Origin of the sequence: Streptomyces spinoverrucosus (assembly GCF_015712165.1) — a bacterium.
Classification (GTDB): Bacteria; Actinomycetota; Actinomycetes; order Streptomycetales; family Streptomycetaceae; genus Streptomyces; species Streptomyces spinoverrucosus_A.
The window spans coordinates 342555-455263 of the sequence record NZ_JADPZX010000001.1 but is presented as its reverse complement, the minus strand read 5'-3'; the positions used below and the strand labels follow the sequence as shown (position 1 = coordinate 455263).

103 protein-coding genes and 6 pseudogenes (2 of these 109 cut by a window edge) are annotated in these 112709 nt (G+C 72.3%); 47 read left to right on the top strand and 62 right to left on the bottom strand.

Going from position 1 to position 112709, the window contains the following annotated elements; translation table 11 throughout:
* The 5 genes from I2W78_RS02125 to I2W78_RS02105 form a co-directional block, all read right to left on the bottom strand.
* Positions 1–811, bottom strand: the beginning of a protein-coding gene (locus I2W78_RS02125) for an NHLP bacteriocin export ABC transporter permease/ATPase subunit (RefSeq protein WP_196456406.1). 2006 nt of this gene lie to the left of the window's left edge; the window shows 811 of its 2817 coding nt (coding positions 1–811); it begins with the start codon at positions 809–811; its stop codon lies off the left edge, out of view.
* A gap of 1 nt (position 812) precedes the next feature.
* On the bottom strand, positions 813–3035 hold the full coding sequence (locus tag I2W78_RS02120) for an NHLP family bacteriocin export ABC transporter peptidase/permease/ATPase subunit (protein WP_196456404.1): 2223 nt from the start codon (positions 3033–3035) through the stop codon (positions 813–815).
* Positions 3032–3838, bottom strand: a complete 807-nt coding sequence (locus I2W78_RS02115) for an HlyD family efflux transporter periplasmic adaptor subunit (protein ID WP_196456402.1) — start codon at positions 3836–3838, stop codon at positions 3032–3034. Before I2W78_RS02115 ends, I2W78_RS02120 begins: the two co-directional genes overlap by 4 nt.
* Before the next feature lie 91 nt (positions 3839–3929).
* Positions 3930–4145, bottom strand: coding sequence for a type A2 lantipeptide (locus I2W78_RS02110; RefSeq protein WP_196456400.1), 216 nt, complete (start codon positions 4143–4145; stop codon positions 3930–3932).
* Between the two features lie 459 nt (positions 4146–4604).
* A complete protein-coding gene (locus I2W78_RS02105; protein ID WP_196456398.1) occupies positions 4605–5018 on the bottom strand; it encodes a PaaI family thioesterase in 414 nt (137 codons plus the stop codon).
* Between the two features lie 187 nt (positions 5019–5205).
* Between I2W78_RS02105 and I2W78_RS02100 the strand changes: the two genes are divergently transcribed.
* A complete protein-coding gene (locus tag I2W78_RS02100; RefSeq protein ID WP_196456396.1) occupies positions 5206–6540 on the top strand; it encodes a S1 family peptidase in 1335 nt (444 codons plus the stop codon).
* Positions 6541–6614: 74 nt separating this feature from the next.
* Here the strand turns inward: I2W78_RS02100 and I2W78_RS02095 are convergent, their stop codons facing one another.
* Complete coding sequence (locus I2W78_RS02095; protein WP_374222630.1) at positions 6615–8759, bottom strand: SpoIIE family protein phosphatase; 2145 nt, start codon at positions 8757–8759, stop codon at positions 6615–6617.
* A gap of 337 nt (positions 8760–9096) precedes the next feature.
* Here I2W78_RS02095 and I2W78_RS02090 point away from each other — a divergent pair.
* Positions 9097–9585, top strand: a pseudogene (locus tag I2W78_RS02090) (LuxR C-terminal-related transcriptional regulator); the annotation flags it as partial.
* Here the strand turns inward: I2W78_RS02090 and I2W78_RS41325 are convergent.
* From I2W78_RS41325 to lanKC, 4 genes are all read right to left on the bottom strand, one after another.
* The gene (locus I2W78_RS41325) at positions 9508–11355 is read right to left on the bottom strand and encodes an ATP-binding cassette domain-containing protein (RefSeq protein ID WP_307783580.1); all 1848 of its coding nucleotides are present in this window, start codon (positions 11353–11355) and stop codon (positions 9508–9510) included. The pseudogene I2W78_RS02090 and the gene I2W78_RS41325 sit on opposite strands and share 78 nt — an antisense overlap.
* Positions 11352–13061 carry an ABC transporter ATP-binding protein gene (locus I2W78_RS02080; RefSeq protein WP_196456394.1) on the bottom strand — a complete coding sequence of 570 codons (1710 nt, stop codon included), beginning with the start codon at positions 13059–13061 and terminating at the stop codon, positions 11352–11354. The genes I2W78_RS41325 and I2W78_RS02080 overlap by 4 nt, the downstream gene beginning before the upstream one ends.
* A gap of 82 nt (positions 13062–13143) precedes the next feature.
* Positions 13144–13254, bottom strand: a complete 111-nt coding sequence (locus I2W78_RS02075) for a SapB/AmfS family lanthipeptide (protein ID WP_196456392.1) — start codon at positions 13252–13254, stop codon at positions 13144–13146.
* Between the two features lie 83 nt (positions 13255–13337).
* On the bottom strand, positions 13338–15914 hold the full coding sequence (lanKC, locus tag I2W78_RS02070; protein WP_196456390.1) for a class III lanthionine synthetase LanKC: 2577 nt from the start codon (positions 15912–15914) through the stop codon (positions 13338–13340).
* 205 nt (positions 15915–16119) lie between these two features.
* On the opposite strand from lanKC, the gene I2W78_RS02065 reads away from it, so the two are divergent.
* The 3 genes from I2W78_RS02065 (at position 16120) to qcrB (ending at position 20705) form a co-directional block, all read left to right on the top strand.
* Positions 16120–18564 carry a SpoIIE family protein phosphatase gene (locus I2W78_RS02065; protein WP_196456388.1) on the top strand — a complete coding sequence of 815 codons (2445 nt, stop codon included), beginning with the start codon at positions 16120–16122 and terminating at the stop codon, positions 18562–18564.
* Positions 18565–18632: 68 nt separating this feature from the next.
* On the top strand, positions 18633–19052 hold the full coding sequence (locus I2W78_RS02060) for a CBS domain-containing protein (protein WP_196456386.1): 420 nt from the start codon (positions 18633–18635) through the stop codon (positions 19050–19052).
* A gap of 114 nt (positions 19053–19166) precedes the next feature.
* Positions 19167–20705 (top strand): cytochrome bc1 complex cytochrome b subunit, encoded by a 1539-nt coding sequence (gene qcrB / locus I2W78_RS02055; RefSeq protein WP_196456384.1) that lies wholly within the window; start codon positions 19167–19169, stop codon positions 20703–20705.
* Here the strand turns inward: qcrB and ctaF are convergent.
* Together ctaF and ctaD are read right to left on the bottom strand one after the other, a co-directional pair.
* Positions 20623–21024 (bottom strand): aa3-type cytochrome oxidase subunit IV, encoded by a 402-nt coding sequence (gene ctaF / locus I2W78_RS02050; RefSeq protein ID WP_196456382.1) that lies wholly within the window; start codon positions 21022–21024, stop codon positions 20623–20625. The two genes, qcrB and ctaF, sit on opposite strands and share 83 nt — an antisense overlap.
* Positions 21021–22703 (bottom strand): aa3-type cytochrome oxidase subunit I, encoded by a 1683-nt coding sequence (ctaD, locus tag I2W78_RS02045; RefSeq protein WP_196456380.1) that lies wholly within the window; start codon positions 22701–22703, stop codon positions 21021–21023. Before ctaD ends, ctaF begins: the two co-directional genes overlap by 4 nt.
* 128 nt (positions 22704–22831) lie before the next feature.
* Here ctaD and I2W78_RS02040 point away from each other — a divergent pair, with 128 nt between their 5' ends.
* From I2W78_RS02040 to I2W78_RS02025, 4 genes are all read left to right on the top strand, one after another.
* Complete coding sequence (locus tag I2W78_RS02040; protein WP_196456378.1) at positions 22832–23188, top strand: DUF6479 family protein; 357 nt, start codon at positions 22832–22834, stop codon at positions 23186–23188.
* Between the two features lie 91 nt (positions 23189–23279).
* Positions 23280–23459, top strand: coding sequence for a hypothetical protein (locus tag I2W78_RS02035; protein ID WP_196456376.1), 180 nt, complete (start codon positions 23280–23282; stop codon positions 23457–23459).
* A gap of 68 nt (positions 23460–23527) precedes the next feature.
* Entirely contained in the window at positions 23528–24028 is a 501-nt protein-coding gene (locus I2W78_RS02030) for a metallophosphoesterase family protein (RefSeq protein WP_196456374.1), read from the top strand.
* Between the two features lie 41 nt (positions 24029–24069).
* A complete protein-coding gene (locus tag I2W78_RS02025; RefSeq protein ID WP_196456372.1) occupies positions 24070–24984 on the top strand; it encodes an aminoglycoside phosphotransferase family protein in 915 nt (304 codons plus the stop codon).
* A 6-nt stretch (positions 24985–24990) separates the two neighbouring features.
* Here the strand turns inward: I2W78_RS02025 and I2W78_RS02020 are convergent, their stop codons facing one another.
* Entirely contained in the window at positions 24991–26091 is a 1101-nt protein-coding gene (locus tag I2W78_RS02020; protein WP_196456371.1) for an XdhC family protein, read from the bottom strand.
* 163 nt (positions 26092–26254) lie between these two features.
* Between I2W78_RS02020 and I2W78_RS02015 the strand changes: the two genes are divergently transcribed.
* From I2W78_RS02015 to I2W78_RS02005, 3 genes are all read left to right on the top strand, one after another.
* A complete protein-coding gene (locus I2W78_RS02015) occupies positions 26255–28228 on the top strand; it encodes an elongation factor G (RefSeq protein WP_196456369.1) in 1974 nt (657 codons plus the stop codon).
* 84 nt (positions 28229–28312) lie between these two features.
* Complete coding sequence (locus I2W78_RS02010) at positions 28313–30172, top strand: cellulase family glycosylhydrolase (protein ID WP_196456367.1); 1860 nt, start codon at positions 28313–28315, stop codon at positions 30170–30172.
* Positions 30173–30239: 67 nt separating this feature from the next.
* Positions 30240–30902, top strand: a complete 663-nt coding sequence (locus I2W78_RS02005) for a TetR/AcrR family transcriptional regulator (RefSeq protein WP_196456365.1) — start codon at positions 30240–30242, stop codon at positions 30900–30902.
* Positions 30903–30978: 76 nt separating this feature from the next.
* Here I2W78_RS02005 and I2W78_RS02000 read toward each other — a convergent pair whose 3' ends face one another.
* Positions 30979–32208 (bottom strand): glycosyltransferase, encoded by a 1230-nt coding sequence (locus I2W78_RS02000; RefSeq protein WP_196464367.1) that lies wholly within the window; start codon positions 32206–32208, stop codon positions 30979–30981.
* A 262-nt stretch (positions 32209–32470) separates the two neighbouring features.
* Positions 32471–32836 (bottom strand): nuclear transport factor 2 family protein, encoded by a 366-nt coding sequence (locus I2W78_RS01995; protein ID WP_196456363.1) that lies wholly within the window; start codon positions 32834–32836, stop codon positions 32471–32473.
* A 172-nt stretch (positions 32837–33008) separates the two neighbouring features.
* Here I2W78_RS01995 and I2W78_RS01990 point away from each other — a divergent pair, with 172 nt between their 5' ends.
* Entirely contained in the window at positions 33009–33209 is a 201-nt protein-coding gene (locus I2W78_RS01990; protein ID WP_307783579.1) for a hypothetical protein, read from the top strand.
* Between the two features lie 111 nt (positions 33210–33320).
* Here I2W78_RS01990 and I2W78_RS01985 read toward each other — a convergent pair whose 3' ends face one another.
* A complete protein-coding gene (locus I2W78_RS01985; RefSeq protein ID WP_230885764.1) occupies positions 33321–35033 on the bottom strand; it encodes an ABC transporter ATP-binding protein in 1713 nt (570 codons plus the stop codon).
* 172 nt (positions 35034–35205) lie between these two features.
* Positions 35206–35570, bottom strand: a pseudogene (locus tag I2W78_RS40065) (MBL fold metallo-hydrolase); the annotation flags it as partial.
* A 304-nt stretch (positions 35571–35874) separates the two neighbouring features.
* On the opposite strand from I2W78_RS40065, the gene I2W78_RS01975 reads away from it, so the two are divergent.
* The 5 genes from I2W78_RS01975 (at position 35875) to I2W78_RS01955 (ending at position 39881) form a co-directional block, all read left to right on the top strand.
* Complete coding sequence (locus I2W78_RS01975) at positions 35875–36963, top strand: S-(hydroxymethyl)mycothiol dehydrogenase (protein ID WP_196456358.1); 1089 nt, start codon at positions 35875–35877, stop codon at positions 36961–36963.
* Entirely contained in the window at positions 36963–37592 is a 630-nt protein-coding gene (locus tag I2W78_RS01970) for an MBL fold metallo-hydrolase (RefSeq protein WP_196456356.1), read from the top strand. The genes I2W78_RS01975 and I2W78_RS01970 overlap by 1 nt, the downstream gene beginning before the upstream one ends.
* 76 nt (positions 37593–37668) lie before the next feature.
* Complete coding sequence (locus I2W78_RS01965; protein ID WP_196456354.1) at positions 37669–38043, top strand: DUF4180 domain-containing protein; 375 nt, start codon at positions 37669–37671, stop codon at positions 38041–38043.
* 99 nt (positions 38044–38142) lie between these two features.
* Positions 38143–39057, top strand: a complete 915-nt coding sequence (locus I2W78_RS01960) for an SDR family oxidoreductase (RefSeq protein WP_196456352.1) — start codon at positions 38143–38145, stop codon at positions 39055–39057.
* A gap of 128 nt (positions 39058–39185) precedes the next feature.
* A complete protein-coding gene (locus I2W78_RS01955; protein WP_196456350.1) occupies positions 39186–39881 on the top strand; it encodes a L,D-transpeptidase family protein in 696 nt (231 codons plus the stop codon).
* Between the two features lie 40 nt (positions 39882–39921).
* Here the strand turns inward: I2W78_RS01955 and I2W78_RS01950 are convergent, their stop codons facing one another.
* Positions 39922–41124: a Gfo/Idh/MocA family protein gene (locus I2W78_RS01950; RefSeq protein ID WP_196456348.1), complete on the bottom strand. Its 1203-nt coding sequence runs from the start codon at positions 41122–41124 to the stop codon at positions 39922–39924.
* Positions 41125–41138: 14 nt separating this feature from the next.
* Positions 41139–41273 (bottom strand): annotated as a pseudogene (locus tag I2W78_RS01945) (sugar ABC transporter substrate-binding protein); the annotation flags it as partial.
* A 135-nt stretch (positions 41274–41408) separates the two neighbouring features.
* Here I2W78_RS01945 and I2W78_RS01940 point away from each other — a divergent pair.
* Positions 41409–42568, top strand: a pseudogene (locus tag I2W78_RS01940) (ROK family transcriptional regulator).
* Positions 42569–42668: 100 nt separating this feature from the next.
* The gene (locus tag I2W78_RS01935) at positions 42669–42854 is read left to right on the top strand and encodes a hypothetical protein (protein WP_196456346.1); all 186 of its coding nucleotides are present in this window, start codon (positions 42669–42671) and stop codon (positions 42852–42854) included.
* A 45-nt stretch (positions 42855–42899) separates the two neighbouring features.
* Here I2W78_RS01935 and I2W78_RS01930 read toward each other — a convergent pair whose 3' ends face one another.
* The 3 genes from I2W78_RS01930 to I2W78_RS01920 form a co-directional block, all read right to left on the bottom strand.
* Positions 42900–44231 carry a S1 family peptidase gene (locus I2W78_RS01930; RefSeq protein ID WP_196456344.1) on the bottom strand — a complete coding sequence of 444 codons (1332 nt, stop codon included), beginning with the start codon at positions 44229–44231 and terminating at the stop codon, positions 42900–42902.
* A gap of 119 nt (positions 44232–44350) precedes the next feature.
* Complete coding sequence (locus I2W78_RS01925) at positions 44351–45181, bottom strand: SAM-dependent methyltransferase (protein ID WP_196456343.1); 831 nt, start codon at positions 45179–45181, stop codon at positions 44351–44353.
* Positions 45182–45250: 69 nt separating this feature from the next.
* Complete coding sequence (locus tag I2W78_RS01920; protein ID WP_196456342.1) at positions 45251–46288, bottom strand: DUF3800 domain-containing protein; 1038 nt, start codon at positions 46286–46288, stop codon at positions 45251–45253.
* 24 nt (positions 46289–46312) lie between these two features.
* Here I2W78_RS01920 and I2W78_RS01915 point away from each other — a divergent pair, with 24 nt between their 5' ends.
* Positions 46313–47491: a MalY/PatB family protein gene (locus I2W78_RS01915; RefSeq protein ID WP_196456341.1), complete on the top strand. Its 1179-nt coding sequence runs from the start codon at positions 46313–46315 to the stop codon at positions 47489–47491.
* A 76-nt stretch (positions 47492–47567) separates the two neighbouring features.
* On the top strand, positions 47568–47954 hold the full coding sequence (locus I2W78_RS01910) for a PPOX class F420-dependent oxidoreductase (RefSeq protein ID WP_196456340.1): 387 nt from the start codon (positions 47568–47570) through the stop codon (positions 47952–47954).
* A gap of 59 nt (positions 47955–48013) precedes the next feature.
* Here the strand turns inward: I2W78_RS01910 and I2W78_RS01905 are convergent, their stop codons facing one another.
* The 3 genes from I2W78_RS01905 to I2W78_RS01895 all read right to left on the bottom strand — a co-directional run bounded on the left by I2W78_RS01905 (position 48014) and on the right by I2W78_RS01895 (position 50022).
* Positions 48014–48427, bottom strand: coding sequence for a Zn-ribbon domain-containing OB-fold protein (locus tag I2W78_RS01905; protein ID WP_196456339.1), 414 nt, complete (start codon positions 48425–48427; stop codon positions 48014–48016).
* A 150-nt stretch (positions 48428–48577) separates the two neighbouring features.
* The gene (locus I2W78_RS01900; protein WP_196464366.1) at positions 48578–49246 is read right to left on the bottom strand and encodes a TetR family transcriptional regulator; all 669 of its coding nucleotides are present in this window, start codon (positions 49244–49246) and stop codon (positions 48578–48580) included.
* A gap of 101 nt (positions 49247–49347) precedes the next feature.
* Complete coding sequence (locus tag I2W78_RS01895) at positions 49348–50022, bottom strand: anti-sigma factor antagonist (RefSeq protein ID WP_196456338.1); 675 nt, start codon at positions 50020–50022, stop codon at positions 49348–49350.
* Positions 50023–50153: 131 nt separating this feature from the next.
* Here I2W78_RS01895 and I2W78_RS01890 point away from each other — a divergent pair, with 131 nt between their 5' ends.
* Positions 50154–50504 carry a helix-turn-helix domain-containing protein gene (locus tag I2W78_RS01890; protein ID WP_196456337.1) on the top strand — a complete coding sequence of 117 codons (351 nt, stop codon included), beginning with the start codon at positions 50154–50156 and terminating at the stop codon, positions 50502–50504.
* 69 nt (positions 50505–50573) lie between these two features.
* Here I2W78_RS01890 and I2W78_RS01885 read toward each other — a convergent pair whose 3' ends face one another.
* From I2W78_RS01885 to I2W78_RS01875, 3 genes are all read right to left on the bottom strand, one after another.
* On the bottom strand, positions 50574–52973 hold the full coding sequence (locus I2W78_RS01885) for a SpoIIE family protein phosphatase (RefSeq protein ID WP_307783578.1): 2400 nt from the start codon (positions 52971–52973) through the stop codon (positions 50574–50576).
* 135 nt (positions 52974–53108) lie between these two features.
* Entirely contained in the window at positions 53109–53489 is a 381-nt protein-coding gene (locus I2W78_RS01880) for a hypothetical protein (protein WP_196456335.1), read from the bottom strand.
* Between the two features lie 313 nt (positions 53490–53802).
* Positions 53803–54726, bottom strand: coding sequence for a MurR/RpiR family transcriptional regulator (locus I2W78_RS01875; protein ID WP_196456333.1), 924 nt, complete (start codon positions 54724–54726; stop codon positions 53803–53805).
* A gap of 444 nt (positions 54727–55170) precedes the next feature.
* Here I2W78_RS01875 and I2W78_RS01870 point away from each other — a divergent pair, with 444 nt between their 5' ends.
* Positions 55171–57006, top strand: coding sequence for a hypothetical protein (locus I2W78_RS01870; RefSeq protein WP_196456331.1), 1836 nt, complete (start codon positions 55171–55173; stop codon positions 57004–57006).
* On the opposite strand, the gene I2W78_RS01865 is transcribed toward I2W78_RS01870, so the two are convergent.
* Positions 57003–57635, bottom strand: a complete 633-nt coding sequence (locus tag I2W78_RS01865; protein ID WP_196456329.1) for a nucleoside/nucleotide kinase family protein — start codon at positions 57633–57635, stop codon at positions 57003–57005. The genes I2W78_RS01870 and I2W78_RS01865 overlap by 4 nt on opposite strands.
* 108 nt (positions 57636–57743) lie before the next feature.
* Between I2W78_RS01865 and I2W78_RS01860 the strand changes: the two are divergent.
* From I2W78_RS01860 to I2W78_RS01845, 4 genes and pseudogenes are all read left to right on the top strand, one after another.
* Positions 57744–58138, top strand: a pseudogene (locus I2W78_RS01860) (YybH family protein).
* A gap of 77 nt (positions 58139–58215) precedes the next feature.
* Positions 58216–58956 carry a beta-phosphoglucomutase family hydrolase gene (locus tag I2W78_RS01855; RefSeq protein ID WP_196456327.1) on the top strand — a complete coding sequence of 247 codons (741 nt, stop codon included), beginning with the start codon at positions 58216–58218 and terminating at the stop codon, positions 58954–58956.
* The gene (locus I2W78_RS01850) at positions 58953–61310 is read left to right on the top strand and encodes a glycoside hydrolase family 65 protein (protein WP_196456325.1); all 2358 of its coding nucleotides are present in this window, start codon (positions 58953–58955) and stop codon (positions 61308–61310) included. Before I2W78_RS01855 ends, I2W78_RS01850 begins: the two co-directional genes overlap by 4 nt.
* Positions 61311–61398: 88 nt before the next feature.
* On the top strand, positions 61399–62844 hold the full coding sequence (locus I2W78_RS01845) for a hypothetical protein (protein ID WP_230885295.1): 1446 nt from the start codon (positions 61399–61401) through the stop codon (positions 62842–62844).
* A gap of 58 nt (positions 62845–62902) precedes the next feature.
* On the opposite strand, the gene I2W78_RS01840 is transcribed toward I2W78_RS01845, so the two are convergent.
* Both I2W78_RS01840 and I2W78_RS01835 read right to left on the bottom strand, forming a co-directional pair.
* A complete protein-coding gene (locus tag I2W78_RS01840) occupies positions 62903–63151 on the bottom strand; it encodes a hypothetical protein (RefSeq protein ID WP_196456323.1) in 249 nt (82 codons plus the stop codon).
* On the bottom strand, positions 63148–64479 hold the full coding sequence (locus tag I2W78_RS01835) for a S8 family serine peptidase (RefSeq protein WP_196456321.1): 1332 nt from the start codon (positions 64477–64479) through the stop codon (positions 63148–63150). Before I2W78_RS01835 ends, I2W78_RS01840 begins: the two co-directional genes overlap by 4 nt.
* 299 nt (positions 64480–64778) lie before the next feature.
* Here I2W78_RS01835 and I2W78_RS01830 point away from each other — a divergent pair, with 299 nt between their 5' ends.
* Together I2W78_RS01830 and I2W78_RS01825 are read left to right on the top strand one after the other, a co-directional pair.
* On the top strand, positions 64779–65489 hold the full coding sequence (locus tag I2W78_RS01830) for an AfsR/SARP family transcriptional regulator (RefSeq protein ID WP_196456319.1): 711 nt from the start codon (positions 64779–64781) through the stop codon (positions 65487–65489).
* 80 nt (positions 65490–65569) lie between these two features.
* Positions 65570–66640 (top strand): ferritin-like domain-containing protein, encoded by a 1071-nt coding sequence (locus tag I2W78_RS01825; protein ID WP_196456318.1) that lies wholly within the window; start codon positions 65570–65572, stop codon positions 66638–66640.
* 20 nt (positions 66641–66660) lie between these two features.
* On the opposite strand, the gene I2W78_RS01820 is transcribed toward I2W78_RS01825, so the two are convergent.
* Both I2W78_RS01820 and I2W78_RS01815 read right to left on the bottom strand, forming a co-directional pair.
* Positions 66661–67614: a hypothetical protein gene (locus I2W78_RS01820; protein ID WP_196456316.1), complete on the bottom strand. Its 954-nt coding sequence runs from the start codon at positions 67612–67614 to the stop codon at positions 66661–66663.
* Positions 67615–67625: 11 nt separating this feature from the next.
* A complete protein-coding gene (locus tag I2W78_RS01815) occupies positions 67626–69098 on the bottom strand; it encodes an APC family permease (protein WP_196456314.1) in 1473 nt (490 codons plus the stop codon).
* Between the two features lie 414 nt (positions 69099–69512).
* Between I2W78_RS01815 and I2W78_RS01810 the strand changes: the two genes are divergently transcribed.
* Positions 69513–70007 carry a DUF5709 domain-containing protein gene (locus I2W78_RS01810; protein ID WP_196464363.1) on the top strand — a complete coding sequence of 165 codons (495 nt, stop codon included), beginning with the start codon at positions 69513–69515 and terminating at the stop codon, positions 70005–70007.
* Between the two features lie 31 nt (positions 70008–70038).
* Here the strand turns inward: I2W78_RS01810 and sthA are convergent, their stop codons facing one another.
* From sthA to I2W78_RS01795, 3 genes are all read right to left on the bottom strand, one after another.
* A complete protein-coding gene (sthA, locus tag I2W78_RS01805; protein WP_196456313.1) occupies positions 70039–71442 on the bottom strand; it encodes a Si-specific NAD(P)(+) transhydrogenase in 1404 nt (467 codons plus the stop codon).
* A 160-nt stretch (positions 71443–71602) separates the two neighbouring features.
* The gene (locus tag I2W78_RS01800; RefSeq protein WP_189699376.1) at positions 71603–71809 is read right to left on the bottom strand and encodes a hypothetical protein; all 207 of its coding nucleotides are present in this window, start codon (positions 71807–71809) and stop codon (positions 71603–71605) included.
* 108 nt (positions 71810–71917) lie between these two features.
* On the bottom strand, positions 71918–73042 hold the full coding sequence (locus tag I2W78_RS01795) for a PP2C family protein-serine/threonine phosphatase (protein ID WP_307783577.1): 1125 nt from the start codon (positions 73040–73042) through the stop codon (positions 71918–71920).
* 122 nt (positions 73043–73164) lie between these two features.
* On the opposite strand from I2W78_RS01795, the gene I2W78_RS01790 reads away from it, so the two are divergent.
* Positions 73165–73443: a GlsB/YeaQ/YmgE family stress response membrane protein gene (locus I2W78_RS01790; protein ID WP_196456312.1), complete on the top strand. Its 279-nt coding sequence runs from the start codon at positions 73165–73167 to the stop codon at positions 73441–73443.
* Between the two features lie 106 nt (positions 73444–73549).
* On the opposite strand, the gene I2W78_RS01785 is transcribed toward I2W78_RS01790, so the two are convergent.
* Positions 73550–74440, bottom strand: a complete 891-nt coding sequence (locus tag I2W78_RS01785; protein WP_196456311.1) for a Gfo/Idh/MocA family protein — start codon at positions 74438–74440, stop codon at positions 73550–73552.
* 543 nt (positions 74441–74983) lie between these two features.
* Between I2W78_RS01785 and I2W78_RS01780 the strand changes: the two genes are divergently transcribed.
* Positions 74984–75841, top strand: coding sequence for an aldo/keto reductase (locus I2W78_RS01780; protein WP_196456310.1), 858 nt, complete (start codon positions 74984–74986; stop codon positions 75839–75841).
* 153 nt (positions 75842–75994) lie between these two features.
* Positions 75995–76819 (top strand): SAM-dependent methyltransferase, encoded by an 825-nt coding sequence (locus I2W78_RS01775; protein WP_196456309.1) that lies wholly within the window; start codon positions 75995–75997, stop codon positions 76817–76819.
* Between the two features lie 12 nt (positions 76820–76831).
* Here I2W78_RS01775 and I2W78_RS01770 read toward each other — a convergent pair whose 3' ends face one another.
* A complete protein-coding gene (locus tag I2W78_RS01770) occupies positions 76832–77752 on the bottom strand; it encodes a helix-turn-helix domain-containing protein (RefSeq protein ID WP_196456308.1) in 921 nt (306 codons plus the stop codon).
* A 104-nt stretch (positions 77753–77856) separates the two neighbouring features.
* Positions 77857–78087: a DUF397 domain-containing protein gene (locus tag I2W78_RS01765; RefSeq protein ID WP_196456306.1), complete on the bottom strand. Its 231-nt coding sequence runs from the start codon at positions 78085–78087 to the stop codon at positions 77857–77859.
* Positions 78088–78297: 210 nt separating this feature from the next.
* Here I2W78_RS01765 and I2W78_RS01760 point away from each other — a divergent pair, with 210 nt between their 5' ends.
* From I2W78_RS01760 to I2W78_RS01750, 3 genes and pseudogenes are all read left to right on the top strand, one after another.
* On the top strand, positions 78298–78837 hold the full coding sequence (locus I2W78_RS01760; protein ID WP_196464361.1) for a hypothetical protein: 540 nt from the start codon (positions 78298–78300) through the stop codon (positions 78835–78837).
* A gap of 73 nt (positions 78838–78910) precedes the next feature.
* Positions 78911–79000 (top strand): annotated as a pseudogene (locus tag I2W78_RS01755) (ABC transporter ATP-binding protein); the annotation flags it as partial.
* Positions 79001–79158: 158 nt separating this feature from the next.
* Positions 79159–79401, top strand: coding sequence for a DUF5133 domain-containing protein (locus I2W78_RS01750; RefSeq protein WP_196456304.1), 243 nt, complete (start codon positions 79159–79161; stop codon positions 79399–79401).
* A gap of 22 nt (positions 79402–79423) precedes the next feature.
* Here the strand turns inward: I2W78_RS01750 and tgmB are convergent, their stop codons facing one another.
* From tgmB to I2W78_RS01730, 4 genes are all read right to left on the bottom strand, one after another.
* Positions 79424–80407, bottom strand: a complete 984-nt coding sequence (gene tgmB, locus I2W78_RS01745) for an ATP-grasp ribosomal peptide maturase (protein ID WP_196456302.1) — start codon at positions 80405–80407, stop codon at positions 79424–79426.
* Positions 80408–80421: 14 nt separating this feature from the next.
* Positions 80422–80613: a putative ATP-grasp-modified RiPP gene (tgmA, locus tag I2W78_RS01740; RefSeq protein ID WP_141306568.1), complete on the bottom strand. Its 192-nt coding sequence runs from the start codon at positions 80611–80613 to the stop codon at positions 80422–80424.
* A 315-nt stretch (positions 80614–80928) separates the two neighbouring features.
* Positions 80929–81243, bottom strand: coding sequence for a DUF1232 domain-containing protein (locus I2W78_RS01735; protein ID WP_196456300.1), 315 nt, complete (start codon positions 81241–81243; stop codon positions 80929–80931).
* Positions 81244–81486: 243 nt separating this feature from the next.
* The gene (locus I2W78_RS01730; protein WP_196456298.1) at positions 81487–82653 is read right to left on the bottom strand and encodes a hypothetical protein; all 1167 of its coding nucleotides are present in this window, start codon (positions 82651–82653) and stop codon (positions 81487–81489) included.
* A 184-nt stretch (positions 82654–82837) separates the two neighbouring features.
* Between I2W78_RS01730 and I2W78_RS01725 the strand changes: the two genes are divergently transcribed.
* Positions 82838–83632: an SDR family NAD(P)-dependent oxidoreductase gene (locus I2W78_RS01725; protein WP_196456296.1), complete on the top strand. Its 795-nt coding sequence runs from the start codon at positions 82838–82840 to the stop codon at positions 83630–83632.
* 17 nt (positions 83633–83649) lie between these two features.
* On the opposite strand, the gene I2W78_RS01720 is transcribed toward I2W78_RS01725, so the two are convergent.
* Entirely contained in the window at positions 83650–84987 is a 1338-nt protein-coding gene (locus I2W78_RS01720) for a hypothetical protein (protein WP_196456295.1), read from the bottom strand.
* A 114-nt stretch (positions 84988–85101) separates the two neighbouring features.
* Here I2W78_RS01720 and I2W78_RS01715 point away from each other — a divergent pair, with 114 nt between their 5' ends.
* Positions 85102–86337 carry a molybdopterin-dependent oxidoreductase gene (locus I2W78_RS01715; protein WP_196456293.1) on the top strand — a complete coding sequence of 412 codons (1236 nt, stop codon included), beginning with the start codon at positions 85102–85104 and terminating at the stop codon, positions 86335–86337.
* A gap of 328 nt (positions 86338–86665) precedes the next feature.
* On the opposite strand, the gene I2W78_RS01710 is transcribed toward I2W78_RS01715, so the two are convergent.
* The 9 genes from I2W78_RS01710 to I2W78_RS01670 all read right to left on the bottom strand — a co-directional run bounded on the left by I2W78_RS01710 (position 86666) and on the right by I2W78_RS01670 (position 94930).
* Positions 86666–87436 carry a class I SAM-dependent methyltransferase gene (locus I2W78_RS01710; RefSeq protein WP_196456291.1) on the bottom strand — a complete coding sequence of 257 codons (771 nt, stop codon included), beginning with the start codon at positions 87434–87436 and terminating at the stop codon, positions 86666–86668.
* Positions 87433–88050: a TIGR04282 family arsenosugar biosynthesis glycosyltransferase gene (locus I2W78_RS01705; protein ID WP_196456289.1), complete on the bottom strand. Its 618-nt coding sequence runs from the start codon at positions 88048–88050 to the stop codon at positions 87433–87435. The genes I2W78_RS01710 and I2W78_RS01705 overlap by 4 nt, the downstream gene beginning before the upstream one ends.
* Positions 88047–88757, bottom strand: coding sequence for a glycosyltransferase family 2 protein (locus tag I2W78_RS01700; protein ID WP_196456287.1), 711 nt, complete (start codon positions 88755–88757; stop codon positions 88047–88049). Before I2W78_RS01700 ends, I2W78_RS01705 begins: the two co-directional genes overlap by 4 nt.
* Before the next feature lie 72 nt (positions 88758–88829).
* Positions 88830–89831 (bottom strand): NAD-dependent epimerase/dehydratase family protein, encoded by a 1002-nt coding sequence (locus I2W78_RS01695; protein ID WP_196456285.1) that lies wholly within the window; start codon positions 89829–89831, stop codon positions 88830–88832.
* A 144-nt stretch (positions 89832–89975) separates the two neighbouring features.
* A complete protein-coding gene (locus tag I2W78_RS01690) occupies positions 89976–91340 on the bottom strand; it encodes an FAD-dependent oxidoreductase (RefSeq protein ID WP_196456283.1) in 1365 nt (454 codons plus the stop codon).
* 174 nt (positions 91341–91514) lie between these two features.
* Positions 91515–92555, bottom strand: a complete 1041-nt coding sequence (locus I2W78_RS01685) for a medium chain dehydrogenase/reductase family protein (protein ID WP_196456281.1) — start codon at positions 92553–92555, stop codon at positions 91515–91517.
* Positions 92556–92669: 114 nt separating this feature from the next.
* A complete protein-coding gene (locus tag I2W78_RS01680; RefSeq protein ID WP_196456279.1) occupies positions 92670–93233 on the bottom strand; it encodes a TetR/AcrR family transcriptional regulator in 564 nt (187 codons plus the stop codon).
* A gap of 45 nt (positions 93234–93278) precedes the next feature.
* Entirely contained in the window at positions 93279–94169 is an 891-nt protein-coding gene (locus I2W78_RS01675; RefSeq protein ID WP_196456277.1) for an arginase family protein, read from the bottom strand.
* A gap of 77 nt (positions 94170–94246) precedes the next feature.
* Complete coding sequence (locus I2W78_RS01670; protein WP_374222629.1) at positions 94247–94930, bottom strand: class I SAM-dependent methyltransferase; 684 nt, start codon at positions 94928–94930, stop codon at positions 94247–94249.
* Positions 94931–95037: 107 nt separating this feature from the next.
* On the opposite strand from I2W78_RS01670, the gene I2W78_RS01665 reads away from it, so the two are divergent.
* Complete coding sequence (locus I2W78_RS01665; RefSeq protein ID WP_196456274.1) at positions 95038–95493, top strand: flavodoxin family protein; 456 nt, start codon at positions 95038–95040, stop codon at positions 95491–95493.
* A gap of 91 nt (positions 95494–95584) precedes the next feature.
* On the opposite strand, the gene I2W78_RS01660 is transcribed toward I2W78_RS01665, so the two are convergent.
* On the bottom strand, positions 95585–96856 hold the full coding sequence (locus tag I2W78_RS01660) for a hypothetical protein (RefSeq protein WP_230885294.1): 1272 nt from the start codon (positions 96854–96856) through the stop codon (positions 95585–95587).
* A 283-nt stretch (positions 96857–97139) separates the two neighbouring features.
* On the opposite strand from I2W78_RS01660, the gene I2W78_RS01655 reads away from it, so the two are divergent.
* Complete coding sequence (locus I2W78_RS01655) at positions 97140–97667, top strand: hypothetical protein (protein ID WP_196456272.1); 528 nt, start codon at positions 97140–97142, stop codon at positions 97665–97667.
* Positions 97668–97724: 57 nt separating this feature from the next.
* On the opposite strand, the gene I2W78_RS01650 is transcribed toward I2W78_RS01655, so the two are convergent.
* The 3 genes from I2W78_RS01650 to I2W78_RS40060 form a co-directional block, all read right to left on the bottom strand.
* A complete protein-coding gene (locus I2W78_RS01650; protein ID WP_196456270.1) occupies positions 97725–98288 on the bottom strand; it encodes a hemerythrin domain-containing protein in 564 nt (187 codons plus the stop codon).
* 97 nt (positions 98289–98385) lie between these two features.
* Positions 98386–99096 (bottom strand): response regulator, encoded by a 711-nt coding sequence (locus tag I2W78_RS01645; RefSeq protein ID WP_196456268.1) that lies wholly within the window; start codon positions 99094–99096, stop codon positions 98386–98388.
* Positions 99093–101639 (bottom strand): ATP-binding protein, encoded by a 2547-nt coding sequence (locus I2W78_RS40060; protein ID WP_307783576.1) that lies wholly within the window; start codon positions 101637–101639, stop codon positions 99093–99095. Before I2W78_RS40060 ends, I2W78_RS01645 begins: the two co-directional genes overlap by 4 nt.
* Positions 101640–101880: 241 nt before the next feature.
* Between I2W78_RS40060 and I2W78_RS01630 the strand changes: the two genes are divergently transcribed.
* From I2W78_RS01630 to I2W78_RS01620, 3 genes are read left to right on the top strand one after another with little or no spacing between them, the layout of a single operon-like run.
* On the top strand, positions 101881–102864 hold the full coding sequence (locus tag I2W78_RS01630; protein ID WP_307783929.1) for a Bug family tripartite tricarboxylate transporter substrate binding protein: 984 nt from the start codon (positions 101881–101883) through the stop codon (positions 102862–102864).
* Positions 102861–103400: a tripartite tricarboxylate transporter TctB family protein gene (locus I2W78_RS01625; protein WP_196456264.1), complete on the top strand. Its 540-nt coding sequence runs from the start codon at positions 102861–102863 to the stop codon at positions 103398–103400. The genes I2W78_RS01630 and I2W78_RS01625 overlap by 4 nt, the downstream gene beginning before the upstream one ends.
* A gap of 1 nt (position 103401) precedes the next feature.
* Entirely contained in the window at positions 103402–104901 is a 1500-nt protein-coding gene (locus I2W78_RS01620) for a tripartite tricarboxylate transporter permease (protein WP_196456262.1), read from the top strand.
* A 59-nt stretch (positions 104902–104960) separates the two neighbouring features.
* Here I2W78_RS01620 and I2W78_RS01615 read toward each other — a convergent pair whose 3' ends face one another.
* The 4 genes from I2W78_RS01615 to I2W78_RS01600 all read right to left on the bottom strand — a co-directional run bounded on the left by I2W78_RS01615 (position 104961) and on the right by I2W78_RS01600 (position 110109).
* A complete protein-coding gene (locus tag I2W78_RS01615; protein WP_196456260.1) occupies positions 104961–106007 on the bottom strand; it encodes a YihY/virulence factor BrkB family protein in 1047 nt (348 codons plus the stop codon).
* 213 nt (positions 106008–106220) lie between these two features.
* Complete coding sequence (locus tag I2W78_RS01610; RefSeq protein ID WP_196456258.1) at positions 106221–106913, bottom strand: GAF and ANTAR domain-containing protein; 693 nt, start codon at positions 106911–106913, stop codon at positions 106221–106223.
* A 341-nt stretch (positions 106914–107254) separates the two neighbouring features.
* Positions 107255–108532: a PP2C family protein-serine/threonine phosphatase gene (locus I2W78_RS01605; RefSeq protein WP_196456256.1), complete on the bottom strand. Its 1278-nt coding sequence runs from the start codon at positions 108530–108532 to the stop codon at positions 107255–107257.
* Entirely contained in the window at positions 108529–110109 is a 1581-nt protein-coding gene (locus I2W78_RS01600; RefSeq protein ID WP_196456254.1) for a sensor histidine kinase, read from the bottom strand. The genes I2W78_RS01605 and I2W78_RS01600 overlap by 4 nt, the downstream gene beginning before the upstream one ends.
* Before the next feature lie 406 nt (positions 110110–110515).
* On the opposite strand from I2W78_RS01600, the gene I2W78_RS01595 reads away from it, so the two are divergent.
* The 3 genes from I2W78_RS01595 to I2W78_RS01585 all read left to right on the top strand — a co-directional run bounded on the left by I2W78_RS01595 (position 110516) and on the right by I2W78_RS01585 (position 112609).
* Positions 110516–110950 (top strand): response regulator, encoded by a 435-nt coding sequence (locus I2W78_RS01595; protein WP_196456252.1) that lies wholly within the window; start codon positions 110516–110518, stop codon positions 110948–110950.
* 93 nt (positions 110951–111043) lie between these two features.
* Positions 111044–112120: an NAD(P)H-dependent amine dehydrogenase family protein gene (locus I2W78_RS01590; protein WP_196456250.1), complete on the top strand. Its 1077-nt coding sequence runs from the start codon at positions 111044–111046 to the stop codon at positions 112118–112120.
* 63 nt (positions 112121–112183) lie between these two features.
* Positions 112184–112609, top strand: a complete 426-nt coding sequence (locus I2W78_RS01585; RefSeq protein ID WP_374222714.1) for a carboxymuconolactone decarboxylase family protein — start codon at positions 112184–112186, stop codon at positions 112607–112609.
* 6 nt (positions 112610–112615) lie between these two features.
* On the opposite strand, the gene I2W78_RS01580 is transcribed toward I2W78_RS01585, so the two are convergent.
* On the bottom strand, positions 112616–112709 hold the 3' portion of the coding sequence (locus tag I2W78_RS01580) for a GMC oxidoreductase (protein WP_196456248.1). The gene runs 1550 nt beyond the window's last position; the window shows 94 of its 1644 coding nt (coding positions 1551–1644); its start codon lies off the right edge, out of view — the gene reads right to left on this strand; the stop codon is at positions 112616–112618.

Genomic DNA, 112709 nt, shown 5'->3' with positions numbered 1-112709 from the left:
GGATCCCGGCCGCGGCGGCGACCAGCTTGCACGCGGCGTACGTGGCGTCCGCGTCGGCGGCGGTGGTGCGCTTGGCCGACGGCTTGCCGATCGCCGCGAGCAGCGTCCGGTCGGCCTGCGCGCGCACCTGCTCACCGGCCTTGATACCGGCGGCCGTACGGGTCTCGTGGGTCCGCTCCAGCTGTTCGATCCAGCGGTCCAGCGTGGTCAGCAGCCGGTACTGCTGGTCGACCATGGTCTGCCACAGGGCCGGGTCCATCAGCAGGTCGGCGGCCGCCTCCGCGCCGTACAGCGAGCCGTACTGGACGCTGCCGGGCGGCACCTGCATCCAGAACACGTCGTCGTCGGTCATCTCGGCGGCCCGCTCACCGGCCGTCGGTGCCTGGAAGAGGATCGACAGGCCACGGCCGACACCGAGCGCGAGGGCGTACTCCAGCGGGCTCGTGGTGGGCGGGACGTACTGCGGGTTGCCGTACTCGTCGTACGACCAGGTCTGCGTCTGCGCCGGCTGGTACAGCTCGCGCAGCCCGATGCGGTGCACCACGCAGTCCCGGACCGGGCGGGCGATCAGCGTGTGCTGCGGGCCCGCGACCGGGCCGAGCAGCAGCGAGCCCGCCTCCAGCCGACCGAGGTGGTGCCAGTGGCCCTGCTGGGCGGCGTCCACCGCGAACAGGTCCAGGGCGCCCGCCGCGACCAGCCACAGCACCTGCGGCCCTTCCAGGTCCAGACGGCTGAACCCGGCGCAGTCGATGGGCGTGCCCACCGAGCCGAGGGCGCCGAGGACGTAGTCGTCGCCGTGCACGGCTCTCATCTCACCGCTCCCTGACCAGCGCCGCGTACGCGCCGCCGCTCGCCACCAGCTCGTCGTGCCGGCCGCGTTCCACGATCGTGCCGTGCTGGAGTACGACGATCTCGTCGCTGTCCCGCACGGTGCTGAGCCGGTGTGCGATCACCACGCAGGCGCAGCCACGCCGGCGCAGATTGTCCATGACGGCCTGCTCGGTCTCGGCGTCGAGGGCGCTGGTCACCTCGTCCAGCACCAGAATGCTGGGCCGGCGCACCAACGCCCGGGCGATCTCCAGGCGTTGGCGCTGCCCGCCGGAGAAGTTGCGGCCGTCCTGCTCGACCCGGCTGTGGATGCCGCCGGGGCGGCGCATCACCACGTCGTGCAGCGCGGCGTCCTTCAGCGCCTCGACCACCGCCTCGTCCGGGATGGACGGGTCCCACAGCGCCACGTTGTCCCGCACCGAGCCCTCGAACAGGAACACGTCCTGGTCGACGAAGGAGACGGAGGCCGCGAGCGCGCCACGCGGGATGTCCTCAAGGCGCTGCCCGTCGATGCGGATCACGCCCTCCCAGGGCGTGTACAGGCCCGAGATCAGCCGGGACACGGTCGACTTCCCGCTGCCCGAGCCGCCGACGAGCGCGACCTGCTGACCCGGTCCGACGGTCAGATCGAAGCCGGTGAGCAGCGGCTTGTCGAGGGGGCTGTAGCCGAAGGTGATGTTCTCCAGCTCGACATGGCCGTGCAGCCTGCGCGTGGAGTCGCCGCCCGCGCGGTCGTACAGCGGATCCGTGCGGAAGTTCTCCACGTCCTTCAGCCGGGCCACGTCGGCCGCGAAGTCCTGGATGCGGCCCGCGACGCCGTTGAGCCGGGTCAGCGGGGCGGTGAAACGCGTGACCAGCGCCTGGAAGGCGACCAGCAGGCCGACAGAGATGGCGCCCTCGATCGCCCGCATGCCGCCGATCCACAGGATCAGCGCGCTGTTGAGCGTGGCCAGCGTCGGCGCGACCACGCCCAGCCAGGCGCTCGGCACGCCGAGCCGCTGCTGTTCCTCCAGGGTGGTGGCGTGCTGTCCGGCCCACTTGCGGAAGTAGCCGTCCTCGCCGCCGGTCGCCTTCATCGTCTCGATCAGCTGCAGGCCGGTGTACGCCGTGTTGGTGAGCCGGGCGTTGTCCGCGCGCAGCTTCGCCGTGCGGGTCGCGCGCAGCCGGATCACGACCCGCATCGCGACGACGTTCAGCAACGCCACACCGATGCCGACGAAGGTGAGTTGCGGGTCGTAGGTATAGAGGAGTACGGCGTACAGCACCACGACCACCGCGTCCACGCCCGCCGCCGCCAGGTCGCGGGCCAGCGTCTCGGCCACCGCGTCGTTCGACTGCAGGCGCTGCACCAGGTCTGCCGGGCTGCGCTGGGAGAAGAAGGTGACCGGCAGCCGCAGCAGGTGCCGCAGGAAACGGGCGCTGGACAGGGTCGAGGAGATGATGCGGCCGTGGTGCAGGTTGGCCTGTTGCAGCCAGGTCAGCACCAGCGTGAGCAGCACGCACGCGCCCATGGACGCGAACAGCACGTCCAGCAGCGAGGTCTGCCCGCCGATCAGGAACATGTCGATGTAGGTCCGGCTGAGCGCGGGTACGGCCGCGCCGACCACGACCAGCAGCAGGCTCGCCAGCACGGCGGCGGGCATCGTGCCCGCGGTGCCGCGCAGCCGGGCGGGCATCGCGCCCCAGACTCCCGGCTTGCGCCCGCCGCGCGTGAAGTCGTCGCCCGGCTCCATGGTGAGGACGACGCCGGTGAAACTGCCGTCGAAGTCCTCCATCGGTACGAAACGCCGGCCCTTGCCGGGGTCGTTGATGAACACGCCCCGGCGGCCGAAGCGGCGGCCCATGCCGTCGTAGACGACGTAGTGGTTGAACTCCCAGAACAGGACGGCCGGCGCCTTCACCTCGGCGAGGGCGGCCAGGTCCATCTGCATGCCCTTGGCGGTCAGGCCGTAACTGCGCGCCGCCTTCAGCAGATTGCTGGCGCGCGAGCCGTCGCGGGAGACACCGCAGGCGATGCGCAGCTCCTCCAGCGGGACGTGCTTGCCGTAGTGGCCGAGCACCATCGCCAAGGAGGCGGCGCCGCACTCGACGGCCTCCATCTGGAGGACGGTGGGGGTGCGGACGGTCTTGCGGCGGCCCTTGGGGACGGTGCGCTTGGGCGGGGCGGCCCGGCGGCGGCCGCGGGTTTCCGGTGCGGCGGTGGTCACGGCAGCAGCCAATCGACGGGACGCTGATCGGCCAGCCGGATCGAGCCCGTGGCCATCGTCATGGAGGTGAGGGGGTACGGCGGTCCGTCCGCCGACGACCACTTGTAGCCGCTCTCGGTGCCGGACGACTTGTCCAGTCGGACGAGCACGGCGACCGGGCGGCCGTCCTTGGTGAACTGCTCGCCGAGCTGGCTGTCGCCGAGGAACGCGGCGATCTCCTGCGGCGACTGCGGGGCGCGGTCCACGGACTTCACATGGCCGCGCAGGACGCCGTACTCCTGGGTCGGGACCGTCTGCACGGTCAGGTCCACGGCCGCGTTCGCTGGGATGGAGCCGGCGTTCTCGGCGGGGACGTACACCGTGGCGTACAGCGGGTCGTCCGCGTCGGCGACCTTCTCGACGGCGGCGACGTTCGCGCCGGTGGCGATGATCTGGCCGATGGTGGCGGCGAGCGCGGTGAGGCGGCCGGCGGCGATGGTGCGGACGACGGTCTCGCCCTCGTTCGTACGGACCTTCAGGACGGGGGAGTTCGCGGGGAGCCGTGCGCCTTCCTCGGCGAGGATCTCGGTGACCTGGCCCGCGACCGGGCTCTGCAGGATGTAGCTGCCCTCGCCGTGCGTGAGGACGGCGGGCGCGCTCACCGTGGAGGTCACCGAGCCGGTCACCGCCCACACGGACGCGGCAGCCATCGCGACCACGGTCACGGACAGTACGAGCCAGCCCTGCGGGCGGGCGAGGCGCACCGGAAGGTCGAGCTCCTCCGGCGACTGGAGCTTGGCGAGGGCCTGTTGGCGGAACTGCACGGAATTTCCCTCACCGGGTGGAGAGCGTTACGACATCCGAAGAGCCCCGGAGCCGGGTGCGGCTCCGGGACTCAACGGTACTGGTGTGCGATCAGAGACCGGCGACCAGGTTGGTGACCGGAGCGGTGTTCAGGCCGGTGACACCCTCGACGGTGCCGACGACCGTGTCGACCAGGCCGGAGACCGGGGCGATACCGTCCACCGCGCCGACGACGGTGTTCACGGCGTTCACGGAGAGGCCGCCGGAGACGTTGTCGAGCTCGGCGTCGGAGATCTCGACGGTCTCAACCTGGGGGGTGGAGTTCATGATGGAACTTCCCTTCGTATGGCAATTTCACAAGGGGGGAGCGGCCCCCTCTGGGGACAGATGGACGGCCGCGACCGCGGGTGGGCGCCGGGCACCCCTGGCCGAGGAGCTTTGGGCGGACCCCGCGGTGCGATGGATCAAAGCACGCGGCGACCGTGGGCTTCCAATCAATCAGTGGCCTCACCAGGGCACTTGAGTCCCAGTAGCCGCCATCCGTGCAGGTGTGCGCACGGCTTGTCGGCGACTTCTTCACATGCCGCCCGGCATCGCCCCGTACCGACCCCTTGCCGCCCGGTCGGCGAATCCGGCACTCCCGCCCCAAAGGCGTACCCGGGGCGCGCGATTGTGCAGAACCCCGGGTGCCGGTGACTTGGTTGAGTATTCGATGTGCAGATTCCCTGAAGCCAGGATTCCGCTCACCGTCCGGAACAGACCGTTGTTGATCGGTTACCGGCCGTATCAGCCCAGGAGTGCATAGACGGTGCTCGCGTGGGCCGCGAGTTCGCCCGTCCGTGCGGCCGTCATGGAGATGTCGGCGAACGCCATCCGGCGGCCCAGCTTCGTCAGCACCGCCCGGATCAGGACATCCGAGTCCGTCACCGCGCGCTGGAAGGACGTCGACTGCTGAACCGTCGTCATCGGCACGAAGGCGCCCCGCGCCGCCGAGACGGCGATCACGGTGGCGGTGTCGGCGGCGGCCATCAGGGCCTGCCCGGACAGCGCGCCACCCTCCCGGGCCAGCCGCGCTGACCAGGGCAGGCGCAGGACGGCCCGGTCCTCGCCCAAGTCTTCGACGGACAGTCCGAGTTCCAGCACCCAGGGGGCGAAGTTGGCGGAGAGGATCTTGTCGGCTTCGGCGGTGGTCATCGTCATATGGGGGATTGTTCCCGGCGCACGGCCGGCGCGCCCGGAGCATGGCCGATTCGACGTACGTACGGGCGCGCGGCGAACCGGAATTGAACGTCCCGCACGCCCCGTGCGTACCAGTGGCCATCCAGGCGCCCCAACAGCTGCCGAGAGACGGCGGCCCTGACCCCGTCCTCCAGGAGGTCGAGAACCCTTGAGTCACAAGCGAATTCCGAAGCGCAAGGCCGCGATCGCGGCGGGCAGCGTGGCGGCGCTCGGAGCGGCGGCACTCCTGCTGCCGAACGCCAACGCGTCCCAGGACGGTGCCGAGGACACGGCCGCCGCACCCAAGACCCTGAAGGCGGGCGACGCCTCGGACCTCGCCTCGCAGCTCGCCGGGCTGCTCGGCGACGCCTTCGCCGGCTCCTACTACGACGCCGACAACCAGCAGCTCGTCATCAACGTGGTCGGCGACAACAACCAGCTGGTCGTCCAGGCCAAGAAGGCGGGCGCGGCGGTCCGCCAGGTCGAGAACAGCACGGCCGAACTCAAGTCCGCCGCGCAGACGCTGAAGACCGAGGCCACCATCCCGGGCACCGCGTGGGCCGTCGACCCCAGGACGAACAAGATCCGGGTCACCGCCGACAGCACGGTCACCGGCGAGAAGTGGGACACGCTGGAGTCGACCGTGCAGAGCCTCGGCTCCGGCATGGCGACCATCCAGAAGTCCGCCGGCACCTTCAAGACGTTCGCCTCCGGCGGCGACGCGATATTCGGCGGCGGCTCCCGCTGCTCCCTCGGCTTCAACGTCACCGCGGGCGACGGCTCCCCGGCCTTCCTGACCGCCGGTCACTGCGGGGTCGCGGTGGCCGAGTGGTCCGACGCGCAGAACGGCGCCCCGATCGCCACCGTCGACCAGGCCGTCTTCCCGGGCGAGGGCGACTTCGCGCTCGTCAAGTACGACGACCCCGCGACCGAGGCACCGAGCGACGTCAACGTCGGCGGCGGGCAGACCGTCCCGATCCTCCAGGCCGCGGAAGCCGCCGTCGGCCAGGAGGTGTTCCGGATGGGCAGCACCACCGGCCTCGCCGACGGCACGGTCACCGGGCTCGACGCCACCGTCAACTACCCCGAGGGCACGGTCACCGGTCTCATCCAGACCAACGTCTGCGCCGAACCGGGCGACAGCGGCGGCTCGATGTTCACCCAGGACGGCCTCGCCATCGGCCTGACCTCGGGCGGCAGCGGCGACTGCACGGTCGGCGGCGAGACCTTCTTCCAGCCGGTCACCACGGCCCTGGCGGCGGTCGGTGCGACGCTGGGCGCGGGCGACGCCGGCGGTGCCGGTGAGGGTGCCGGTGCGGGCGATGGTGCCGGCGAAGGTGCCGGTGCGGGCGAAGGCGTCGGCGAAGGCGCGGGCGAAGAGGCCGGTGCCGGCGAGCAGGCGGGCGGCGGTGAAGCCGTCGGCGGGGAGCAGGCCGGTGAGGAAGCCGGTGTCGGCGACCAGTCCGGCATCGAGGACGGCTCCGGGCTGAACGGCACCAACTGACCCGCGGCTCGACCGACCCGCAGTGCGACGGTCCGGCCCTCCGGCGGGAGGGCCGGACCGCCCTGTTCAGCCGCTCAGTCGTCCCCCACAGCCCCCGTCGCCCGCAACAGCAGCAGCGCCACATCGTCGATCCGCTCCTCCCCACCCCCCTCCTGCCCCACCAGCACGTCGGCCAGCTCGTCCAGCGGCCGGTCCCCGGCCACCGCCAGCCGCCGCCCCAGCTCCACGAGCGCCTCCTCGATGTCGACACCGGGCGACTCGACGAGACCGTCGGTGTAGAGGACGAGCACCGAACCCGGCGTCAGGTCCACCTCGGTCGTCGGATACGTCGCCGCCCCGTCGATCCCCAGCAGCGGCCCACCCGCGAGGTCCAGCACGCGGACCCGGCCGTCCGGCCGCCTCAGCAGCGGCGGCGGATGCCCGGCCCGGGCCATCACCGCCCGCCCGCGTCCCGGGTCGAGCCGCAGATACAGACAGCTGGCGAACAGTTCGGACCCGAGGTCGAAGAGCAGCCGGTTGGTCCTGCTCATCACCTCGGCCGGCGACTGCCCCACCGTCGTGTACGCGCGCACGGCGGTACGGATCTGCCCCATCAGCCCGGCCGCCGTCACGTTGTGCCCCTGCACATCCCCGATCACCGCGGCCGCCAGCCCCTCGACGGGCACCACGTCGTAGAAGTCGCCGCCGATGTCCATGCCCCGGGTCCCGGCCAGGTAGCGGGCGGCAGTGTCGATGCCCGGCAGCGGCGGCAGCGAGTGGGGCAGCAGAGCGGCCTGCAACCCGTGCGCCAGCTGGTGCTTGGCGTCGTACAGCAGGGCCCGCTCCAGCGCCAGGGCGATCAGCCCGCCGAGGCTGGTCAGGACGGCCCGCTCGTCGGCGGGGAAGGCGTGCGGCTCGGCGTAGGCCAGCACACAGGTGCCCACCGGGCGTCCCGAGGCGATCAGCGGCACATAGGCCCAGGCCGCGAAGCCGTCCGGGGTGGCGTGCCGGATCGGATACAGCCGCTCCAGCTCCGCCTGGGACTCGAAGAACGCGGGCACCCCGCTGTTCAGCGCGTGCGCGCCCGGCGTCGGCGCGCTCAGCGGCGTACCGTCGAACCGCTCCACGAGGTGCGGGTCCGGGTAGCCGCGGTGCCCCAGCACATGCAGCCGCCCCGCCCGGGAGCCGAGCACGACCAGCGCCTGACTGCCCACGGCCGGCGCGATCTCCTCGGCGACCAGTTGCACCACGTCCTGCACGCTCACCGCCTCGGTGAGCGCACCGGCGAGGCTCAACAGCTGCGTGATGGTCACCAGACGGGACGGACCGTCGCTGGGCGGGGGCGCGGTCCGGCCCATCTCCGACACGGCCCGCGCCCTGCTCACCCGGACGCTCAGCCCCGTGGCGCTCGGATACAGCCGGAACGACAGCCACTCGCCCGGCGGCCGCAGCGCCACGAACGACGTGACGTGCTGGCTGATCAGCGCCGCCCGGTACCGGTCCTCGTACACCGGGTCGTTCAGCCACGGCACCGCCGCCCACAGATGGGTGCCGAGCAGCCGACTGGTCGGTACGCCGATCAGCTCGGCCGCCGCCGGGTTGGCGAAGGAGATCCGCCCGTACAGATCCAGCGAGCACAGCCCGTACGGCAGCCGCGCCACCATGCGCGTCGCCTCGACCGAGCCCAGCGTGCCGGCCGCTCTCCCCAGCGTGGTGAGCGGATCGGCCTCCGGGAGCACCGGGCGGCTCTCCTCGGCGGCCCGCTCGAGCCGCACGGCGAGCCGGTCGCAGGCCGAGGCCAGCTGCCCCCGCTCCCGGTCGGAGAGCTCGTGGGACTGCGAGCCGGGCCAGGTCACGAACACCGCCCCGTACACCTTGGTCGCGGTCGCCACCGGCAGCGCGGCCAGCGCGAAGGGGTACGGCAGGACCACGGCGACCCGTGGGTAGCGGCGCGCCATGTCGTCCTCGCCGCCCACCCAGATCAGCCGCCGCTCGCGCGCGGCCTCGGCGATCGGGATGGGGGCGCCGAGCCCCACCCGCTCCCAGGGCGCCGCGAACGCCCGGGGCAGCCCGGCCATGACCGCCATCTCCAGTACGGACTCGTCGTCGGACAGCAGGTACACCGCGCCGGAGTGCGCGTGCACGCCGTCCATCATCGAGGCCAGCGCCAGCGACATCAGGGAACCGCCGGGTGGGGCCCGGCGCTCCGCGGGCGCCTGCTTGTCGGGCACGCCGACCACCTCCTCGCAGCGCCGCGGGACGAGTCCCAGGGATCAAATCTCCCTCGTCACGGCCCGCCGCGCACGGCGAGCGCCCCCACTCACGGGGGCACCGGCGGCGACTGGACAAAGCAACCGCGTACCCCGACCGACCCGGCCCATGCCACAGGACTCGATGCGCGGGACGGAGCACGGGCGCGGTCCGCGCGCCCCCACGCACCCCGTTGGCCGGTTTTGCGTGCCCCGACGAGGCGCGGGCCGCCAAGAATGGGGCACGCGCTCAACACCATGAACCTGCGGACGGCAAGTGGAAGGGACATCGGTGATCCGGGTACTTCTGGTGCACGACGCGTGTCTGATGCGATCCATCCTGGCGGACTGGCTGCGCCGCGAACCCGATCTGGGGGTCTTCGACAGCGCCTGGTCCGGCGCCGCCGGCCGGGTCCGGTCCGTGCGGCCGGACGTCTGCGCCGTGGACCTGGACCGCGTGGACGACGACGGCATGCCGCCGCTCGGCGAGCTGACCGCCGAGGGCCCGGTGCGCACGCGGCCCAGGCTGCTGGTGCTCGCCGACGGCAACCGGCCCGGACTGCTCAGACGAGCGATCGAGGCGGGCGCGCTCGGCTACGTCGACAAGGCGGGCTCGCCCGAGCGGCTGATCCGCGCGATCCGCCGGGTCGCCGCGGGGGAACGTTTCGTCGACGACTCGCTGGGGTTCGGTTTCGTCAAGGCCGCCCAGATGCCGCTGACCCGGCGCGAGCTGAGCGTGTTAGCCCTGGCCGCCGAGGGCGCCTCCGTCGCGGAGATCGCGGGGAGCCTGCACCTGTCCCACGGGACGGTGCGCAACTACATGGCGGCCATCACCCGCAAGACCGGGGCCCGCAACCGCGTCGACGCGATCCGCATCTCGCGCGGCGAGGGCTGGCTGTGACCGCGGCGGCCGGCCACCGACCAGGGCGCGGTACGACGGTGAGCGCCGGACCAGCTCGTCATGGGTGCCGTACGCGGTGCGCGGGCCGTCCATGAGCAGCACGCGGTCGGCGCGCCGGGCCGAGCTGATGCGGTGGGCGACCACGACGAGGGTCCCGCCCGGCCGCGCCGCGAACGCCCGCTCCGCGCGCTCCTCCGCCTCCGGGTCCAGATGACAGGTCGCCTCGTCCAGCAGGGCGAGCGGCGCGTACGACAGGTAGGCCCGGGTCAGCGCGATCAGCTGGCGCTCGCCCGCCGACAGCGCGGCCGGGTCGACCTGCGCCCGAGGTCCGCCGAGGGCGTCGAGCAGCGGCGTCAGCCCGACCGCCTCGGCCGCGGCGAGCAGCTCCTCCTCGGGGACCGGGTCGGGGCGGAGGTGGCCCAGGTTCTCGGCGAGGGTGCCGGTGTGGACGTAGGCCTCCTGCGGGATCAGGACGCGGCGCGCGGCGGCGTCCGGTCCGGGGACGGGGTGCCCGCAGACGTGGACGGTGCCGTGCCGGGGGGTGAGCAGCCCGGCGGCGAGGGCGGTGAGGGTCGACTTGCCGATGCCGCTCGGGCCTACGACGGCCAGGTGGGAGCCCGGGGGGAGGGTGAGGTCGAGGTTTTCGACGACGGGGGTGCTGGTGGGGCCGTAGGCGAAGGTGACGCAGGAGAAGGCGAGGGCGGCGTTCGGGTCGCCGCTCGGGCGGGGTGGGGCTGGTGTGCCCGTGGCGCTCATGGGGGGCTCCGGCGGTGCGAGGCGTCGGAGGACGACCGCGAGGCGGGAGCCGCTGGTGCCCAGGCCGTGCACCAGGTTGCGCAGCGCGGGGAGCAGGGACTGGGTGACGTAGGCGACGGCACCGACCAGCGCGCCGGCGCTGACGCCGTGGGTGCGGAGCAGGGGCGCCGCGGCCAGCAGCAGCACGATCGGCAGCTGTCCGCCGACCGCGAGGGACGCCACGCGCAGCACGGACCAGCGGGCCAGCGAGCGGGCGGCCCGCAGCTCCGCGTCGACGCGCTCCCCGACGTCCGCGGCGATCCGGGCCTCCGCCCCGGCCGCCGTGATGTCCCGCAGGCCCGGGCACACGGTGCCCAGGTGCCCGGCGAGGGCCTCGTCGGCGGTGAGCAAGGCCTCCTGCCGGCGCGCCAGGGGCCGCAGCGAGGCGAGGAACAGGCCGAGCCCGGCGACCAGGGGCGGCACGACGACCAGCAGCAGCGCCGGGGCGAGCGAGAACAGGCCGATCAGGGCGCCGACCGTGGTGAACACGAACGAGCGCGAGACCATCACCAGGCCCGCGAAGGTGTCCCGGGCGATCTCCACCTGCTGGGTGAGCCGGGACAGCGCCGCAGAGTCCGCCTCCCGCACCCCGCGCGCCACCACCCGCGTGACGAGCCGGTCCCGAAGCGGTTCGACCAGGTCGGCGACCGCCCAGTACACCCGGCCGGTCCCGTACGCCCCGACCACGACCCCCACAGCGGCCACCCCGAGCCACGCCAGCCCGACATCGGTACGCCCCGCCAGAAACCCGGCGTCGAGCGCCCGCGCCGGCGCGTACCCCACGAGGAAGGTCTGCGCCGTCTCCAGCACCGACCACCCGCCGAGCCGCACCAGCACCCGGCGGCGGGCCCCCAGGAAGCGCAGACCCCGCCGGTGAAGCCCGTCGCTCACGCCCGCCCTCCGTCCCCGAAGACCGCCCGGTACTCCGCGTCCCTCCACAACTCCTCGTGCCGCCCCACCGCCCGCACCCGGCCGCCGTCCAGCCACGCCACCGCGTCCGCGCGGGCGGCCGTGGTGGCTCGGTGGGCCACGATGAGGCGGGTCGTCCGGCCCCGGGCCAGGAGGGCCCGCGTGATGTGGTGTTCCGTCACCGTGTCGAGGCTGGACAGGGCGTCGTCGAGGATCAGCAGGCGGCCGCCGTGGGCGAACGCGCGGGCGAGGCCCAGGCGTTGGGCCTCGCCACCGGAGAGGGGTGCCTCGGCGCAGGGCGTGGCGTAGCCCTGCGGCAGGCGGCGGACGAAGTCGTCGGCGTGGGCGGTGCGGGCGGCCTCGCGGATGCGGTCGGGGTCGGGGGAGGGGAGGCCGAGCGCGAGGGTGTCCACCACGGTGGTGCCGAGGAGAGCGGGGCGTTCGAAGGCGTGGGCGACGGCGCGGCGCAGGTCTGTGCGGGTGAGGTCGCGCAGCGGGACGCCGTCGAGCAGGATCTCGCCCGAGTCCGGGTCGGCGAGGCGTCCGGCGAGCGCGGCGAGCAGGGACTTGCCGGTGCCGGACCGGCCGACCACGGCGAGGGTGGTGCCGCCGGGGAGGTCGAGGTCGACGCCGTCGAGGACGGTGCGGGTGCCCAGGCGGGCGGTGACGCCACGCAGTTGGAGACGGCCGGGGCCGGGCGGGAGCGGGCGGGTTCCGTACGCGGGCGCGGGCTGGGCCTGCACCTGCGCGAGCCGGGCGGCGGCCGCACGGGCGCGGACCAGACCGGACAGCTGTCCGACGAGGACGCCGACGCCGGTCGCGAGGACCGCGTACCGGGCGGCGGCGAGCATCTCACCCACCGAGAGCCGGTGCCGGGCGAGCAGGACGCCCGCGACGGCGACCACGCCCAGCTGCAACAGCGGTGCCACGGCGACGGCCTGCCCGGCGGCCCGCCCCTGCACCCGCCACATGCGGTGGCCCGCCCGGGCCAGTTCGGGCAGGGGCCGCAGGATGCGCGCCGTCTCCCGGTCCGCCGTACCGGCCGCGCGGACGGTGCGGTGACCGGCGACCGCCTCGGCGAGCGCGGACGCGATCCGCCCCTGCACCCGCTGGTAGTCGGCGGCGCACTCGGCGGTGTCACGGGCGAGGGCGCGCAGCAGAAGCGCCAGTACGGGCGCCCCGGTGAGGAGCACCACCGCCGGCCACGGGTCGATCAGCGCGAGCGCCACCACGCCTCCGAGCGGCCCGGCGCACGCGGCCAGCAGCGTGGCGCGGGCGCCGGGCGCGGTCCCGGCCTGCGCGGCGTCGCCGACGACCCGCGCGACCAGCTCACCGGACCCGAACCGGGTGACGGCCCGCGGCCCCAGCGCCAGCACCTGCCCGCTCACCCGGCGCCGCAGCCAGGCCGTGGTCCGCGCGTCGACAGTCCCGACGAGCACGGTCTCGGCCGCGTCCAGCACGGCGATCAGCAGCACCAGCCCGGCGCAGCACAGCACCCAGCCGGTCGCGGAGCCGTCCGCCAGCAAGGTGTCCAGGGCCCGGCCCAGCGCGGCGGGCAGCAGCAGCCCGGCCCCCGTGGCGGCCGTACCGGCGAGGCACAGCGCCACGCACCGTGCCCCGCTGTGCCGCCCGGCCGGACGCATCAGCCCCCGTACGCCGGAATCCGCCTGTCTCGTCAGTCCTGCCATGGGAGTACCGCCTCACGGACGGACCCCGGGCGGCCCCTCCCTCGCGGGAAGTGGCCGCCCGGAGCCGTGCGGGTGCCGCTGGTCAGAGGCAGAGCGTGATGCTCGCCGCGCTGACACAGGAGAGCAGGCTGAGGGTGCTCTGGCCGCCGGTGTACTCCTCGGTGTCCATCGCCTGCAGGTCGAGCAGTGCCATCTTCGTGTCCTTTCATCCATGGGGACGGGGTGGTGTCACGACTCCGCCGATGCGCGGAGCCGCGTCTGTGAGGGCCGCCGGCCTTATGACGGCTTCCGGCCGGGCGGCGGCAGGAACGGCAGGTGCGCGGCGGCCGGGTCGCCGAGGGCGGCGCCGAGCGCGAGCAGGCAGCCCGCCGTTCCGGTGGCGAGATCCATGGACAGCCGCATCATCTGGTGGCCGGGGAAGGCCAGTTGGCCCTGGTACGCCAGCGCGTACCAGCCGAGCCCGGCGACCTGTTCGGCCAAGCGTGCCTTGGTGGCGCCCGGCGTGGCGGTGCGGCTGAGGTGCAGGATCATTCCGGCGCGGCCCTGGAACAGCCCGGGCTGCGCGTAGAAGCGGGAGGTGGCGGCGGTGAGGATGCCGGCGCGGGCCCGCTCGAACTCGCCGGTGTCGTCGGCGGCGTGGGCGAGGTAGTCGTCGAGGACCATGCCCAGGCCCACGCTGCCGTCGCCGAGGTACGGCATGGTCCGCCAGCCCTCGTCGACCTCCAGCGAGCCGCCCTTCTGCACGACGCAGCAGTCCAGGTCCCGGCGCAGTGCCGTCCCGGCCGCGTCCAGCAGCTCGCGCGCGCCGGTGTCCTCGTAGTGCCGCAGCAGGAACAGGGCGGGGCCGGTCATGCCGCGCAGCAGTCCGGCCCGTCGGCGCGGGGTCTCGGGCAGCGGCTCGGCGAGCCGTCCCACAAGGATCCGGGCGGCCTCCTCGGCCCGCTCGGCCAGCCGCTCCTCGCCGGTGGTACCCGCCAGCCGGCCGAGGACCAGGCCCAGTCCGGCCAGTCCGCCGTGCAGGTCGGAGGCGAGTTTCTGCCAGCGCTCACGCAGGACGACGTCGATCAGGTCCAGGGCCCGTTGCCGGTGGCCGAGCCGGTCCAGCACCAGGGCGACGCCCGCCAGTCCGTCGTACAGGCCGAGCGGTGTGCCGACGGGCGGCGGGTCGGTGCGGGCCAGCAGCCAGCGCTCGCCCTCCTCGTACCGTTCGGCGCCGGTCCGCTCCAGCGCGTACAGCACACCGGCGGCGCCGTGGGCGAGGCCGAGGCCGCCGCCGTCGGAGAACTGGGTGATGTCGCCGGGGAAGAGCCGGTCGGTGCGTTCCGGGGTGGCCGAGGCGAGGATCGCCTTGACCATCGAGTCACGGCTGTGCGGCCAGTCCCCGGGCCGGACCAGCGGTGTGGAAAGCGAGGGCCGGGCGGCGCCCCGGGTGATCTCCGCGACCGCCTCGTCCAGGAAGGCCCTGGGCAGGTCCGGGAACTGCTCCGCGACGACGTCCGCCAGATGCGCCGCCTTGCCCCGGTCGACCACGAACAGCGTGGTGACGGGCAGGAACAGGGCGAGGCGCAGACAGGCCAGCGCATAGCGGTCGACGTCCGTGCCCCGGCGGTCCGGCGGGGCGAAGAAGCCGGGGTGGGCGACGACTTGGCGGCCGTTGTCGGTGACGGGCGCGGCGGCCTCGAAGTCGATCAGACGGACGGTCTCCTCGTCCGGGGCCACCATGATGTTGAAGACGTGCAGGTCATTGAAGACGATCCCGCGCGCGTGCACCGCCTCGACCGCCCGCTCGACCGCCCGGTGGATGCGCAGCGCCCACGCCGTGTAGTCGGCGACGGCCCGCGGGTCCGGGTCGGCGCGGAGCAGCGGGTGCCGCTCGGCGAAGAAGGAGTTCAGGGGCCGTCCCTCCACGAAGTCCATCACCAGGAACCGGTGGTCGCCGAGCGTGAACCAGTCGCGCACCTCGGGCACCACCCCGGTGCCCGCCACTCGCTCCAGCGCGTCCTTCTCACGCTCCAGACGGGCGATCGCGTCCGCCCCGTCGGCGGCCAGCCCCGCGTGCGGCCGGCCCTCCTTGAGCACCACCCGGCGCCCGTCGCGCGTGTCGGTGCCGACGTAGACCCCGCCGCCGTTGGAGAAGTGCAGCGCCTTCTCGATCCGGTACGGCAGGTCGCCGACCGTCGTGGTGTTGCGGACCGTGAGCTGCGGTTCGAGGAAGGCGGGCAGCGTCACCCAGCCGGGCACCCGGAAGGACGGCGTCCGCCGGTCCGGCACCAGCTTCCCCTCGCCGTCCCGCACCGCCGGCACCAGCGAACCGCGCTCGTCGACGACGAACGTGCGCGCGAACGCGCCGTAGCGGACGTACAGCGGACCGTCGTTCCAGCGCAGGTCGGTGAGGATGTACGGCCCCTCGAAGCCGTTCAGCAGCTCGCCCAGCTCGCGCAGCACGACGTGCAGCTGCTCGTCGTCGGCCGGATAGACGGTGACGAACTTGCCGCTGCCGTCGCGCGGGGCGTACTTGGCGTTGCGCAGGTGCAGCAGGTGGGGAGCCGGGACGAACTTGAACGGGATACGCCGGGGCACGCAGTAGTCCCACACGATCGCCGCGATCCGGTCCGCGTCCGCGCGGGTGGCGGAGGCGTGGATCTTCCAGCCCTGCGCGGGTCCGGCCGCGGGCGTGCCGTCCGGGCCGAGCGGTGTCAGCGTCAGCCAGTCGCCGACGCGGGCCGTCGACCAGCCCTCCGGCGCCGGGCGGCGGGCCGTCTCGAACAGGGGCTCGCTGCCGCCTCCGAGCCGGTCCGGCGTGTCGTAGAAGTGGCTGTCCGCCAGCGCGTACACCTCGTACCGCTTGTCCATGCCCTCCCCCTCCGTGACCGCAACGAGCCTTCCAGCCGTCGGAGGGCCCCCGACAGTCACGCCTGTCACGAGACGCCCGTGCGGTACGCATGCGTAAAAACCTGTTCGGTGTGTTTCGAGCGCCCACCCGCCCCGCTCGCCGTCCGGCGGCCATACCGCGTTCACAGGGGCTGCGCGCGACGGTCATAAGCGCTGTAATACGGACGTGGTCAGTGAGGGCGTTGCCGGTCGCAGGGCGAGAGTGCTGCGTGCCGAGGACGCCCTCTCGGTGCTCAGGGCCGACCCGGACACCCCCGAACGCAGGCGCCGGGTCCTCGAACAGGTGCTCGTCTTCGCGCGAGCGACCTTCGCCGCCGTGTACACGCCCAGCGAGGACGGCGAGCTGCTGTGCCTGGCCGAGTCGGCCGGCGTGCCCAGGACCCTGTACGGCCTGCGCGACGGCTACCCGCTCGCCGGAAGCTCCCCGGTGGCCGACGCCCACCACGCCGGGCACCCCGTGTGGCTCGGCCCGGGCGAACTCGCCGACCGCGCGGAGGCCCGCCGTACCCCTGCGCGGGACTTCTTCCTGGCCGCGCTGCCCGCCCGCCGCGACGGCGCCGGGAGCTGTCTGCTCGCCGTGAGCGAGTGCCGGGAAGGTTTCGACACCGAGGACCGCAAGTGCCTGGAGCTGATCGCCGACGCGGTCGCCGCTCCCTTCCCGGCCGCCCCCGTCGAGGGCGGCGAGCTGGCGCCGGGTGCGTTCAGCCTGGCCATGGACACCGGCCGGGCGGAGGTCGGCGACGACATCCTGGAGCTGTTCGGCCTCACCCGGGACGCGTTCGACGGCAAGGTCGAGACGCTGCTCGGCCTGACCGTGCCGGAGGACCTGCCGTCGCTGATGTCCGTGGTGGAGGCCGACCACATGACGATCGGCGAACGCGAACTGGAGTTCCGGGTGCTCCAGCCCACCGGACCACCCAAGTGGCTCCGGCTGCGCGGCCGCCTGGTGCCCGGCGGCGAGGGCGTCCCGGCCCGGCTGGCGGGCACGGTCGACGACGCCTCGACGCTGCGCTCCGACGTCACGGACGTGGCCCGCATCCAGCGGCTGGCCGCCGCCCTGTCCAACGCCGGCACCGTCCGGGACGTCAGCCAGGCCGTGGTCGCCGCCCTGCGCCGACCCCTGCAGGCCGACCGGATCGCCCTGGCCGAACTGGAGCACGACCGGCTCGTCGTCACCGTCCTCGACCCGCCCGAACCGGAGGCCTGGCCCGAGCTGTGGCGCCTGGAGTGGCGCACCGAATGGCCCGACGCGCCCGTGCGCGCCATGCCCACCCTCGCCGCCGCCCTGCGCGAGGGCCGCGCCCAGATCTGGCCCGCGGGCACCGCCCTGGAACCCGCGCTCGCCGACGTCGGCCCCGGCGGTCTCGCCGTCCTCCCGCTGCCCGCCGCGGGCCGGATGGCCGGCGCCTGTCTGATCGGCTGGGACCGCCCGCACCACTTCGGCCCCGACGAACGCGCCCTGCTCACCGCCTCCGCCGGCCTCGCCGGACAGGCCCTGATGCGCGCCCACGCCTTCGACGCCGAGCACGAACTCGTCGGCATGCTCCAGCGCCAGCTCCTCCCGCGCCGTCTGCCGAAGCTGCCCGGCGCGGTCGCCGTCGCCCGCTACCTGCCCGCCACGGCCGGGCTGGAGGTCGGCGGCGACTGGTACGACGTGATCCCGCTGCCCGACAACCACGTCGCCCTCGTCATCGGCGACGTCCAGGGCCACAGCGCGGGCGCCGCCACCCTCATGGGCCAGATGCGCACCGCCCTGCGCGCCTACGCCGTCGAGGGCCACCCGCCCGACGTCGTGGTCTCGCACGCCAACCGGCTGCTCGTCGACATGGAGACCGACCTCTTCGCCACCTGCGTCTACGTCGACGTCGACATGGAGGAGGGCTCCGCCTGGTGCGTCCGCGCCGGCCATCTGCCCCCGGTGGTGCGCCACCCCGACGGCAGCGCCCACATCGCGGAGGCCGAGGGCGGCCCGCCGCTCGGCGTGCTGGTCCAGGCGGACTTCCCGATGAGCCCGCTGCGGCTGCAGCCCGGCACCCTGCTCGCCCTCACCACAGACGGCCTGGTCGAGACCGCCGACACCGACATCGACGAGGGCATGGCCGGCTTCGCCGACCGGCTCGCCGCCTCCGACCCCGCCCACCTGGGCCTGGTCGCCGACGGCCTGCTCGGCGACGCGCACCGCGGCGACGACGTGGCGCTGCTCCTCATGCGCTACGACGGCATGGCGATACGCCCCCGGCGCGAGACCTGGACCGTGTGGCGGGTCCCCGAGGCTGTCGGGCACGCCCGTCGCTTCACCCGGCGCACCCTGCGCGCCTGGGGCGTGACCACGCAAAGGGACGCCGTCCTGCTGGTCGTCTCCGAACTCGTCACCAACGCCCTCGTGCACACGGACGGCCCGGTCCGCCTCGACCTCACCCTCGTCGACAGCCGGCTGCGCGTCGCCGTCGCCGACACCTCCCCGCGCAGCCCCGTCAAGCCGACCCGCATCGGCTGGGAGGCCACCGGCGGCCGCGGCCTCCTCCTCGTCGAGGCCATGTCGGCGGCCTGGGGAACGGTCCCGGTCAGCGGCGGCAAACAGGTGTGGAGCGAGCTCGCCCTGGACGGCTGACCCGCACGTGCCGACCCGGCCGCCCCGGGTACCCGGAGGGCGAGGAACAGCAGACGAGGAGGTACGTCATGGCCCAGTACGTCCGCGACATCATGACCGGCGACCCGGTGACCGTCGAACCGCAGACCTCCGTCGCGGCGGTGGCCCGGATCATGCGCGACCAGGACCTCGGCGCCGTCCTGGTCACGGACGGCGACCACCTGCGCGGCCTGGTCACCGACCGCGACCTGGTGGTGAGGTCGATCGCCGACGGCGGCGACCCCGACGAGATCACCGTGGCCGCCGCGTGCAGCGACGACCTGGTGACCGTGCGGCCCGACGAGGAACTGGACCACGCGGTGGAACTCATGCGCGAACACGCCGTACGCCGCATCCCGGTCGTCGACCACGACCACCCGGTGGGCATCGTCTCCCTGGGTGACCTGGCGATGGAACGCGACTCGGGGTCGGCACTGGGCGACATCAGCGTGGCCAAGCCCAACGTTTAGGCCCTTTCGCACACCCCCGAACGGGGTGTTTCACGCCCCACGGGCGCTCGGCGCCGTCCCGGTGCGGGATAGACAGCACGGGACGGTGCGGGCGGCGGTCGGAGGTGGCGTGAGGTGGCAGGAGGCGACGAGGCGGCGGCCCGGCGACGCCCCCCTGCCCGAGGAGCCCGGCTCGCCGACGCGGCCGACGCCCGCCTGCCCGCGTACGAGGGGGGCGGCCTGCTGCGCAAGGCGTTCCCCGACCACTGGTCGTTCCTGCTCGGCGAGCTGGCCCTCTACAGCCTGATCGTCCTGCTGCTGACGGGCGTGTGGCTGACGCTGTTCTTCAAACCGGAGATGACCGAGGTCGTCTACGACGGCTCGTACCGGCCGTTGCGCGGTGTGCAGATGTCGGCGGCCTTCGACTCCACCCTGCAGATCAGCTTCGACGTCCGCGGCGGACTGCTGCTGCGCCAGACCCATCACTGGGCCGCCCTGGTCTTCCTCTCCGCCATCGGCGTGCACCTGCTGCGGATCTTCTTCACCGGCGCCTTCCGCCGCCCCCGCGAGCTCAACTGGGTCATCGGCGTCACCCTGTTCGTGCTCGCCCTCGCCGAGGGCTTCGCGGGCTACTCGCTCCCCGACGACCTGCTCTCCGGCACCGGCCTGCGCATCGCCCAGGGCATCATGCTCTCCATCCCGATCGTCGGGACGTACCTGAGCATGTTCGCGTTCGGCGCGGAGTTCCCCGGCGAGGACATCGTCACCCGGCTGTACGTCATGCACGTCCTGCTGCTGCCCGGCGCCCTGATCGCCCTGGTCACCCTGCATCTCATCCTGGTGTTCCACCTCAAGCACACCCAGTGGCGCGAACCGGGCCGCACCCGCCGCAACGCTGTCGGCAGACCGTTCTTCCCCCAGTTCACCGCCGGCTCGGGCGGCCTGTCCCTGATGACCTTCGGCCTGCTCACCGTGATCGGCGGCGTCGCCCAGATCAACCCGATCTGGGCGTACGGCCCCTACCGCGCCGACCTGGTGTCGACCGGTGCCCAGCCCGACTGGTACGTCGGCTTCCTGGAGGGCGCGCTGCGCCTCGTCCCGCCCTGGGAGACGGTCGTCCTCGGGCACACCCTCATGTGGAACGTGCTGCTCCCGGCGGTCGTGCTGCCCGGGCTGCTGTTCACGGTCCTGTACCTGTACCCGTTCGTGGAACAGCGGCTGACGGGGGAGTGGGAGCAGGAGCAGCACCTGTGCGACCGGCCCCGGGAACGTCCCGTCCGCACCGCCCTCGGCGTTGCCGGCGTCACCTTCTACGGCGTACTGCTCCTGGCTGGCGGCAACGACGTCGTGGCGTTCGCCTTCCGGATCTCGGTGAACGCCCTGACCTGGATCCTGCGCGTGGCCCTGGTGCTGGGCCCGGTCCTCGCGTTCGTGATCACCCGACGGCTGTGCCACGCCCTGCTGCGCGCGGAGGAACAGCGGCTGCGGGAGGGCGTGTCGACCGGCGACGTCCGGCAGACCGTCGAAGGGGCCTACGAGAGCGAGCACCGCCCGGTCGGCGAGTTCCGGCCCGGAGCGCCCCGCCCGGAGCTCACTCCTGCCGACCGGCACCCCGACGCGCGTACTGGAAAACCAGGCCCAGAACCCCCCGGGACAGCACCGCGAGACCGATGAGGAACAGCCACAGCCCGTACACCACACCGATCGCCGCCACCGCGAAGCCCGCCGCCGTGACGATCGGCCACGGGCTCTCGTCGGGGAAGAACTCCACCGGCCCCGCCGCGTCGGCGACCTCGGCGTCGAGCCGGTCCTGCGGGCGGCGCCCCTTGCGCCGGTACTGCACCGCGCTGAAGAACGACACCACGCCCGCCATCAGGAACGCGATCACCAGCACCGCCGTGCCGGCCGGCTCCTCGGACCACGCGCCGTACAGCGCGGCGATCCCCCCGAAGAACAGCGCCACGCCCCCGAACAGCACGGCCTCCGTCTTCATCGGGTCTGCTCCCCTCTCCGGAGCTGCCGCTGCCGGGCGATCGCCGGATGGTGCAGGTCGAACGCCGGGGACTCGGACCGTACGCGGGGCAGCGCGACGAAGTTGTGCCGGGGCGGCGGACAGGCGGTGGCCCATTCCAGGCCGCGCCCGTACCCCCAGGGGTCGTCCATGGTCATCGTCCTGCCGTATCTGGCGGTGCGCCAGACGTTGTAGAGGAACGGCAGGGTGGAGATGCCGAGCAGGAACGCCCCGGCGGAGGACAGGGCGTTGAGGAGGGTGAAGCCGTCGGCGGGCAGGTAGTCGGCGTAGCGGCGGGGCATGCCCTCCTCGCCGAGCCAGTGCTGGACGAGGAAGGTCAGCTGGAAGCCCGGGAACAGCAGCCAGAAGTGCAGCTTGCCGAGCCGCTCGTCGAGCATCTTGCCGGTGAACTTGGGCCACCAGAAGTAGAACCCGGCGAACATCGCGAACACGACGGTGCCGAACAGCACATAGTGCAGATGGGCCACGATGAAGTACGAGTCGGTGAGGTGGAAGTCGAGCGGCGGAGAGGCGATCAGCACCCCGCTCAACCCGCCCAGCAGGAACGACACCAGGAACCCCATCGCCCACAGCATCGGAGTCTCGAACGACAGCGAGCCGCGGTGCATGGTGCCGATCCACGCGAAGAACTTGATTCCGGTGGGCACGGCGATCAGGAACGACATCAGCGAGAAGAACGGCAGCAGCACCGCCCCGGTCGCGAACATGTGGTGCGCCCACACGACCGCGGACAGCATGGTGATGGCGATGGTCGCGCCGATCATCGGCAGATAGCCGAACAGCGGCTTGCGGGAGAACACCGGGATGATCTCCGTGATGATCCCGAAGAACGGCAGCGCGACGATGTACACCTCGGGATGCCCGAAGAACCAGAACAGGTGCTGCCACAGCAACGCCCCGCCGTTCGCCGAGTCGTAGATGTGCGAGCCGAACTTGCGGTCCGACTCCAGCGCGAGCAGCGCGGCCGTCAGGACCGGGAACGCGGGCAGCACGAGGATCGACGTGAACAGGATGTTCCAGGTGAACATCGGCATCCGGAACATGGTCATGCCGGGTGCGCGCAGGCACACGATCGTGGCGATGAAGTTCACCGCGCCGAGCGTCGTCGACACACCCGTCACCACCAGGCCCATCACCCACAGGTCGCCGCCCGCGCCGGGCGAGAAGTAGGCGCTGTTCAGCGGGGCGTAGGCGAACCAGCCGAAGGCCGCCGCGCCGGCGGGGACGACGAACCCGGCGACGACCATCAGCCCGCCGAACAGGTACATCCAGTACGACAGGGCGTTCAGGCGCGGAAAGGCCACGTCCGGGGCGCCGATCTGCAACGGCATCACGGCGTTGGCGAACCCGGCGAACATCGGCGTCGCGAACAGCAGCATCATGATGGTGCCGTGGATGGTGAAGAGCTGGTTGTAGCCGAGCTCGCTGAAGAACTGCAGCCCCGGCGCCGCGAGTTCGGCGCGCATGGCGAGGGCGAGCAGTCCGGCGAAGAGGAAGAAGCAGAAGGCGGTGACCATGTAGAGCCGTCCGATCACCTTGTGATCGGTCGTCGTGGCCCAGCGCAACAGCGTCGCGCCCAGCGGACGTCCGTGCCCCGTACGCCGCCGGGCGGGCGGGGTGTCCTGCGACAGCTCCGTCATCGTCCTCCTCTCCGGCCGCCGCGACGCTATCGCCGTGACGTGGGGTGCAGCCCGCGCCACGCCCTGTTGTCAGCCGTCAGGGGACCGACCGGAGTCATTCACTGCCCGTGACCGGGTACTCGGAGCGCATGAATCCCATCGCTCACGAAGTAGCCGCAGCTGGTTCCGTCGCCGGGTTTGTCGCCGTCCTCGTCGGTGGCGTCGTCGTCACCGCGGTGCTGATCTGGGCCGTTCTGCTCGGCATCAAGGTGCGCAGGCGCGAGCCCCGACGGCCCCGGCCCGACGAACAGCCCAGGCTGCCGGCCTCCGGCGCGGTCGGGGAGTCGCGGGAGCAGCGCGAACCCCACGAGGTGGGCGGCGACGCACGGCTCACCCCGCACGACCTCAGGCCGTCCGGCGGGATGCGCAGCGGCGACCAGCGCAGGCCGCGCTGGAACCGTGGGTCCAGCGGCTCGTTCGGCAACGGCGGACCCGGCGCGGCCTGACCGGCAGGGCGTTTACCTGCGGCGGAGGCGGGGACCCGGTCACCAGTTCCGTACACCCGTACGAGGGACGCAGAAGGAAGAGGTTTGCGTCGTGACCACGTCCACCAGTGACAAACCCGTCGTCCGCCGTCTGGAGACCGGCTGGTCGAAAGCCCGTCGGCTGCGCGCGAAGAGCGAACTGCGCACCTGGCTCCCGGCCGTGGAGAGCCCGGACGGACCACGGACGCCGCACACGGCTTCGGAGTGGAACATCGTGCGGGGTGAGGACTGACACAGACGCGGGGCACCGCCTCGTGCTGACCGGTGCACCGCGCGCGGTGGCCGTCCTACGCTGAAGCCGTGCGTCTGCTCCTGATGTCCGACACCCACCTGCCGAAACGCGCCAAGGCGCTGCCGGACCCGCTGCTCGCCGAACTCCCGCACGCCGACGTCGTGTTCCACGCCGGCGACTGGGTCGACACGGCCACCCTGGACCTGCTGCGAAGCCGCTGCCGCCGGCTGGTCGGCGTGTACGGCAACAACGACGGACCCGACCTGCGCGCCCGGCTGCCCGAGGTGGCGTACGCCGAACTCGACGGCCTGCGCTTCGGCGCCGTCCACGAAACGGGCCCCGCCCAGGGCCGCGAGGCCCGCTGCGCCGCCCGCTTCCCCGACCTGGACGTCCTGGTCTTCGGCCACAGCCACATCCCCTGGGACACCACGGCCCCCACCGGCCTGCGCCTGCTCAACCCCGGTTCCCCGACCGACCGCCGCCGCGAGCCCCACTGCACCTACATGACCGCCACCGTCACCGACGGCCGGCTCACGGACGTGACCCTGCACCGGCTGCCACCCCGCTAATTCGGTGGACGCGCCGGTGTGCGAAGCGGTCCCATGTCGGGGTGCTGATCGATGCCGCGCTCGTACGCCGTCTGCTCACCGACCAGTTCCCGCAGTGGGCCGACCTTCCGGTCTCCCCGGTTGCGCTCTCCGGCCTGGACAACGCCACCTTCCGGCTCGGCGACGAACTGTCCGTCCGGCTGCCGCGCTACGCGCACTGGGAGGGCCAGGTGGAGCGGGAGCACCGCTGGCTGCCGCGCCTGGCCCCGCATCTCCCGCTGCCCGTCTCGGAGCCCGTCGCGCAGGGCGAGCCCGGCGAGGGCTATCCGTACCGGTGGTCCGTGTACCGCTGGCTGGACGGCGAGACCGCGTCCCCTCAGGCGCTGGCCGACCCCGCGCGGACGGCCCGTGAGCTCGCCGGGTTCATCACCGCGTTGCAGCACATCGACCCGACGGGCGGGCCCGGCCCGCAGCAGAGCAACGCCTTCCGTGGCGTGCCGCTCGGCGACGAGCGTGACTCCCTCGCCGCCGAGGCCCGGGTGCGGCCCAAGATCGAGGCGCTGCGGGCGGCCGGCCTCGTCGACGCCGACGCGGTGACCGAGGTGTGGGAGGCGGCCCTCGCGGCGCCCGCCTGGCACAAGCCGCCGGTGTGGATCCACGGCGACCTCGCGACCGGCAACTTGCTGGCCCGGGACGGCCGTCTGAGCGCGGTCATCGACTTCGGCACCCTCGCCGTGGCCGACCCGGCGGTCGACCTGCTGCCCGCCTGGCTGTTCCTGCCCGCGTCCGCCCGCGAGGCGTTCCGGGAGGCCGTCGGCACCGACGACGCGACCTGGGCACGCGGCCGCGGCTGGGCCCTGGCGGGGTCGCTCCCGGTGCCGGACGACCCCTACTTCCGGGACCACCCGGACCGGACCGCGGCGGCACTGGACCACCTGGAACAACTCATCGCCGACCACCGGCACGAGAACGCCTGAGGTGTCTCACGGCGACGGATGGATCGCCCCCGCCGTCGCCGTCAGCGGCTCCCCGCTGCCGCCCCACCGCAGGGCGACGATCTCCGCGGCGACGGACACCGCCACCTCCTCCGGCGTGCGGGCGCCCAGGTCGAGCCCGATCGGGGAGCGCAGCCGCGACAGCTCACGGGCGGTGAGCCCGGCGTCGGTGAGGCGCCTCGCGCGTTCGTCGTGAGTACGGCGGCTGCCCATCGCCCCGATGTAGGCGGCGGGCCGGCGCAGCGCCTCCTGAAGCAGCGGTACGTCGAACTTCGGATCGTGCGTGAGCACGCAGATCACCGTGCGCTCGTCGGTGTCGGTGCCGCGCAGATAGCGGTGCGGCCAGTCCACGACCACCTCCACGCCGGGCGGGAAACGCTTCGGCGTGGCGAAGACCGGGCGGGCGTCGCAGACGGTGACCCGGTAGCCGAGGAAGTCGCCGACGCGGGCCACCGCCGCCGCGTAGTCGATCGCGCCGAACACCAGCATCCGCGGCGGCGGCGCGAAGGAGTGCAGGAACACCGCGACAACGTCCTGGCGCCGCTCCCCGTGCGGCCCGTAGTGCCGTAGGCCGGTGGCGCCGAGGGCGAGTTCGCCGCGCGCGTCGGCGGTGACCGCCACGTCCAGGCCGCCCGCCCCCAGCGTGCCGGTCACCCGATCGGGCCAGACGGCGAGGGTGGCCCCGCGCGGCGCCGGCCCGTCGATGACCGTCGCCACGGTCACCGGGCGGCCCTCCAGGACCGACTGGGCGACCACCCCGAACGCGGGATCGCGCTCGGGCGTGACCGGCCGGACCAGCACGGTGATCTCGCCGCCGCAGGTCAGCCCCACCGCGAACGCGTCCTCGTCGCTGTAGCCGAACGTCTCCAGCCGTGCCTCGCCGCTCGCCACGACCTCCTGCGCCAGCTCGAACACCGCCCCCTCGACGCAGCCCCCCGACACACTGCCGACCACCTCGCCGTCCGGCCCCACCGCCATCGCCGCCCCCGGGTCACGCGGCGCGCTGCGGCTCACCCCCACCACCGTGGCCAAACCGAACGGGGCCGCGGCCGCGTACCAGCGGCGCAGCGCCGGAAGAATCTCACGCATGCCTCGACCCTCGCATGGTTGAGCGTTAATCCATTGTCGCGCCGCCGGTCCTTCTGCTGCACTGCACCCGACCAGTCGTCACAGAGCAAGGAGCGATCCATGCGAGCAGCGTTCATGTCCCCCGCCGTCACCATGACCCACTCCACAAAGGACATGACGCTTCGTGCACTTGCTCAACCTGGGGATTCTCGCGCACATCGACGCAGGTAAGACCAGCCTGACCGAACGGCTGCTGCACACCGCCGGGGTGATCGACGACATCGGCAGCGTCGACGCCGGCAGCACCCGGACGGACACCCTCGCGCTGGAGCGGCAGCGCGGCATCACCATCAAGTCGGCCGTCGTCTCGTTCCCCGTCGACGACGTGACCGTCAACCTCATCGACACACCCGGTCACCCGGACTTCATCGCCGAGGTGGAGCGGGTGCTCGGCGTCCTGGACGGCGCCGTCCTGGTCGTCTCGGCCGTCGAGGGCGTCCAGGCCCAGACGCGCGTCCTGATGCGGACCCTGCGACGGCTGCGCATCCCCACCCTGCTGTTCGTCAACAAGATCGACCGCCGTGGCGCCCGGTACGAGGACGTGCTGCGCTCGGTGTCCGAACGGCTCGGCGCGCCCGCCGTCCCCATGGGCACGGCCACCGGCCTCGGCACCCGAGTCGCCGGCTTCACTCCCGGCCTCGGCCCGACCGCGCTCGACATCCTCGCCGACCACGACGACGACCTGCTCGCCGCCTACGTCCGGGGCACCGTCTCGGACGACCTGCTGCACACGTCCCTCGCGGAACGGACACGGCAGGCCCTGGTCCACCCCGCGTACTGCGGCTCGGCCATCACGGGCGCCGGCGTGGACGCCCTGATCGGCGGCATCAGGGACCTGCTGCCCACGGCCGACGGCGACCCCGAGGGCCCGCTCTCGGGGAGCGTCTTCAAGGTCGAGCGGGGTCCGGCGGGGGAGAAGATCGCCTACGCGCGCGTCTTCTCCGGCACGCTGCGCACCCGCGACCGGGTGCCGTGCGGTGACGAGGGCACCGAGGGCCGGATCACCGCGATCAGCGTCTTCGACCACGGCACCGACGCCCGGCAGGACGCCGTGCCGGCCGGCCGTATCGCCCGGCTGTGGGGCCTCGCCGACATCAGGATCGGCGACTCCATCGGCGTACCGCGGGGGCCTGCCGGGCACTTCTTCGCCCCGCCGACCCTGGAGACGGTCGTCGTGCCGGGCCCGGGGACGGACCGGCGGGCCCTGCACGTCGCGCTCACCCAGCTCGCCGAGCAGGACCCGTTGATCGCCCTGCGGCACGACGAGGTGCGCCAGGAGACCTCCGTGTCGCTGTACGGCGAGGTGCAGAAGGAGGTCGTCCAGGCGACGCTCGCCGACGACTACGGACTGGACGTCACCTTCCGGGAGACCACACCGCTGTGCGTCGAGCGGCTGGTCGGGAGCGGGTCGGCGGTCGAGTTCAACAAGAAGGACGCCAACCCCTTCCTCGCCACGGTCGGGCTGCGCGTCGACCCCGCGCCGCCCGGGGCGGGCGTCGACTTCCGGCTGGAGGTGGAGCTGGGCTCCATGCCGTACGCCTTCTTCAAGGCCGTCGAGGACACCGTCCGGGAGACCCTCGGGCAGGGCCTGCACGGCTGGCGGATCCCCGACTGCACGGTCACCATGACCCACTCCGGCTATTCGCCCCGCCAGAGCCACGCCCACCAGGGCTTCGACAAGAGCATGTCCAGCACCGGCTACGACTTCCGTGGCCTGACCCCGCTCGTACTGATCGAGGCCCTGCGGCGCGCGGGCACCCGGGTGCACGAGCCGATGCACCGCTTCCGCGTCGAGGCCCCGGCCGACACCCTCGGCGCCCTGTTGCCGATGCTGGCCGCGCTGCGGGCCGTACCGCGGGCGACCGGCACTCGCGGCGCGGCCTGCGTCCTGGAGGGCTCGGTGCCCGCGGACCGGGTGCACGCCCTGGAGCAGCAGTTGCCGGGCCTCACTCGGGGCGAGGGCGAGTTGGACAGCGCCTTCGACCACTACGCGCCCGTCGTGTCCGGTGTCGCGGTGCCCGAGCGGCCGCGCACCGACCACAATCCGCTGAACCGGAAGGAGTATCTGCTGAACGTGACGCGCCGCGTCGGCGCATGAGGTGGTGGCGGGGTGGCCGAGAACGAACTTACTCTCGAGTTAGAAGTGTTGACGGTGTCCGGACTTGGTCGGACTGTGGTGGACATGCCGAATAAACGTGCGCGTTTGCTCGTTGTTCTGGTTGTCCTCTGTGGATTCCTGTCGGTTGCGGGCACCCGCCCCGCCACCGCCGACACCCTCCCCGACTCGCTCTGGTTCGACGGCTCCCCGCTTACCGTGCAGAACGGCCGCTTCACCGACGCCTCGGGCCGCGAGGTGGTCCTGCGTGGCTACAACGTCTCCGGCGAGACCAAGCTCGCCGAGAACCACGGCCTGCCCTTCGCCTCGGTCGCCGACGCCCGCAAGTCGGCGGCCGCGCTGCGCGCCCTCGGCGGCGGCAACACCGTCCGCTTCCTGCTCTCCTGGGCCTACGCCGAGCCGGTGCGCGGCCAGGTCGACACCGCGTACCTGGCCGCCGCCACCGACCAGATGCGCGCGTTCCTCGACGCCGGCATCCGCGTCTACCCCGACTTCCACCAGGACCTCTACTCCCGGTACCTCTTCGACCCCGACAGCTGGTACACCGGCGACGGCGCCCCCAAGTGGGCCGTCGACCTCGGCGACTACCCCGACGAGTTCTGCGGGATCTGCCTCTTCTGGGGCCAGAACATCACCCAGAACGAGGCCGTCAAGCGCGCGACGTACGACTTCTGGCACAACGCGTACGGCCTCCAGGACGCCTTCCTCGCCACCGCCCAGAAGACCATGGCGTACGTAAGGCAGCACCTGTCCGCCGAGGACTTCGCCCAAGTCGTCGGCTTCGACCCCTACAACGAGCCGCACGCCGGCGTCTACGACTCCGGCCAGACCAGCCGCACCTGGGAGCGGGACGTGCTGTGGCCGTTCTACGAGAGGTTCCGGGCCCGGATGGACGCGGCGGGCTGGCAGTCCAAGCCCGCCTTCGTCGAGCCCAACCTCTTCTGGAACGCCAACCTGGACTTCCAGAAGGAAGAGGGCGGCCTGCTCGACGCGGGCACGCTCGGCCCGCGCTATGTCTTCAACACCCACTTCTACGACCAGAAGGCCATCTCCGGCGTCTTCATGTGGGGCAAGGCGCAGGACGGCCAGTACGCCGGCGACTTCGGAACCGTCCGGGACCGGGCGGCGGCGACCGGCACGCCCGCGATCGTCAGCGAGTTCGGCCATCCGCTGGCCGGCACCGTCTCCGACAAGGCGCCCACCGTTCTCAAGGCGATGTACCAGGCCCTCGACTCCCGGCTGCCCGGGGTGAGTTGGTGGTCGAACCCGAAGGCGTCCGGACCGGTGCTGTCCGGCACGCAGTGGCAGTGGGACATCTACCACGGCCGCCACCACGAGCTGATGAACGGCAACCCCGAGAAGGTGCTCACCGAGGGCGACGCCTGGAACGACGAGGACCTGTCCGCCGTCCACCTCGACGACTCCGGCGCGGTCACCCTGCGCCAGGACGCCCGGCTGCTGGACCGCGTCTACCCGAGCGCCACGTCCGGTACGACGGTCGCCTTCACCTACGAGGACCGCTCCCGGGACGGCTCCACCACGCTGACCTGGAACCCGGTGCCGAGCTCGCTGCCGAACGTGGCACGACTGGTGGGGTCCGGGCAGTACGCGCTGCTGCTGTGGCGGTCGAACGGCGGCCCGGCGCCGACCGAGCTGCATCTCCCGGCGTCCTTCCCGACCTCGGCGACCACGGTGGTGTCGGACCTCGGCACGGCGTACGCGCCACCGGCGTACACCGGCACGACCCCGATCGGGGTGGCCGCCGAACCGGGCGGCGCGGGCAGCCGCCGCCTGCTGCTCACCGCGCCGGACTCGGGCGTGCCGCACTACGCGCTGGTGACCAACGGGACGACGGCTCCCTCCGCCCAACTACTGAACGCGGCCCGCGCCGAGCTGACGGCGTGGGCCGCGCAGGCCGTCAACTAGGGGGTGCCCTTCTCCCCAAGGCTTCGTGCACGACAAAATTGGCCAACGGTTCGGAACGGGAGGGACGTTGGTGGGCAGGCTCAGGGCGCCGACGGGCCGTTACGGCGGCAAGTCGGCGCAGCAACGGCAGGCCGAGCGGCACCGGCGCTTCCTGGACGCCGCGCTCCAGCTCATCGGCGACAGCCCCGGCTACCGGTCCACGACCGTCGCCGCGCTCAGCGAGGCGGCGGGACTGTCCACCCGGCAGTTCTACGAGGAGTTCCGCAGCCTGGAGGACGTGCTGGCCGCCCTCCATCTCCAGGTCAACGCCTGGGCCGAGGAAGCGGTGCTCACGGCGGCGGCCGCCACACAGGGCTTACCGATCGCCGAGCGGGCCACCGCGATCTTCCGCGCGTACGCCGGCAACATCACCGCCGATCCCCGCCGCATCCGCATCACCTTCGTCGAGATCGTCGGCGTCAGCCCCCGCATGGAGGAGCAACGGCTCACGCGCCGCGCCCGCTGGGTCGACCTGATCTGCGCCGAGGCACAGGCGGCCGCCGAGCGGGGAGAGGCGGCCCGCCGTGATTACCGCCTCGCCGCGACGGCCTTCATCGGCAGCGTCAACGGCCTGATCCACGACTGGAGTGCGGGGTGGGTACCGGCGACGCTGGACGAGGTGGTGGACGAGCTGGTGAGACAGCTGTTGGGCATCCTCCGGCCGGCGGGGTGGCGGCCGGAGGTGGGGTGATGCGGGGCGGGTCGGCTGTGAACGGCGGTCCACCCTCGCCGTTCACACCTGATCCCCGTCCCGAGCCGCCCGTGCCTCAGCGTGTCAGCCGATGCACCGCCTGCAGCACCGGCCCCACCCCGTCCTCCGCACGGATCCGGGTGCCAAGCGCCGCCGCGCGCCGCCGGAAACCCGCCTCCCGCGTGGCCCGCACGAGCGCCGCCGTCAGCGTGTCGGCGGTCAGGTGGCGCAGCGGCACGGCGCACGGCGCCACCCCCAGCCGCACCAGCCGCCTCGCCCAGAAGCCCGCGTCGAACTGGATCGGCACCGGCACGGCCGGCACCCCGGCACGCAGTCCCGCGGCTGTCGTGCCCGCGCCGGCGTGATGGACAACGGCCGCCATGTGCGGGAAGAGCGCCGAGTGAGCGACGTCGCCGATGGTGATCATGTCGTCCCCGGCGCCGCGGAGTTCGCCCCAGCCGCGCTGGATCACGCCGCGCAGCCCGGCCCGGCGCAGCGCGGCGACGATCGATGCGCTGAGCCCCTCGGCATCGGGCACGGTCGCGCTGCCCAGGCCCACGAACACCGGAGGCGGCCCCGCCTCCAGGAACTCCCGCAGCTCGTCGGGCAGTTCGGTCTCACGGTCGTACGGCCACCAGTAACCGGCGATGTCCAGTCCCGGACGCCAGTCGCGCGGCCGGGGCACCACCAGCGGGCTGAAGCCGTGCTGCACCGGCCACAGCCGGCGTTCGCGCTGCCGGTGCCCGGCGCCGGGCCGGGCGGGCGGCAGCCCCAGCCGGGCCCGCACCGTCGGGACGGCCGCGGCGAAGACCCGCTCCACGGCCAGCGCCACCCCGTGCCCGGCGACCTGGTTGCCCACCGGCCCCCAGGAGCCGGTGGCGAGCATCGGCGGCGCGAACTCGCGTGTCGTGGTCAGGGGTTGGAGATAGACACCCATACTGGGCAGCGACAGCCCCTCTGCGATCGTGTGGCCCAGCGGCACGACGGAGCCCGCCAGCAGCAGTACGTCGCTCGCCCGCGCGGCCGTGACCAGACCGTCGGTCATCCGCCCGGCCACCGACCGGGCCAACGACACCACCCGCAGCAACTTCCCGACGCCCGTCGCACTGCGGTGCAGGCCCCGCCCCCGCCCGGACTCCAGCTCGGCGCGCGGATCCACCGGCAGCGCGTGGAAGCCCATCCCCGAGCCCGCCACCAGCGGCTCGAAGCAGCCGTGCGTGACCAGTGTGACCTCGTGCCCCGCCCGCAGCAGGCCGAGCCCCAGCCCGGTGTAGGGGGCCACATCACCCCGGGAACCCGCCGTCATGATCGCCACTCGCACGAGGTCAGTATGGCGTCAACCCCGGCGAACGCCCGTGAGGCAGGGCCGAGTTCAGGACACGCCCAGATGCCGCTGTCCCCCCGTTGTACGCGGCGTCGATCACGACGGCGCCGGGCTCGATGTCCTGGCCTCGGATGAGGCGTGGGCGCGTGGACCGCTACCCGGTGGTACTCCGTTCTCAGCGCCAGTCACGGCCCCGGACCGGCGTGACCGAGGCCGTGCCGCACCTTTCTCCGCTGCTCCCGCGCTACTGCTCGTCCCACGCCTGGATCAGGGTCTGCTCGGTGATCTTTCCGTCGCGCAACCGGATCATCGACTCGGCGAAGACCCGGACCCCGTCCGAGTACTCGCAGGACTCACTGAAGGCCGCGCGGTCGCCCTGGACGACGCAGTCCTCCAGCTTGTGCGTCATGTCGCGGCTGTAGACGTCGTCGAGCATGGCGCTGATCTCGTCGCGGCCGTGCAGCACCCGTGGGTGGCTGGGCTGCGTGCTGTGGTCCACGACACGCAGTTCGGCGTCGTCGGCGTACAGCGACAGGAGGGTGTTCGGATTGCCTTCTATGCCCCGACGCAACGTCTCGGCGTCGAAGGCGGGACTGGCCGCAGTTCCCATCGTGACCTCCTTCGAGGGCCGCGGCCTGCGGGGGACCCAGGCCGCGGAGGGGCCTCTCCTACGAGATTCCTCCGCCGGGTGGGCCTCGGCAAGCGGGCGGGCGGCTGCGCCTGTCGGGTGAGGGCGCTGGGCCGACCGTGTCCGCCGGCAGGCGGTCGGCGTTGCTGAAAGCATGATCTCAACACGTCGTTTCGTCGCCGCCGTTGGTCTCGCAGCCAGTGTCACCGCTCTCGCCGCCCCGGCCGTGCACGCGGCCGAGGCCGACGCCCCGGGCGCCGACCGACTCAGCCCGGTCGCCCTGCTCGACTCCGTGACCGTCAGCGACATCCCGCCGAGTACAAGGAGGACATCCCGCGGCCGTCCGCGCAGCTGACCCAGCTGAAGCGGCTGAACGACCTCAACCAGCTCCGTCAGGTCACCGACAATGCCGCGCCGGTCACCGGACTGATCCCGGCCGTCCGCTGAGCCCGCCCGCCGCGGCCCGTCAGCCGGCCGTGGCGAGGAACTGCGTGGCCGCCAGCTCCGCGTACAGCGGGTCGGCGGTCACGAGTTCGCGATGGGTGCCCACCGCACGTACCTTGCCGGAGTCCATCACCACGATCCGGTCGGCCATGGTCACCGTGGACAGCCGGTGCGCGACGACCAGCACGGTGGTCGTACGGGCCACATCGGCGACGGTGTCGCGCAGCGCCGCCTCGTTGACGGCGTCCAGCTGCGAGGTGGCCTCGTCCAGCAGCAGGAGTCTCGGACGGCGCAGCAGCGCGCGGGCTATCGCCACCCGCTGACGCTCGCCGCCCGACAGTTTTGTGCCGCGATGCCCGACGAGCGTGTCCAGCCCGTTCGGCAGCCGCCCGACCAGTCCGTCCAGCCGGGTCGTCTTCAGCACCCGCGCGAGGGCGTCGTCGTCCGCCTCAGGATTGCCCAGCAGCAGGTTGTCGCGCAGCGAACCCGACAGCACCGGCGCGTCCTGCTCGACGTAGCCGATCGCCGAGCGCAGCTGCGGCAGCTCCCAGTCCGCGAGGTCCCGCCCGTCCAGCGTGATCACGCCCGACTCGGGGTCGTAGAACCGCTCGATCAGTGAGAAGACGGTCGTCTTGCCCGCGCCGGACGGGCCGACGAACGCCGTCATGCCCTGCGCCGGCACCTCGAAGCTCACGCCGTGGTGGACGTACGGCAGGTCCTCGGCGTAGCGGAAGCGGACGTCCTCGAAGGCGAGCGCCGCCGGGCGCGCGTCGGTGGACGGCAACGGGGCGGCGGACGCCGGGGGTTCGGCGGGCAGCCGCAGCGCCTCCTGGATGCGGGCCAGGGCCGCGGCACCCGTCTGGTACTGGGTGATGGCGCCGACGACCTGCTGGATCGGCGCCATGAGGTAGAAGACGTACAGCAGGAAGGCGACCAGCGTGCCGACGTCGACGGCGCCGGTCGCGACCCGCGCGCCGCCGACCGCGAGCACCGTGATGAAGGCGATCTGCATCGCCAGCCCGGCCGTGTTGCCCGCGGCCGCCGACCACTTGGCGGCGCGCACGCTCTGCCGCCACGACTCCTCCGCCGCGGTGTGCAGCGTCTGCTCCTCGCGGTGCTCGGCGCCCGACGCCTTCACCGTGCGCAGCGCGCCCAGCACCCGCTCCAGCGAGGCGCCCATCACACCGACCGCGTCCTGCGCCCGCCGGCTGGCCTTGTTGATGCGCGGCACGATGACGCCGAGGACCGTGCCCGCGCCGAGCACCACGGCGAGCGTGACGCCGAGCAGCACCGGGTCGACCAGGCCCATCATCACCACGGTCGCGACCAGCGTGAGCCCGCCAGTACCGAGGCCGACGAGGGAGTCGGTGGTGACCTCGCGCAACAGCGTGGTGTCCGAGGTGATCCGGGCCATCAGGTCGCCGGGCTCGCTGCGGTCAACCGCGGATATGCGCAGGCGCAGCAGATACGACGACAGGGTGCGCCGCGCGCCGAGCACCACCGACTCCGCGGTGCGCCGCAGCACGTACGCCCCCAGCGCGCCGACCGCGGCGTTGGCCACGACGAGGGCCGACATGGCGACCAACGCGCCCGTGATGGCCCGGTCGTGGGAGAGGTCGTCGATCAACTGCCGCGCCACCAGCGGCAGCAGCAGTCCCGTCGCCCCGGTGACCAGCGAGAGCACCGCGCCCACGACCAGGGCCCACCGGTGGGGTCGTACATAGCCCAGGAGCATGCGCCACGGGGGCGGCGGGGCGGTCTCCGTCTGTGCGATGCTCACGCTGCTCCTTCACGAGTCCGGCGGGATGCTCAGAGACTACGGGGGAGCACTGACAGTCGACCTCCGGGTCTCGCCGTCGGCCGCTACCGCGCCCTGAGCGCCGCGAGGGGGGCGTCGAGGGCACCCGGTCGGCGGGGGAGCCGGTCGCGGCCGCGGCGGGGTGGTCGATACCGACCCGGACGAGTTCGCGCCGGGCGCCGGGCAGGTGCTCGGCGGACTCCGCGAGCAGCGTGACCGGCTTGCCCCACGGCAACAGCCAGGCCGGACAGGTGGCGAGCCGGCCGTCTGCCTCGAAGTCGAGCGCCCCGGCCACATGCCCCTCGGCGAACGCGACCCGGCCGCGCAGGTCCACCACCCACTCCCCGGCGGCCGGCCGGGCGGCGATCTCCCCGGCGTCGGCCCGGCGCGGCGGCGCGAGGTCCACCGGCGCGGGCCGTCGGCAGTGGCGGGACCCATGTGGGCGTAGTGCGGCGGTATGTACTCCAGCGCGGCCGGCAGATCGATCGGGGTGCGGTCGCCGTCCTCGACGGCTGTCCGCTCGTACGCCACGCGCGCCCCCCGCCGGCACCGGGTAGCGGGCGCCGGTGACCCGTCCAGTTCCGGGGCGCCGGAGGCGTAGTCGTTGTGGACGTGGGGCTCGGCCGCGGTTGCCCAGCCCCGGCACGTCGACGGCGTCGACGAAGGCCGGAAGTGACCGCCCCCACCTCGTCCGGCCCCGCGAACCGTCCCCTTACCGATCAGTCACACGTAGGGTCGGGAGCGGGACGGACGCCCGGAGACGGAAGGGGCCAGCACCATGGCGCAGGAAGTACGCGGCGTGATCGCACCGGGGAAGGACGAGCCGGTGCGGGTCGAGACGATCGTCGTGCCGGACCCGGGACCGGGGGAGGCCGTGGTGCGGGTGCAGGCCTGCGGGGTCTGCCACACCGACCTGCACTACAAGCAGGGCGGCATCACCGACGAGTTCCCCTTCCTGCTCGGCCACGAGGCCGCCGGGATCGTCGAGACGGTCGGCGACGGTGTCACGGACGTGGCGCCCGGCGACTTCGTGATCCTCAACTGGCGTGCGGTGTGCGGCCATTGCCGGGCCTGTCTGCGCGGCCGGCCCTGGTACTGCTTCGACACCCACAACGCCGAGCAGAAGATGACCCTCGCCGCCACCGGCCAGGGACTCTCCCCGGCACTCGGCATCGGCGCGTTCGCCGAGAAGACGCTGGTCGCGGCCGGTCAGTGCACCAAGGTCGACCCGGCCGTCTCCCCGGCGGTCGCCGGACTGCTGGGCTGCGGTGTGATGGCCGGGCTCGGTGCCGCGATCAACACCGGCGACGTCGGCCGCGGCGACACCGTCGCCGTCATCGGCTGCGGCGGCGTCGGCGACGCGGCCATCGCCGGGTCGCACCTGGCCGGAGCCGCGCGGATCATCGCGGTCGACATCGACGACCGCAAACTGGAGACGGCCCGCACCATGGGCGCCACCCACACCGTCAACTCGACCAAGGCCGACCCGGTCGAGGCGATCCGCGAACTGACCGGCGGGTTCGGCGCCGACGTCGTCATCGAGGCGGTCGGCCGCCCGGAGACGTACAAGCAGGCCTTCTACGCCCGCGACCTGGCCGGCACGGTCGTGCTGGTCGGCGTACCCACCCCGGAGATGAAGCTCGAACTGCCACTCCTCGACGTCTTCGGACGCGGCGGCGCGCTGAAGTCCTCCTGGTACGGCGACTGCCTGCCGTCCCGCGACTTCCCCATGCTGATCGACCTGCACCTCCAGGGCCGGCTGGACCTGGAGGCCTTCGTCACCGAGACGATCCAGCTCGACGAGGTGGAGAAGGCCTTCGAGCGGATGCACCACGGTGACGTGCTGCGCTCGGTGGTGGTGCTGTGATGACCGCCCGCATCGAACGCCTCGTCACCGCCGGACAGTTCACGCTCGACGGCGGCACCTGGGACGTCGAGAACAACGTGTGGCTCGTCGGCGACGACCACGAGGTCGTCGTCATCGACGCCGCCCACGACGTCGACGCGATCGTGGCGGCGGTCGGCGACCGCCGTCTCAAAGCCATCGTGTGCACACACGCCCACAACGACCACATCAACGCCGCGCCCGCGCTCGCCGAGCGCACCGGAGCGCTGATCTGGCTGCACCACGACGACCTGGCGCTGTGGAAGCAGACCCACCCCGACCGCGACCCGGACGCCGGGCTGCTCGACGGCCAGGTCATCGAGGAGGCGGGTGCCGACCTGCGGGTCCTGCACACGCCGGGCCACGCTCCCGGCGCGGTCTGCCTGTACGACCGGGGCCTCGGCGTGGTCTTCACCGGCGACACCCTCTTCCAGGGCGGCCCCGGCGCGACCGGCCGCTCGTACTCCCACTTCCCGACGATCATCGACTCGATCCGCGACCGGCTCCTCACCCTCCCGCCGGAGACCAAGGTCCTCACCGGCCATGGCGACTCGACGACCATCGGGGCCGAGGCCCCGCACCTTCAGGAGTGGATCGCGCGGGGGCACTGAAGACCGGCGCACTGTAAACCGGGGCGCACTGAAAACCGGGCGAAACCCGGCGGGAACGCCAGTACGATCACCGGCCATGACCTCGAACTCGCTCGTCACCCTGCACGACGTACGCGTGCTGCAGTGCGCCCCCGACGGTCCGCCGCTGGACGGAGAACAGGCGGCGCTCGATCTGATCGGTGACGCCTTCGGGCAGGAGGCCACCGTGGTCGCCGTGCCCGTCGAGCGGGTCGCGGACGAGTTCTTCCGGCTGCGCTCGGGAGTGGCGGGGGCGGTGATGCAGAAGTTCGTGAACTACCGGCTGCGCCTCGCGATCATCGGGGACGTCTCGGGGCACGTGTCGCAGAGCACCGCCCTGCGCGACTTCCTGCGCGAGACCAACCAGGGCGGTCACATCTGGTTCCTGCCGGACGAGGAAGAGCTGGCGGCGAAGCTGCGCCCAACGGGGTGACCCGCCGGGAGAGCGGAGTGACCGGCCAGGAAAGGTGACAGAAGATGTCCGGCTTTCGCGGGAGGCTCGTTCCCGGAACAGCCACACGGGAGGTCGGACATGTCACAGCCGCTGCAGGGCAAGGTCGCGCTGGTCGCCGGAGCGACACGCGGAGCGGGCCGCGGAATCGCCGTGGAACTCGGCGCGGCCGGCGCCACCGTCTACGTCACCGGCCGCAGCACCCGCGCCCGCCGCTCCGAGTACGACCGCCCCGAGACCATCGAGGACACCGCCGACCTGGTCACCGAGGCCGGCGGCCACGGCATCGCCGTACCCACCGACCACCTCGACCCGGCGCAGGTGCGCACCCTCGTCGACCGCATCGCCGACGAGCGGGGCCGCCTCGACATCCTGGTCAACGACATCTGGGGCGGCGAGAAGCTCTTCGAGTGGGACTCGGCCGTCTGGGAGCACAACCTCGACAACGGCCTCAGGCTGCTCCGCCTCGCGATCGAGACCCACGCGATCACCAGCCACCACGCCCTGCCCCTCCTGCTGCGCCGCCCCGGCGGTCTGGTGGTGGAGATGACGGACGGCACGGCCGAGTACAACCGCGACAACTACCGGGCGAACTTCTTCTACGACCTCGCCAAGGCGGCCGTCCTGCGCATGGCCTTCTCCCTGGGCCACGAACTTGGCCCGCACGGAGCCACCGCCGTGGCCCTCACACCGGGCTGGCTGCGCTCGGAGATGATGCTGGACCACTATGGCGTGCGCGAGGACAACTGGCGGGACGCCCTCGACCAGACCCCGCACTTCGCCATCTCGGAGACCCCGCGCTACGTCGGCCGTGCCGTCACGGCCCTCGCCGCCGACCCCGACGTGTCCCGCTTCAACGGCCACTCCCTCTCCAGCGGTGGCCTCGCCCAGGAGTACGGCTTCACCGACCTCGACGGCAGCCGCCCCGATGCCTGGCGCTATCTGGTCGAGGTCCAGGACGCCGGCAAACCGGCGGACACGACCGGCTACAGGTGACCACGAGGAGTGAATGTCACCGTTTAGTCGCGATTCGACCGCCCCTACAACCGATTCCGCCCGATACCGGTCTAGCTGGCAGAGACCGCGCGGCAGACGCGCATTCCATGCGAGAGACAAGGCCACCCATGGGGGAGACACGTAGACGGGCGACCGTCGTTCTGGGGACCACCGCGCTTGTGGCGCCGCTCACGCTCGCGCTGGGCGCCGGCCCGGCGCAGGCGGCGAGCTGCACCACCTCGACCGGGCCGTACCAGAAGCAGGTGGAGAAGTTCCTGGGCCGCCCGGTCGACGGCAGGCAGTCCGCCGCCGACTGCAAGGCGATCCAGGCGTTCCAGACCAAGCACGGCATCAAGCCGAACATCGGCTACGCGGGTCCCGTCACCTGGGGCGTGATGGACCTCATGAACAAGCAGAAGGCCGTCGGGAAGAACCCGAACAAGGCCGGGAAGTGCCCGGTCAACAAGGGCCGTATCGCCTGTGTGAACCTCACGCTCCAGCTGAGCTGGATCCAGGACGGCAAGAAGCTCGTCTACGGCCCCGTCCCGGTCCGTACCGGACGCGACGGCTACGAGACCCGCACCGGCCTGAAGAAGATCTACTGGCGCAACATCGACCACGTGTCGACCATCTACGACGTGCCGATGCCCTACGCCCAGTTCTTCGACGGCGGCCAGGCCTTCCACTCGGCCGGCGTCAGCATGTGGAACCCGCCCGGCTCGCGCGGCTGCGTCAACATGACCAAGACCGCCGCCAAGAAGTACTGGTCGCTGCTGAAGAACGGCGACGACGTCTACGTGTACGGGCGCAAGCCGGGCACCTGACGGGACCCGGCCCGCGCGCGTGGATCAGGCCTCGGACGCATCAGGCCTCGGGCGCGTCGCCGAAGTCGGGGATCTCCAGCCGTACGCCACCCTGCCGCGCGGACTCGTGCGCGATGATCCCCGGCAGGGTGTAGCGCGCCGCCACCCAGGCGTTCACGGACGGCAGCGAGCGGGTGTTCACCGCCGTCACGAAATCGTCCACCAGGAAGTGGTGGCTGCCCTCGTGGCCGTTGTGGAGGTGGTCGAACGCGCGTGGCAGCCGCGACCGGTCGTGCACCGGCGCCGAGCCCGAGGTGAAGGCCGCCCGCAGATCCGGCGCGATGTGCCGCAGCGACGGGTCGTCGGGGGACATCGTCGGCTTGGGCTCCAGCAGTTCTGAAATGTCAGTGACGCCGGTTTTGTCCTGCCACAGCGCCACCGTGGCGAGCTGCTCCATGCTCGCCTCCGTGCCGAAGAAGCGGAAGCGGGACTCCCGGATGTGGGACGGGTAGCCGACCCGCCGGAACTCGTTCGTCCGGAACGAACCGCCGCCCGCCACCTCGAACAGCGCGGTCGCGTTGGAGACGTCGTTGTCGAACTGGCTCACCGACCGGTCGAACACGCCGTCGCCCCGCTCGTCCACCACCCCGACCGCCGACACGCTCACCGCGTGCGTCTGCCAGGCGCCCAGCACCCCGCCGACCGAGTGCGTCGGGTACAGCAGCGGCGGATAGCTGGCGGTCGCCTTCCAGTTCTCGCCACCGCTGTACTGGTACGCCTCGTAGAACCCCAGATCCATGTCGTGGACGTAGTCGCCCTCGGCGTAGAAGAGCCGCCCGAAGGCGCCCTTGGCGATCTGGTTGCGGGCGTGCACGGTCGCCGGGTTGTACTGGCTGGTCTCGCCCATCATGTACGTCAGTCCGGTCGCCTTGACCGCGTCGATGATCGCCGCTATCTCCTCCGTGGTGATCGCCATGGGGACCGCCGAGTAGACGTGCTTGCCGGCGTTCAGGCCCTGGAGCACCAGCGGGCCGTGCGTCCAGCGTTGGGTGAAGATGGCGACCGCGTCGACGGCCGAGGACTCCAGCATGGCCTCGTACGAGGGGAAGGTGCCGCTCAGGCCCTCCGCGGCGGCCAGTTGCTCGGCCCGTTCCGGAAGCAGGTCGGTGACGTGGACGTCGCGGACGCCCGGGTGGGCGAGGAACAGTTTGGCGAACTGCCCGGAGAACTGCCCGGCGCCGACGATGCCGAGGGAGAACGTCATGGGATGGGTGCCTTTCACTGGCCGAGGATGAGATTGATCCGGCTGTTGGTCTGGTTCAGGCCGCTCAAGGAGAAGGTCGTGAACTTCTCCCGGTCGGCGACCGGTTCGGTGAACGCCGAGACGTCGATGCCCTTCTTCCGGTACGCGGCGGCCACTTACTTTTGAGTCGGAAGAATCTCTGCGTCAAGAGGGGTGCGACATTTTCTTGCCACTACCGCTTCCGCCCTAGAGTGGGGATCATTAGTTGTGATGCAAAAGAAAAGAATCGTGGGAGTCTGACCTACATGACCGCAGGTTCCGCCAGCTGGCTGCCGCTGAGCCCGGGTGAACGCTCGGTGGCCATCGAGGTGCTCGTCCACGGCCCGCTCTCCCGCGCGGAGCTCGCCCGGCGGCTGGACCTCTCCGCGGGCAGCCTCACCCGGCTGACCAAACCGCTCATCGAGTCCGGCCTGCTGGTCGAGGCCCCCGACGGCGGCGCCCCGGGGGAGGCCCGGCAGGGGCGGCCCTCACAGCCACTGGACGTCGTCGCGGAGTCCCGTTCCTTCCTGGGCTTCAAGGTCACCGAGGACATGGTCTACGGAGTCGTCACCACCCTCAGGAGCGAGATCGTCGCCCGCCACGACCGCCCTCTCACCACGCACGACCCCGGCGAAGTAGCCGATCTTCTCGCGGAGATGGCCGACGAGCCGGCCCGCCGCCACCCCGGGCTCGCCGGGATCGGCATCGGGGTGGGCGGCTTCGTGCAGGACCGGGCCGTGGTGGGCGAGTCGCCGTTCCTGAACTGGCGTGACGTTCCTCTCGCCGAGCTGGTCGAGGAGCGCACCGGGCTGCCGGTGGTCGTCGAGAACGACGTGGCCGCCCTCGTCGAGGCCGAGACCTGGTTCGGTGCCGGGCGCGGCCTCGACCGGTTCGTCGTGCTCACCATCGGTGCCGGTATCGGCTACGGCCTGGTGCTGGGCGGCAGGCGGGTGCCGTCCGAGGGGGAGGACCGGGCCTTCGGCCGGCGCTGGATCCTCGACCCCAACGGGCCGCTCACCCCCGACGGCGACCGCGGCAGCGCGGTCTCGCTGCTGGCCATCCCCAGCATCCGCTACCAGATCCGGGCCGCCACCGGCCGCGACCACACCTACGAGGAGATCCTCGCCCTCGCCGCCGCGGGGAACCCATGCCCGCGCGCGTCATCGACGAGGCCGCCCGCGCCCTCGGCGTCCTGGTCGCGCACATCGCCAACTTCGCGATGCCGCAGAAGATCCTGCTCGCCGGAGAGGGGGTCGGACTGATGGATGTGGCGAGAAACACGGTGGAGGAGACCGTCCGTGCCCGTCGCCATCCGCTGGCCACCCCGGTAGACCTGGAGACCAGAAAGTCCGACTTTCACGACTGGGCCCGTGGCGCCGCTGTGCTGGCGATTCAGGTGCTGGTGCTGGGCGCGGCGGACGCCTGAACTGCCGGGCCGGTTCAGGGAAATGGACGTGATCAGCGACACGGCCCGATATGTCCGTTTAGCTCCTGATTACTCACATCGCCTTCACCTCGGCCGCCGTATGCTTCACACCATGTCCACCAGTGTTGAAACCGTCACCGAGCGATCGGCTGCGGAGGTCAACGAGGAGATCCGGGCGCTGTGGCGCCGGTCGGGCGGGACACTGAGCACCGAGCAGCGCGAGGAGTACCAGCGCCTCGTCATGGAGTGGGCCGCCGCGACCCCGCCTCCCGCGCGGGCCGCCTGACCCGTCGCGACAGCCCCGGCGCGCCCTCGGCCCCGGACCTCTCCGTCAGCCCCACGTCGCCGAGTAGTAGCGCTGGTAGGCCTTGCGGTCCTGTTCCGTACGGATCCACCGCGTGGCCACCAGCGCGATCAGACTGCCCCCGATGACCAGCAGACCCGGCCCGACGTTCTTCGGGTCCGCCAGCCGGGCCAGCAGCTCCCTGCCCGCCTCACCCGAGATCGGGGCCGACCCTCCGGGCGCCGCCTCCGGGGGCGCGACCGCGCTCTGGGTGCCGGACGCGGACGGCGCCGGACCGGACGACGTGATCAGCTGGACGTCGAGCGCGGACAGCGCCTGCGTCACCGGCTGGAAGAAGGTCGTCCCGCCCGCCTGGCAGTCCCCGCTGCCGCCCGAGGTCACGCCGAGCGCGATGCCCTCGGAGATCAACGGGCCGCCGCTGTCCCCGGGTTCCGCGCACACGTTCGTCTCGATGAGACCGGTGACCGTACCCTCCGGGTAGTTCACCGTGGCGTTGAGCGCGGTCACCTGGCCGTCCCGCAACCCGCTGCTGCTGCCGCTGCGGAACACCCGCTGCCCCACGGACGCCTCACCCACACCCGTGATCCGCACACCCTGCCCGTCGCCGATGGCCACCACGTCCGCCCCGTCGCCCGCCCGACCCCCGGTGTACTGCACGAGCGAGTAGTCGTTGCCCGGGAAACTGCCCGCCACCGTCCGGCCCACCGGCTCGTTGCCCCGGTTGTCCGCGAACCAGACCGAACCGTTGGGCCCGCAGTGACCGGCGGTCAGGATGAAGTCGGTCTCACCGTTGGTCACGTTGAACCCCGCCGAGCAGCGCCCGGCCGTGGAGAGGATGGGCAGGGCGCCGTTGATCCGGGTGGTGAAGGTGCCCTCGGTGCGCTCCATGCGGACGAAGCCGCCGATGCCGTCCGCGAGGTCGGTCAGCTCGGACCAGTCGTCGGCGGAGACGGTGCTGTCCCCCCGTACCACCACCTCGTTCGACCGGTAGTCCACCACCCACGCCGTGCCCGTCACCCTCGGTCCCGAACGCAGCTTCTCGGTGGCCGACTTGAGCTCACGCATGCTGTGCCGCACCAGCTTGGGCATCGCGCCCGCCTCGCGGACCTCGGCGGCCGCCCTGTCGTCGGTGACCGCGACGACCGATCGTCCCTGGTCGTCGATCCAACTGCCCGCCGTACGGGAAGCGCCGAGCCGCTCGACGAGGTCCACGCCGGAGTTCTCGGCGAGCACGCGGGGGGACGCCACAGGGGGTTCGCTCGCGACCGCCTGCGTGACCATGGCCGTCCCGAGGACGATTCCGCCGACTGACGCCAGCCGTGTCACTCGCCGGACGATCCGTCGTCGTGCGTGCCTCATGCATGGCTCCCGAACCCCGAACACGCGGCGCGCCTACGCCGCGGGGCGCCCGGGTCGTCGAGCGCCCTCTCTCCATACGTGCCGGGGTCCGGCAGCGTTCACCCCGAGGGGCGATCGGTTCAGTTCTTGCGGGCCACCCCGCCGTACATCGCGACCTCCTCCGGCTCGGCCCCGCCCGTGTGCTCCGACCGCCAGCGCGAGCACGACACGACACCCGGCTCCAGCAGTTCGAGCCCGTCGAAGAACCGTGTCACCGCCTCGGGGGTGCGCTGAGTCAGCTTCGGAGTGCCGTGCTCGTTCCAGAACTTCACCGCCTCGTCCACGTCCGGCATCGCCGGCGAGGTGATGGTGTGCGACAGCACCAGGTGGCTGCCCGACGGCAGCGCGTCCGTCAGCCGGCGCACCACGCCGTACGGATCCTCGTCGTCGCCGAGGAAGATGACGACGCCGAGTAGTATCAGCGCCACGGGCTGCGTGAAGTCCAGGGTCTTCGCTGCGTGTTCGAGGATCGCGTCGACGTTGCGCAGGTCCTCGTCGAGATAGTCGGTGCGGCCCTCCGGCGTGCTGGTGAGCAGCGCGCGGGCGTGCGCGAGGACGAGCGGGTCGTTGTCGACGTACACGATCCGCGCGTCGGGGGCGATCCGCTGGGCGACCTCGTGCGTGTTGTCGGCGGTGGGCAGGCCGGTGCCGATGTCCAGGAACTGGCGGATACCGACGTCGGAGACCAGGTGCCGCACGGCGCGGCCCAGGAACAGGCGGTCCGCGCGGGCGTACTCGCCGATGCCCGGGTGCAGTTGGCGGATCTGGTCGCCGGCCGCCCGGTCGACCTCGTAGTTGTCCTTGCCGCCGAGCCAGTAGTTCCAGATCCGGGCCGTGTGCGGCTGGGACGTGTTGATGCGCTCGCGCAGCGACTGGGCCATGCCGTCCGCGGCTGGCGGGTTCTCGGTCACGGAAATTCAGCTCCTGGGGGTGCCTGGTGCCGGGGCGTGAAGATGCCTCGTGCGGTGTCAGGACGCAATCTAGACCGATGAATTGATCTTTGCCGGGCCTTGTGTGTTTTCGGTCTGCGGTCCGAGCCGTGCCCAGCTGCGCTCGTCGCCCCACACCGATCCCGTGCCGACATACGGCCGCAGCAGCGCCGTGAGCACCGGGTCGCCGCGGCCGTTCAGCTCGTCCGAGGCGATCTTCCGGGAGATGCCGGCCAGGAAGTCCGCGAGCTGCACCCGGGCGTCGCGCCGCGAGTCGACGAGCCGCATCCCGGCGAAGCCGATCCCGGCGTCGCGCGCCGCCCGCTCGATCCAGGCGATCCGGTCCGGCGTCAGCATGTTCTGCTCGTCGTGCACCAGCGCCACGGACCGCCCGCCCGCGCTCCAGTGCGCGGCCGTGCCGACGATGGCGGGCAGCAGCGGGTTGAGCACGGGGATCAGTGCCGGACCGTCCAGGAACCTCGCCCGGTACGCCTCGGCCCGCGTCCGCGCCCCGGCCAGCCGGTCGACGACCGTCACCGCGTCCACGGTGGAATCCGCCCGCCGCAGCAGGTCGACCGTGCGGAAGAACGCCTCCACGGGTGCCCCCGGCGCCCCGTCGTTGCGGGCCCGCAGCAACTGGTTCGCCGCCGCCAGGAACGCCCGCCACCGCTCCTCCCCGAAGGCGAGCCGCCCTCCACGGAACAGGGACACCGCCGCGTCGGAGTCGTCCAGGAGCAGGTCGGCCGCCCGGTCCACCACGAAGAACGCCTTCTCTGTCAGATGCACATGCGCGTGCCCGTGCAGCGGCCCCGCGGGCGCCAGCAGCCACTCCAGCACGGCCCGGTGCTTCTCCCGCAGCAGATGGTTCGCCTTGTACTCCTCGGCGGGCGACCGGATCCGGTCCCGGATCTCCCGTACGTACGCGGCGGCCGTCGTCACCGGCAGCCGCACGCTGGCGTGCGCGAACACGTCGGTGTTGCCGCCCGTGAGGTTCTCGCCGTCCGACCCCGACTCGTCGCACCCGACCTCCAGCGGCGCGTCCGCGGCGTCCGCCGCCCCGTCCTGCTGGCCCTCCCGATGTCCGGTCACCGCACAGCCCCCTATCGTGTGCCCATGACCAGCATCCCGCACGGAACGTCCGGTGAACCGAACCCCCTGCGCGCACTGGACCTCGACCAGCTCAGGCGCCGTACGAGCATGAAGTGGCGCACCTACCCCGACGACGTGCTGCCGCTGTGGGTGGCCGAGATGGACGTGCCGCTGGCCGAACCCGTCGTCCGCGCGCTCACCGACGCGCTCACCCTCGGCGACACCGGCTACCCGGCGGGCACCGCCTACGCGGAGGCGCTGGCCGAGTTCGCCGAGAAGCGGTGGGGCTGGTCCGGGCTCGACGTGGCGCGCACGGCGATCGTGCCCGACGTGATGCTCGGTGTGGTCGAGATGATCAAGCTGGTGACCGGACCCGGGGACGCGGTCGTGGTCAACCCGCCGGTCTATCCGCCGTTCTTCCAGTTCGTCGCGCACATGGACCGGCGCGTGCTCCAGGCCCCGCTGGGCCCCGACCTGCGCATCGACTTCGGCGTCCTCGAGGAATCCTTCCGGCAGGCCGTGGCGGGCGGACGCCGGGCGGCGTTCCTGCTGTGCAGCCCGCACAACCCGACCGGGACCGTGCACACCGCCGAGGAACTGTCCGCCGTGGCGCGCCTCGCCGAGCGGTACGGCATACGCGTCGTCGCCGACGAGATCCATGCCCCGCTGGTCGTCGGCGACACCGACTTCGTGCCGTACCTCAGCGTGCCGGGGGGCGGCAGGGGCCTGTCGCTCATGTCGGCCTCCAAGGCCTGGAACCTCGCCGGCCTCAAGGCGGCCCTCGCCGTCGCGGGCCCCGAGTCCGCCGCCGACCTCGCCCTGCTGCCCGAGGAGGTCAGCCACGGCCCCAGCCACCTGGGCGCCATCGCCCACACCGCCGCCCTGCGCGACGGCACCGCCTGGCTGGACGCCCTGCTGGCCGGCCTCGACGAGAACCGTCGCCTGCTCGCCGAGCTGCTGGCCGAGCACCTGCCCGCCGTCAACTACCGCCCCGGCGACGCCACCTACCTCGCCTGGCTCGACTGCCGCGCGCTGGGCCTGGGCGACGACCCGGCCGACGTCTTCCTGCACCGGGGCCGGGTGGCCCTCAACTCCGGCCTGCCGTTCGGAACGGGCGGCGCAGGGCACGTGCGGCTGAACCTGGGCACATCACCGGAGGTCGTCAGGGAAGGGGTGCGGCGGATGGCGGCTGCCGTCGGGTAGCACGGGTGGCGGCTGCCGTCGGGTGGTGCGGGTGGCGGCTGCCTTCGGGTAGCGGTGCCTGCCTACACTTCCGGGCATGGACGCCACGTCGACGGCCCGGCTCGGGGCCGGCAAGTACCTGCTGATCACCAGCTACCGCAAGGACGGCACCCAGGTCCCTACGCCCGTCTGGGTGGTCGCCGACGGCGACACGCTCGGGGTGTGGACGGTCGCCGACTCCTGGAAGGTCAAGCGGATCCGGCGCCGCTCCGACGTCCTCGTCGGACCCTGTGACCTGCGCGGCAACCCGACCGGTGCGCAGGTCCCGGCCACCGCCGAGATCACCGACGCGGAGACCACGGCCCATTATCGGCGGCTCATCGCCCGCAAGTACGGCATCGTGGGCCGCCTCACGCTGTTCGGCAGCCGGCTGCGACGCGGCCCGAAGGGCACGGTGGGGATCCGGGTCACCCTGAACGGCTGACGGAGCGGCCACCGAGGCAGAAGGCCGGGCCCGTCAACTCGGGTGCGGGCGAGGCCCCGTCAGGTCCAGGCCCGGTACGGCTCGTCGACCAGCTGGAACACCGGCTCGCCCCGGACCGGGTCCTTGGCGGTGGACAGCCGTACCCGGTCGCCGCTGTGGATGCCGACCGGCGGACCCATCACCCGGCCCCGGACCACGAACCCCTCGGACATCTCGACCAGGGACACATTGCGCGCGGCGGGCGTGTTGCGGTGCACCACCGTGGAGTGGCGGACCGTGCCGGTGCCCTCGCTGCGTTCCGTCCGCAGATCGCTGCCCTGGCAGACCGGGCACAGCAGCCTGTGGTACATGGCGGTGCCGCACCAGGTGCAGCGCTGGAAGAGCATGGCGTCCTGGTCGGGGGCTCGATGGTCGAGGACGCCCGCGGCGGAGCCGGATGCCTGCTGAGCGACGTTTCCTGAGTGGTGGTACACGCTGGTCAACTCCCTGCGCTCGGCCGGAAATCCCGCGTGCGCGACGCCGCGCGCACGCCTGTGCGCGGCTCACCGTGCCACCGTGCACGCCCACAGCGTATGGCACTCAGTGCCACAGGTAAAGGCACTCCGTACCCCGGAATTCGTGGATCAGTCCCGGCCGAGCGTGGTCTCGATCTCCTGCACCACCCGCCACAGGGGAGCCCCGCGCCGCGAGACGACGACCACCACGTCCTCGGGCCGATCGTCCGGCGGGGGCGTGGGCGCACCGCCGAACGTGGCCTGCACCAGGCCCAGGGCGTGGTCCACCGCCGCGGTCGCGTCGCCCCTGCCGTCCGAACGCAACCAGGACCGCAGCGCGTTGTTGTGTGCCGCGACCACGGCCGCCGCGATGACGTCCGCCCGCAGGGTGCCGTCGCGCCGGCCCGCGAAGCGTCCGCGCAGATACTCGGCGAGGGCCCGCTCGTAGCGCCACACCACCGACAGTTCGTACGCGCGCAGCCCCGGCACCTTCTTGGTGAGCCGGTAGCGCTGCACCGAGAAGGCCGGGTTCTCGGCGTACATCCGCAGCACCAGCCGGGCCGCGTCGCAGACCCGCCCGACGGGTTCGTCGTCCGCGTCGCCGGTCGAGAGGAACGCCGTCATGTCGGCCAGGCACCGCTCGTGGTCGGGGAAGACCACGTCCTCCTTGGACGGGAAGTAGCGGAAGAACGACCGCCGCCCGACTCCCGCGAGGGCCACGATGTCGTCGACGGTGGTCTGTTCGTAGCCCCGCTCCAGAAACAACTGGAACGCCGCCGCGACCAGGGCATCCCGCATGGGCGGTTTCGCGCTCATGGGACGGAACGTAGCACCTGAACAGGCCTGATGGCACTCAGTGCAGCGCAGATGGGGAACTGAGTGCCCTGCTCGTGACGGTGCTATGCCTCCCCGTCACCCTGCGCTCCCGGGGCGTCGGACTCCGACAGCCGGGCCACCGCCGCGGCCACCTGACGCTGAACCGAGTCGGGCAGCGGTTCTCCCTTCACGGCGGACACCAGGTCCTGGGCGAGTCGATGGAGTTTGGTGTTGGTGTTCTGCGACACCATCACCAGCACGTGCCACGCGTCCTGCGGGCTCAGCCCGAACGTGGCCATCAGCACCCCGCGAGCCAGATCGATGGTCGGTCGGGTCTGCATGGCCCGGCGCAGCTGAACGACCTCCACGCCGAGTTCGTGGTCGATGCCGTCGTCGGTTTCGGCAGTGAACAGGGACAGCGTCCCCGTGAGGGAGAGCAGCCGTTCCGTCGCGAGGCTGTGGGACTCGATCGTCACCGTCCTGCCGTCCGCGAGGGCCTGTTCGCGGATGGCGAGCAGGACGTTCAGGGCCGAGCAGTCGCAGAAGGTGACGCCTCCCATGTCGAGGTCGATGCCCTCGGTGGCGGACTTCAGAGCCTGGCGCAGGATGTCACTCAGCTCGTCGGCCGCCTGCAGGTCCAACTCCCCGCGCACCACCACGACCGAGCGGGCGCCGTCGGGCTGTGTGGCGATCGACAGCGACCGCGGCGGCACGGCCGCGGGGGCAGCGGGCTGCGTGGAGTACGCAGGCTCCGGCATGACCGACACTCCTTCGAAACTCCTGCCTGTCGTCTTCACCAGCGTCGACCTCGCGCCGAGATACGTCAAGGGATACATGAAATCTGGTTCGCGTTTTTGAATGCGGGAAACCTCGGTCCTATGATGGGCCCATGGGTGGAGTGCCTGAGCCGCATACTGGATGGACCTTCCTCACCAATCACGCCCGGGTGTTGGCTGCCATCGCCGATGATCACAACGCCCGCGTACGAGACATCGCGGCGCACTGCCGGCTCACCGAGCGAGCCGTGCAGAAGATCATCGTCGATCTGGAAGAGGCCGGTTACCTCTCCCACCGGCGTGAGGGGCGGGGCAACGCGTACCGCATCGAGCCCTCAAAGGTGCTGCGGCACCCGGCCGAGGCGGGACTGACCGTGGCTTCGTTGCTGGCCCTGCTTGTCCGCGACGAGGCACATCGCGGCCGGGAGTCCGCGGACAGCGGGGCGTCGGTCGGCGAGAGTTGAGACGCGCGACGCCCGCCCGTGCGCGGGATCGCACGCAACGGGCGAGCTGACGGGGGATCACCCGGGCCTCTACGCCAGGTCCGCCGGATCTGTCGGCACGCGGATGTCCACCACACAGACGTCGTCCCGGCGTTCCTCCTCCAGCACGGCCGCGAGCAGCGGGCCGAGGGAGCCGGGCTCGTCGGTGTGGTGGCTGACGAGTGCCCGCGCGAGCCGTTCCAGGCCACGGTCGATGCCCTCCGCGGGGCGCTCGACCAGCCCGTCCGTGTACAGCAACAGCCGGTCGCCGGGCTCCAGTCGGCACTCCGCCTCCTCGAAGACCGGCGTGGTGCCGGCCCCGAGCAGCATGCCGCCGGGCCGGCCGAGCCGCCGTGCCTCGCCCGCGCGCACCAGCAGCGGCGGCGGATGGCCGGCCTGGGCCCAGACCAGCCGTCGCTCGTCCGGCCGGTAGTGGGCCAGCACCATGGTGGCCGTGCCGTGCGGGTCGCGGGAGTGCAGCAGCAGCGTGTTGAGCCGGCTGAGCGCTCCGGTCAGCGAGGACCCCGTGATGACCATGCCTTTGGCGGTGAAGCGGAGCTGGGCCATCGTGGCGACCGCGTCGATGCCGTGACCGGCGACATCGCCGACCACGAACAGAGCGGTGCCGTCCGGCAGTTCGATGGCGCTGTACCAGTCGCCGCCGACGTGGATCCCCGACTGCGCGGGCAGATACGCCACCTCCACCCGCAGCCCGGCCAGCCGCAGCGGCTTGTCCGGCAGCGGCAGCAGCGCGTGCTGGAGCCGGGCGGCCAGCGCCCGTTCGGCCTGGAGCACCCCGTGCTGGGTGAGGATCGCCCGTTCGCTCTCCACCAGGGCGAGTTCGGCGCTGCGCTGGGCCGTCAGGTCCTGGACGAAGCCGTGCACCTCGGCGGGCGAGCCGTGCACGTCCGCCACCGCCTCGGCGACGGCCCGCAGATGCCGTACCCCACGCGCCGTGCGGCTCCGGAACGGTACGTCGACCGGACGTCCTTCGCGCACGAGCGCCCCGATGGCGCGGGTCAGCACCGGGACGTCCTCCGGCACGGCGAGGCCGGGCAGTTCGGACAGCCGAACCGGGCCGTGCGTGGGGTCGCGGTCGAGGATGGCGAAGATCTGGGCGGACCAGGTGACTTCGTCGGTGACCAGGTTCCAGTTGGCCCAGCCGAGGTTGCCCAGCCGCTGTACGTCCGCCAGCCGCTGCTCCTGCCGGTCCGAGGGGTCGTGCCGGATCCAGCTGACGACGAGCCCGTCGCCCAGCCGTGCCACCCGTACCGAGTACGTGGACAGTTCGGCGACGCCGGCCACGACGTCCTGCTGCGCGAACGGCTCGCCCTCGTACGGCTTTCCGGCGCTCAGCACCTCCAGGCACCGCTGCCACAGCGACTCGTCCGCCACCGGCGGCCAGCACTCCAGGATCCGCAGCCCGATCAGTTCACGACCGGTGCGTCCGACGACGTCGATCGCCTCCGGGGTGGCCGCGTCGATGCGGTAGTCCTCGATGTCGCCGGAGGGGGCGCGCAGTGGCGTGAGCAGCATCGCCGCACCGGGCAGCGTGTCGAACACGGCCTGTACGGCGTCGACGGAGCCGTCGGCGGCGGGCTCCGGCCGGGCGTCGAAGGCCCGCAGCCGGCCCGCGCACAGCCGGACGACCGCCCGTAGATGCTCGCGGGTGCGCGGCGTGAACGGGCCGGGGCGGGTGCGCAGTACGCCGATGGAGATCTCGGCGGTGTCGCCGGTCACCACCGGCAGCCAGGCACGCGATCCCCAGCGCTCGGGCGGGTCGCCGATGAGCTGGAACCGCTTCCCGTCCTCCGCCAGGTCCTCCAGCCAGCGCGCCTGACGGGTGCGCAGCGTGTCCAGCGCGGCGATGCCGGTCAGTGGGGGCACCTGACGCCACTGGGCGGCCAGTGTGGCGTCGACGCCCGCGTGCCCGACCAGTTCGAGGCCGTCGGCGGGGAGCCGGGCGAAGATCATGACCGCGTCGGCGGCGACGGTGTCCGCGAGATGCTCCAGCAGGCACCCGGCAAGCTCGTGCGGGGTGCGGACGCCGACGAGCGCTTTGCCCAGCCGCCCCAGGGCGGTGGATCCGTCGTCGGACGGCTCGCGGGCGGGAGGGGGGACCGGGACGCCGGGGGTGTCGGGCGGCGGAGTGGCCCGGTCGGGGGCCGGGACGGCCCTGCCGGGGGAGCCGCTGCCGAGTGTGATCCAGCACTCCTCGATCAGCGTGCGGTTCCCGGCGTTCGCGCGCCTGAGGAGTTCCTCGTGCGCCGCGTCCGCGGAGCAGCCGGTGAGCGCCATGACCGCGCCCTTGGCCCGCTCCAGGACAGCCGAGGTCGCCGCCAGGTCCCGCAGCCGGTCCAGCTCGGCGCGTCGCCCGGCCATGGCTCCGGCCGATGTGACCGTGTCCGATCCGGTGCCGTTCTCCGCCGGGATCGCGGGGTCGCTCGTCACGCGTCGAGCATCGCACAGGGACCCCCCTGAGAGCGCAAGGCCGTCGGGAGGGAATCCACTCGAAAGTGCAAGCCGGAGGCATGACCGTTTACGGCGGTCCCGGGCGGCGGGGCGCCCCCTGAGGAAACTGTCCCCTCAGCGCCCCGAGTTGTGCTCCACCAGCGCGTCGGTCACCGCCCGCACGCTGCGCGCGATGTGCTGGAGTTGCAGCACCTCGGCGGCGTACAGCTTGATCGTGTGCTCGATGACCGACTCCGGCATGCCGAGTCGCGGCAGGTCTGCGCGGGCCGTCTGCAGGGCGGTGCGGGCGACGCGGATCTCTTGCTGGACCTGGATCTGCGCGTGCCGGGCGAGCAGCACCGGGTGGCGGATCAGCGCCGGATAGCCGGCGTACCGCGCCGGTACCAGCTCGCGCAGCCACTTGGCCGCCGATCGCTCCCAGTCGTAGCTGCCGGGGGTCTTGACCTGGCACGGCCAGTCCGGGCGGGTGCGCGTGGACGTCAGGGGCATGATCATCGCTTCCGGTGTGCGGCGGTGCGGAGATGGTCCGCGGTGGTGGGGCGGCCCCGGCCTAGGGGATGACCGGGGCCGCCCCGACCGAACACCCAGGGCACCGACGTGGGTAGGGGACATCGGCTTCGGGTGTTCGTGCGGGCACCCTGGAGGGCAGGCCTGTTGCATGAGCAGATGGTCGGCTCTCCTCGGGCGGTGCGGATCCGCGAGCAGTATTTATATATGCCGATCGCTTTGCAAGGCGTATGAAAACATTCATGCGCGCTTTGAAACGAAAGGTCCCTGTGTATTGCCGTTCAGGTGGGGGCGGGGGAGCTCAGTCCCGCAGGAAGAACTGGTGCTGGTCGGAGACCTGCTCGTACGCCTCCAGCCGGGCCTGGGTGCGCTCGGGATCGGCGTCCGTCATGGCCTGCAGCAGCGCGGCAGCCATCACGCCGGGCGCGGCGTACGAGTCGAAGACCAGTCGGGAGCCCGTGCCGGTGGCGAAGGTGACATCGGCCTCGTCGGCGACCGGTCCGAGCGCCAGGTCGGTGATCAGGGCGACGCGCAGCCCGGCGCCGCGCGCGAGGCGTACCGCGGCGAGGGTCTCCTGGGCGTGCCGGGGCAGCGAGAAGGCCAGCACCCAGGTGCCGCCGGCCTCGCGGGACTGCAGCAGCGCGTCGTAGGCGACGCTGCCGCCCAGCGTCACCAGGCGTACGTCGGGGTGGATGCGGCGCGCGGCGTAGGCGAAGTACTCGGCGAGCGAGGCGGAGATGCGCAGGCCCAGCACGGTCAGCGGAGTCGACTGCGACAGCTGCCGGCCGATCGCGATGACCTGGTCGGGGTCGGCGAAGTCACGGCGCAGGTTCTCCAGGTTCTCGATCTCGGCGTCCACCGCCGCCTGGAGCTCGTTGCCGCGGTCCTCCTCGGCGGTCGCGGGGCCGCCGGCCAGCGCGCCGAGGGCGATGGCCTGGAGCTTCTCCCGTAGCGCGGGGTAACCGCTGAAGCCGACCGCGCCGGCGAAACGCGTCACCGACGGCTGGCTGACCCCGGCCCGGTCGGCGAGCTCGGTGATCGACAGGAACGCCGCCTCGGTGATGTGCTCGATCAGGTACTGGGCGATGCGTCGCTGCCCCGGCGACAGTCTTGGCTGGTCGAACAGTGCCCTGAGCTGGGAAGTCGGGGCGGCCTCCGCCTCGGGTGCGCTCTTGCCCGAGGTGATCGCGGATGCCTGTGCGCGGGCCTGCTGCGGCGATGCCACCGGTGCGCCTCCTTTGCTTCCCACGGAGCTTCAACATAGCTCACGCACCGTGGCGACCAGGGGCGCACGCCCGCCACCGGAGCCGTGGCCGGTGCGGGAGCCGGGGCGGTACGCCGGCTCCCGCACCGGCCGGATGTCACCGCTTCAGGAGCCGTACCGACAGCCCGTGCGCGGTGTACACGGGCACGGCCCGCAGTGCGTCGGAGTCCAACTCGACCCGGTCGAAGGGGTGGGCGAGGCGTGCGAGGAAGGTCTACGGGCGAGTTGTGTCGGTCCGGGGGTGGTCCGGCGACGGGGCCATGGCCTGGGGATGAACGAGATCCGGTGAGCTCTGTGCGGATACGTTCGTCGCGCCTGTCGGACGCTGGTGTTCGCCGTGCGGACGCGTGCGGTCGGATGCGATCGCGCGTTCACCGGGCCGGCCGGGCGGAAAGGCTGACGGGTGTGCACCTCCCTTACCAGCGCCGCCCGTTGCACGATCTGCCGGACAGCCCCGAGGCCTACGACGCCGTCCTCGCCGCCGTCACGGAGCAGGCCCTGGCCCGCATCACGCCCGACGGCAACCTCGAACACCCCGACGCCGTCCTCGACGTCGGCGACACCTCCCTCGGCGTCACGTCCCTGCTGGCGCTCGCCTGGCAGCGCGGCCGGGATCCGCGCCTGCCCGAGGCGGTACGCCGCAGCCTCGCCTTCCATCTGCGCGAGCGGGTGTTCCGCGAGGACAACCCCGGCTACCCGAACCTGAGAGTCCGCGACTCCGGGCTGCCGTACGCCCGTTTCGCCCTCCGGGCGGGCGCGCACCCGCACGGCGACTGGCCCAGCACGGTGTGGGCGCTGCTCCAGACGGTCAACGTGCTGGACGCGGCGGACGGCCTCCTCGACGACGAACCGGTCAGCGAGCTGCGGGAGTTGGCCCACGGCTACTGGCGCCGGCTGACCGAGGCCACCTTCTTCAACCCGCAGCGGGCGGGCAACCAGGCGATCGCCTGCGTCGTCGGCGGCCTGATGCTGGCCCGACACCTCCCGCCCGCAGAGGGCAAGCCGGTCCGGCTCCGCGCGATGAGCCTGTACGACCACGAGATCCGCGCCCGCCGGATCCGCGACCGGGGTGCCCTGCTGCCGCCGGAGCACGCAGGGGCGTACGACAACAACTACGGCCCGATCTCGCTGTCCTTCCTCGCCCAGGCCCACCGGGTCAGCGGCGAGGAGGTGTTCGCCGAGGACGGCGACGCGCTCGCCCGCTATCTCGACGCCCGCCTGACCAGCGGCGGCTTCGACGTCGGCGGGCCCCGCTACAGCGAACAGCACTGCGGCTTCGAGGCGGTTCTGGGCCTGCGCCACTTCGGCCGCCGCATCGGCGCCGACCTGGGCCGCTACCGGGGTGACACCCGCTGGGCCCGGCACGCGGCACAGCCCGACGGCGGGCTCGACGGCCACTTCGCCTTCATGCTCGTCTGGCAGATCCAGGACACCCCGGGCTGGCACCGCACGCCCTCGACGACCCCCGCCCGTCACCAACTGCGCGCGGGCGGCGTGTCGGTGGCGTTCGACGACCGGATGACTCCGTCACTGGTCGAGGCGGCGGGCACCTACTACCTCCCCGCCGCAGTCCACCGCCAGCACGGCTTCGGCCCGGTGACGGACGGCTTCCTGCTGTGCCGCCCGTTCGGCGAGGTCCGCGTCCGCGACGTCCGCACCGGCGGCCTCGCGGCCAAGCTGGTCACCCAGCCGGTCGTGGACCGCGCACACGTCCTGCGCCATGTGCGGTCCCTGTACGTCACCGACGGCACCCGGCTGTGGGTGACGGTCGCCGTGGCGCGGCTGGCCGGGACGCCGTATCTGCTGGCCGGGATGCCGTACGCGGCGGACGACGGCGACCGGGTGCGCAGGACCGCACAGCCCGCCCGCGTGACCTCCGCGGGCCCGCTGCGCCTGACGCACCCCGCATCGCCGGGCACGGACCACTTCGACGCCCGCGCGGAGGTCACCCAGGAGCAGGCGGCGTTCGCACTCGCCGCCGACCCGCGTGTCTTCGGCGACCCGGACGAGAGCTGGCGGCACCTGGTCTCCTCCACGGCCCTGGAGGCGGACCCGGCCCAGGAGGCACCGGCGGACCTGCACGTCTTCGCCGTGCGCTACGGCTGTACGACTCCGTTCGCTCCGACCTTCGAGGCCGACCCGCGCGGCCTGATCGTCCGCACCGGGGCCTTCACGGCCCTGATCGGCGACGCGGCGGGCGACGCCCACGGCGAACCGGAGCTGATGCTGGAGCCGTCCTAGTCCGTGGCGACGACCAGGTCCGCGCGGTCCCGGGTCGTCGCCACCAGCTCGGCGTTGCGCTGGTCCGTGCCCAGCACCCACGCCTCCGCCTCCTCGCGGCCCTTGCCGAACTCCTCGTGCCGGGCGACGAGGCGGCGGATCCGCTCCGGCTCGGGCAGCTCGCAGAACCACACCTCGTCCAGCTGCGGCCGGACACGCGCCCACGCGCCCGAGTCGAGCAGCAGGTAGTTGCCCTCGGTCACGACCAGCCGGGCGGTCGGCGGGACCGGGATCGCCCCCGCGATCGGCTGCTCCAGGACACGCTCGAAGCCGGGCGCGTACACCACGTCGCCGCCGTCCTCGTGCAGCCGCCGCAGCAGCGCCGCGTACCCGGCGGCGTCGAACGTGTCGGGCGCGCCCTTGCGGTCGCGGCGGCCGAGCCGGTCCAGCTCGACGTCGGCGAGGTGGAAGCCGTCCATGGGGACGTGCGCGACCCAGGGCCGGCCGGTGCCGTTCAGCTCCCGCACCAGGCGTTCGGCCAGGGTCGTCTTGCCCGCGCCGGGGCCGCCGGTGATGCCCAGAACGGCCCGGCGGCCGTTCGCCGGGAGGTCACGGGCGCGGGCGAGGAGGTCGTCGAAGGTCACCGGCACACAGCCGAGTGTGTCATCCGGGCGACGAGCGATGAGTTCCGGCTCCCGGCAGAGTCGGATCAAGGAGAAGCGATGAGACGGAGACGAGACAGAAGGGAGCCGCCGACCATGTCCGACGACGAGAACCGGATCCGCGACCTCATCACCCGGTGGGCGCAAGCCGTCCACCGCGGAGACCTCGACGGCGTCCTCGCGGACCACACCGAGGACATCGTCATGTTCGACGTGCCGCCCCGCACGAGGGCGTCCGCGGCATCGAGGCCTACCGTGACACCTGGCCGCCGTTCTTCGAGTGGCAGTCCCAGGGCGCCTCCTTCGAGATCGAGTCCCTGGACGTCACGGCGGGCACCGACGTGGCCTACGCCCACGCCCTGCTGCGCTGCGGCACCCCCAAGGAGCTGGCCGCCCGGCCCACCCTGCGCTTGCGGCTGACGATCGGTCTGCGCAAGGAGGACGGCCGCTGGCGGGTCGCGCACGAGCACCACTCGTTCCCGCTCGACTGACGGCCCGACGGGCGGGGGCACGCGCGTGTGGCCCCCGCCACCCACTGGACCCCGTCGAGCGGGGAAACCGGTCCTGTATGACGCAGCTCGGTCTTCCCGAAGAAATCCTGGCCTGCCTCTTCGACCTCGACGGGGTCGTCACCAAGACGGCCGTGGTCCACGCCGCCGCCTGGAAGGAGACCTTCGACGCCTTCCTGCGCGAGCGCGAGGGCGGCTCCTTCCGGCCGTTCGACGCCGTCGCCGACTACGACGAGTACGTGGACGGCCGCCCCCGCGCGGACGGCGTGCGCACCTTCCTCGCCTCCCGCGACATCCACCTGCCCGAAGGCACCCCCGACGACCCGCCCGACGCCCCGACCGTGCACGGCGTCGGCAACCGCAAGAACGACCTTCTCCTGGAGAAGATCCGCAGCGGAGGCGTCGAGGCCTACGACAGCACCCTGCGCTACATCGAGGCGGCCCGCGCCCAGGGCCTGCGCACGGCGATCGTCTCCTCCAGCGCCAACTGCCGTGACGTGCTGCGGGCGATCGACGCCGAGGACCTGTTCGACGTACGCGTCGACGGCGTCGTGGCGGCGGAGCGCGAGCTGCCCGGGAAGCCGCGACCGGACACCTTCCTGGCCGCCGCCCACGACCTCGGCGTCGAGGCGCGGCAGGCGGCCGTCTTCGAGGACGCGCTGGCCGGCATGGACGCGGGGCGCGCGGGCAACTTCGGTTATGTCGTCGGCGTAGACCGCGCCGGACAGGCCGAGGCCCTGTACGCGCACGGCGCGGACCGGGTCGTAGGGGATCTCGCCGAACTGGGGGGCAAGGAGTGATCGCACAGGGGGCGTACGCCGTCGAGCCGTGGACCGTGCGGGAGACCGACCTCACACTCGACGTGCTGGCACAGAGCGAGTCCGTGTTCGCGCTGTCCAACGGCCACGTCGGCTGGCGCGGCAACCTCGACGAGGGCGAGCCGCACGGCTTGCCGGGCTCGTACCTCAACGGGGTGCACGAGCTGCATCCCCTGCCGTACGCCGAGGCCGGATACGGCTATCCGGAGTCGGGTCAGACGGTCATCAACGTCACCAACGGCAAGGTCGTCCGGCTGCTGGTCGACGACGAGCCGTTCGACCTGCGCTACGGGCGGCTCGTCGCGCACGAGCGGACCCTGGATCTGCGCCGGGGCGTCCTCGAACGGGTCTGCGAGTGGACCTCACCGGCCGGTTCGACGGTGCGGGTGCGCTCGACGCGGCTGGTGTCGCTCACACAGCGGGCGATCGCCGCCGTGGCGTACGAGGTGGAGCCCGTCGACAGCCGTACGCGGGTGGTGATCCAGTCGGAGCTGGTCACCAACGAGAGCCTGCCCGAGCCGAACGGCGACCCGCGTGCCGCCCGGGCGCTGAAGTCCCCGCTGGAGCAGGAGGAGGGCTTCGCCGACGGGCCCCGGCTGCGTCTCGTGCACCGCACCCGGCGCAGCGGTCTGCGCGTCGCCGTGGCAGCCGACCACGTCGTCACCGGCCCCCAGCGCACCACCACGAACAGCGAGAGCAACGTGGACGTCGCGCGCCTGACCGTCACCTCCGTGCTCGACCCCGGTGAGCGGCTGCGGGTGGAGAAGCTGGTGGCGCACGGCTGGTCCGGCGCCCGCTCCCGGCCCGCGATGAGCGACCAGGTGGAGGCGGCGCTCGCGGCGGCCGCGCACAGCGGCTGGCAGGGGCTGCTCGACGAACAGCAGGCCTATCTGGACGACTTCTGGGCGCGGGCGGACGTCGAGGTCGACGGCGACGAGGAGATCCAGCAGGCCGTCCGCTTCGCCCTCTTCCACGTCCTGCAGGCCGGCGCCCGCGCGGAGGGCCGGGCGATCCCGGCCAAGGGCCTGACCGGCTCCGGCTACGACGGCCACGCCTTCTGGGACACCGAGACCTTCGTGCTGCCCCTGCTGACGTACACCTCGCCCGGTGCCGTCGCCGAGGCGCTGCGCTGGCGGCAGAACACCCTGCCCGCCGCCCGCGAACGCGCCACTCAACTCGGCCTGCGCGGCGCCGCGTTCCCGTGGCGCACCATCGAGGGCTCGGAGGGCTCGGCGTACTGGCCCGCCGGTACCGCCGCCTTCCACGTCAACGCCGACATAGCCGACGCCGTGGTCCGGTACGTGGCGGCGACCGGCGACCGCGACTTCGAGCGGGACACGGGCGTGGAGCTGCTGGTGGAGACCGCCCGGCTGTGGCGCTCGCTCGGCCATCACGACCCCCACGGCACCTTCCACATCGACGGGGTGACCGGCCCGGACGAGTACAGCGCGATCGCCGACGACAACACGTACACCAACCTCATGGCCCGGGCGAACCTGCTGGCCGCCGCCGACGCCGTGGAACGCCACACCGAACAGGCCGCGCGCCTGGGCGTGGACGAGGAGGAGAGCGCCGCCTGGCGCGACGCGGCCACCGCCATGCACATCCCGTACAACCACGACCTCGGCGTGCACGAGCAGCACGTGGGCTTCACCCGCTACCAGCGCTGGGACTTCGAGTCGACGGGCCCCGAGCAGTTCCCCCTCATGCTGCACTTCCCGTACTTCGACCTCTACCGCAAGCAGGTCGTCAAGCAGGCCGACCTGGTCCTGGCGATGTACACCTGCGGCAGCCACTTCGACGACGAGCACATCGCCCGCAACTTCGCCTACTACGAGCCGCTGACGGTCCGGGACTCCTCGCTCTCGGCCTGCGTCCAGGCCGTGATCGCCGCCCAGGCCGGCCACCCCGGCCTCGCCTACGACTACACCGTCGAGGCGGCCCTGATGGACCTGGCCGACCTGGAGCAGAACACCCGCGACGGGCTGCACATCGCGTCGCTGGCCGGAACGTGGACGGCGCTGGTCGCCGGTTTCGGCGGGATGCGCCGCGACGGCGACACCCTGCGGTTCGCGCCCCGCCTGCCGGAGCGGTTCAGTCGGCTGGCGTTCACGATCCAACTCCTCGACCGGCGCCTGCGCGTGGAGATCACCCCCGACAAGGCCACGTACACCCTTCTCGCCGGCCCGTCCCTGACGATCGGTCACCACGGGGAACCCCTGAACGTCAGCCCCGACAGCCCCGCCGTTCGCATGGTCCCCCCGACGCCCGTCCGACCGACCCCGAAGCAGCCGCCGCACCGCACACCAAAAGCACACCCCGCCTCCATGAGTTAGGTTTCTTCATGTTTTCCTTGATTACACCCCTGGTTCATGACCTGTGGGGGTGTCAGAGACCGGTGAGCCACGGGGGAGGGGCCGGATCATGGCCGAAAGTGCGAGGATCACCCGCGTAGGAGCGCTACGGTTCGGTTCGCCGAGCGCCCCGGCGGTGGTGGCGGGCGCGTTCACCGTGGCGCAACTGCTGTTGGTGCCGCCCGTCATGGGCCTCGGCTGGGACGAGACGGTGTACGTCAGCCAGGTCGGCGACCAGGCCCCCGCCGCCTTCTTCAGCGCACCCCGCGCCCGGGGCGTCTCCGTGCTCGTGGCGCCGATCGCGTCCTGGTCGACGTCCACCGCACTGCTCCGCGTCTACCTCGCCCTCCTCGCCGGCCTCGGCCTCTACCTGGCCCTGCGCTCCTGGCGCGGCCTGTTCCCGCCGCGCGTCCTGGCCACCGCCGGCGCCCTGTTCGGCACCCTGTGGGTGACGCTCTACTACGGCCCGCAGGCCATGCCCAACTACTGGGTGGCGATCGGCGCCCTCATCTGCGTCGGCTGCTTCGTGCGGGCCCGGGAGGGCGGCCCGGCACTGTGGGGCGTCGCCGCGAGCGCCGCGCTGATGGCGTTGATGCGGCCGACGGACGCGGTGTGGGTGACCGTTCCGCTGCTGGTCCTCGCCGTGGGCGCACGGCGGTGGCGGGCCCTCGGGGCACTGCTGGCGGGCCTGGCGGCCGGGGCCGCGGAGTGGATCGTCGAGGCGTACGTCAGTTACGGCGGCCTGGGCGAGCGGCTCGCCGAGGCCTCCCGCATCCAGGGCGGACTGGGCCTGAACTTCGCCGTCGACGACCAACTGCGCAGCCTGGGCGGCCGTACCCTCTGCCGCCCCTGCACCGCCCCGATGCCCGACCCGGCCATCGCCCTGTGGTGGTTCGCCCTCCCGCTCCTGGCCGCGCTCGGCCTCGCGATCGCGATCCGGGCCGGCCGCACCACCCCCACCCTCGTCGCCGTGGCCTGCGCCACGACGGCCGGCGTGCCCTACCTCTTCCTCATCGAGTACGCGGCACCGCGCTTCCTGCTGCCCACCTACGCGCTCCTCGCCCTCGCCGTCGCCGACGCGCTGTGGCACCTGGTCAAGGCACCGGACGGGCGGTGGCGACCCGTCGCGGCGACACTCGTCGCGCTCGGCCTGGTCGGCCATCTGGTGGTGCAGTACGTCGTCGTGGACCGCACCGCGCAGCGCACCGTCGCCGACCGCGAGGTGTGGGCCCGCACCGCCGACCGACTCCACAGCCTCGGTGTCAGCCCGCCCTGCCTGCTCACCGGCCACGAGGCCATCCCCCTCGCCTACTACACCGGCTGCTCCTCCGGCGCGGTGCGCGGCCACAACGCCAACACCACCGTGGCGGCCATCCTGAGCACCGCCCACCGCATCCCCGTCGCCGCCGTGACCACGGCGGACGGCCACCCGCCGGCGTACGCCCGCGACTGGAACGTCCACCGGATCGAAGGGCTGCGGGTGTACGTCGCACCGGTGGCCCGCGCGGTCCGGTAGGCGTCGTGCCGCGGGTTCTGACGGCAGTGAACGCGTCGTGCGCCCGCGTTCCGCCGGCTCACTGAGTCGGGGAGTCCGGCGGAGGCAGGCGCACGGTGCGTTCCCGGTCGACCGAGTCGACGCCGTCGATCGCCTCCAGGGTCGGTATCAGATCCTCCGGGGCGGTGCCGGAGAGCGTGCCGAGGGCCGGCTGCCGGCCCGTCACCGTCAGCCCTGCGCGTCGCAGGGTTTCGACCAGCTCCGCGAACCGGTCGGGGTCGACCGCGAGGATGACCCCGACCGGTGCGGAGCGCGATCCCTCGTTCACGGGGCCTGGAGCAGACCCACACCGACATCCCTGGCGGGGTGTGTCAGCGGGAACGCACTGGACAACAGACTGTCCTTGAGCCGGGCCGCGGAAGCGCCGCCGTTCGCCTCGGCGAGCAGGGCGAGGACACCGGCGACGTGCGGCGTGGCCATGCTGGTGCCCGAGTGCGTCGCGTAGCCACCGCCCGGGGCGGCCGAGTGCACGAACCTGCCGGGGGCGGCGATGTTGACCTCGCCACCCTGGCCGTTGATGCCTCCGCAGGAACTGGCGGCCGTCTTCAGAGCGGGGTCCAGCGAGCCCACGGCCAGGATGGACGGGCAGTTGGCGGGGCGCTCGACGGGCGCCACGAATCCGGGCCTTCGGCTGCTGTTGCCCGCCGCGGCGACGATCACCGTGCCGCGTTCGAGCGCACGCTGGGCCAGGATCTCGTACGTCTGCGGGAAGAGCTCACCCTGCCGGACCGGAGCGCCCAGCGACAGGGAGATGACCCGTGCCCCACGGGCCATCGCCCAGGCGATGGCCGCAAGGATCCCGCCGTCCCCGCCTTCGCCCTCGCTGTTGTTGAGTACTTTCCCGGCGAGTACGCGTGCCTCGATCGCCACGCTGTAGCGGGGCCCCCGCTGGGGGGTGGCCGGACCGGCGGCGGTGCCGATGCAGTGGGTGCCATGGCCCTGGACGTCCTCGACGGTCTCGCCGACTATGAACGAGGCCGTGTCGTCGAGGTGCCCGGCCAGGTCGGGGTGATCGGTGTCCACGCCGGTATCGAGTACGGCGATCTTCACTCCCCGTCCGGTGAGGCCGGAGATGTTGGCCCTGATCGCCTGGAGTCCCCAGGTGGTGTGCTGGGCGTCCCACGCCGGCCCCTGGACGGCGGCGGTTTCGGCCTGGGACGTACGCATGACGACGTCCTCGTCGCTGCGGTACGCGGGGTAGAACTCGGTCGGCGCCTGCTGCGGGGCGGTGATCGGCGAGGCGTACACCAGACGCTCCGGCTCCGCCGCGAGGATCGTCGATTCCCCCTCGGCCGTGGTCACCAGAGCATGCCGCTGCTCGGGCCGCACTTCCACGACGGCGGCGGCGAGGTCATCGAAGAGTACGGAGACATCGGGGCGTTCCAGGAGTTCGGCGACGCCCGTCATCTCGGCTCCCCGGACATGCTCCACCGGCGCGATGTCCGCCGAGGCGCGCAGAGCGCTCAGTCCGCTCTCCTGGTTGCGTTGGTCGAGCAGGACCACGTACCGACCGGTGTAGCCCGTGCTCTGGCCCGTGACGGAGCCATCGGGGCGGTCGGGGCGGTCGCCGAAGGCTCGCATGGGTCCGTTCGTCATGGAAATCCCGCTCTCTCGTTCTCTGGATCGGACACGCGGTGTGGTATCACGCGGTGTGGTATTCGGATGGGACACGCGCCGCGATGAACTGCCCGTTGCAGAAGGTGCCGCGACAGCGGCGGAATAGGTGGAGGCTGCGCCGAGGCGCCTCCGCATACACCATCAGTCTCATCCCGGCCAGCGGGTACTCGCAACTGCGGCTGACGCGCCTCGATGAGCCGTCGGCGGTCGGGTGACATACCGTGGAAGCGGCCTGCTCGGCCCTGTCGTGATGTCAAACGCGCTGTGCGAGAAGGCGGATGTCCATCTCGGCTTTTCCTCCCCGACTGCGGCTCCTCGGTCAGTTCCGGCTCGAATTCGGCGCCGAGCCCGTGAACCTCTGCATGAATGGGCAACGACTGCTGGCGTTCCTCGCGCTGCGCAAGTGCGCCACGCGCGGCGAACTCGCCGGCACGCTCTGGCCGGACACCACCGAGGAACGCGCCCGGGGCAGCCTGCGGACGACCCTGTGGAAACTGCCGCGCGAAAGTCAGCCGCTGATCCATTGCCACGGGGAGACGATGGCGATCACCAACCAGGTGCGCGTGGATGCCCACGCCCTGGCCGAGACCGCGCTCGGCCTGGTCCGCTCCCGTGGGTCCCAAGGCGACGGTGCGGCGCCGATGGATCTCCTCACCTGCGGAGATCTGCTTCCGGGCTGGGCCGAGGACTGGGTGCTCTTCGAGCGGGAACGGCTGCGCCAGCTGCGGCTGCACGCCCTGGACGAACTCGCCGAGAGCCTGGCGAGGCGGGGCAGCCCCGCACTGGCGCTGGAGGCCGCCCTGGCGAGCGTACGCATAGAGCCGCTGCGGGAGAGTGCGCACCGGGCGGTCGTCTCGGCTCACCTGCGGGAAGGCAATGTGATCGAGGCGATACGGCATTATCGCGCGTTCCGGCGGCTGCTGCGCGAGGAACTCGGCGTCGAGCCGTCCCGGGCACTCGCCGAGATGATTCCGGCGCCGTATCGATGACGCCGGAGTGACGGCGCCCGGCTACGCTCGTGACGGGAAAGGCGTACGAGAGGGATTTCTCCGCACGGAGGGAGTTCTCCGTGACTTCTGTTCTCGAATACCGCAGCAAACGCATCGTCGAGTTGCTGGACGAGCCCGCGGAACTTCGCGACGCCGACTGGCTGAAGGAGGCCCTGCAGCAGGCAGTCATGCTGGAACTCGCCACGCTGCCGCCGTATTTGTGCGGCCTGTGGTCGATCGACGATTCCGCGCGGGACGGGGAAGCGTCCTCCGCGATCGGGCGGATCGTGTTCGACGAGATGTCCCATCTCGGTCTCGCCGGAAATCTGCTCACCACCGTCGGTGGAGTTCCCCGGCTCGCGGACGCGAGGGCGGTGCCCGCGTACCCGGGCCCGTTGCCGGGCGGTGTACGACCCGAACTCACCGTGTTCCTCAGCGGATTGTCCAAAGACTCACTGGACCTGTACTCGCGCATCGAGGAACCCGACCGACCGGTCGCGGCAGCCGAAACGCACACGTCGATCGGGGCCTTCTACACCGCGGTGCTGGAGGCGTTCCGCAGCCATCCGGACCTGATCACCGGAGGCCACCAGCTGACCAGGAACATGCCGCACCACGGCGAGGGCAACAATGTGGGCGCGCTCAGATCCCTGGCCGATGTCGAAGCGGCCATCGGGGTGATCAAGGAGCAGGGCGAGGGCACCTCCGCATCGCCGGAGAACCCCCACCCCGGGGAGCCCGAGGAACTGGCCCACTTCTATGTCTTCCGGGAGATCTTCCACGGCCGCAAACTGGTGAGGACCGCAGAGAACCCGGACCGGTGGGAGTTCGCCGGCGCCGAGATCCCGATGCCCCCGGCCCTCCCCATGGGCAGGGTCCCCTCCGGAGGCTGGGGAACCTCCGGCCCGCTGGCGCCGGACCCGGAGACGAGGCAACTCCTCGACGCCGTCAACCGCACCTACAGTCAGATGCTGCGCTTCCTGGAGGCCGCCTGGCAGGCTGATCTGCCCGCCACCGCCAAGGAACTGCTCAACAAGGCCGTGGGCCAGATGTTCGCCCTCCAGGATCCGGCCCGGGCCGCGATGCGGAGACCGCTGCCCGACGGCAGCGGAAGGACCTACGGTCCGGAGTTCCTGTTCACCGACGGATAGTTCACCGACGGGGTTCGGTCTCACACCCGCAGCTGGCCCCGCCACCGGATGATCTCCTTCGCCGGATCTCCGGTGTACGACCAGGGCGTTCGGGTGTACTGGCGGCCGAGCAGACGGAGCAGATCTGCGGCGATGTCCGAGGTGCCGGCGTGACAGGCGGCGTGCGCCAGGTAGTTGAGGTCGCGCAGCTCGACCGGGGTGACCGGAGTGTCCGGGCGTTCCTGGATCCAGCGCTGCCAGGTGCGGCGTACGTCGCTGACGGCGCCGTCGTGGTCCCAGTGCTGCCCGAGACCGACGGCGGAGCGGTGGCCGTGGGCGGCGTCCAGGGCGTAGCGGAACTCCTCGACGCGGGCGTACTGCACCAGCACCGGCAGCGCGCAGCCGGGCGGGGCCAGTCCGGCGGTGTCGCGGGCGAAGTCGTACATCAGGCCGTGGGTGCCGTGCCAGCGGGAGGAGTAGTAGTGCAGTACCTGGATGTGGCCCTCCATGCTGTACTGGTCCCGCTGGTGCAACTCCTCCCACCAGCGGGCCAGTTCCCGTCGGCGCACCCCCTGCGGGTACAGGCGGGCCACGGAGATCAGTGAGATCCACGGCGTCGGGTCCGCCGGGTACGCCTCCGTGGCGCGCAGGCACGCCAGCACCGCGCCGTCGATGCGCTCCCGGTCGATCGGCACGCCCCGCCCGGCCGAGATGGCCAGGTTGAACGCCCGGGCCGTCTCGGTCGCGGCCCGCAGAACCAGCGCGTCGGCGCTGTGCGGTTCGGCGGCCAGCCAGGACTCCACCGCCGAACTGCCCGCGCAGGCCTGCGCGAGCAGCCGCACCCGGTGCCCCCGCAGGGGCCAGTCGGGTCCGGTGGACCGCAGCAGTTCACGCAGTCCCTGCCAGCGGCCGATAACGATGTCGTGGCGGGCCGCGGTGAGGTCCGCGTCCCCGCAGTCGGGGTCGAAGTCGGGGGTGAAGCGGTCGCGCGCCATGGGGGTCTCTTTCAGAAGTCGGTGGAGAGACCCTCGTGGCTGCGGGACACCGCGGCCGCATGGCCGTCGGGCGTGTAGTCCGACGCGATGGCGCGGGTGGCGTCCAGCCGGTCCGGGCGGTAGTAGTCGCTGCCCCGCTGCCAGTACCAGAGCATCGGCACCAGACCCACGGCGAGCCCTCCGACGCCGATCGCGACCGCCGTCACGCTCAACTCGCCCAGGGACTCCACGAAGATCCAGAACATGAACAGCGAGCCGAGCAACGGCCACACCCCGCCGAGCAGGAAGTGCCCCGGTGAGCGCAGCAGCATGCCCCGATAGGCGACGACCGCGGCGAGGCCGGCCAGTCCGTAGTAGACGGCGATCTGCAGACCGATCGCCGAGATGGCATCGGAGAGGATGTCGCCGACCGAGCCCAGTGTGTTGGCGGCGACGAACATCGCCAGCGCCACCGCGCCGACCACGGCGATCGCCACCCACGGCGTGTTCCACCGACGGTGCACCCGGCCCAGCGCGGCCGGCATGGTACGGTCCCGGCCCATCGCGAACAGCGACCGCGTGACCTGGATGAGCGTCGTCTCCAGCGTGGCGATGGTGGACAGCATCACGGCCGCGACGATCAGCTTGCCGCCCCAGCCCGGCCAGATCTCGTCGCCGAGCACGGCCAGCACGTCGGCGCCGTTCTCCTCGATCTGCCGGGTGGAGAGCACGATGTTCACCGCGATGGTGAACACCAGGAACAGCAGGAAGACGATGCCGATCCCGATGAGGCCCGCCAGGCCCGTCGTACGGCGGCTGTTGCGGGTCTCCTCGCTGAGGTTGCAGGCGACGTCCCAGCCCCAGTAGTAGAACGCGGCGACCAGCGCCCCGGCGGCGAAGCCCGACAGGCCGTCGAAGTGGCCGAACCCGAGCCAGGACCAGTCGAACGTACGGGCGTTGTCCGAGTGCAGCAGCGCCAGCACCGCGAAGACGGCCAGGATGACCAGCTCCACACCCGACATCAGCAGCTGCGCGCGCACGGTCAGCCGGGCGCCGCCCAGCACCACCAGCAGCATCAGCAGGAACCACCCCGCGCCCACCACCGAGGCGAGCGCGGTGTCGTCCGCCAGGTCCTTGTCGAACAGGGCCAGCGTCATCGACCCGGCGGGCAGCGAACCGGCCACCATGAAGATGGTCGCCGACACCACCAGCGCCCAGCCGCTGATGAACCCCAGGAACGGGTGGAGCGTACGGCCCACCCAGGAGTAACTGGCGCCCGCGTTCACGTCGATACGGCTGAGACGGCTGAACGCCAGCGCGATGCCCAGCATGGGTATCGCGCAGTACAGCAGAGCCGCCGGGCCCGCCAGCCCCACTGCCCCGAACAGAACGGCCGTGGTGGCGGCCAGCGAGTACGCGGGGGCGCTGCCCGCGACCGCCATCACCACGGTGTCGAACGTCCCGAGGGCGCCTGCCTGCAGCCCTCTGCCCGTGCTCTTGCTCATGCCTGCGCTGCTTTCGACTTGCACGACGCGAGGGCGAACGCCCCGACGGCGTAAGTGGTGTGGGGGGTGGTGAATCCGCCGTCGACCGAAGAGGGATGGCCTCGGGCCGGGGCGGCTGGAAACGGGGAGGGTGCGGTGGTGGCCGCCCCGTTGTCGGACGGTCACACCGTGTGTGCGAGTGATGATAGCCCCGCGCGTCGGCCGTGCAAGATTCCCCCCGGGAAAACTCCTGCGGACTGCCGCACGGCCAACTCCCACGCCGGTCAGGGACCTTGCCGCCCGAGAAGCGGAACCGGCGTGGGCGCCGTGCGATCCGCCCGGCAGGAAGCGCGCATGGAGCGCCCTCGACGGGAAACGCGGACAGGGACCGACGCCGAGATCGACGAGTCGACGCAGCACGACAGGGAGGCAGCCATGGGCAGCGAAGGGACGCGCCCCGAACCGGTGGCGGACGCCGCGACGGCCGACGACGCCTACCAGCCCACCGGGACCAATGAGGAGCAGGCGGACGCGGCGCCCCTCGACCTGCAGGACGCCGTCGACGAGCGCACCTACGACGACACCCTGGACGAGGGTTACTCGCCGCCGGAGAAGCCCCTCGGCGTCACCAAGCACGGCACCACGGCCGGCGAACAGCACACCGGCGAGACCCTCGACCAGCGCCTCGCCCAGGAGCGGCCCGACGTGGCCGAGCCCGCCGGGGACGACATCGGCGACCTCCCCGGCGGCGCGGGCGAGCCGGTCGACCCCGAGGCGGGCACCGAGCGCGCCGGGCGTCTGGTGGCGCCGGACGAGGGCGCACACCCGGACACCACCAAGGAGGAGGTCGCCGAGGACAAGGGCGTCGACGCGGGGGCCGCGGGCGCCGAGGAGGCGGCCGTGCACGTCGTGGACGAGGACTCGCCCTGACCGGCCTGTCGGCTCGGTCGGCTCGGTCGGCTCAGTCGGCGATGCGGTCGATCTGGCGGAGCTTGTTCGTGGCGTCCAGGGCGGCCACCTTGTAGGACTCCGCCAGCGTCGGATAGTTGAACACCGCGTCGACCAGGTAGTCGACCGTGCCGCCGCACCCCATCACGGACTGCCCGATGTGGATCAGCTCGGTCGCGCCCGTGCCGAAGCAGTGCACGCCGAGCAGCGTGCGGTCCTCGGGCGAGACCAGCAGCTTGAGCACGCCGTGCGAGTCGCCGATGATCTGCCCCCGGGCCAGCTCCCGATAGCGGGAGACCCCGACCTCGAAGGGCACCCGGTCCTCGGTGAGCTGGTCCTCCGTACGCCCCACGAAGCTGATCTCCGGGATGGTGTAGATGCCGATCGGCTGGAGGTTGTGCATGCGCCCGACCGGCTCCCCGAACGCGTGGTACGCCGCCGCCCGCCCCTGCTCCATGGAGGTCGCCGCCAGCGCCGGATAGCCGATGACGTCGCCTACGGCGTAGATGTGCGGCACCTGCGTGCGGTAGTGCTCGTCTACCGCTATCCGGCCGCGCGCGTCGGCGGTCAGGCCCGCCTTGTCGAGGTCGAGGCCGTCCGTGAGGCCCTGCCGGCCCGCCGAGTACATCACCGCGTCCGCCGGGATCTTCTTGCCGCTCTCCAGCACGGTCAGGGCACCCCGGGGATGCCGCTCGACCGCGGCGACGGTCTCCCCGAACCGGAACGTCACCGCGAGGTCCCGCAGGTGGTACTTGAGCGACTCGACGACCTCGACGTCGCACATGTCGAGCATCCCGGCCCGCTTCTCGACCACCGTCACCTTGCTGCCGAGGGCGGCGAACATGCTGGCGTACTCCATGCCGATCACCCCCGCACCCACGATGACCATGGAGCGCGGGACGCGTTCGAGGGCCAGGACGTTGTCCGAGTCCATGATCGTGCGGCCGTCGAACTCCACGCTGTCCGGCCGGGCGGGCCGGGTGCCGGTGGCGATCACGACGTGCTCGGCGCTGATCAGCCGCTCCTGGCCGCCCACTTCGTGCAGGGCGACGGTGTGCGGGTCGACGAAGCGGCCGGTGCCGGCGAACAGGGTGACGTGGTTGCGGGACAGCTGGCTGCGGATCACGTCCACCTCGCGGCCGACCACGTGCTGGGTGCGCGCGATCAGGTCGGCGACGGTGATGTCCTCCTTCACGCGGTAGCTCTGCCCGTAGAGGTCGCGCTGGGTGAGACCGGTGAGGTAGAGCACCGCCTCGCGCAGCGTCTTGGAGGGGATGGTGCCGGTGTGGATGGAGACCCCGCCGACCATGTCGGGGCGGTCGACGACGGCGACCCGGCGGCCCAGCTTGGCCGCGGCGATGGCGGCCTTCTGGCCACCGGGGCCGGATCCGAGGACGAGCATGTCGAAGTCGGGCACCCTCGGAAGTGTGACAGCCCACCCGGCCTCTCCGTAAGGGCGAAACCGTGGTGCAGGAGCCAATACGGCGGCACTTGAGGCGTGTTGACGGCCGGCCCGGCGGATCAGGTCGCAGGAAACCGGCGCTGGGTCGTCTGCGGCATGATCCGCCGGACAGGTCCTACGGCAGCAGCTTGTCGAGTGCGGCGTCGCCCTCCTGTGCCAGCTTGCGCCGCGCCCACTCCAGGTTCTTCGGTGTGAGGTCCTTGCCCGAGGCAAGCACCACGTCCTCCGGTGACACGTCCGTGCCGGTGCGGGGGTGGAGCAGGGCGTCCGGGGTGACGCGGTCCGCGGGCTGCCGGGACGCGTCGGGCTGTGGCGTCGACATGATCTCTGCTCCTCCGGTCCGGGGGTTCTGCCGCGGACCCGGTGCGGTCATCGGGTCCACTTACACCATTCAACGCCGGAGCACACCCTGCATCCCGAAGCCGCAGCCCTACGCGCTGTTCCTGATCGGCTCCTGCGGCGGCCGGGGAGCGAGAACGAGCATCGTGACGTCGTCGTGGATGCTCCGGGTGTGCCGGAGCAGGTCCTCCCACACGCGGTCGGGCAGGGCGGCGGGGGTGCTCCCGTTCAGCAGCGCCAGCCGTTCGGACACCGGGTAGAACGCGCCGGCCGGGTCACGGGCCTCGAAGACGCCGTCCGAGGCCAGGAACAGCCCGTCGCCCGGCTCCAGCCGCACGGTGACCCCGCGGTGCGGGGTGCTGTCGGCGAGGCCCAGCCCCAGCGGCATGCACGCCTCGACCCCGATGTCCGTGGCCTGCCCCGCGCGCAGCAGCACCGGCGGCGGATGCCCGCAGGCCACCACCCTGACGGACCGCGCGTCGCGGGCGAACTCCAGCAGCACGACGGTCGCGAACAGATCGGCATGCCGGGCCTCCGCCGAGTCCACCGTCAGCCGGCGGTCCAGCCGGCCGGCCACCGATTCCAGGTCGGGCTGGTCGAGCACCGCCTCCCGGAAGGCGCCCAGCAGCGAGGCCACCGTGCCGACGGCCGCCAGACCGTGCCCCTGGACGTCGCCCAGCACCGCGCGCACCCCGTAGGGCCCGTCCCGCACGTCGTAGAAGTCACCGCCGACCAGCGTCCCGCGCTGCGCCGCCCGGTACAGGCCCGCACAGCGCACCGGCCCGACCACTTCCGGCAGCGGCGGCAGCAGGGCGCGCTGCGCGGCCTCCGCGATGGTGCGCTCGAGGTCGAGCTGGGCGTCGCGGTGACTGCGGACGAACGACACGAACACGCTCAGTGCGGCGACGAAGCCGATCGTCCACAGGTCGGTGTTGCCGGGCCGGTTCAGCTGGAGCGCCGGGACGTGCAGCAGCGCGATCGCCGCCGCGCCGAGGATCGCCGTCGCCAGCGGCCCGTACGACAGGACGGCCAGCGGCGGGATGGCGCCCAGCAGGAAGCCGATGTCGAGCGGGTCGTGGCTGACCACCGTGGCCAGGGCCACGCCCGCGATCAGGGCGACCGGCAGCACCCGCACCCAGCGTGGCGGCGGCGCGCCCCGCAGCCAGCCCCGCCGGTCCCGGTGCCGGATCCGTGACAGGACCTGCGCCGTATCCACACCACCACGCTACGCCGGGCCGGGATGTCGTTGCCGGGTGTCATGTTCCGGTTTCTGGTTTGACAACGGCTTCTTGGCGCATCCGGTAGGGGAACACAGTTCCGACGGAGGGTGGAGGAGACGTGGGCATCATCGCCTGGATCCTGATCGGGCTTCTGGCCGGCGCCATCGCCAAGCTGCTGCTGCCGGGCAAGGACCCGGGCGGGATCATCATCACGATGCTGATCGGTGTCGCCGGTGGTCTGCTCGGCGGCTGGCTGGGGAAGGTCATCTTCGGCGTCGACTCGATCGACGGGTTCTTCGACCTGTCGACGTGGGTCGCCGCGATCGTCGGCTCGCTCATCCTGCTCCTGCTGTACCGGGCCGTCACCGGCGGCCGGCGTTCGCACCGGCACGCCTGAGGCGTGACCCCGAGCAGAGCGGGCCGCGGCCCGAGAGCCCCACGGTGCGCGGGGGCACGGAACGGACGTCCGTTCCGTGCCCCCGCGCACCGTCATGCCATGCGGCTCAGTCGACGGTCCGGTCGAGCACGTCCTGCACCGCCGCCAGGATCTCGGTGACCCGCAGCCCGAACGCCGCGTCACACGCGTGCGGCCGGCCGGTGCGGGCGGCGGTGAGCAGCGCGTCGGCCGCCCGGGAGAACGCGGGCAGCGCGCCCTCGGAGCTCTCCGGGAGGGACGTCACACCGGTCGCGCCCCGCAGTTCGACGGTGGCGCCCGCCGCCGCGGGCGGGGCCGTGAGGCTGAGGGTCAGGGTGCTGGAGGCGCCGGTGACGTGGTCGAGGACGGCGTGCACGGTGTCCTGCGGACCGTGCGCCGCGGCCGACACGCCGGTCACGTCCCCGAGCACCGGCAGCAGCACGGACAGGGCGTGCGGGCCCACGTCCCACAGGGCGCCCTTCTCCCGCCGCCACGGTGAGGCGGCGAAGGGGTTGTCGCCGCTGGTGAACACCGCGCCCAGCCACTGGGCGCGCCCGACGAACCAGCCGTCGCCGCCCGCCTGTTCGCTGATCCAGGCCTCGGGCTCGGTCTGGAAGCGGGTGGTGAAGAAGACGACCGAGGCGACACCGGCCCGGCGTGCCGCCTCGGCCACCGCCCGCCCCTCGGCGACCGTCGGCGCGAGGGGCTTGTCGAGCAGCAGATGGCACTCCGCCCGCGCGGCCCGCACCGCGAGGTCCGCCTGCACCGCCGGGGGCAGCGCGACCGCCACCGCGTCCACCTCGCCGAGCAGGGCGTCCACGTCGTCGTAGGCCCGTGTGCCGTGACGGTCCGCCAGCTCCTTGGCGGCGGCCGGGCGGCGCCCCCACACACCGACGAAGTCCAGCCCGTCGTGCTCGCTCAGGACGGGGGCGTGCACCATCTGCGCCCAGGGGCCGGTGCCGAGCAGTCCGATACGCATGCGTCGCCTCTCCCACGGTGCGGAACCTTGCGAGGACCGGCGTGGTCGAGGCCGGTCTGGGTGAGCGTGTCACACGGACGGGGGAAAGGGGTACCGCGTGCTGACGTGGGCGGTGAGTGCGCGGGCGTCGCGGAATCGCGCCGACGCCGCGTCGTGAGCGGGGGCGCTCGGGGGCCGCGCTGGCGTGGGGGATCGGTGCGCTGATCTGGGGGTGCGCTGGAGCGGGGTTTGGGGTAGGGCCGGGGCGCGCCGAGCTCGTACGGGGGATCGCCGAACCGTACGACGGACCGGCCGCCGCCGCACTGGCCGCAGCCGGCGCGGCATGGGCGGCGGGCACGGCGCAGGCCCACCCCGTGTGGAATCGCCGCCGCCGTTCGCGGACCGGCCGGGCCGCACCCATTCAGCACCGTCGGCACTGAATCCGTTCTCATTCCTCTATTGGACCTCTGGCCACCTGGCCAGCCAGGCTGGTGAAGGTCCGGTGTCCTACCAGGGGCCCGGCCACATCGGTACCGCGCGACAGCCGAAAGAGGTCACGAACCCATGCACACTCGCCGCATCGGTGACGTAGAGGTCAGCGCGATCGGTCTGGGCGCGATGCCCATGTCGATCGAGGGGCGGCCCGACGAGGCGCGTTCCCTCGCCACCGTGCACGCCGCCCTCGACGCGGGCGTCACGCTCATCGACACCGCCGACGCCTACCACCTGCACGCCGACGAGGTGGGCCACAACGAGGCCCTGGTCGCCAAGGCCCTCGCCGCCCACGACCGGGGCGCCGACGTCCTGGTCGCCACCAAGGGCGGCCATCTGCGCCCCGGCGACGGCAGCTGGACCCTGGACGGCAGCCCGGCCCACATCAAGGCGGCCTGCGAGGCCTCGCTGCGCCGGCTCGGCGTGGAGGCGATCGGCCTCTACCAGTTCCACCGCCCCGACCCCCGGGTGCCGTACGAGGAGTCCGTCGGCGCGGTCCGTGACCTGCTGGACGAGGGCAAGATCCGGATGGCAGGCATCTCCAACGCGAACCCGGACCAGATCAAGCTGGCCAACGACATCCTCGGCGGCCGCCTGGTCTCCGTGCAGAACCAGTTCTCCCCGGCGTTCCGCTCCAGCGAGCCCGAGCTGCGCCTGTGCGACGAGCTCGGCATCGCCTTTCTGCCCTGGAGCCCCCTCGGCGGCATCTCCCGGGCCGGCGAACTGGGCTCCGCGCACGCCCCGTTCGCCCGGATCGCCAAGGCCCACGGTGTGAGCCCGCAGCGCGTCTGCCTGGCCTGGATGCTCGCCAAGTCGCCCGTGGTCGTCCCCATTCCCGGCTCCAGCCGTCCGGAGACCATCCGCGACTCCGCCGCCGCCCCCGACCTCGTCCTCACCCCTGAGGAGCTCGCCGAGCTGGACGCCGCCTGAGCCGGCGGGCGCGGGCCGTCCGCACCCCGGACCCCGCGCCCGCCACGGCGCGCCTGTTTCGCACATGGGCTGGCACCGTCCGTCACCGCATCCCTAGGATGTACTCCCTGTCAAGCCAGTCGAGTTGGCACTCGGCGTGAAGCAGGGGGATCCATGCACACCGACAAGCCGCTGTCCAAGGAGATCGACGCCAACGTCCCGACGGCCGCCCGGATGTACGACTACTACCTGGGCGGCAAGGACAACTACGCCGCGGACCGCGCGGCCTGCGACGAACTCGACAAGGTCGTCCCCAGCACCCGCCGACTGGCCGTCAACAACCGCCGATTCCTGCAGCGCGTCGTACAGACCCTCGCGGCCGAGCACGGCATCCGCCAGTTCCTCGACCACGGCTCCGGCCTGCCCACCCAGGACAACGTCCACCAGGTCGCCCAGCGCCACGACCCCACCGCCCACGTCGTCTACGTCGACAACGACCCCATGGTGCTGGTGCACGGCCGCGCGCTGCTGGAGCAGGACGAGCGCACCTGCGTCATCCACGCCGACATGCGGGACACGGACACGATCTTCTCCCACCCCGACACCCAGCGCCTGATCGACTTCTCCCAGCCGGTCGCCGTGCTGTTCAACTCGGTCTTCCACTGCATCCCGGACAGCGACACCGACGGCCCGCAGGCCGTGGTCCGGCGTGTGACGGAACGGCTCGCCCCCGGCAGCTTCCTGCTGATGTGCCAGCTGGTCAGCGAGGACCCCGAGGTCCGTGACTTCGTCACCAACTTCATGGACCAGGCCACGCAGGGCCACTGGGGCCGGGTCCGCCAGGAGAAGGACGTCGCCGAGCTGTTCACCGGACTGGAGATCCTCGAACCGGGCCTCGTCGAGGTGTCCACCTGGCGACCGGACACCGAGGTGGCACCCCGTCAGCTCACCCACGAGTGGATCGAGTTCGGCGGCGTCGGCCGCATCCCGGTCCGGTGATCACCGCCCTGGTCACTCCTCCGGGTAGCGCCGCTCCGTCGTCTCCCGCAGCAGCGCCAGCGAGTCACGCGGCGTGAGCGCCTCGTCCGCCAGCCGGTCGAGGGCGACCCGGTACTCCTCCGTCTCGTCCCGGTCCTCCAGGAAGTTCGCGCTTCTGATGTGCTCCAGATAGACGACGTCCGGAAGATCGAGGCCGTCGAATCGGAGATAGGTGATCGGGATGGAGGGCGCGGACGCGTTGGTCACGTCCAGCGGCACGATCTGCACAGTGACATGGGGCAGCTGGGCCATCTCGGTCAGATGCGCGAGCTGCTCGCGCATCACCGCCCGGCTGCCCAGCACCCGCAGCAGCACGGACTCGTCGACGATCGCCCACACCTGGGGCGCGTCCGGGCGCAGCAGCAACTCGGCGCGCCGGGCGCGCAGTTCGACCCGCCGTCGTACCTCGTGCGGCGGCGCGACCGGTAGCCCGCGCTCCACGACCGCCCGGGCGTAGTCCGCCGTCTGGAGCAGTCCGGGCACGTACTGGATCTCGAAGGTACGGATCGAGGCCGCCGCCTCCTGCAACCCCACCAGCCGGTCGAACCACTCGGGCATCAGCCGCTTGTCGTACCGCTGCCACCAGCCGGGCTCTCCGGCCCGCCGCAGCAGCTGGAGCAGCACCGACGCCTCGTACTCGTCCGCGCCGTACAGCTTCAGCAGCGCCAGGACATCGGCCTCGGTCGGCGGCCTGCGCCCCTTGCCCGACTCGATGCGCGACAGCTTCGCCGGGCTGAAGCCCAGGGCGCGCGCCGCCTGGTCCTGGGCGAGCCCGGCGTCCTCGCGGAAACCCGCCAGCTGCACGCCGACGAGCATCTTCAGCAGAGTCGGAGCGGGCTCCGCCCGGTCGAGATAGGGTCGGAGGCGGGAGATGCGCTGTGACTCGGCGGACATCCTGGCTCCCTGCGGACCGGCAGAAGTATCCATCACCGTAGCGCACTTCGCCGATCCGCAGCAGGCGCACCTCCCCGCCGGGCGGAGTTCACCGCCAGTGGCGTTCAGACCAGGTGATCGAACTCGCCCTCCTTGGCGCCGGCCAGGAACGCCGCCACCTCGGCCGCCGTGTACACGAGCGCCGGCCCGTCGGGATCGCGGGAGTTGCGCATCGCGACGCCGCCGTCGAGCAGCGCGGCGACCTCGACGCAGTTGCCCTCGGCGTTGCTGTGCCGGCTCTTGATCCAGCGGGCGTCCAGCGCACTCGCCCGCACTCCGTTCCGCATCACTGGCATCGCGGCCTCCCTCAGTTCACGGTGCTGGGTTCCCTACCCGATTCTCGCGCAATTTCTCGTGCAATTGCACGCGGGCGCTGACGGCGTGGATAATAGCCCTGGCGTCAACCCACCGGAAGACGCCCGATCATGACGCTGCATCAGGGAAAAGAGCAGGTCGCCGGACCTGTCTCCCCGTCCGACATGACTGCCGCGGAAAGGCCCGACGCCATGCGCACCGCTTCGACGGAACAGCCGAGCACCGAGCGCACCGACCGCGAGACGCGGCCGAGCGGCACAGCGACGCCGCTCCGGGCGCTGGGCGAAGTGCCGTGGCGGGACATCCAGGACTCGACCGGATCCGCGGACGCGATCCCTCTGCTCCTCAACACCGTCGCGTGGGGCGGCCCGGAGGCCGCGAGCGGAGCGCTGCGGGAACTGCGGGACCGCATCTGCCAGTACGGCTTCGTGGTGGAGCAGGCCACGGCCGCGACCGTGCCGTTCCTGTGGGAGCTCGCCCAGCTGCCCCAGGTGACCTGCCGCGCCCGGATCATCCACTTGCTCAAGAACATCGCCGACGCCCGGCAGTGGGAGGCCACCGCCTCGGCCTACCCCAAGCTGCTCAACCACCGTGAGAACCCCGTGGTCTGGGAGCGGGCCGCCCGTCGCGCCGTCCACGCCCGCCGCAGTGCCCTCCGGCAGCTGATGGCCGAGGACGACGTCGAGATCGCCCACGCGTCCACCGAACTCGCCCGCTCCCTCGGCGAGTAGTCGCACCACGCCCCACGGTCCGTCCGACCCTGGTATACCCCTGGCCGAACGAGGGGGGTAAGCGCTTTCGCCTGAGGCCCTGGTCCAGCAGGCCTTCGCCGGGCTGCTGCGGGGCCGTACCACGTTCGTGGTGGCGCACCGGCTGTCCACCGTACGCGGCGCTGCACAGCGGTCAGGTGGCCCGAGGTGCGAACGCCGGACAAGCGAGACGGTCCCCTTGGGCAACGGTATTGCGCCAATTGGGTGGCCTGGGGCCAAGGAGGTGAATGGTCGGGCACCGTTCGGGCATACGGTGCGCAAAAGTCGAGAGAGGGGCGCCCCGTGCTTGTTCCGGACCCGAAGGTCGTCAGGAAGCTGCTGACCAGGTACGCATCACTGCGCATCGCTCAGGCGGAGAGTGAGACGTCGACGGCCGCACGGGAGCTGGAGGACGTCAGTTACACACTGTGCGTGATGATGGGCACGACCAGCATTCATGACGCGATCGCCAAGGCGGACGCCCTGCTGATGGGCGGGCGCCCCACCGACCCGGACGGGGAGAGCGGGCTCTCCCTCGCCGTCTGACGCGCCGTACGGTCCCTCGCCGTCACGGCACGGTCGTTGTGACGCCATTGACCCGCCGCTGCCTCTCGGCGGCGGGTCTCGCCAGCCACTCGGCGATGGTCCGGGCGATCGGCTGGCCCGTGTCGGCCTCGATGAAGCCGAACTGCCCGGACTGATTGCACTCCAGGAACCACCACGTGCCGTCCGCGTCCTCGACGAAGTCGAAGGCGCCGTAGGCCAGTTCCGCGTCCCGCAGATACGCCCGCACGCCCTCCGCGACCCGGGGCGGCACGTCGGTGCACCGCCAGGGCGTTCTGTCCGCGGTGAAGCGGACGTCCACCTCGTCGGGATCGGCGTCGGGCGCGGTCGGCTTTCGGGCGGCCAGCAACCGCTCGCCGACCACGGTGAGCCGGATGTCGGCCCGCTTGCCGATGCGCCGCTGCAGCAGCGTCGGCCCGAAGGCGACCGCGGCGAAGTCGGCGTCCGGTGCCACCCGGCTGGTCGGCACCGCCCTCGGCGGTTCCTTCGGGTGCGCGCCCGAGACGGGTTTGACCACCAGGTCGGGGAAGCGCTCGGCGAAGTCCCGCGCGGCCTGCGGGAACGTCGTGATCAGCGTGGCGGGTACGGGCAGCCCGCAGCTCTGGGCGAGCCGCAGTTGCCACGGCTTGTGCCGGGCCCTGCGGGCCGCGTCCGGGTGGTTCATCCACCGCGCGCCGGAGCTGCGCAGCATGCCGTACAGCGCCTGCGAGGACTCCTCGGTCAGCCACTCGGACGGCTCGGCCACCCGCGTGGCCGGAATCCCCGGCCGGCGCATCCACACGGACCGCAGTCCGTCCATGCTCACCAGCCGGCCCGCGGACCACAGGTGTCCGCGGAACGTGCCGTGCACATACTCGCCCGACAGGGCGGCGCCGCCGATCAGATCGGCGGGGTCGAGGCGGACCACCGGAACACCGGACGCGTTCAGGTGGACCACCACCATGTCGGCCGTGACGTCCTCGTCGTTGGTCAGGATCAGTACGGTCATATGGCGGCCCGGGGTCAGTCGTCGAAGTGCGTCTTCGAGCCGGCGGTGGAGGTCGTCGTCGCCAGCTCTCTGAGCAGCGCGAGGTCCGTAGCGGCGATCCGCCCGTCGAACAGCACGTTCAACTGCAGGCCGGGGTCGTACGCGTACGGCGTGGCGACGTCCAACTCCGCCGCCGGGCGTGCGTAGTTGAGCGCGAACGGTTGCATCGTCTCTCCCTCTCGGTGCTGCCCCGGTCAGGCCCTCGGCCTGCCGTGTGCGGTGGCATCTCCCGCTCGATGTCGGGGCTTCCATGGACTTATACGAATCGAACGGGTGGTTGGTTTCCTTACTCTCCGTGATCGAGAGCGAGTTGGTCGCTCGGAACCTGAGACGGCCGATGGAGTCGGTCGGTTGACTGGTCGTCGGGTCGAGAGCCGCGCACACGGAGCGGCGGTGGGGCACATCGGGGCGGTTACGGGGGCGCGTGGCTCGGGCGGCGCCCTCGGGTGATGGTGCGGAGTGCGGTGATCCGTCCGGGAACGTCAGGCGGGTTCGCCGGGCTTGCCGACCTCGGCAGGGGTGCGGTGCGACCCTGCGGAAAGAGGGGCGCGCAGGGTGCGCAGAGCGAGCAGGAGTACGCCGACGTCGTCCAGGTACACCGGATCGGGCAACAGGTCGGTCGGCAGTACGAAGTACAGGACGGCGCCCCAGAACACCCAGCGTGGCCCGGTCGGCAGCCCGGCCCGGCGCAGTCCGCGCCGGGCCCGGATCAGCCGTACCAGCAGCCCCACGGCCGCGGCGAGCAGGAGCGCCGCGATCACGGCGACGACGGCGAGCACTGCTGTGGTGGAATCCACGGGCCCTCCTCGGTCCGGTGCACCGCTACGCGCGTGCCCCTTTGTGGATTCCCTGATATGGCTCCTGTATTGCCTCCGTTGCGGCGTTTGTGCCCCTCGGCACATCCCGTCCCGGTACGGCTGTGTCTGGACTGGCGCCCGTGAACGCGAGGAACGCGACGGCCGAGGCGGGGGCGTACGAGGTGCGGCACGCCGTCCGGTGAAGCGCCGGGCGCCGTCGTACGCGCTCTCGGGGCGAGGGAGTCAGCCGGCCGGGCTGTCGGAGCCGTCGGAGGCGCTCTCCCCGCGCCCGCCGCCCGTCGCGCGCCGGGCCTTCCCGCCGCCCTTGAGGCGTTCCAGAGTGCGGGTCAGCTGCTGGAGCGGAGACGCCGTGGGCGTGTCCTGGGGCTGTTCGCGGGCAGGCGGCTCGGGCAGGGCGGCGGCCGACTCGCGGTAGGCGGTCAGGGCCTCATGGGCGCGTTCGGCGGCCTCCCGGTACAGGTCCCGGGACCTGGTCATGGCCTCCAGCGCCTCCGCGTACATCTTCACGAGCGCCTTCTCGCGCGCCAGCTCCTCCTCCAGGGTCAGCAGGTGCCAGTCCTCGCGCAGCGCGGTCAGCACCTCCTCGGCCCCGTCCGGCAGTGGCCGCGCCGAGCCGGCGAACCGGCTCAGCGCCTCGGTCAGCTCGGCCGGTTCCGAGCCGTCCAGGAAGACACTCCGGACGGCGAAGGCGTCACCGTCGTAGCCCTCCGGGGCCGGCGCGCCGGGCAGCACCACGGCACCGCCGCGCGGCACCTGCACCCCGGAGTCCCGCAGCGCCCAGTTCACGGCCCGCAGCTGCTGCGGCGCGGCCCGGTGCTCCACCACCCGGTGCCTGAGCCCCGGCGGCAGCAGCCGGGCCAGCGGCAGCCGGCCACGCGCGTCGGGGGTCATGGCCTCGTGGACGACGAAGTGGACGGACCACCCGCTGCGCGCGGCGTCCTTCAGCAGACGCCGCAGCTCCCTGTCGTCCGACGGCAGCGGGTTGACGTCCCGGAAACGCAGCTCCGCGCCCGTCTCCGCCTCGTGGTCCCAGGTGGCGACGGGATCGTCCGGCCAGAACATGGTCACGGGCGACGGCCACCGCGGATCCCACGCGGCCTCCGCCTCCGCGGCCAGCACCCACTCCTGACCGCCCTCGGCCGGGCCGTGCGCCAGCGACAGCCTGGCCCGCACGGTCACCCCTTCGCCGCTCTCCCAGCGCGCCTCGAAGACCCGTTCCCGCGCGCCCTCGGCCTCGGGCACTTCCAGCCAGTCACGGATCACCCCGCTGTCCTTGAGCTGCTGCAGATGCCGCCGGAGTACGTCTTCCGCGGCGGGCCCGACATGGCGGCCGCGAGCCAGCCACACCGTGGGGGGAGTCATGGGGCGGACGGAGGTGGAGGTCGGCATGAGTCCATCTGTGAACGGGGGCGAAGTGTGACTGCCAGTATCGTCGCCGCGGCCGCCTCCGGATCACCCGGGGGGCACCCGGCGAGTCGGTGGTCCGCCTGCGGTCACGTGCAAGGTCGGCGATGGTGGGCAGGAGGACATCGGCCGACCGTACGGCGGACAACCGGAGAAGGAGTGACCCCCTGTGAACGTGGACCTCGGCGGGCGTACCGCGCTGGTGACAGGCTCCTCCCAGGGCATCGGAGCGGCGATCGCGGTGGGCCTCGCCCGCGCCGGCGCCCGTGTCGGCGTCAACGGACGTGACGCCGAACGCCTCGAAAGGAGCATCGAGAAACTGCGGGCCGAGGCGCCGGACGGCCTGTTCGTGCCCGTCGCCGCCGACCTGGGCACCGAGGAGGGCGCCGCCCGTGCCGTGGACGCCCTGCCCGACGTCGACATCCTCGTCAACAACCTCGGCATCTTCGGCCCCACGCCCGCCCTCGACATCACCGACGACGAGTGGCGCCGCTACTTCGAGATCAACGTCCTGTCGGCGGTCCGGCTGATCCGCTCGTACCTCCCCCGGATGACCGGCCGGGAGTGGGGCCGGGTGCTGAACATCGCGAGCGACTCCGCCGTCGTGATCCCGACCGAGATGATCCACTACGGCATGTCGAAGACCGCGCTGCTCGCGGTGAGCCGAGGGTTCGCGAAGGAGGCCGCGGGCAGTGGCGTCACCGTGAACTCGGTCATCGCCGGACCCACCCACACCGAGGGCGTCGAGGACTTCGTCTACCAGCTGGTCGACCGCGACCTGCCCTGGGACGAGGCCCAGCGCGCCTTCATGCGAAACCACCGCCCGCAGTCACTGCTCCAGCGCCTGATCGAGCCCGAGGAGATCGCGAACCTCGTCGTCTACCTGAGCTCACCCCTGGCATCCGCCACGACGGGCGCGGCCGTGCGGGTCGACGGCGGATACGTGGACTCGATCCTGCCCTAGCGCTTGTCGTACGCCGCTCACCAGCCCGTCCACAACAGGTGGTTGACCAGCAGCGCGACCACGGCCTGTGCCGCGAGCCAGGCGCGGGGGCGGGGCAGGAACGCTCCGGCGGCCAGTAGCCAGAGGGCGAACGGCAGCCAGATCCGCTCCGTCTCCGCCTTGCTCATCCCGGACAGATCGGCGGCGAGGAGGGCGAGGAGCGCGGCGAGGAGGAGGACCGCGAGACGGGCCTCGGGCGTGCCGAGAACGCCGTCCTGCTTGCGCTGCCGCAGGAGCGCCCCACCCGCGCGGACCAGCCCCGCGACCGTCGCCAGACCCACCACCAGCACCGTGCACGCCGGATTCGCCCACACCCAGTACCAGTACGGCCGAACACCCCCGGCCCCTTGGTTGTAGCGCTCCACCAGCAGGTGGTACGCCTCCCAGTAGTCGAACCCGGCGAGGGTGAAAGCCAGCGGCACGACGATCACCCCGGCCAGTAGCGGCAACAGCACCGCCCGCCGGTTCCGCCCGAGGACCAGCACCCCGACCCCGATGACTCCGATCAGCGTGAGCCCGTACGACAGGTAGCAGGTCAGCCCGTAGAGCAGCCCCGCCCCGAAGGCCGCCGCCCGCGGTCGTCGTCCCGTCACCGCGAGGGCGAACAGCGCCACGGCCCAGGCGGCGACCGCCGTGAAGTAGCCGTCGGCCGACGTCCCCATCCACACCGCGCCCGGCAGCAGGACCAGAAACGGTGCCGCCCGCCGCGCGAGCTCCTCCGCGGCCAGCGCCCGGACCGTCACCAGCACGGCCACCACCGCGGTGGCCCCCACGGTGATGCACCAGACGCCCGCCCAGGCACCGCCGCCCAGCCCGATCCGGTCGAGCAGGACGAAGGTGAGGGTGGCCCCCGGCGGGTGACCGGCGACGTGCGCGGGCCAGTGGTCCGGGCCCTGGATCACGATGAACCGGGTGAAGTCCCGCAGGGCCGCCGGAATGTCATGGAAGTCGTCGATGACCTGGAGGTACTCGTACCGGGTCGTCAGCCGCGCGGCGACGCCCCGGTGCCAGCCGTCCACCAGAGCGAGGGACCAGGTCCAGGCCATCGCGGTGCCGCAGGCCACGGCGAGCAGGGCGCGCCACTTCAGCCGGGCGGCGAGCCCGGGCCCGTACGCCACCACCGCGACCGCCACCACCAGGGCTGCGGGAGTACCGGGCCCCACGTGGGGGCCCCAGGAGGCGAGGAGCGGAGGCCAGTTGACGAACAGCGTGCCGTCGGTGTCCTGGATGTGGCGGCCGACCAGCACCGCCGCCACGAACAGCAGCACGGCGGCCACGGCGGCGGCCAGGTCACGGAGATGAGGGGAGCGGATCACACGCAGGACGCTAGGCCGCCACCGGCCCTGCCAGAACGTCCGGCGCCCCGATGTCAGCGTTTCGTCATGGGTCGCGCCGCTCTTTTCGCGCCGGTCCCGGCCTACCGTCAGGACATGCGAGACCAACGGCTTCCGTCTTCGCCCGGCTTCTGGCGCAGCCCCCTGCGCGGCCCCCGGTTCACGGCCGTGCTCGGGGTCGTGCTGCTGGTGGGCATCACCGTGCTGTTCGTGACCGGACTGCTGTCGTACGCCGCCTACAACCCGGACCTGTCGCCGGTGAACGACCAGACCCCGGACAAGGGGCTCCTCGGCTTCTACCTGTTCTCCTGGCCGACGAACCCGCACTGGCTGTACCGGCTCAACCAGGGCGTCCACGTCACCCTCGGGATCACGCTCATCCCCGTCCTGCTGGCCAAGCTGTGGTCGGTCGTGCCCAGGCTGTTCACGCTGCCACCGGCCCGCTCGCTGGCGCACGCCCTGGAGCGGATCTCGCTGCTGCTGCTGGTCGGGGGCGCCCTGTTCCAGTTCACGACCGGTGTGCTCAACGTTCAGCTGGACTACGTCTTCCCCGGCTCCTTCTACACGCTGCACTTCTACGGCGCCTGGGTCTTCTTCGCCGCGTTCGTCGCGCACGTCGTCCTGAAGCTGCCGACGGCCCTGCGCAACCTGCGCCGGCTGCGGACCGAGACACCGCAGGACAGCGATCTGGTGACGCCACGGCCCGCCGAGCCCACCGTGTCCCGGCGCGGCGCGTTCGGGCTGGTCGGAGGCGCCTCACTGCTGCTGTTCGCGACGTCCGTGGGCCGCAACTTCGACGGGCCGCTGCGCCAGACCGCCCTGCTGACACCGCACGGGGGACCGGAGCCGGGCAGCGGTCCCGGCGGCTTCCAGATCAACAAGACGGCCGCCTACGCCGGGATCAGCACCCGCGAGACGGCCGGCGACGCCTGGCGGCTGGTCGTCACCGGGCCGACGGGCGTCGTCCGGCTCAACCGGGAGGAACTGCTGCGGATGCCGCTGCACAGTGCCGCGCTGCCGATCGCCTGCGTGGAGGGCTGGTCGACGTCCGACCAGTGGTGGCGCGGCGTACGGCTGCGCGACCTCGCCGCCCTGGTCGGGTACGACGACCCGGCCGACGTACTGGTGGAGTCGCTGCAACAGCGCGGCGCCTTCCGCCGGGCCGCGCTGCGCGCCAACCAGGTGGCCGACCCGCGCTCCCTGCTCGCCCTGGACGTCAACGGCGAGCCGCTGACCCTCGACCACGGCTACCCCGCCCGGATCATCGTGCCCGCGGCGCCGGGCGTGCTGAACACCAAGTGGGTGGCACGGATGACGTTCGGAGACCTCTGATGCGCCCCACCCTGACCCGACCGCGCCTCGTCGTCGGCAGCCCGTTCCAGCTGCTGCTGCTCGGCTGCTCCTTCGCGCTCGCCGGGTACGCGGGCGTGAGCCTGCTCGCGGGCGACTGGTTCGGAGTCGTGCTCTGGTTCGCGGGCGCGGCCGTGCTGCACGACCTCGTGCTGCTGCCGCTGTACGCGGCGGCCGACCGGGCGCTCACGGGCGCGCTGGGCGCGGTGCGGCGCCGCGAGTGGATCTCGTACGTGCGGGTCCCGGCCGCCCTGTCCGGGCTGCTGCTGCTCGTGTGGTTCCCGCTGATCAGCGGCCGGGTCGACGAGCGCTACCGGCTGGCCACCGGGCTGTCCGCGGACGGTTTCCTCGCCCGCTGGCTGCTGATCACCGCCGTCCTGTTCGGCGGCTCGGCGCTGCTGCTGGCGCTGCGGGTGCGCAGGGCGACGAAGCAGCGGCCGCCGGCCGACCACTGACCGTCCACGGTGAGGCCCAGCACGCGCGCGTGCCGCAGCAGCGCGGGCGTGCCGAGGCGGGCCCACGGGAAGGGGGCGCCCGCCGTGCCCTGCCCGTCGGTGACGTGGACCTGCACGCGTTCGTCGACGTCCACGGGGACCGTCTCGGCGATCACCAGACCGCCGGGCGCGAGGAGCTGGGCCAGTCGGTCGAGCAGGGCGAGCGGGTCACCGCCGATGCCGAGGTTGCCGTCGATCAGCAGGGCGGTGCCCCACCGGCGTTCACCGGGCAGCGGCTGGAAGACCGACCGGCGCAGGGCCCGGCCGCCGAGGCGCGCGGTGTGCGCGACGGCGGCCTCGCTGACGTCGATGCCGAGCGCCGTACGACCTCGGGCGGCGAGTTCGGCGACCAGGCGGCCGGGGCCGCAGCCCACGTCGAGGACGGCGCCCTCGCAGCGGGCCAGCACGGTCAGGTCCGCCTCGTCCGGGCGGGCGCACCACCGTTCCACGTCCAGCGGGAGCAGCCAGCCGTCGCTGCGGCGCAGGAAGAGCGGGCCCCGGCCGGCGCGCAGGGCGTGCACGTAGGGGTCGTCGGCGGTCCAGGGGAGCAGGCGCTCGGGCCGCGTCGTCTCGTAGGGGGCGTTCATCGGCGGGTGGCCGCCCGCAGCCGGGCCAGCTCCGCGGCGAACCGGCCGTGCGGCGCCAGCCCGGCCACCGCGTCGGCGTCGGCGGCCGTGTCGACGTCCCGCAGCCGGGGCAGCTCACGCACCCGCAGCCCGGCGGCGACCAGCCGGTCGCGCTGGACGGCTCCGGTGACCGGCGTCGACATCGGGACCCCCCGCAGCAGCTCCGGCGCGGGCTCGGCGAGCCCCAGCGCCCAGAACCCCCCGTCCTCGGCCGGACCGAAGTACGCGTCGCACCCGGCGAAGTCCACGGTGAGCAGCTCCGGCGTCACCTGCGGCGTGTCCATCCCGATCAGCAGCGCCGGTCCGGCACACCCGGCGAAGGCCGCGGCCAGCCGCTCGTCCAGTCCGCCCGCACACTGCGGTACGACGTCGAAGCCCGGCGGCAACCAAGGTCCCGGACGCCCGTCCAGCACCAGGACCCGGCGGCGGGCCGGTGCGGCGGCCACCGCGCGCAGGGTGTCCTCCAGGGCCGCCTCGGCCAGCGCGGCCGCCTCGCCGGGTGTGAACGGCGGCGTCAGCCGCGTCTTGACCCGCCCCGGGCGGGGCTCCTTGGCGATGACGAGCAGGGTGGTCATCGGCGGCTCCCTTCGAGCGCGGCGGGCGGTTCGGCCAGGACGCGGCGCATGTCCCGCACCGCCTGCCAGGTGCCGCGCCAGGTGCCGGTGACCTTGGAGGCGCCGGTGCGGGGCAGATACGGCACGTCGTGCTCGGCGACGCGCCAGCCCGCGTCGGCGGCGCGCACGACCATCTGGAGCGGATAGCCGCTGCGCCGGTCGGTGAGTCTCAGGCCCAGCAGTGCCTCTCTCCGGGCGGCCCGCAGCGGACCCAGGTCGTGCAGCCGCAGCCCGGTGCGTCGGCGGAGCAGCAGCGACAGCGCGGCGTTGCCCACGCGCGCGTGCGCGGGCCAGGCGTTCCGGCCTCGCGGCCGGCGCCGGCCCAGCACCAGGTCGGACTCGCCGGCCCGCACCTCACGCACGAACGGGACGAGGAGGGACGGGTCGAGCGAGGCGTCGCAGTCGCAGAAGCACACGATGTCGGCGGTCGCGGCGGTGAGGCCCGCGTGACACGCGGCGCCGAACCCGCGGCGCGGCTCGTGGACCACGGTGGCGCCGAGCGCTCGGGCGAGGTCGGCCGAGCCGTCGGTGGAGCCGTTGTCCACGACGAGGGCGCGCCATCCGGCCGGGATGCGTTCCAGTACCCAGGGCAGGGCCTCGGCCTCGTTCAGGCAGGGGAGGACCACGTCGACGGGCGGGGGTGGGGGAGGGGTTGTCACGGCTTTCACCCTACGAATGGAAAGCGGGCATATCGGACTTCTGCTTCTTACGAAACACGGACGGCAGGGCGTCGCGAGCCCTCACCCGGCGCTCAGCCCCGCCCGCGCGAACTCCCGCATCCCGTCCGCGAATCCGACCTGCGGCTTCCAGCCCAGCTCGGCACGCAGCCGCGAGGAGTCGGCGGTGATGTGGCGGACGTCCCCCAGCCGGTACTCCCCGGTCACCACGGGCTCCGGCCCCCCGTACGCGTCGGCCAGCGCCCGCGCCATCTCGGCGACCGTGTGCGGCTCGCCGCTGCCGGTGTTGTACGCGGTGAGCGCGCCCGGCGCCGAACTCGCTTCCAGTGCCGCCAGGTTGGCGGCTGCGACATCCCGTACGTGCACGAAGTCCCGCCGCTGCCGTCCGTCCTCGAAGACGCGCGGGGCCTCGCCCCTGGCGAGCGCGGACCGGAAGAAGGAGGCCACCCCGGCGTACGGGGTGTCGCGGGGCATCCGGGGTCCGTACACGTTGTGGTAGCGCAGCGAGACCGCCGACCCTCCCGTGGCCCGCGCCCACGCCGCCGCGAGATGCTCCTGGGCGAGCTTCGTCGTCGCGTACACGTTGCGCGGATCGAGCGGCGCGTCCTCCCCGACCAGCCCGGGCTCCAGCGCGGCACCGCAGTCGGGGCACAGGGGTTCGAAACGCCCCGCCGCCAACTCGGCGACCGCGCGCGGCCCCGGCCGCACCACGCCGTGCCGGGCGCACTCGTAGCGCCCCTCGCCGTACACCACCATCGACCCGGCCAGTACCAGGCGCCGTACGTCCGCCTCGGCCATGGCGGTGAGCAGGACGGCCGTGCCGAGGTCGTTGCGGGAGACGTACTCCGGGGCGTCGGCGAACCCGGTGCCCAGCCCGACCATCGCCGCCTGATGGCAGACGGCGTCGACGCCGGACAGGGCGCGGCGTACGGCGTCGAGGTCCCGCACGTCCGACCGGGGATCGCCGCGCACGTCGTACACCACGGGCTCGTGTCCGGCCGCCGTCAGTGCCTCGACCACATGGGACCCGATGAATCCGGCACCGCCGGTGATCAGTACGCGCATGGCCACACGCTAGGTCGGCGCACCCGCCCCGGGGCCCGGCCGCGCCCGTCATGTCACAGGTCCGTAAGACCCGGGACCCGTCCGGCCGAGCACGGGAAAGGGGCCCGGCGAACCATCACCGGACCCCTCCTCGTTCGCGAACGCTTACGCGCCGCTCTCCCGGAGCATGTCCTCACGCTCGACGATCTTCACCCGCTCACGGCCCTGCGGCTCGCCCAGGGCCTTCTCGGCGGCGTCCAGCCTGTACCAGCCCTCCCACGTGGTGAAGCGGACGTTCCGCTCGGCGAGGAAGGCGTCGACGGCCTCGGGGTCCGGCGCCGACGGGGTCTGCAGACGGCTGTTGGCGAAGTCGTCCAGGAGGTTGGACACCGTCTCGTTGGCGTCGCCCTTGGTGTGGCCGATGAGGCCGACCGGGCCGCGCCGGATCCAGCCGGTGACGTACACCGACTGAAGGTGCGCGCCGCCCTCCTCGACGACCCGGCCGCCCTCGTCCGGGACCGTGCCCGAGTCGATGTCCCAGGGCAGCTTGGGCAGCTTGTCGGAGAGGTAGCCCACGGCGCGGTAGACCGCGGTGACGTCCCAGTCGGTGAACTTGCCGGTGCCCTTGACGTTGCCGGTGCCGTCCAGCTCGGTGCGCTCGGTGCGCAGGCCGACGACCTTGCCGTCCTCGCCGAGGATCTCCGTCGGCGACTCGAAGAAGTGCAGGAACAGCTTGTGCGGGCGGTCGCCGACATCGCGTATCGCCCAGTTCTCCAGCGTCTTGGCGACCATGTCGGCCTGCTTGTTGCCGCGCCGGGTCTCGATCGAGCCCTCGTCGTAGTCGATGTCCTCGGGGTCGACGATGACCTCGATGTTGGGGGAGTGGTCCAGCTCGCGCAGCTCCATCGGGCTGAACTTCGCCTGCGCCGGGCCGCGTCGGCCGAAGACGTGGACCTCCAGGGCCTTGTTGGCCTTGAGCCCCTCGTAGACGTTCGGCGGGATCTCGGTCGGCAGCAGTTCGTCCGCGGTCTTGGCGAGGACGCGGGCGATGTCGAGCGCGACGTTCCCGACACCGAGGACGGCGACCTTCTCGGCCTGAAGCGGCCAGGTGCGCGGCACGTCCGGGTGACCGTCGTACCAGGACACGAAGTCGGCGGCGCCGTAGGAGCCGTCGAGGTCGATGCCCGGGATCGGCAGCGCGCGGTCGGCCGTCGCGCCCGTGGAGAAGATCACGGCGTCGTAGAACGAGCGCAGATCGTCCAGGCTGATGTCGGTCGGGTAGTCGACGTTGCCGAAGAGGCGGATCTGGGGCTTGTCGAGGACCTGGTGAAGGGCCGTGATGATGCCCTTGATCCGGGGGTGGTCGGGGGCGACGCCGTAACGGATCAGTCCGAACGGCGCCGGCATCCGCTCGAAGAGGTCGATGGACACGCCGGGTTCGGCGGCCACGTCGGACTTGAGCAGGGCGTCGGCGGCGTAGATTCCGGCCGGGCCGGCTCCGACGATGGCTACCCGCAGCGGGCGCGTCATGATCAGGTTCCCTTCGAGCGATGACATGCGACTCGACGGGAAGCCTAAGCTAAGGCAAGCCTAACCTGGTACGCGGGTCCGGCCTATGAGCTCATAAGGGCGCCTTATGGGGTCCATAAGGCGCCCCGAGATCGACTTCAGTGGGGCGCGCGCCGGTGGGGCGGGCTCCGTGTCTCATTCTGCCTGTCCCGTGCCGGGTGCGATCACGACCTTGCCCACGACGGTCCCGGACTCGGCGTGCCGCAGCGCGGCGGCCGCCTCCACGAGCGGGTAGACCCGGTCGATCCTGGCCTCGATCGCGCCGGACCGCAGCAGCTCGAAGATCTTCGTGAGGTCCTCGCGCAACTCCGCCCGGTACCGCTCCGGATGCCGCGCCTTCCCGGCCCACAGGTTGAAGAAGTGCGCACTGCGCCCGTTGGGCAGGGCGTTCCACACGGCGAGCCTGGCGAACAGCTTGAGAACCGTGACCATGCCGCTGCCGGCCTGGTCGCGGGTCGAGGCGCTGCCGTACGAGACGAGGGTGCCGCCGGGGGCGAGCATCCGCCAGGAGCCCTCGATGCCCTTGCCGCCAACATGGTCGAAGACGGCCGCCACCCCGCGCGGCGCCAGCTCCCGGACGCGGGCGAGGGCATCTCCCCGGTAGTCGACCGGGGTGGCGCCCATGGCGGCGACCGCTTCCTGGTTGCGGGCCGAGGCGGTGCCGATGACGTGGACGCCGCTGCTGCGGGCCAGCTGGACCAGCACGCTGCCGACGCCGCCGTTGGCCCCGTGCACCACGACGGTGTCGCCGGTGGTGACCTGCGCCGTGCGGAACAGCATGCGCCACGCCGTGGCACCGTTGGTGACCAGCGTCTCGGCCTCCGCCGCCGTGAGCCCCTCCGGTACCGGCACCAGATCCGCCACGTCCAGCAGGGCGCGGTCGGCCCAGCCGCCGGTCTTGGTGAGGGCGGCGACCCGCTGCCCCACGGCCACCGGACCGGACTCGGGGGAGCCGAGCTCCTCGACGACGCCTACGAGGTCGTAGCCGGGGACGAACGGGAACTTGGGCATGTCGTAGTACTTGCCGCGCCGCATCTGCTGTTCGGCGAACGTCACGCCGCTGGCCTCCACCCGCACCAGTGCCTGGCCCGGAACGGGCCTCGGCAGGTCCCGCACCCTCAGTTCGAGGCTCTCGGGCTCTCCGGCGGCGGGGAGGACGACTTCGGTGGTCTGCATGGGTGACTCCTTACTTCGCTTTGGTGAGTGATTAGCCACTCACTCGCATGATCTGCAAATGGCGGCTGCCGGTTCGTCGAGGAATCCGGCGGCCGCCCGGGGCGGTTCGGTCGGTCAGTAGTGCGTGATGCCCGCTGCCAGCGTGCGCGTCCAGGGCGCGTCGACGGCGTCCGCGTCGATCGAGACGATCAGGTGGCAGAGCATGCCGGTGGCGAAGAACTGCTGGATCTGCTCGTCGCCGCCCCCGGAGGCGCCGCGCACGTACTCCACCGTCCGGGCGTAGCCCGCCCTGACCGTCTCCCTGATCGCCGGCTCCGAGATGGCCGCCGCCTGGGCGTGCAGCTGCACCAGCAGCAGGTCGTTGTCGCTGATCAGGCGCGCGTAGGCGTCGCCCATCGACTCCAGTACCGCCTCCGGTGCGCTCCCCCTGGCCTCGGCGGCCCCGCGTTCGAGGGCGGCGCGAACCCGGATGAAGCAGTGCTCCACGACCGCGGTGAACAGCGCCTCCTTGTTCGGGAACAGCCGGTAGACGTACGCCTGCGAGATGCCGGCCGCCTTGGCCACTTCCGTGGTGGTGGTGCCGAAGTAGCCGCGAGCCGCGAACGCTCCGATGGCGGTGCGCAGCACGGTCTCCCTGCGTTCCTCGGCGGTGGAGAGTCGGCGCTGTTCTGTCTTCATGTGAGTACTTAATCACTCACACTTTTCGGTCGTCAAGGGTGACGGTCAGCCGGCCTCCGCGCGCGCCGACAGGCCATGGCGCAGGCATGCGGTCAGGCTGGCCGCGATGCTCCCGTCGGGGTCCAGACGGGGGTTGAAGATCGTGACGTCCAGGCCGACGGCGCGCTCGTCGGCCAGGGCCGCGCTCAGCACATCCTCCAGCTCCAGCCACGTCAGTCCACCGGGCTGGCGGTAGTCGACGGCCGGCATGACCGCGTCGTCCAGGACGTCGACGTCGAGGTGCACCCAGTAGCCGGCGGGAACGCGGCCCAGCCGCTCGACCGCCTGCCGTGCGGCCGTGCCGGCGCCGACGGCACGGACGGCGTCGAGGTCCATCGCGTACAGCTCGGGCGGCAGGGGCTGCATACCGAACTGGGCGGACTCCACGGCGTCGCGGTAGCCGAGTACGACCACGTCCTCGTCGCGCACCAGGGGGCCACGGCCCGCGAGATCGGTGAGCCGCCGGGGGCCGCGGCCCGTGACCAGGGCGAGTTCCATCGAGGCGGCCTCGCCCGCGGGTTCCGCCTCCGGCTGGTAGAAGTCGGTGTGGCCGTCGAGGAACAGCAGGCCGTGCCGGCCACGCCGCTTCAGGGCGAGCAGGTTGCCGAGCAGGATGCTGCAGTCGCCGCCGAGTACGACGGGAAAGCGGCCGGAGTCGAGCACACCGCCGACCGCGTCGGCGAGCCGGAAGGAGTACTCCGCGATGCCGGTGCTGTTCAGGACCCCGGTGTCGGGGTCCCGCGTCGGGTCGTAGGCGGGCGGTTCGACCCGGCCGGCCCGCACCGCGCCGGGGACGTCCAGCAGGCCGGCGGCGAACAGGGCCGCCGGGAGGTCCTCGACGCCGGACGGCCGCAGCCCCAGGACGGACGGCGCCTCGATGATCGCCAGTTCCCGCACGTCACAGTCCCTTCGCCGGTGGGCGCCCACGGGGCCATCGTCGCGCAGAAACGCGGGCGCCGCCCGGCCGAGGACGGTCAGTCGGCCGCATCCCCGGCACGCCGGCAGTACAGGAAAAGGTGTGGCTCGGGGATCGCCTCCGGATGTGCGGGAGTGAAGACCGTGCGGTCCTGCCGGAGCACCGTGAGTCCCGCTGCGCTCGCCATCGCGGCGAAGTCCTCGGCGCCGAAGCTCGTCACCCGCACGGGCTGGCCCATGAAGACGGCCTCGACGTCCGCCACGTCCAGCGGCACGGTGGCGAGCACCAGATGACCGCCGGACCGCACCGCCCCCGCCAGCCGCCGTACGAGGGCGGACTGTTCCTCCCGGGACATCTGGAGCAGGGAGAAGTACACGCACACCGCGTCGAACGACTTTTCGGGCAGCGGCATTTCGTGGATGTCGGCACACCGGAAGGCGGCGCCCGGCACCTGCCGGGCCGCGAGATCCACCATCACCGGCGAGACATCGACGCCGAGGACGTCATGGCCCGCCTCGACGAGCCGCTGTGCCGTGGGACGCCCGGTCCCGCTGCCGACGTCCAGCACCCGGCTGCCGGGTTCCAGTCGCCCGAGCAACCACTCCAGTGACGCCTCGTGCGCCTCCGACCCCGCGAACGCCTTCTCGTACTCCGCCCCGATCGCGTCGAACGCGGTTGCGGCGGGCGGCCGGTGATCCCCGTCGGTCACGATGCTTCCCTTCATCACGGGTGTGCCGGGCATCGTTGCATTCACGGGGCGGGGTCACAACGGGGTGACTGAGGGCAGGGCGTGGCCTCCGGAGCCGGGGGCGGTTGCGGTCGGGTGGGGCGTCACGGCAGGGTGCGGGCGTGACCACCTTGTTGATCGTGCATCACACACCCTCGCCCAACTGCCAGGCCATGCTGGAAGCGGTGATCTCCGGTGCGACGACGCCGGAGATCGAGAACGTCCGGGTCGAGCGACGGGCGGCGCTGTCCGCCACGGTGTCCGACGTGCTGGCCGCCGACGGCTACCTGCTGGGCACCCCGGCGAACCTCGGCTACATGTCCGGCGCCCTCAAGCACTTCTTCGACCAGGTCTACTACCCGTGCCTGGACGAGACGCGCGGCCGCCCCTTCGGCTACTACGTGCACGGCGGCAACGACGTCACGGGCGCGGTGCGCGGCATCGAGGCGATCACGACCGGCCTGGGCTGGCGACGCACCGCCGAAGCGGTCACCGTGACCGGCGAACCGGGCCGGGCCGACATCGAGAGGTGCTGGGAACTGGGGGCGACGGTCGCGGCCGGGCTGATGGAGCCGTAGGGCCGGGCCCCGCGACGCCGGCATGATCCGAACGACAGGCCTCAGGGGCCGAGGCCGCGTACGTCCGCCCAGCCCCGGCCGGCATGCCGGATCACTCCGCCGCCCGGCTCGCCTCGGCCGTCGCATGCGGTGCCGGATAGCGCTCCGCGACCTGGACCATCAGCAGCAGGAGCAGGGCAGCCAGTGAGGCCAGCGACGCGCACACCGCGGTGAGGCCGGCGCTCCACGGTGGGGCCACCGTGAGGTCCATCGCCTGCGAGAGCCCCGCCGAATGGACCCGGCTCTCCAGAAGTCCGGCCCCCGCCAGCCCCGCCGGCAGCAGCATGCCCGCCATCAGGGCCGGGACACTGGTCCGCAGCGCCAGCACTACGGCGAGCGTCAGACACATCCCGGACATGCCGAGCGTTACCGCGAAGACGCTGAGCGGCGCGCCGTCCCGGCGCAGCGGGAAGTACGCGGCACCACACACGACGAGGGCCGCCGCGGCGAGCCAACCCGGCCAGAACACAGGCCTCTTGGGACGCGCACGCCGTATGCGCAGGGTCCGCCTGGCGCCCGGACGCGTCACCTCCGCGTCCGGCGCGGGCGCGGCGTGCGGGAAAGCGGTCACCGGTGCTGTCCCGGCGGGCGCCTGAAGGGCCGCCGCCGCTTCCGCCGCGCGCTGCCGCTCCTGGGCCAGCCGCCCGATGAGCTCCACGAGTTCCTCTATGGGCCGCCCGGTGGCCGCCGCGCGGACCGCCTCCCGTCCGCAGTGCGGCTGCAGTGCGGCCTGGTGCAGCAGCGCCATCAGCCGGGACACGTCCTCGACGCACCGCCGCTCGACCGCCGCGCGGATCGTTTCGTCCGCGCTGTCCGCCTCGCGCGGCGGCCGGGTCAACTCGACGACCAGACGGGCCACGTCCTCGACGGGACGGTCCACCCCGACCGCCCGCAGCACGGCGGTGACGGCAAGCGCGTACTCGGGTGACTGCTCCATCAGCGTGACCAGCCGGATGATCTCCTCCAGCGGCCGGTCGCTGACGGCGGCATGGACGAGGTCACCGACCGGGTCCAGGAACGCCCGGTCCGGCACTTTGCCGCTCGCCCTGGCGTCAGGTGTCCCGGGGCGCCGGCGTGCCGTGTCGTCCTCCAGCGGGCCCGCGGCTTCGAGGAATGCCGCCGTGTCGTTGCCGGCCGCCGCGCCGACGACGTACGCCGTGTCGGCGGCCGGGGTGGTACCGGTCGGCGGTTCGCCGATGGGGGCGGGACCGGGCGGCGGTCCGTAGACAGGAGCGGTACCGGGTGGCGGTTCGCCGACGAGGGCGGGCTCGCCGAAGTGTATGTGGGACGGGTTCGACTGCTGTGGTGAAGAGCGCGTGGTCATCCTCAGCTCCAAGGGAGTCGTGCGGCCGCTCCTGCGCTGCCGAAGCGCGACACGCGATGTCCCTGACCATTACTAGGACCCGCTCCGACGGCTCGCCACCCGGGTGCGGCGACCGTGTGACGCCGAGGGCGAGTGGCTCGGCGTGTGGCCGAGACCACGCCGTTGATGCGCTTCGGGTCATGTCGTGCCCCCGGGGTCGCGGGCTACCGTCTTTGCCCAGACCCCTTCCCCCTCGTACAGGGCGCGGACGTATCCCCGCGTCCAGGACTCGGACGGCTCGGCAGTGCTCGCAGATCTCTCCCCGCTCATCGCGGCGACCGCCCAGTGGCTCACGCGCGCCTACCCGGCGTCCGGTGGCGCCCTGGCCTCCGCCCTGTGCGAGGTGCAGGCGCGGCAGGCCGTGACGGTCGCGGCATGGCTGCGGTACCCGACGCAGATGGACGCCGCGCTGGTCGGAATGGCGGGGCCCGGAGGCTCCGACCGGCTCGACTGGATCGCCGGCGCGGACGCGGGCGCGGAAGCGGACCCCGAGGCCTACGCATGGCGGACCTGGGTGGACGAGGTCGTCGCCAGCTGGGCCGCGTGTCTGCTCACCGACCCCGAACTGGCCCGCCTCGCGGTGGCCGCGCTGGCCGACGGTGGTCATACGACCGGTACGCCGGCGGAGTTCCGCCGCCTGGTGGCGCCCGACGCGCACGACCGGCAGGCGGCGGCGCTGCTGCGCCACCCCGACCTCCTGGCACCGGTCGCCGAGCTCCATCAGGAGCGGCTGCTGGACCGGCTGGGGCCGGGGCGGGCGCTGATCGCCTGAGGCCGTCGCCGACGGGCGGACGGCCTCAGCGGCTCACTCGGTTCGAGTCGGTTCGGTTCACGCCCGCTTCCCGCGGCCCGTCAGCGCGTCCCGCACCCGGTCCACCAGGCCCGCGCCGGGCGCCAGCAGCTTGTTCAGCGGCGGCGTGTCCGGGGCCGACGGGTGCGGACGGGTCGGTGCCAGCTTCTTCGCCTGCCGGACCTTGTCGCCCAGCTCGTCGAGGGCCTGCGGGGGGCACGCGGCGCGCAGCTTGGGGAAGAGGTTCTCCTCCTCGTCGGCGATGTGCGCGCGGATCTCGGTCATCAGCATGCCGATGAGGCGGTCGAACTCGGGGTCGTCGGCGTCGCAGCCCTCCAGGTCCTTCATGATCTGCTCGGCCTTGGAGTGGTCGTCGATCTCCTTGTCGGCCAGGGCGTCGCCGTTCGGCACGTGCTGCCGTACCGCCGGGTAGAGGTAGGCCTCCTCGGCCACCGAGTGCCGGACCAGTTCCATCGTGGCCTGGTCGGCGTACAGCTTGCGGTCCTTGTCGCCGGGCGGCAGCCCCTCGATGCGACCGAAGAACTCCTCGACCTCACGGTGATCGGTCACCAGTTCGTCGATGACGTTTCCACCATGTCCCATGATCCTTGCCTCCTGCGTGAGCACGGCGGCTCCGGATGAGACCCGCCACGGCGTCCGAGTGCCCTGCCCCGGAGGGCTGACACCGGCGTGCCGCGCCTCACACGCGCCAGCTGTACCGCCGCTCCGGCCGTCCGGCCACGCCGTACCGCAGGGACACGTCGGCGTTGCCGGTGGTGTGGAAGTACTCCAGGTAGCGGCGGGCACTGACACGGGAGACGCCGGTGACGGTGGCGCACTCGGTGGCGGAGAGGGTGCCGTCGGCGGTGCGCAGGGCGCGCTCGACCAGTTCGGCGGTCTCCACGCTCATGCCCTTGGGCAGCCCGACGGCGGCAGGCGCGGGCGCGGCTCCGGCCAGGACCCGGTCCACGTCCGCCTGACCGCGCACGACGGTCGTCAACAGGCGACAGCGCTGGGCGACGTACCTCTCCAGGCGGGTCCGCAGGTCCTCGAACTCGAACGGTTTCAGGAGGTAGTCGACCACGCCGTGGCGTACGGCGCCGCGCACCGTGTCGGCCTCGCGGGCGGCGCTGATGACCATGACGTCGCAGTCGTGGCCCGCGGTGCGCAGCCGGGGGATGACGTCCAGGCCGAAGATGTCCGGCAGATACAGGTCGAGCAGGACCAGGTCCGGGCGGAGCTCGTCGACGGCGTCGATGGCCTGCCGGCCGCTGCTGGCGACGCCGACCACACGGAACGGGCTGACCCGTTCGACGAAGGCGCGGTGCACCCTGGCCACCATGAAGTCGTCGTCGACCACGAGGACGTCGATCGCGTCCGGCGCACCGGACGTCTCCCCTTTGCCGGTCATCGGTCCGCTCCTTCCGCCACCGCGTCGGTGAGGTGGCTGACGGTCATGCGTGCGGTGAACAGGGCGCCGTCCGGGGTGTTGCTCACCGAGATCTCCCCGCCGTGACGTTCGCAGACGAGCCGGGTCAGCGCCAGGCCGATACCGCGCTCGCCGTTCCGGGCGGCCTTGGTGGTGAAGCCGTGCGAGAACACCTCCCGGGCCAGCTCGGGCGCCACGCCGGGCCCGGAGTCGCGCACGGCGATCTCGACACTGGCGGCGTCCTGCCGCAACTCGACCTCGACCCACGCCTGATGGCTGCCGCCGGCTGGACCGACGAGGGAGGGTTCGCCGGGGCTGTCGGGCCGACGGTCGCGCGAGGCTTCCTCGCTGCCGCCGGTGTGACCGTCGCACCGGTCCTCATCCCGGTCGCCGGGGCGGCTGTCGGCTCGGGCACCGCGGGCGGATCGTCGGGTCGGCGCCCGGAACCCATCGTCAGCATCACCTGAGCGGCCGTCGGCCTCGGTCTCGTCGTCGCCGATGTCACCCGCTCGCGCCCCGCCTCGGGCCACTGCGTCCGCCCGCCGGTCGTCGGCTGGGGCTGCGCTACCGCCCGTACTGTCGTCGGCTGGGGCTGCGCTACCGCCCGTACTGTCGTCGGCTGGGGCTGCGCTATCGCCCGTGTTGTCGTCGGCTGGGGCCGTGCCGCCGCCCGTGCCGTCGTCGGCACGGCGGTCGGTCCGCGTCGCGACCTGGGCCCCGCCTCGGGCCACTGCGTCCGCCCGCCGGTCGTCGGCCGGGGCTGCGCTACCGCCCGTACTGTCGTCGGCTGGGGCTGCGCTATCGCCCGTGCTGTCGTCGGCCGGGGCCGTGCCGCCGCCCGTGCCGGCGCCGGCGCGGCGGTCGGTCCGCGTCGCGACCTGGGCCCTGCCTCGGGCCACTGCGTCCGCCCGCCGGTCGTCGGCTGGGGCTGCGCTACCGCCCGTACTGTCGTCGGCTGGGGCTGCGCTACCGCCCGTGCTGTCGTCGGCTGGGGCTGCGCTATCGCCCGTGCTGTCGTCGGCTGGGGCTGCGCTATCGCCCGTGCTGTCGTCGGCTGGGGCTGCGCTATCGCCCGTGCTGTCGTCGGCCGGGGCCGTGCCGCCGCCCGTGCCGGCGCCGGCGCGGCGGTCGGTCCGCGTCGCGACCTCGTTCGTTTCGCGCCCGTTCCCTCGCACCCCGCCCGCCCCGCACGCCGCCGCATCCACCGCGTTGTCCACCAGGTTGCCCACCACCGTCGCCACGTCCGCCGCGTCCTGAGGTGTCAGGCGGTCGAGGGCCGTGTGGTCCGAGATGCGCAGGTGGACCTTGCGTTCGGCGGCCTGGGAGGACTTCGCCATGAGGAGGGCCGCCACGGTGGTGTCGCGGACGCGGCGGCTGAGGGTGATGTCCAGGGACTGGCGGCGCTGGTTCAGGGCGCGGATGTAGCGCACCACCTCCGCCTGCTCGCCGATCTGGATCAGCCCGGAGATGGTGTGCAGCTGGTTGGCGAACTCGTGCGCCTGGGCGCGCAGCAGCTCGGAGGAGCTGCGGAAGGAGCCGATCTCCCGCTCCAGCCGGGCCAGTTCGGTACGGTCCCGCAGTGTGGTGACCGAGCCGAGCAGCCGCCCGTCCTTGCGTACCGTCATCCGGTTCATCACCAGGACCCGCCCGTGCCGGACGACGACCTCGTCCCGCTTGTCGGCCGTGCCGCCCCGGTCCCCGGCCAGCACGTCCCGCAGCCGCCCCTCGACACCGAGGTCGGCCAGGCTCCGCCCCACGCAGTCCTCGGGCAGGTCGAGCAGCCGCCGCCCCATCTCGTTCACCAGCGTGAGCCGGTGCTGCGGATCCAGGGCGACCACGCCCTCCGCGATCCCGTACAGCATCGCCTCCCGGTGCTCGGCCAGCCCGGCGATCTCCCGGGGTTCCAGGCCGAGCGTCTGCCGCTTGACCCGCCGGGCCAGCAGCAGCGAGCCGGCCAGCCCCAGCCCGCTGGCGATGCCCAGATACGCCAGGAGATACGAGGAGGCGCCGCTGAGGCGCTGCCAGACGGTGGGGGAGGCCTCGCCAATCATCACCGTACCCAGGTGCTGCCCGAGGTTCTCCCGTGTCGCGCCCAGCACCGGCACCTGGGCCACCCGCTCACGCCCGCCGTCCAGCGTCAGCTCGCCCGACCAGCCGCGCCCCTTCACGGCGCCGTCCCCGAGCGGCAGCGCCTTGCCGATCGCCGTCGGGTCGGTGGAGCTCACGATCCGCCCGTCCGCGTCCGCCACCGTCACCGAGGTCACCCCGGACTGCGACTGCGTGGCGTTCACCAGCGGCGCCAGCGCCTCCCTCGGCAGTGGCAGCACCAGCTGGCCGCGCACCAGCGGATTCGCCGCCACCTGCTCGGCCAGCGCGCTGACCCGGCGGCCCTCCACCCGGTCGAAGGTCGCCTCGGACTGGGCCAGCGAGACCGCCGCGACCGCGACCAGTACGACCACCACGATGGCGAGCTGGAGCACCAGCATCTCGCCGGCGAGGGTCTGACGACGGAAGGTGGCGACCACGACGTACTCGATCTCCGAGGGGAGGCTTCAGGGGCGGGGTCGACCCATCATGGCCTCCACCTGGGCCGAGGGAAAGAGATCGGCCGGCGGCGAGGTAACCGCCGTTGACACAAAGACCAAAACCTTCGTTGGTTCCGCAAGCGGGACAGTTCGTTTACGCGGGTGCAACATGTGGCCCACCTCACCCTCCCCCACAGGGCTTTCCCCAACCGCATCGACCAACCGACAGGTGGTGGCACTCGTGCGCCTGCGCACCCCCCTCGCCCTGTTCGGGGCCGCCGTGCTCGTCCTCCTCGGACCGCCGTTGCTGACCACCGGCAGCGGCTCCGAGACCGGCACCCAGATCCCCGGCCTGCGCTTCATGGTCCCCAACACGCCCGGCGGCGGTTACGACATCACCGCCCGTACGGCCGCGAAGAACGCGGAGGACGCCGGACTCACCCCCAACATCGAGGTGTTCAACCTGCCAGGCGCCGGCGGCACCGTCGGCCTCACCCGCCTGGTCAGCGAGCACGGCAACGGCAAGCTCGCGATGTCGATGGGGCTCGGCGTCGTCGGCGCCGTCCGCTCCAACGACGCGCCCAAGACCCTCTCCGACACCACCCCGATCGCCCGCCTCACCGAGGAACAGGACGTCGTGGTGGTCGCCAAGGACTCGCCGTACCGGACGATCGACGACCTCGTCGCCGCCTGGAAGGCCGACCCCGGCAAACTCCCGGTCGGCGGCGGCTCCTCACCCGGCGGCCCCGACCACCTCGCGCCGATGCTGATGGCGCGGGCCGCCGGGATCTCTCCGAAGCAGGTCAACTACATCCCGTTCGACGGCGGCGGCGAACTCCTCGCCTCCATCCTCGGCAACAAGGTCGCCTTCGGCGTCTCCGGCGTCGGCGAGTACCTCGACCAGATCAAGGCGGGCGAGCTGCGCCTCCTCGCGGTCACCGGCCCCGAACGGGTCGACGGCCTGGACGCGCCCACCCTCCAGGAGGCCGGCTACGACGTGAACTTCACCAACTGGCGCGGCATCGTCGCCCCGCCCGGCCTGACCGACGCCGAGCGCGACAAACTCGTCCGCCTCATCGAGGAACTCCACGACTCACCCGAGTGGCAGGCGTCCCTGAAGCAGAACGGCTGGGACGACGCCTTCCTGTCCGGCGAGAAGTTCGGGGACTTCCTGGACGCCCAGGACCAGCGTGTGGTCTCGGTACTGAAGGAGCTGGGACTGTGACCACTCAGACCACCGACGTCCCCCCGGCGCCCGCCTCGCCCCGCCGTTCCTGGCTGCGCGACCACTCCGAACTCGGCGTCAGCGTCCTGCTGCTGGCCCTCGGCGTGCTCGTCCTCACCGACGCGCTCACCATGGACGTCGACATCGCCCAGCGCGGCCCCGTCGGCCCCAAGACCGTGCCGATCGTCGTGGGCGCCGGGCTGCTGCTCATCGCCGCCCTGCTCGCCGTCGACGTCCTGCGCGGCGGCCGTGGCCAGGCCGAGACCGGCGAGGACATCGACCTGTCCGAACCCGCCGACTGGCGTACGGTCCTGCTGCTCGCCGGTGTGTTCCTGGGCGCCGCCGTCCTCATCGAACCCCTCGGCTTCCCCGTCGCGGGCGCCCTGCTCTTCTGGGGCGCGGCCTTCTCCCTCGGCAGCCGCCGCCTCGACCGCGACCCGCTCATCGCGGCCGTGCTGTCCCTCGTCACCTACGCCGTCTTCAACAACCTGCTCGGAGTGCCGCTGCCCGGTGGCCCCCTGATGGGAGCGCTGTGAGATGAACGCCCTCAACTCCCTGCTGGACGGCTTCGGCACGGCGCTGACCCCGATCAACCTGCTCTGGGCCGCCCTCGGTGTGCTGCTCGGCACCGCGATCGGCGTCCTGCCCGGCATCGGCCCGGCCATGGCCGTCGCGCTGCTGCTGCCGGTAACGTACGGACTCGACCCCATCGGCGCGTTCATCATGTTCGCGGGCATCTACTACGGCGCCATGTTCGGCGGTTCGACGACCTCGATCCTGCTCAACACGCCCGGCGAGAGCGCCGCCGTGGTCGCCGCGATGGAAGGCAACCCGATGGCCAAGTCGGGGCGCGGCGCACAGGCGCTGGCGGCCGCCGCCGTCGGCCACTTCGCCGGCGGCATGGTCGGCACGATCCTGCTGGTCGCGCTCGCCCCGACGGTCGCCCGGCTCGCCGTCGACATCGGCGCGCCCGACTACTTCGCCATCATGGTGCTCGCCTTCATCGCGGTGACGTCCGTCCTCGGCTCCTCCCGCATCCGGGGCCTCGCGTCCCTGCTCATCGGGCTGACGCTGGGCCTGGTCGGCCTGGACCAGATGACCGGCCAGCAGAGACTCACCTTCGGCTCGCTCCAGCTCGCCGACGGCATCGACGTCGTGATCGTCGCGGTCGGCCTGTTCGCGATCGGCGAGGCCCTGTGGGTCGCCGCCCATCTGCGGCGCCGGGCCGGCGAGCCGATCCCGGTGGGCCGCCCGTGGCTCGGCCGCGGCGATGTGCGGCGCACCTGGAAGTCCTGGCTGCGCGGCCCGTTCATCGGCTTCCCCTTCGGCGCGATCCCCGCGGGCGGCGCCGAGATCCCCACCTTCCTCTCCTACGTCACCGAAAAGCGTCTGTCGAAGCACAAGGACGAGTGGGGCAAGGGCGCCATCGAGGGCGTCGCCGGACCCGAGTCCGCGGCTTCGGCCTCGGCGGCGGGCACCCTGGTGTCGATGCTGACGCTGGGCCTGCCGACCACGGCGGTCGCCGCGGTCATGCTGGCCGCCTTCCAGCAGTACGGCATCCAGCCCGGCCCGCTGCTCTTCGAACGCGAGCCCGAGCTGGTGTGGGGCCTGATCGCCTCGCTGTTCGTCGGCATGGTGCTGCTGCTCGCCCTCAACCTGCCGCTCGCGCCGCTGTGGGCGAAGCTGCTGCGCATTCCGCGGCCGTACCTGTACGCGGGGATCCTGTTCTTCGCGGCGGTCGGGGCGTACGCGGTCGGCGGCGAGGTCGTCGACCTGGTGATCCTGCTGATCATCGGCCTGATCGGGTTCGGCATGCGCCGCTACGGGCTGCCGGTGCTGCCCGCCGTCATCGGCGTCATCCTCGGCCCCAACGCCGAGCAGCAGCTCCGCCGCGCCCTGCAGATCAGCGACGGCAGCGTCACCGGGCTGGTCAACACGCCGTTCGCGGTGACCGTGTACGCGGTGGTCGTCGTACTGCTGGCGTGGCCGCTGCTGAAGCGGCTCGTACGCCGGGACCGCGGCGCGGTGTCGTCGTAGCCGAACGTCCAGGGGCCGGGCCGCCGTCATCACGGCCCGGCCCCTGGAAGCGGCGCTCACTATGTGCTGTCCATCCTCCGCCGGTCCTGCTCGTCCCAGGCGCGGGTGTCGCGCGGCTCGGTGTACGGCTCGGCCTCCGGGGGGTGGCCGCCGGCGATGGCTCGTTGACGTGCGGTTTCGGCGTCGAACTCCAGGCCGAGCAGGATGGCCAGATTGGTCACCCACAGCCAGATGAGGAAGACGATGACACCGGCCATGGTGCCGTACGTCTTGTTGTACGAGCCGAAGTTGGCGACGTAGAAGGCGAAGCCCCCGGAGGCGATCATCCAGACCAGCAGCGCCAGGAAGCTGCCCGGGGTGATCCAGCGCCACCCCCTGACCTTGGCGTTCGGGCTGGCCCAGTACAGGATCGCGATCATGACCGTGACCAGGAGGACCAGCACCGGCCACTTGGCGATCGACCAGACCGTCAGCGCGGTGTCGCCGAGGCCCAGGGCGTCCCCGGCCCGGCGGGCCAGACCGCCGCTGAAGACCACGATCACCGCACTGATCACCGCCAGCACCATCAGGACGACGGTCAGCCCGAGGCGCACCGGCAGGATCTTCCAAATCGGCCGGCCCTCGGGGATGTCGTATACGGCGTTCGAGGCGCGCATGAAGGCCGCCACATAGCCCGACGCCGACCACACCGCCAGCACGAGGCCGACGACGGCCACGATCGAGCCGATGCCTGCGGTGTTCTGCAACTGCCGCACGGCCTGGGTGATGATGTCGCGGGCGGCGCCGGGCGCCAACTGCTGGAGGTTGTCCAGCAGCCGGTCCGTGACCGACCTCCCCGTGATGCTCAACAGCGACACCAGCACCAGCAGCGCCGGGAACAGCGACAGCACCGCGTAGTACGTCAGTGCGGCCGCCCGGTCGGTGAGCTCGTCGTCCTTGAACTCGCGCAGGCTGCCCTTCAGCACCGCGCCCCACGACTGCCTCGGCAGCTTCGTGGGTGTGTCGGGCGCCGCCCGTTCCACCTCCGGCCCGGGCCCGGGCTCCTCGGGCGCCGGACTCTCTCCGGTGCGGTGATCCTTATGCCCTGGGAGATGCAGCTTCGCCATGGCCGCCGAGTAACCCGTGACCGCCGTCCTAAGAGTGCCCGGCTGCGGGGTCGTGGCCGAACACGGCGGTGCCGTGGCTCTGGTCCGAACCACGACACCTGACGAAGCCGATTCCGCGGCACCGGTTTCGTCTGCCTTCCAGGTACCCCCGCTCGCGCGCGGCTGAATCGCCTTTGCCGAACATCGCGGCCCGGCATTCCGGACGAGCCGGGGTCAGGGCTCCTGGACGGCCCTGGTGCGAATGGACTGAGCGACGTCGCGGAGCTTGACGTTGTGCGTCTGGGAGATGCGCCGGAGTACGTCGAAGGCCTCGTCCTCGCTCAGGTGGTGCCGCTCGCGCAGGATGCCCATGGCCTCGCCGATGGCGTGCCGGGTGTCCAGGGCGTGTTCGAGCTGGTCGACCGTGCGGGCGCTGGCCAGGGCGATGGCGGCGTGCGAGGCGAGCAGCCAGCCGGCCGTTTCCGTCTCGGGGGTGAAGGCGCCGGGGCGGCGGGAGTAGAAGTTCAGCGCGCCGAAGTCGTCGTCCCGGGTGTAGAGCAGGAAGCCCATCATGCTGCCCACGCCCAGGTCGCGGGCGGCGGGGGCGAAGCGCGGCCAGTCGGGCTGCGGCTTGGTCATGTCGGTGATCCGGAACAGCCGCTCACCGTTGGTGCGGCGGGCGGCGTCGAAGCACGGCCCCTCGCCGAGCTCGCCCTGCAACCGGTCGGACTCCTCGACGATGTCTCCGTACGCGGCCAGCGTCACCGCGCGGCCCTTGCGCAGGGCCAGGACACCGGCCGCGTCGCATCCGTCGAGCAGCCCGACGCCCCGCTCGGCGATCGCGTCGAGCGTCTCCTGCGTGGAACCCTGTGCCAGCAGATGCCGGGAGAATTCGGCCATCTGTTCGGCGAACGCGCGCCAGTCCATCCGTGTCCACCGTCCAGCTCGTCGTACCTTCGCGTCGGAAGGAGCCCGAAGGCCGACCGCCGGGACCCGCCCGCCGGACCCGGCCACCGCCCGTCCCGGCCGCGGCGCCGACCGAGCACCGGCTCGGCTGCCCTGCCCGCAGCCTACCGCCGGACAGCGCCCCACGTGCGCCGCAGCCGATCACGCCCCACCGCACCGGACCGCCCCGCCGGGTGCTGCCCCCGGGCCGACCTGCCGTCTTCCTGACATGCCACCCCACCGATCCCTACCTCGCGACGGCATCCAGCGCCGACCGGCGCATCCCGCCCGTCGGCCGTCGCAGGTCCGTAGGCGCCGGAGCGTCAGTGTCTCCCCACCCGACCGTTCGGCTGTCTCCCCACCCCACCGTCCGGCTGCGCCGGCACCGTGCGCTGCCCGGCCCCGGCCCCGCCCGTCCCGGAGCTTCGCAGTGCTGTCCAGTCGAGGCGCAGGATGGCCAGGTCGTCCGTGTGGCGCTCGGCGTTGAGGCCGCGGACCCGGCCGATCAGCTGGTCGAGATGCTTGCCGGGATCCGACTCCCGGGACTCGTCGAGGATGCGCAGCAGCCCTTCGACACCGAGCCGCGCGCCGGCGTCGCCCTCGTAGCCCTCGATCAGGCCGTCGGTGTACGCGATCAACGCGCCGTCCGGCGGCAGCGGCACGGTCGTCGACGGCCACTGCCCGAGGCCGGGGACGATGCCGAGGGCGATGCCGTGCGGGGCGGCCACGACCTCGGCGCCGGCGGGACCGACGAGCAGCGGCTCGTGGTGGCCCACCAGGTGCAGGGTGACCGTGGCCGCCGCCGGGTCGAGGGTGATGAGCGTGCAGGTGGTGAAGAGGTCGCTGCCCGTGCGCTCCGCCGTGTGGATCTGCTCCAGCAGGTGCAGCAGCCGGCGGTCGCGGTGGCCGCCCAGCGTCAGCGCCCGCCAGGCGATCCGCAGACAGACGCCGAGGGCGGCGGCGTCCGGTCCGTGCCCGCTGACGTCGCCGATGATCGCGTGGATCTGCCCGTCGTCGGTCTGTACGACGTCCAGGAAGTCGCCGCCGAGCAGTGCCTGTTCCCGCCCGGGGAGATAGCGGCTGGTGGCGGTGACGGAGGCCGTGGACAGGATCGGTGTGGGCAGCAGGCCGCGCTCCAGCCGGGCGTTCTCCTGGGCGCGCAGCCGACCGACCTGCAGGTCGGCGCTGGCCCGCTCGGCCTGCTTGCGCTGGACGGCGTACCGGACGGCCCGCTGCAGAAGGTCCGGGTCGACCTTTCCCTTGACGAGGTAGTCCTGGGCGCCGGCCGCCAGCGCGTCCACTCCCGCGTGCGACTCGGCCAGGCCGGTGAGCACGATGACCGCCGCGGGCGTGTCCGTCCGCTGGATCGCCTCGACCGTGCCGAGGCCGAGGGCGTCGGGCAGGTGCAGGTCCAGCAGCACACAGTCGAAGTGACCTGCCATGAGCCGGCCTCGCGCCTCGGCGAGAGTCCGGCACCGCACGAGGGTGTGCGGGAGTGCCGTGTCGTACAGCAGTTCCTCGACCAGCAGGGCATCGCCGTCGTCGTCCTCGACCAGCACGATGCGGTAGGGCGTCTCCTGCTCGACGGCTGACTCTGTCACGTATGTGCCTCTCGCGCGCCGTCCGCCGCGGCGGAATGCTCAACGGGAAGGGTGAACACGACACGGGTACCGCCCGTGTGCTCGGGGTCGATCCAGATCGTTCCGCCGTGGAACTCCACGACCTTCTTGCACATGGCCAGCCCGATTCCGGTGCCGGGATACGCGTCCCGGGTGTGCAGCCGCTGGAAGAGGACGAAGACCTTCTCCTGGAACTCGGGGGCGATGCCGATGCCGTTGTCCGTCACGGCGAACTCCCAGAGGCCGTCGTCGGTGGTGGCGACGCTGATCCGGATGTCCGGGGACCGGTCGGGCCGGCGGAACTTGAGGGAGTTCGACAGCAGGTTCTGCCAGAGCATGCCCAGTTGGGTCGCGTCGCCGACGACCTTGGGCAGCGGATCGTGCCCGATCTCCGCACCGCTCTCCTCGATCGCCACACTGAGGTTGTCCAGCGTGCGGCCGACGACGTCCTCCAGGTCGACCTCCTCGTGGTCGTTGAGTACCCGCCCGACCCGGGAGAACGCCAGCAGGTCGTTGATCAGCACCTGCATACGGTTGGCCCCGTCGACCGCGAACGCGATGTACTGGTCGGCCCGCTCGTCGAGTTGACCGCCGTACCGCCGCTGCAGCAACTGGGTGAAACTGGAGACCTTCCGCAGCGGCTCCTGGAGGTCGTGCGAGGCGACGTACGCGAACTGCTCCAGCTCGGTGTTGGAGCGTTGCAGATCGGCGGCCTGCTCATCGAGCAGTCGGCGCGACTGCTCGCTGAATTCGAGTTCCTCCAGCAGGCGCCCGCGCATCGATTCCACGTCGGAGCCCAACTGCCGCAGATCGGCGGGGCCGGTGATGGCGATGGGCTGGTCGAAACGGCCCTTGGCCACTTCCCGCGCCGTGTGTCCGAGCCGGCTCAGCGGAGTGGTTATGCCGCGCCGCAGCGCCTCGAAGACCAGCACGGCGACCAGCGCGATGACCAGCGCGATCACCGTGAACGTCCAGTTGCGCAGACTCGTGGCCCGCCGCAACTCACGGGACGCGGCGGCCCGTTCCTGCTCCAGATGCGTCTGCTGCGTGGTCAGCGCCCGGCGCAGGGCGTCGAAGCCGGCCTTGCCCGCCTCGGTCCGGGACGCGGCCAGCGACACGGCGCGGTCCGGGTCGGCGTTGGCGATGGGCAGGGCGACGCGCTCCTGCCAGCGGCCCGACAGCCGCCGAACGGTCGCCAGATCGTCACGGGCGCGCGGATCGTCCGCCAGGAGCGTCCCCAGCCGCCGCAGCGTGTCCTTCTCCTCGGACACCCCCTGCGCATACGGCTGGAGGAAGTCCCGCTGTCCGGACAGGCCGTAACCGCGGACGCCGGTCTCCTGGTTGACCAGCGCGGTCTCCAGCCGTACCGCGTACGTCAGCGCGGGCAGCCGCCGGTCCACGATCTGCTCGGTCAACTGGGTGGTCCGGGTCATCGCCCACGTTCCCAGCGAGCCCAGCACGGCCAGGACGGTCAGCGTGACGGCGACGCTCACCCGCAGCCAGCGGCGGGTGCTCCAACCGGCCGTGGCGTTGCGGGTGCCGGGCGGCTGCTCGTTCATCACGGCCTGTTGAGCTCCTTCGTCTGCGACGGGGCCGCGTCGAGGGCCCGTAGGGAACGCACCTTGTCCACGTCCGACAACAGCTGTTGTCGCGCCATGTGACGGCCCCTTAGGGTAGTTGCCATGTCTGCCTCCCACTTCTCTGTTCCCAGAGGTGAAGGAGAGATGACGCCCGCTCGGCACGAGACGACGTCCTCGCCCAACTGCACGTGCCGTTCCAGGTGGAGCGGGTCGCACAGCAGCCGGCAGACAGGGCCGCCCGCGCCGCGGCGGCGGCCGGTGCGGGCTGTCCCGAGATCGGCCGGGCCTCGGGCATGAGCCGGCAAGGAGCCCGGCGCCGCCGACCCGGCCTGATCACCAGCGGCACCCCACGTCAAACCCCTTCCGCCCCCCGGAGTTCATAGCCATGTCCGTCCCCGCCCCCACCCGCCCCCACGACGTGCTGCTGGTCGAGGACGACATCGCCGACGCGATGCTCATCCAGGACGCCCTGGCCGAGCGCGGCGCCCGCAACCTCACCCAGGTCGCCGACGGCATCGAGGCCCTGGAGTATCTGCGCGACCCGGCGAACCCGCGCCCCGACCTGATCGTCCTCGACCTCAACATGCCCCGCATGAACGGCCGGGAGTTCCTGGCCGTGGTCAAGGAGGACGCCGATCTGCGCACGATTCCGGTGGTGGTGCTCACCACGTCCTCGGCGCCCGACGACGTGTCCGGCGCCTACCGCCACCACGCGAACGCCTATGTGACCAAGCCGGTCAACCTGGAGGAGTTCGAGGAGGCGGTGCGCAGCATCGACACGTTCTACCTGGACGTGGCGGTGAAGCCACCGCGGATGTGACACCCGGCAACGACTCCTGCGTCCCCGTTCGGGCAGGAAAGATCTCCCTGCACGGCTCTGGGAACCTTTGCCTCGCCTCGTTACCCTCCGCCCATGATTTCCACGGTTGTGTGGGGTACGGGCAATGTCGGCCGCGCGGCGATCCGTGCCGTCGACGCGCATCCGTCGCTGGGCCTCGCGGCCGTACTGGTCGCCGACCCCGCCAAGGTCGGCCGGGACGCGGGCGACCTGAGCGGACTCGGCCGCCCGCTGGGCGTGCCGGCGACCGACGACGTCGCCGCCGTGCTCGCGACCGGCCCACGCGCGGTCGTGTACGCGGCCTCCGGAGACGTACGCCCCGATGAGGCGCTGCGGGACATCGAACGGGCCGTCCGGGCCGGGGCGGTCGTCGTCACGCCGTCCGTCTACGGGATGTACGACCACCGGGGCGCCCCGCCCGACATCAGGAAGCCGCTGCTGGAGGCCGTGGCGACCGGCGGCGGGTCCCTGTTCGTCTCCGGAGTCGACCCCGGCTGGGCGAACGACACCCTGCCCCTGCTGATCACCGGCCTCGGCTCGCGGATCGACGCGGTGCGCTGCCAGGAGATCTTCGACTACTCCACGTACGACCAGGAGGACTCGGTACGGCACCTGGTCGGCATGGGGCACCCGATGGACTACCAGCCGCCGATGCTCGTCGAGGGCGTGCCGACGGTGGTGTGGGGCGGGCAGCTGCGGATGATGGCCACAGGCCTGGGCGTCGAACTGGACGAGGTCCGCGAGACGTTGGAGCGGCGCCCGCTGGAGGCCACCGTCACCACGCCCACCATGGGCGAGTTCGCCGCCGGTACGCAGGGCGCCGTGCGCTTCGAGGTGCAGGGTGTCGTCGCAGGACGGCCCCGTATCGTCGTCGAGCACGTCACCCGCATCCACGCCTCCTGCGCCCCGGACTGGCCACAGCCCCCCGGGGGCGGCGCCGGAGCGCACCGGATCGTCATCGAGGGCCGCCCCCGTATAGAGGTCACCGTCGAGGCGAGCGACGAGGGCGGTAACCGGTCGGCGGGGGGCAACGCCACCGCCGCCGGCCGCCTGGTCAACGCCATCGACTGGCTCACCGAGGCGGCGCCCGGCCTCTACGACGCGCTCGACGTGCCGCTGCGCCCCGCAGTCGGCCGACTGGGAAGGACATGACCGGTGACCCTGCGCATCGACATCCCCGAGGGAGCGGACCCCATCCCCTACGTGTGGGGGGAGATGGTCCCCGAGATCGGCACGGCGGCGTCGAACTTCTCGCTCGCGGTGTACGCCCACACCACCCTGGGCCTGCGCGAGTTCGAGGCGGCACGGCTGCGGATCGCGCAGATCAACGGCTGCGCCTTCTGCCTGGACTGGCGCACCGAGCGCGACGGGCGGAAAGTGGAGGACGACTTCGCGGACGCGGTCACCGCCTGGCGCACCACGGACGCCTTCGACGAACGCACCCGCCTGGCCGCCGAGTACGCCGAGCGCTACGCCCTGGACCACCACGGCCTCGACGAGGACTTCTGGAGCCGGATGACGGCCCACTACAGCCAGGCGGAGATCGTGGAGCTCACCATGAGCATCGGCTCGTGGCTGGCGTTCGGCCGGCTCAACCATGTGCTGGGGCTGGACACTGTCTGTGTCCTGCCCCAGCGGTGAGGTGGTTCAGAAGTCGGCGGCGATTATTTCCTCGATGTTCCGTTCGGCGAGCGCCGCGATGGTGACGAAGGGGTTCACGCTCGTGTTGCCGGGGATCAGT

What these genes read in the sequence shown, in the direction of transcription:
- I2W78_RS01730 (WP_196456298.1), bottom strand. Translation starts at nt 82,653, where the DNA reads ATGCCGACCTCCACCTCCGTCCGCCCCATGACTCCCCCCACGGTGTGG.
- I2W78_RS01955 (WP_196456350.1), top strand. Translation starts at nt 39,186, where the DNA reads ATGGGGGAGACACGTAGACGGGCGACCGTCGTTCTGGGGACCACCGCG.
- I2W78_RS01965 (WP_196456354.1), top strand. Translation starts at nt 37,669, where the DNA reads ATGACCTCGAACTCGCTCGTCACCCTGCACGACGTACGCGTGCTGCAG.
- I2W78_RS01710 (WP_196456291.1), bottom strand. Translation starts at nt 87,436, where the DNA reads ATGAACGCCCCCTACGAGACGACGCGGCCCGAGCGCCTGCTCCCCTGG.
- I2W78_RS01615 (WP_196456260.1), bottom strand. Translation starts at nt 106,007, where the DNA reads ATGGCGAAGCTGCATCTCCCAGGGCATAAGGATCACCGCACCGGAGAG.
- I2W78_RS01765 (WP_196456306.1), bottom strand. Translation starts at nt 78,087, where the DNA reads ATGCCAGTGATGCGGAACGGAGTGCGGGCGAGTGCGCTGGACGCCCGC.
- I2W78_RS01810 (WP_196464363.1), top strand. Translation starts at nt 69,513, where the DNA reads ATGGGCAGCGAAGGGACGCGCCCCGAACCGGTGGCGGACGCCGCGACG.
- I2W78_RS01995 (WP_196456363.1), bottom strand. Translation starts at nt 32,836, where the DNA reads ATGGGAACTGCGGCCAGTCCCGCCTTCGACGCCGAGACGTTGCGTCGG.
- I2W78_RS01595 (WP_196456252.1), top strand. Translation starts at nt 110,516, where the DNA reads ATGTCCGTCCCCGCCCCCACCCGCCCCCACGACGTGCTGCTGGTCGAG.
- I2W78_RS02110 (WP_196456400.1), bottom strand. Translation starts at nt 4,145, where the DNA reads ATGAACTCCACCCCCCAGGTTGAGACCGTCGAGATCTCCGACGCCGAG.
- I2W78_RS01950 (WP_196456348.1), bottom strand. Translation starts at nt 41,124, where the DNA reads ATGACGTTCTCCCTCGGCATCGTCGGCGCCGGGCAGTTCTCCGGGCAG.
- I2W78_RS01610 (WP_196456258.1), bottom strand. Translation starts at nt 106,913, where the DNA reads ATGGACTGGCGCGCGTTCGCCGAACAGATGGCCGAATTCTCCCGGCAT.
- I2W78_RS01775 (WP_196456309.1), top strand. Translation starts at nt 75,995, where the DNA reads ATGCACACCGACAAGCCGCTGTCCAAGGAGATCGACGCCAACGTCCCG.
- I2W78_RS01690 (WP_196456283.1), bottom strand. Translation starts at nt 91,340, where the DNA reads ATGACGCGCCCGCTGCGGGTAGCCATCGTCGGAGCCGGCCCGGCCGGA.
- I2W78_RS01915 (WP_196456341.1), top strand. Translation starts at nt 46,313, where the DNA reads ATGACCAGCATCCCGCACGGAACGTCCGGTGAACCGAACCCCCTGCGC.
- I2W78_RS01930 (WP_196456344.1), bottom strand. Translation starts at nt 44,231, where the DNA reads ATGAGGCACGCACGACGACGGATCGTCCGGCGAGTGACACGGCTGGCG.
- I2W78_RS01785 (WP_196456311.1), bottom strand. Translation starts at nt 74,440, where the DNA reads ATGCGTATCGGACTGCTCGGCACCGGCCCCTGGGCGCAGATGGTGCAC.
- I2W78_RS01780 (WP_196456310.1), top strand. Translation starts at nt 74,984, where the DNA reads ATGCACACTCGCCGCATCGGTGACGTAGAGGTCAGCGCGATCGGTCTG.
- I2W78_RS01895 (WP_196456338.1), bottom strand. Translation starts at nt 50,022, where the DNA reads ATGCCGGAGCCTGCGTACTCCACGCAGCCCGCTGCCCCCGCGGCCGTG.
- I2W78_RS01815 (WP_196456314.1), bottom strand. Translation starts at nt 69,098, where the DNA reads ATGAGCAAGAGCACGGGCAGAGGGCTGCAGGCAGGCGCCCTCGGGACG.
- lanKC (WP_196456390.1), bottom strand. Translation starts at nt 15,914, where the DNA reads ATGGACAAGCGGTACGAGGTGTACGCGCTGGCGGACAGCCACTTCTAC.
- I2W78_RS01705 (WP_196456289.1), bottom strand. Translation starts at nt 88,050, where the DNA reads ATGACCACCCTGCTCGTCATCGCCAAGGAGCCCCGCCCGGGGCGGGTC.
- I2W78_RS01845 (WP_230885295.1), top strand. Translation starts at nt 61,399, where the DNA reads ATGGCCGAAAGTGCGAGGATCACCCGCGTAGGAGCGCTACGGTTCGGT.
- I2W78_RS02075 (WP_196456392.1), bottom strand. Translation starts at nt 13,254, where the DNA reads ATGGCACTGCTCGACCTGCAGGCGATGGACACCGAGGAGTACACCGGC.
- I2W78_RS01585 (WP_374222714.1), top strand. Translation starts at nt 112,184, where the DNA reads ATGGTCCCCGAGATCGGCACGGCGGCGTCGAACTTCTCGCTCGCGGTG.
- I2W78_RS01600 (WP_196456254.1), bottom strand. Translation starts at nt 110,109, where the DNA reads ATGAACGAGCAGCCGCCCGGCACCCGCAACGCCACGGCCGGTTGGAGC.
- I2W78_RS01910 (WP_196456340.1), top strand. Translation starts at nt 47,568, where the DNA reads ATGGACGCCACGTCGACGGCCCGGCTCGGGGCCGGCAAGTACCTGCTG.
- I2W78_RS02105 (WP_196456398.1), bottom strand. Translation starts at nt 5,018, where the DNA reads ATGACGATGACCACCGCCGAAGCCGACAAGATCCTCTCCGCCAACTTC.
- I2W78_RS01650 (WP_196456270.1), bottom strand. Translation starts at nt 98,288, where the DNA reads ATGGGACATGGTGGAAACGTCATCGACGAACTGGTGACCGATCACCGT.
- I2W78_RS01695 (WP_196456285.1), bottom strand. Translation starts at nt 89,831, where the DNA reads ATGCGCGTACTGATCACCGGCGGTGCCGGATTCATCGGGTCCCATGTG.
- I2W78_RS02020 (WP_196456371.1), bottom strand. Translation starts at nt 26,091, where the DNA reads ATGCGTGAGATTCTTCCGGCGCTGCGCCGCTGGTACGCGGCCGCGGCC.
- I2W78_RS01890 (WP_196456337.1), top strand. Translation starts at nt 50,154, where the DNA reads ATGGGTGGAGTGCCTGAGCCGCATACTGGATGGACCTTCCTCACCAAT.
- ctaD (WP_196456380.1), bottom strand. Translation starts at nt 22,703, where the DNA reads ATGACGGAGCTGTCGCAGGACACCCCGCCCGCCCGGCGGCGTACGGGG.
- I2W78_RS01820 (WP_196456316.1), bottom strand. Translation starts at nt 67,614, where the DNA reads ATGGCGCGCGACCGCTTCACCCCCGACTTCGACCCCGACTGCGGGGAC.
- ctaF (WP_196456382.1), bottom strand. Translation starts at nt 21,024, where the DNA reads ATGAAGACGGAGGCCGTGCTGTTCGGGGGCGTGGCGCTGTTCTTCGGG.
- I2W78_RS01900 (WP_196464366.1), bottom strand. Translation starts at nt 49,246, where the DNA reads ATGCGGGATGCCCTGGTCGCGGCGGCGTTCCAGTTGTTTCTGGAGCGG.
- I2W78_RS01685 (WP_196456281.1), bottom strand. Translation starts at nt 92,555, where the DNA reads ATGCAGACCACCGAAGTCGTCCTCCCCGCCGCCGGAGAGCCCGAGAGC.
- I2W78_RS01670 (WP_374222629.1), bottom strand. Translation starts at nt 94,930, where the DNA reads ATGCCCGGCACACCCGTGATGAAGGGAAGCATCGTGACCGACGGGGAT.
- I2W78_RS01760 (WP_196464361.1), top strand. Translation starts at nt 78,298, where the DNA reads ATGCGCACCGCTTCGACGGAACAGCCGAGCACCGAGCGCACCGACCGC.
- I2W78_RS01855 (WP_196456327.1), top strand. Translation starts at nt 58,216, where the DNA reads ATGACGCAGCTCGGTCTTCCCGAAGAAATCCTGGCCTGCCTCTTCGAC.
- I2W78_RS01680 (WP_196456279.1), bottom strand. Translation starts at nt 93,233, where the DNA reads ATGAAGACAGAACAGCGCCGACTCTCCACCGCCGAGGAACGCAGGGAG.
- I2W78_RS01830 (WP_196456319.1), top strand. Translation starts at nt 64,779, where the DNA reads ATGTCCATCTCGGCTTTTCCTCCCCGACTGCGGCTCCTCGGTCAGTTC.
- I2W78_RS02080 (WP_196456394.1), bottom strand. Translation starts at nt 13,061, where the DNA reads ATGGCAGGACTGACGAGACAGGCGGATTCCGGCGTACGGGGGCTGATG.
- I2W78_RS02060 (WP_196456386.1), top strand. Translation starts at nt 18,633, where the DNA reads ATGGCCCAGTACGTCCGCGACATCATGACCGGCGACCCGGTGACCGTC.
- I2W78_RS01645 (WP_196456268.1), bottom strand. Translation starts at nt 99,096, where the DNA reads ATGACCGGCAAAGGGGAGACGTCCGGTGCGCCGGACGCGATCGACGTC.
- tgmB (WP_196456302.1), bottom strand. Translation starts at nt 80,407, where the DNA reads ATGACCGTACTGATCCTGACCAACGACGAGGACGTCACGGCCGACATG.
- I2W78_RS01835 (WP_196456321.1), bottom strand. Translation starts at nt 64,479, where the DNA reads ATGACGAACGGACCCATGCGAGCCTTCGGCGACCGCCCCGACCGCCCC.
- I2W78_RS01970 (WP_196456356.1), top strand. Translation starts at nt 36,963, where the DNA reads ATGACCGCCCGCATCGAACGCCTCGTCACCGCCGGACAGTTCACGCTC.
- tgmA (WP_141306568.1), bottom strand. Translation starts at nt 80,613, where the DNA reads ATGCAACCGTTCGCGCTCAACTACGCACGCCCGGCGGCGGAGTTGGAC.
- I2W78_RS01975 (WP_196456358.1), top strand. Translation starts at nt 35,875, where the DNA reads ATGGCGCAGGAAGTACGCGGCGTGATCGCACCGGGGAAGGACGAGCCG.
- I2W78_RS01990 (WP_307783579.1), top strand. Translation starts at nt 33,009, where the DNA reads ATGATCTCAACACGTCGTTTCGTCGCCGCCGTTGGTCTCGCAGCCAGT.
- I2W78_RS02040 (WP_196456378.1), top strand. Translation starts at nt 22,832, where the DNA reads ATGAATCCCATCGCTCACGAAGTAGCCGCAGCTGGTTCCGTCGCCGGG.
- I2W78_RS01880 (WP_196456335.1), bottom strand. Translation starts at nt 53,489, where the DNA reads ATGATCATGCCCCTGACGTCCACGCGCACCCGCCCGGACTGGCCGTGC.
- I2W78_RS01770 (WP_196456308.1), bottom strand. Translation starts at nt 77,752, where the DNA reads ATGTCCGCCGAGTCACAGCGCATCTCCCGCCTCCGACCCTATCTCGAC.
- I2W78_RS02000 (WP_196464367.1), bottom strand. Translation starts at nt 32,208, where the DNA reads ATGACGGCGGGTTCCCGGGGTGATGTGGCCCCCTACACCGGGCTGGGG.
- I2W78_RS01590 (WP_196456250.1), top strand. Translation starts at nt 111,044, where the DNA reads ATGATTTCCACGGTTGTGTGGGGTACGGGCAATGTCGGCCGCGCGGCG.
- I2W78_RS01715 (WP_196456293.1), top strand. Translation starts at nt 85,102, where the DNA reads ATGCGAGACCAACGGCTTCCGTCTTCGCCCGGCTTCTGGCGCAGCCCC.
- I2W78_RS02010 (WP_196456367.1), top strand. Translation starts at nt 28,313, where the DNA reads ATGCCGAATAAACGTGCGCGTTTGCTCGTTGTTCTGGTTGTCCTCTGT.
- I2W78_RS01985 (WP_230885764.1), bottom strand. Translation starts at nt 35,033, where the DNA reads ATGCTCCTGGGCTATGTACGACCCCACCGGTGGGCCCTGGTCGTGGGC.
- I2W78_RS01800 (WP_189699376.1), bottom strand. Translation starts at nt 71,809, where the DNA reads ATGTCGACGCCACAGCCCGACGCGTCCCGGCAGCCCGCGGACCGCGTC.
- I2W78_RS01620 (WP_196456262.1), top strand. Translation starts at nt 103,402, where the DNA reads ATGAACGCCCTCAACTCCCTGCTGGACGGCTTCGGCACGGCGCTGACC.
- I2W78_RS01935 (WP_196456346.1), top strand. Translation starts at nt 42,669, where the DNA reads ATGCTTCACACCATGTCCACCAGTGTTGAAACCGTCACCGAGCGATCG.
- I2W78_RS01960 (WP_196456352.1), top strand. Translation starts at nt 38,143, where the DNA reads ATGTCACAGCCGCTGCAGGGCAAGGTCGCGCTGGTCGCCGGAGCGACA.
- I2W78_RS01660 (WP_230885294.1), bottom strand. Translation starts at nt 96,856, where the DNA reads ATGACCACGCGCTCTTCACCACAGCAGTCGAACCCGTCCCACATACAC.